The organism is Terribium retamae (genome assembly GCF_022347545.1).
In the GTDB taxonomy this organism is placed as follows: Bacteria; Pseudomonadota; Alphaproteobacteria; order Rhizobiales; family Rhizobiaceae; genus Mesorhizobium; species Mesorhizobium retamae.
In genome coordinates this window covers 55,763-170,674 of sequence record NZ_JAKREW010000008.1, presented here as the reverse complement: position 1 = coordinate 170,674, position 114,912 = coordinate 55,763, and the positions used below count along the sequence as shown (strand labels likewise).

Annotated in this window: 104 protein-coding genes and 1 pseudogene (1 of these 105 running past the window's edge); 66 read left to right on the top strand and 39 right to left on the bottom strand. The window is 61.4% G+C overall.

What is annotated here, in order from left to right; genetic code table 11:
- From L4923_RS11570 to eglC, 4 genes are all read left to right on the top strand, one after another.
- Positions 1-433, top strand: the end of a protein-coding gene (locus L4923_RS11570) for an acetate--CoA ligase family protein (protein WP_239365020.1). 1,718 nt of this gene lie to the left of the window's left edge; 433 of the gene's 2,151 nt are visible here — the last part of the coding sequence; its start codon lies beyond the left edge, outside the window; it ends in the stop codon at positions 431-433.
- Positions 418-1,200, top strand: a complete 783-nt coding sequence (locus tag L4923_RS11565) for a carnitinyl-CoA dehydratase (RefSeq protein WP_239365019.1) — start codon at positions 418-420, stop codon at positions 1,198-1,200. Before L4923_RS11570 ends, L4923_RS11565 begins: the two co-directional genes overlap by 16 nt.
- Before the next feature lie 13 nt (positions 1,201-1,213).
- Positions 1,214-2,170 carry an alpha/beta hydrolase gene (locus L4923_RS11560; RefSeq protein ID WP_239365018.1) on the top strand — a complete coding sequence of 319 codons (957 nt, stop codon included), beginning with the start codon at positions 1,214-1,216 and terminating at the stop codon, positions 2,168-2,170.
- 99 nt (positions 2,171-2,269) lie between these two features.
- Positions 2,270-3,715, top strand: coding sequence for an endo-1,3-1,4-beta-glycanase EglC (gene eglC, locus L4923_RS11555; RefSeq protein ID WP_239365017.1), 1,446 nt, complete (start codon positions 2,270-2,272; stop codon positions 3,713-3,715).
- Positions 3,716-3,773: 58 nt separating this feature from the next.
- Here eglC and L4923_RS11550 read toward each other — a convergent pair whose 3' ends face one another.
- The 10 genes from L4923_RS11550 to puuE form a co-directional block, all read right to left on the bottom strand.
- Positions 3,774-5,363 carry an ABC transporter substrate-binding protein gene (locus L4923_RS11550; RefSeq protein WP_239365016.1) on the bottom strand — a complete coding sequence of 530 codons (1,590 nt, stop codon included), beginning with the start codon at positions 5,361-5,363 and terminating at the stop codon, positions 3,774-3,776.
- Between the two features lie 83 nt (positions 5,364-5,446).
- On the bottom strand, positions 5,447-7,111 hold the full coding sequence (locus L4923_RS11545) for an ABC transporter ATP-binding protein (protein WP_239365014.1): 1,665 nt from the start codon (positions 7,109-7,111) through the stop codon (positions 5,447-5,449).
- On the bottom strand, positions 7,104-7,925 hold the full coding sequence (locus tag L4923_RS11540; RefSeq protein ID WP_239365012.1) for an ABC transporter permease: 822 nt from the start codon (positions 7,923-7,925) through the stop codon (positions 7,104-7,106). The genes L4923_RS11545 and L4923_RS11540 overlap by 8 nt, the downstream gene beginning before the upstream one ends.
- 7 nt (positions 7,926-7,932) lie before the next feature.
- Positions 7,933-8,892: an ABC transporter permease gene (locus L4923_RS11535; protein WP_239365009.1), complete on the bottom strand. Its 960-nt coding sequence runs from the start codon at positions 8,890-8,892 to the stop codon at positions 7,933-7,935.
- Between the two features lie 13 nt (positions 8,893-8,905).
- The gene (locus L4923_RS11530) at positions 8,906-10,495 is read right to left on the bottom strand and encodes an ABC transporter substrate-binding protein (protein WP_239365006.1); all 1,590 of its coding nucleotides are present in this window, start codon (positions 10,493-10,495) and stop codon (positions 8,906-8,908) included.
- Positions 10,496-10,875: 380 nt separating this feature from the next.
- Positions 10,876-12,465 carry an ABC transporter substrate-binding protein gene (locus L4923_RS11525; RefSeq protein WP_239365003.1) on the bottom strand — a complete coding sequence of 530 codons (1,590 nt, stop codon included), beginning with the start codon at positions 12,463-12,465 and terminating at the stop codon, positions 10,876-10,878.
- A 207-nt stretch (positions 12,466-12,672) separates the two neighbouring features.
- Complete coding sequence (locus L4923_RS11520; RefSeq protein WP_239365000.1) at positions 12,673-13,266, bottom strand: nucleoside deaminase; 594 nt, start codon at positions 13,264-13,266, stop codon at positions 12,673-12,675.
- The gene (locus tag L4923_RS11515) at positions 13,263-13,772 is read right to left on the bottom strand and encodes an ureidoglycolate lyase (protein WP_239364997.1); all 510 of its coding nucleotides are present in this window, start codon (positions 13,770-13,772) and stop codon (positions 13,263-13,265) included. The genes L4923_RS11520 and L4923_RS11515 overlap by 4 nt, the downstream gene beginning before the upstream one ends.
- Before the next feature lie 66 nt (positions 13,773-13,838).
- Positions 13,839-14,672: a bifunctional allantoicase/(S)-ureidoglycine aminohydrolase gene (locus tag L4923_RS11510; protein WP_239364994.1), complete on the bottom strand. Its 834-nt coding sequence runs from the start codon at positions 14,670-14,672 to the stop codon at positions 13,839-13,841.
- Positions 14,673-14,768: 96 nt separating this feature from the next.
- Complete coding sequence (puuE, locus tag L4923_RS11505; RefSeq protein ID WP_239364992.1) at positions 14,769-16,202, bottom strand: allantoinase PuuE; 1,434 nt, start codon at positions 16,200-16,202, stop codon at positions 14,769-14,771.
- Between the two features lie 184 nt (positions 16,203-16,386).
- On the opposite strand from puuE, the gene uraH reads away from it, so the two are divergent.
- The 5 genes from uraH to L4923_RS11480 all read left to right on the top strand — a co-directional run bounded on the left by uraH (position 16,387) and on the right by L4923_RS11480 (position 21,920).
- Positions 16,387-16,761, top strand: a complete 375-nt coding sequence (gene uraH, locus L4923_RS11500) for a hydroxyisourate hydrolase (RefSeq protein ID WP_239364990.1) — start codon at positions 16,387-16,389, stop codon at positions 16,759-16,761.
- 3 nt (positions 16,762-16,764) lie between these two features.
- Complete coding sequence (xdhA, locus tag L4923_RS11495; RefSeq protein WP_239364987.1) at positions 16,765-18,243, top strand: xanthine dehydrogenase small subunit; 1,479 nt, start codon at positions 16,765-16,767, stop codon at positions 18,241-18,243.
- 1 nt (position 18,244) lies between these two features.
- Positions 18,245-20,605, top strand: a complete 2,361-nt coding sequence (gene xdhB / locus L4923_RS11490; protein ID WP_239364985.1) for a xanthine dehydrogenase molybdopterin binding subunit — start codon at positions 18,245-18,247, stop codon at positions 20,603-20,605.
- Positions 20,606-20,665: 60 nt separating this feature from the next.
- Positions 20,666-21,550 (top strand): xanthine dehydrogenase accessory protein XdhC, encoded by an 885-nt coding sequence (gene xdhC / locus L4923_RS11485; protein WP_239364983.1) that lies wholly within the window; start codon positions 20,666-20,668, stop codon positions 21,548-21,550.
- A 103-nt stretch (positions 21,551-21,653) separates the two neighbouring features.
- A complete protein-coding gene (locus L4923_RS11480) occupies positions 21,654-21,920 on the top strand; it encodes a hypothetical protein (protein WP_239364981.1) in 267 nt (88 codons plus the stop codon).
- A gap of 107 nt (positions 21,921-22,027) precedes the next feature.
- Here L4923_RS11480 and dps read toward each other — a convergent pair whose 3' ends face one another.
- On the bottom strand, positions 22,028-22,516 hold the full coding sequence (gene dps / locus L4923_RS11475; protein ID WP_239364979.1) for a DNA starvation/stationary phase protection protein Dps: 489 nt from the start codon (positions 22,514-22,516) through the stop codon (positions 22,028-22,030).
- Between the two features lie 109 nt (positions 22,517-22,625).
- Positions 22,626-23,546: a LysR family transcriptional regulator gene (locus tag L4923_RS11470; RefSeq protein WP_239364977.1), complete on the bottom strand. Its 921-nt coding sequence runs from the start codon at positions 23,544-23,546 to the stop codon at positions 22,626-22,628.
- Positions 23,547-23,687: 141 nt separating this feature from the next.
- Between L4923_RS11470 and L4923_RS11465 the strand changes: the two genes are divergently transcribed.
- The 4 genes from L4923_RS11465 to L4923_RS11450 all read left to right on the top strand — a co-directional run bounded on the left by L4923_RS11465 (position 23,688) and on the right by L4923_RS11450 (position 28,255).
- The gene (locus L4923_RS11465) at positions 23,688-24,911 is read left to right on the top strand and encodes a urate hydroxylase PuuD (RefSeq protein ID WP_239364975.1); all 1,224 of its coding nucleotides are present in this window, start codon (positions 23,688-23,690) and stop codon (positions 24,909-24,911) included.
- 153 nt (positions 24,912-25,064) lie between these two features.
- Complete coding sequence (gene guaD / locus L4923_RS11460) at positions 25,065-26,387, top strand: guanine deaminase (protein WP_239364972.1); 1,323 nt, start codon at positions 25,065-25,067, stop codon at positions 26,385-26,387.
- 67 nt (positions 26,388-26,454) lie between these two features.
- Positions 26,455-26,958: a heme-degrading domain-containing protein gene (locus L4923_RS11455; RefSeq protein WP_239364969.1), complete on the top strand. Its 504-nt coding sequence runs from the start codon at positions 26,455-26,457 to the stop codon at positions 26,956-26,958.
- A gap of 34 nt (positions 26,959-26,992) precedes the next feature.
- Positions 26,993-28,255 (top strand): glycerate kinase type-2 family protein, encoded by a 1,263-nt coding sequence (locus L4923_RS11450; RefSeq protein ID WP_239364967.1) that lies wholly within the window; start codon positions 26,993-26,995, stop codon positions 28,253-28,255.
- Between the two features lie 23 nt (positions 28,256-28,278).
- Here the strand turns inward: L4923_RS11450 and L4923_RS11445 are convergent, their stop codons facing one another.
- From L4923_RS11445 to L4923_RS11435, 3 genes are all read right to left on the bottom strand, one after another.
- The gene (locus L4923_RS11445) at positions 28,279-29,667 is read right to left on the bottom strand and encodes a glutamine synthetase family protein (RefSeq protein WP_239364965.1); all 1,389 of its coding nucleotides are present in this window, start codon (positions 29,665-29,667) and stop codon (positions 28,279-28,281) included.
- Positions 29,668-29,803: 136 nt separating this feature from the next.
- A complete protein-coding gene (locus L4923_RS11440) occupies positions 29,804-31,186 on the bottom strand; it encodes an aspartate aminotransferase family protein (RefSeq protein WP_239364963.1) in 1,383 nt (460 codons plus the stop codon).
- Between the two features lie 133 nt (positions 31,187-31,319).
- Complete coding sequence (locus L4923_RS11435) at positions 31,320-31,751, bottom strand: MarR family winged helix-turn-helix transcriptional regulator (RefSeq protein ID WP_239364962.1); 432 nt, start codon at positions 31,749-31,751, stop codon at positions 31,320-31,322.
- A 72-nt stretch (positions 31,752-31,823) separates the two neighbouring features.
- Here L4923_RS11435 and L4923_RS11430 point away from each other — a divergent pair, with 72 nt between their 5' ends.
- Positions 31,824-32,270 carry a hypothetical protein gene (locus tag L4923_RS11430; protein ID WP_239364961.1) on the top strand — a complete coding sequence of 149 codons (447 nt, stop codon included), beginning with the start codon at positions 31,824-31,826 and terminating at the stop codon, positions 32,268-32,270.
- Between the two features lie 2 nt (positions 32,271-32,272).
- Here L4923_RS11430 and L4923_RS11425 read toward each other — a convergent pair whose 3' ends face one another.
- Both L4923_RS11425 and L4923_RS11420 read right to left on the bottom strand, forming a co-directional pair.
- The gene (locus L4923_RS11425) at positions 32,273-33,247 is read right to left on the bottom strand and encodes a WD40 repeat domain-containing protein (RefSeq protein ID WP_239364960.1); all 975 of its coding nucleotides are present in this window, start codon (positions 33,245-33,247) and stop codon (positions 32,273-32,275) included.
- Positions 33,248-33,504: 257 nt separating this feature from the next.
- Complete coding sequence (locus L4923_RS11420; RefSeq protein ID WP_239364958.1) at positions 33,505-34,578, bottom strand: CobW family GTP-binding protein; 1,074 nt, start codon at positions 34,576-34,578, stop codon at positions 33,505-33,507.
- 284 nt (positions 34,579-34,862) lie between these two features.
- On the opposite strand from L4923_RS11420, the gene L4923_RS11415 reads away from it, so the two are divergent.
- Positions 34,863-35,354, top strand: coding sequence for a MarR family winged helix-turn-helix transcriptional regulator (locus L4923_RS11415; protein ID WP_239364956.1), 492 nt, complete (start codon positions 34,863-34,865; stop codon positions 35,352-35,354).
- Here L4923_RS11415 and L4923_RS11410 read toward each other — a convergent pair.
- A complete protein-coding gene (locus L4923_RS11410) occupies positions 35,351-36,238 on the bottom strand; it encodes an AraC family transcriptional regulator (protein ID WP_239364954.1) in 888 nt (295 codons plus the stop codon). The two genes, L4923_RS11415 and L4923_RS11410, sit on opposite strands and share 4 nt — an antisense overlap.
- Positions 36,239-36,271: 33 nt before the next feature.
- On the opposite strand from L4923_RS11410, the gene L4923_RS11405 reads away from it, so the two are divergent.
- The 5 genes from L4923_RS11405 (at position 36,272) to L4923_RS11385 (ending at position 42,573) form a co-directional block, all read left to right on the top strand.
- Positions 36,272-36,679, top strand: coding sequence for a DUF2000 family protein (locus L4923_RS11405; protein ID WP_239364952.1), 408 nt, complete (start codon positions 36,272-36,274; stop codon positions 36,677-36,679).
- Positions 36,680-36,859: 180 nt separating this feature from the next.
- Positions 36,860-37,744, top strand: a complete 885-nt coding sequence (locus L4923_RS11400) for a DMT family transporter (protein ID WP_239364951.1) — start codon at positions 36,860-36,862, stop codon at positions 37,742-37,744.
- 66 nt (positions 37,745-37,810) lie between these two features.
- The gene (locus tag L4923_RS11395; protein ID WP_239365044.1) at positions 37,811-38,833 is read left to right on the top strand and encodes a LacI family DNA-binding transcriptional regulator; all 1,023 of its coding nucleotides are present in this window, start codon (positions 37,811-37,813) and stop codon (positions 38,831-38,833) included.
- A 229-nt stretch (positions 38,834-39,062) separates the two neighbouring features.
- The gene (locus L4923_RS11390; RefSeq protein ID WP_239364950.1) at positions 39,063-41,309 is read left to right on the top strand and encodes a TonB-dependent receptor; all 2,247 of its coding nucleotides are present in this window, start codon (positions 39,063-39,065) and stop codon (positions 41,307-41,309) included.
- Between the two features lie 10 nt (positions 41,310-41,319).
- A complete protein-coding gene (locus tag L4923_RS11385; protein WP_239364949.1) occupies positions 41,320-42,573 on the top strand; it encodes an MFS transporter in 1,254 nt (417 codons plus the stop codon).
- A 20-nt stretch (positions 42,574-42,593) separates the two neighbouring features.
- Here L4923_RS11385 and L4923_RS11380 read toward each other — a convergent pair whose 3' ends face one another.
- Positions 42,594-43,784: an MFS transporter gene (locus tag L4923_RS11380; protein WP_239364948.1), complete on the bottom strand. Its 1,191-nt coding sequence runs from the start codon at positions 43,782-43,784 to the stop codon at positions 42,594-42,596.
- 84 nt (positions 43,785-43,868) lie between these two features.
- Between L4923_RS11380 and L4923_RS11375 the strand changes: the two genes are divergently transcribed.
- From L4923_RS11375 to L4923_RS11340, 8 genes are all read left to right on the top strand, one after another.
- Positions 43,869-45,647 (top strand): IucA/IucC family protein, encoded by a 1,779-nt coding sequence (locus L4923_RS11375; protein WP_239364946.1) that lies wholly within the window; start codon positions 43,869-43,871, stop codon positions 45,645-45,647.
- A complete protein-coding gene (locus L4923_RS11370) occupies positions 45,644-46,717 on the top strand; it encodes a GNAT family N-acetyltransferase (protein ID WP_239364945.1) in 1,074 nt (357 codons plus the stop codon). Before L4923_RS11375 ends, L4923_RS11370 begins: the two co-directional genes overlap by 4 nt.
- Positions 46,714-48,531, top strand: coding sequence for an IucA/IucC family protein (locus L4923_RS11365; protein ID WP_239364944.1), 1,818 nt, complete (start codon positions 46,714-46,716; stop codon positions 48,529-48,531). The genes L4923_RS11370 and L4923_RS11365 overlap by 4 nt, the downstream gene beginning before the upstream one ends.
- Before the next feature lie 18 nt (positions 48,532-48,549).
- Positions 48,550-49,866, top strand: coding sequence for a lysine N(6)-hydroxylase/L-ornithine N(5)-oxygenase family protein (locus L4923_RS11360; protein WP_239364941.1), 1,317 nt, complete (start codon positions 48,550-48,552; stop codon positions 49,864-49,866).
- 276 nt (positions 49,867-50,142) lie between these two features.
- Positions 50,143-53,304 carry an autotransporter domain-containing protein gene (locus L4923_RS11355; protein ID WP_239364938.1) on the top strand — a complete coding sequence of 1,054 codons (3,162 nt, stop codon included), beginning with the start codon at positions 50,143-50,145 and terminating at the stop codon, positions 53,302-53,304.
- Complete coding sequence (locus L4923_RS11350) at positions 53,304-53,849, top strand: invasion associated locus B family protein (protein ID WP_239364937.1); 546 nt, start codon at positions 53,304-53,306, stop codon at positions 53,847-53,849. The genes L4923_RS11355 and L4923_RS11350 overlap by 1 nt, the downstream gene beginning before the upstream one ends.
- 135 nt (positions 53,850-53,984) lie before the next feature.
- On the top strand, positions 53,985-55,667 hold the full coding sequence (locus L4923_RS11345) for a hybrid sensor histidine kinase/response regulator (protein WP_239364935.1): 1,683 nt from the start codon (positions 53,985-53,987) through the stop codon (positions 55,665-55,667).
- Positions 55,668-55,747: 80 nt separating this feature from the next.
- Positions 55,748-57,688 carry an ATP-binding response regulator gene (locus L4923_RS11340; protein ID WP_239364932.1) on the top strand — a complete coding sequence of 647 codons (1,941 nt, stop codon included), beginning with the start codon at positions 55,748-55,750 and terminating at the stop codon, positions 57,686-57,688.
- Here L4923_RS11340 and L4923_RS11335 read toward each other — a convergent pair.
- From L4923_RS11335 to L4923_RS11325, 3 genes are all read right to left on the bottom strand, one after another.
- A complete protein-coding gene (locus tag L4923_RS11335; RefSeq protein WP_239364929.1) occupies positions 57,685-58,323 on the bottom strand; it encodes a LuxR C-terminal-related transcriptional regulator in 639 nt (212 codons plus the stop codon). The two genes, L4923_RS11340 and L4923_RS11335, sit on opposite strands and share 4 nt — an antisense overlap.
- A gap of 349 nt (positions 58,324-58,672) precedes the next feature.
- The gene (locus L4923_RS11330; protein ID WP_239364926.1) at positions 58,673-59,692 is read right to left on the bottom strand and encodes an LLM class flavin-dependent oxidoreductase; all 1,020 of its coding nucleotides are present in this window, start codon (positions 59,690-59,692) and stop codon (positions 58,673-58,675) included.
- A gap of 186 nt (positions 59,693-59,878) precedes the next feature.
- Positions 59,879-60,718 carry an alpha/beta fold hydrolase gene (locus L4923_RS11325; RefSeq protein WP_239364923.1) on the bottom strand — a complete coding sequence of 280 codons (840 nt, stop codon included), beginning with the start codon at positions 60,716-60,718 and terminating at the stop codon, positions 59,879-59,881.
- A gap of 147 nt (positions 60,719-60,865) precedes the next feature.
- On the opposite strand from L4923_RS11325, the gene L4923_RS11320 reads away from it, so the two are divergent.
- On the top strand, positions 60,866-61,780 hold the full coding sequence (locus L4923_RS11320; protein WP_239364920.1) for a LysR family transcriptional regulator: 915 nt from the start codon (positions 60,866-60,868) through the stop codon (positions 61,778-61,780).
- 82 nt (positions 61,781-61,862) lie between these two features.
- On the opposite strand, the gene L4923_RS11315 is transcribed toward L4923_RS11320, so the two are convergent.
- The gene (locus L4923_RS11315) at positions 61,863-62,741 is read right to left on the bottom strand and encodes a LysR family transcriptional regulator (RefSeq protein ID WP_239364917.1); all 879 of its coding nucleotides are present in this window, start codon (positions 62,739-62,741) and stop codon (positions 61,863-61,865) included.
- 292 nt (positions 62,742-63,033) lie between these two features.
- On the opposite strand from L4923_RS11315, the gene L4923_RS11310 reads away from it, so the two are divergent.
- The 9 genes from L4923_RS11310 (at position 63,034) to L4923_RS11270 (ending at position 73,533) form a co-directional block, all read left to right on the top strand.
- Positions 63,034-64,542 carry a leucyl aminopeptidase gene (locus L4923_RS11310; protein ID WP_239364914.1) on the top strand — a complete coding sequence of 503 codons (1,509 nt, stop codon included), beginning with the start codon at positions 63,034-63,036 and terminating at the stop codon, positions 64,540-64,542.
- Positions 64,543-64,592: 50 nt separating this feature from the next.
- A complete protein-coding gene (locus L4923_RS11305; RefSeq protein WP_239364911.1) occupies positions 64,593-65,498 on the top strand; it encodes a proline iminopeptidase-family hydrolase in 906 nt (301 codons plus the stop codon).
- Positions 65,499-65,514: 16 nt separating this feature from the next.
- Positions 65,515-67,176 carry an ABC transporter substrate-binding protein gene (locus L4923_RS11300; protein ID WP_239364908.1) on the top strand — a complete coding sequence of 554 codons (1,662 nt, stop codon included), beginning with the start codon at positions 65,515-65,517 and terminating at the stop codon, positions 67,174-67,176.
- A 23-nt stretch (positions 67,177-67,199) separates the two neighbouring features.
- Positions 67,200-68,216 carry an ABC transporter permease gene (locus L4923_RS11295; RefSeq protein ID WP_239364905.1) on the top strand — a complete coding sequence of 339 codons (1,017 nt, stop codon included), beginning with the start codon at positions 67,200-67,202 and terminating at the stop codon, positions 68,214-68,216.
- Positions 68,216-69,187: an ABC transporter permease gene (locus L4923_RS11290; protein WP_239364903.1), complete on the top strand. Its 972-nt coding sequence runs from the start codon at positions 68,216-68,218 to the stop codon at positions 69,185-69,187. Before L4923_RS11295 ends, L4923_RS11290 begins: the two co-directional genes overlap by 1 nt.
- The gene (locus L4923_RS11285; RefSeq protein WP_239364901.1) at positions 69,184-70,140 is read left to right on the top strand and encodes an ABC transporter ATP-binding protein; all 957 of its coding nucleotides are present in this window, start codon (positions 69,184-69,186) and stop codon (positions 70,138-70,140) included. The genes L4923_RS11290 and L4923_RS11285 overlap by 4 nt, the downstream gene beginning before the upstream one ends.
- Positions 70,141-70,148: 8 nt before the next feature.
- Positions 70,149-71,147 carry an ABC transporter ATP-binding protein gene (locus L4923_RS11280; RefSeq protein WP_239364899.1) on the top strand — a complete coding sequence of 333 codons (999 nt, stop codon included), beginning with the start codon at positions 70,149-70,151 and terminating at the stop codon, positions 71,145-71,147.
- A 152-nt stretch (positions 71,148-71,299) separates the two neighbouring features.
- On the top strand, positions 71,300-72,232 hold the full coding sequence (locus L4923_RS11275) for a DMT family transporter (RefSeq protein WP_239364897.1): 933 nt from the start codon (positions 71,300-71,302) through the stop codon (positions 72,230-72,232).
- A gap of 50 nt (positions 72,233-72,282) precedes the next feature.
- Positions 72,283-73,533, top strand: coding sequence for a flavin-dependent oxidoreductase (locus tag L4923_RS11270; protein ID WP_239364895.1), 1,251 nt, complete (start codon positions 72,283-72,285; stop codon positions 73,531-73,533).
- Between the two features lie 37 nt (positions 73,534-73,570).
- Here L4923_RS11270 and L4923_RS11265 read toward each other — a convergent pair whose 3' ends face one another.
- Positions 73,571-74,251 (bottom strand): FCD domain-containing protein, encoded by a 681-nt coding sequence (locus tag L4923_RS11265; RefSeq protein WP_239364893.1) that lies wholly within the window; start codon positions 74,249-74,251, stop codon positions 73,571-73,573.
- Positions 74,252-74,389: 138 nt separating this feature from the next.
- Here L4923_RS11265 and L4923_RS11260 point away from each other — a divergent pair, with 138 nt between their 5' ends.
- From L4923_RS11260 to L4923_RS11210, 11 genes are all read left to right on the top strand, one after another.
- Positions 74,390-75,511 (top strand): cupin domain-containing protein, encoded by a 1,122-nt coding sequence (locus tag L4923_RS11260; RefSeq protein ID WP_239364891.1) that lies wholly within the window; start codon positions 74,390-74,392, stop codon positions 75,509-75,511.
- Between the two features lie 11 nt (positions 75,512-75,522).
- Positions 75,523-76,443: a fumarylacetoacetate hydrolase family protein gene (locus L4923_RS11255; RefSeq protein ID WP_239364889.1), complete on the top strand. Its 921-nt coding sequence runs from the start codon at positions 75,523-75,525 to the stop codon at positions 76,441-76,443.
- 6 nt (positions 76,444-76,449) lie between these two features.
- Entirely contained in the window at positions 76,450-77,379 is a 930-nt protein-coding gene (locus L4923_RS11250) for a carbon-nitrogen hydrolase family protein (RefSeq protein ID WP_239364887.1), read from the top strand.
- Positions 77,379-78,032, top strand: coding sequence for a flavin reductase family protein (locus L4923_RS11245; protein ID WP_239364885.1), 654 nt, complete (start codon positions 77,379-77,381; stop codon positions 78,030-78,032). The genes L4923_RS11250 and L4923_RS11245 overlap by 1 nt, the downstream gene beginning before the upstream one ends.
- A gap of 99 nt (positions 78,033-78,131) precedes the next feature.
- A complete protein-coding gene (locus L4923_RS11240; protein ID WP_239364883.1) occupies positions 78,132-79,184 on the top strand; it encodes a 2,5-dihydroxypyridine 5,6-dioxygenase NicX family protein in 1,053 nt (350 codons plus the stop codon).
- Between the two features lie 22 nt (positions 79,185-79,206).
- Entirely contained in the window at positions 79,207-80,520 is a 1,314-nt protein-coding gene (locus tag L4923_RS11235) for an acyl-CoA dehydrogenase family protein (protein WP_239364881.1), read from the top strand.
- Positions 80,521-80,525: 5 nt separating this feature from the next.
- A complete protein-coding gene (locus L4923_RS11230; RefSeq protein ID WP_239364879.1) occupies positions 80,526-81,818 on the top strand; it encodes an alpha/beta fold hydrolase in 1,293 nt (430 codons plus the stop codon).
- Entirely contained in the window at positions 81,815-82,504 is a 690-nt protein-coding gene (locus L4923_RS11225; protein ID WP_239364877.1) for a TetR/AcrR family transcriptional regulator, read from the top strand. The genes L4923_RS11230 and L4923_RS11225 overlap by 4 nt, the downstream gene beginning before the upstream one ends.
- Entirely contained in the window at positions 82,494-83,834 is a 1,341-nt protein-coding gene (locus L4923_RS11220) for a glutamine synthetase family protein (protein WP_239364875.1), read from the top strand. The genes L4923_RS11225 and L4923_RS11220 overlap by 11 nt, the downstream gene beginning before the upstream one ends.
- A gap of 5 nt (positions 83,835-83,839) precedes the next feature.
- Complete coding sequence (locus tag L4923_RS11215; RefSeq protein WP_239364873.1) at positions 83,840-84,997, top strand: LysR substrate-binding domain-containing protein; 1,158 nt, start codon at positions 83,840-83,842, stop codon at positions 84,995-84,997.
- 34 nt (positions 84,998-85,031) lie between these two features.
- Positions 85,032-86,489 (top strand): APC family permease, encoded by a 1,458-nt coding sequence (locus tag L4923_RS11210; RefSeq protein WP_239364871.1) that lies wholly within the window; start codon positions 85,032-85,034, stop codon positions 86,487-86,489.
- 115 nt (positions 86,490-86,604) lie between these two features.
- Here the strand turns inward: L4923_RS11210 and L4923_RS11205 are convergent, their stop codons facing one another.
- Positions 86,605-88,371, bottom strand: coding sequence for a cytochrome c biogenesis protein DipZ (locus L4923_RS11205; RefSeq protein ID WP_239364869.1), 1,767 nt, complete (start codon positions 88,369-88,371; stop codon positions 86,605-86,607).
- A 330-nt stretch (positions 88,372-88,701) separates the two neighbouring features.
- Between L4923_RS11205 and L4923_RS11200 the strand changes: the two are divergent.
- The 4 genes and pseudogenes from L4923_RS11200 (at position 88,702) to L4923_RS11185 (ending at position 92,497) form a co-directional block, all read left to right on the top strand.
- Positions 88,702-89,762: pseudogene (locus L4923_RS11200) on the top strand (alpha/beta fold hydrolase).
- A 93-nt stretch (positions 89,763-89,855) separates the two neighbouring features.
- Positions 89,856-90,596: a response regulator gene (locus tag L4923_RS11195; RefSeq protein WP_239364867.1), complete on the top strand. Its 741-nt coding sequence runs from the start codon at positions 89,856-89,858 to the stop codon at positions 90,594-90,596.
- Positions 90,593-91,924: a sensor histidine kinase gene (locus L4923_RS11190; RefSeq protein ID WP_239364865.1), complete on the top strand. Its 1,332-nt coding sequence runs from the start codon at positions 90,593-90,595 to the stop codon at positions 91,922-91,924. Before L4923_RS11195 ends, L4923_RS11190 begins: the two co-directional genes overlap by 4 nt.
- A 156-nt stretch (positions 91,925-92,080) precedes the next feature.
- A complete protein-coding gene (locus L4923_RS11185; RefSeq protein WP_239364863.1) occupies positions 92,081-92,497 on the top strand; it encodes an organic hydroperoxide resistance protein in 417 nt (138 codons plus the stop codon).
- A gap of 195 nt (positions 92,498-92,692) precedes the next feature.
- Here the strand turns inward: L4923_RS11185 and gyrB are convergent, their stop codons facing one another.
- Positions 92,693-95,170, bottom strand: coding sequence for a DNA topoisomerase (ATP-hydrolyzing) subunit B (gyrB, locus tag L4923_RS11180; protein ID WP_239364860.1), 2,478 nt, complete (start codon positions 95,168-95,170; stop codon positions 92,693-92,695).
- Positions 95,171-95,519: 349 nt separating this feature from the next.
- On the opposite strand from gyrB, the gene L4923_RS11175 reads away from it, so the two are divergent.
- From L4923_RS11175 to L4923_RS11165, 3 genes are all read left to right on the top strand, one after another.
- The gene (locus L4923_RS11175; RefSeq protein ID WP_239364857.1) at positions 95,520-95,750 is read left to right on the top strand and encodes a hypothetical protein; all 231 of its coding nucleotides are present in this window, start codon (positions 95,520-95,522) and stop codon (positions 95,748-95,750) included.
- Positions 95,751-95,867: 117 nt separating this feature from the next.
- Positions 95,868-97,235, top strand: coding sequence for a cytochrome P450 (locus L4923_RS11170; RefSeq protein ID WP_239364854.1), 1,368 nt, complete (start codon positions 95,868-95,870; stop codon positions 97,233-97,235).
- A complete protein-coding gene (locus tag L4923_RS11165) occupies positions 97,232-97,516 on the top strand; it encodes an acylphosphatase (protein ID WP_239364850.1) in 285 nt (94 codons plus the stop codon). Before L4923_RS11170 ends, L4923_RS11165 begins: the two co-directional genes overlap by 4 nt.
- A 17-nt stretch (positions 97,517-97,533) precedes the next feature.
- Here L4923_RS11165 and L4923_RS11160 read toward each other — a convergent pair whose 3' ends face one another.
- The 3 genes from L4923_RS11160 to rsmI all read right to left on the bottom strand — a co-directional run bounded on the left by L4923_RS11160 (position 97,534) and on the right by rsmI (position 99,235).
- Positions 97,534-97,764, bottom strand: coding sequence for a DUF3297 family protein (locus L4923_RS11160; RefSeq protein ID WP_239364848.1), 231 nt, complete (start codon positions 97,762-97,764; stop codon positions 97,534-97,536).
- 198 nt (positions 97,765-97,962) lie between these two features.
- On the bottom strand, positions 97,963-98,340 hold the full coding sequence (locus tag L4923_RS11155) for a YraN family protein (RefSeq protein WP_239364846.1): 378 nt from the start codon (positions 98,338-98,340) through the stop codon (positions 97,963-97,965).
- Positions 98,333-99,235 (bottom strand): 16S rRNA (cytidine(1402)-2'-O)-methyltransferase, encoded by a 903-nt coding sequence (rsmI, locus tag L4923_RS11150; RefSeq protein ID WP_239364844.1) that lies wholly within the window; start codon positions 99,233-99,235, stop codon positions 98,333-98,335. Before rsmI ends, L4923_RS11155 begins: the two co-directional genes overlap by 8 nt.
- Before the next feature lie 130 nt (positions 99,236-99,365).
- Between rsmI and L4923_RS11145 the strand changes: the two genes are divergently transcribed.
- Entirely contained in the window at positions 99,366-99,551 is a 186-nt protein-coding gene (locus L4923_RS11145) for a hypothetical protein (RefSeq protein WP_239364842.1), read from the top strand.
- A 20-nt stretch (positions 99,552-99,571) separates the two neighbouring features.
- Here L4923_RS11145 and hemW read toward each other — a convergent pair whose 3' ends face one another.
- The 4 genes from hemW to rph are packed head-to-tail and all read right to left on the bottom strand — an operon-like array spanning position 99,572 to position 102,510.
- A complete protein-coding gene (hemW, locus tag L4923_RS11140) occupies positions 99,572-100,729 on the bottom strand; it encodes a radical SAM family heme chaperone HemW (RefSeq protein ID WP_239364840.1) in 1,158 nt (385 codons plus the stop codon).
- The gene (gene rdgB, locus L4923_RS11135) at positions 100,729-101,376 is read right to left on the bottom strand and encodes an RdgB/HAM1 family non-canonical purine NTP pyrophosphatase (protein ID WP_239364838.1); all 648 of its coding nucleotides are present in this window, start codon (positions 101,374-101,376) and stop codon (positions 100,729-100,731) included. Before rdgB ends, hemW begins: the two co-directional genes overlap by 1 nt.
- Positions 101,377-101,787, bottom strand: a complete 411-nt coding sequence (locus L4923_RS11130; RefSeq protein WP_239364836.1) for a VOC family protein — start codon at positions 101,785-101,787, stop codon at positions 101,377-101,379. It lies immediately after the preceding gene.
- A 6-nt stretch (positions 101,788-101,793) separates the two neighbouring features.
- A complete protein-coding gene (gene rph / locus L4923_RS11125; protein WP_239364834.1) occupies positions 101,794-102,510 on the bottom strand; it encodes a ribonuclease PH in 717 nt (238 codons plus the stop codon).
- A 135-nt stretch (positions 102,511-102,645) separates the two neighbouring features.
- Between rph and hrcA the strand changes: the two genes are divergently transcribed.
- The 3 genes from hrcA to L4923_RS11110 all read left to right on the top strand — a co-directional run bounded on the left by hrcA (position 102,646) and on the right by L4923_RS11110 (position 105,413).
- Positions 102,646-103,731, top strand: coding sequence for a heat-inducible transcriptional repressor HrcA (hrcA, locus tag L4923_RS11120; RefSeq protein WP_239364830.1), 1,086 nt, complete (start codon positions 102,646-102,648; stop codon positions 103,729-103,731).
- A gap of 63 nt (positions 103,732-103,794) precedes the next feature.
- Positions 103,795-103,989: a hypothetical protein gene (locus L4923_RS11115; protein WP_239364827.1), complete on the top strand. Its 195-nt coding sequence runs from the start codon at positions 103,795-103,797 to the stop codon at positions 103,987-103,989.
- Positions 103,990-104,057: 68 nt separating this feature from the next.
- On the top strand, positions 104,058-105,413 hold the full coding sequence (locus L4923_RS11110; RefSeq protein ID WP_425530934.1) for a PQQ-dependent sugar dehydrogenase: 1,356 nt from the start codon (positions 104,058-104,060) through the stop codon (positions 105,411-105,413).
- 118 nt (positions 105,414-105,531) lie between these two features.
- Here L4923_RS11110 and L4923_RS11105 read toward each other — a convergent pair whose 3' ends face one another.
- Positions 105,532-106,788 (bottom strand): Hsp70 family protein, encoded by a 1,257-nt coding sequence (locus tag L4923_RS11105; protein WP_239364824.1) that lies wholly within the window; start codon positions 106,786-106,788, stop codon positions 105,532-105,534.
- Between the two features lie 204 nt (positions 106,789-106,992).
- Between L4923_RS11105 and L4923_RS11100 the strand changes: the two genes are divergently transcribed.
- The 3 genes from L4923_RS11100 to L4923_RS11090 all read left to right on the top strand — a co-directional run bounded on the left by L4923_RS11100 (position 106,993) and on the right by L4923_RS11090 (position 109,532).
- Entirely contained in the window at positions 106,993-107,610 is a 618-nt protein-coding gene (locus L4923_RS11100; protein ID WP_239364821.1) for a LysE family translocator, read from the top strand.
- 163 nt (positions 107,611-107,773) lie between these two features.
- The gene (cysK, locus tag L4923_RS11095) at positions 107,774-108,754 is read left to right on the top strand and encodes a cysteine synthase A (protein ID WP_239364819.1); all 981 of its coding nucleotides are present in this window, start codon (positions 107,774-107,776) and stop codon (positions 108,752-108,754) included.
- A 151-nt stretch (positions 108,755-108,905) separates the two neighbouring features.
- A complete protein-coding gene (locus L4923_RS11090; protein WP_239365039.1) occupies positions 108,906-109,532 on the top strand; it encodes a glutathione S-transferase family protein in 627 nt (208 codons plus the stop codon).
- Between the two features lie 29 nt (positions 109,533-109,561).
- On the opposite strand, the gene L4923_RS11085 is transcribed toward L4923_RS11090, so the two are convergent.
- From L4923_RS11085 to L4923_RS11075, 3 genes are all read right to left on the bottom strand, one after another.
- Positions 109,562-110,809 carry an RNA polymerase sigma factor gene (locus tag L4923_RS11085; protein WP_239364817.1) on the bottom strand — a complete coding sequence of 416 codons (1,248 nt, stop codon included), beginning with the start codon at positions 110,807-110,809 and terminating at the stop codon, positions 109,562-109,564.
- A gap of 3 nt (positions 110,810-110,812) precedes the next feature.
- Complete coding sequence (locus L4923_RS11080) at positions 110,813-111,163, bottom strand: YciI family protein (protein ID WP_239364814.1); 351 nt, start codon at positions 111,161-111,163, stop codon at positions 110,813-110,815.
- A gap of 286 nt (positions 111,164-111,449) precedes the next feature.
- Positions 111,450-111,596 carry a hypothetical protein gene (locus tag L4923_RS11075; protein ID WP_239364813.1) on the bottom strand — a complete coding sequence of 49 codons (147 nt, stop codon included), beginning with the start codon at positions 111,594-111,596 and terminating at the stop codon, positions 111,450-111,452.
- 343 nt (positions 111,597-111,939) lie between these two features.
- Between L4923_RS11075 and L4923_RS11070 the strand changes: the two genes are divergently transcribed.
- Complete coding sequence (locus L4923_RS11070; RefSeq protein ID WP_239364812.1) at positions 111,940-112,434, top strand: SMI1/KNR4 family protein; 495 nt, start codon at positions 111,940-111,942, stop codon at positions 112,432-112,434.
- A gap of 14 nt (positions 112,435-112,448) precedes the next feature.
- Here the strand turns inward: L4923_RS11070 and L4923_RS11065 are convergent, their stop codons facing one another.
- Entirely contained in the window at positions 112,449-113,126 is a 678-nt protein-coding gene (locus tag L4923_RS11065; protein ID WP_239364811.1) for an ArsR/SmtB family transcription factor, read from the bottom strand.
- Between the two features lie 68 nt (positions 113,127-113,194).
- Here L4923_RS11065 and L4923_RS11060 point away from each other — a divergent pair, with 68 nt between their 5' ends.
- Together L4923_RS11060 and L4923_RS11055 are read left to right on the top strand one after the other, a co-directional pair.
- A complete protein-coding gene (locus L4923_RS11060) occupies positions 113,195-113,413 on the top strand; it encodes a DUF1127 domain-containing protein (protein WP_239364810.1) in 219 nt (72 codons plus the stop codon).
- 82 nt (positions 113,414-113,495) lie between these two features.
- Positions 113,496-113,825 carry an NIPSNAP family protein gene (locus L4923_RS11055; RefSeq protein ID WP_239365038.1) on the top strand — a complete coding sequence of 110 codons (330 nt, stop codon included), beginning with the start codon at positions 113,496-113,498 and terminating at the stop codon, positions 113,823-113,825.
- Positions 113,826-113,867: 42 nt separating this feature from the next.
- On the opposite strand, the gene mbfA is transcribed toward L4923_RS11055, so the two are convergent.
- Positions 113,868-114,851: an iron exporter MbfA gene (gene mbfA, locus L4923_RS11050; RefSeq protein WP_239364809.1), complete on the bottom strand. Its 984-nt coding sequence runs from the start codon at positions 114,849-114,851 to the stop codon at positions 113,868-113,870.
- Positions 114,852-114,912: the final 61 nt, after the last annotated feature.

The window sequence follows — 114,912 nt, the reverse complement described above, 5'->3', positions numbered from 1 at the left end:
GATGGTGACCGGCGGCGTTGCCGAGCTCATCGTTGGCCTGACCCGCGACCCGGTCTTCGGTCCGGTGATGACGGTTGGCACTGGCGGTGTGTTGGTGGAACTGTTGGAAGATAGCGCCACGCTGCTGCTGCCGACGACGTCCAGCGAGATCGAGGCGGCACTGCGCGGCCTTCGCATGTTCCCGCTGCTCGACGGTTATCGCGGCCGGCCCAGGGCCGACCTGGATGCGGCCCTTGCGGCAATAGAGAAGATCGCCCGTTTCGCTGTGGCGCATGCCGGCGGTATCGAGGAACTGGACATCAATCCGCTGATCGTCTGCGCCGAAGGCAAGGGAGCCTGGATTGCAGACGCCCTGCTGGTTGTGACCGCTCAACAACTTTCCGAAAAGACCGGCGTTCGGGCCGAGGGAGAAAGAGAATGTCTGACGTCGTAAGAACCCGCCGCGAGGGCGTCATCCTCGAAGTCACACTCGACCGGCCGAAGGCCAACGCCATCGACTTGAAGACGTCGCGTCTTTTGGGTGAAACCTTCAAGGCATTTCGTGACGATCCGGAACTGCGCATCGCCATCGTCAAGACCGCCGGCGACAAGTTCTTTTCCGCCGGCTGGGACCTCAAGGCGGCAGCCGCGGGTGACGCCGTGGACGGCGACTATGGCGTCGGCGGCTTTGGCGGCCTGCAGGAACTGCGCGATCTGAACAAGCCGGTCATCGCCTGCGTCAACGGCATGGCGGTCGGCGGCGGCTTCGAACTGGCGCTGTCCTGCGACCTCATTTATGCCTCGGATCATTCCAGCTTTGCGCTGCCGGAGATCCGCGCCGGCACGCTGGCGGATGCCGCGACCGTCAAGCTGCCGAAGCGGATTCCCTATCACGTCGCTATGGACCTGCTGCTCACCGGCCGGTGGATGGATGTGCAGGAGGCGCATCGCTGGGGCCTCGTCAACGAGGTGCTGCCGGCCGACAAGCTCGAGGATCGTGTCTGGGAGATCGCCCGCCTGCTGGCCGGCGGCCCGCCTCTGGTCTTCTCCGCCATCAAGGAGGTTGCCCGCGCCGCCGAGGCGATGACTTTCCAGGAAGCCATGAACTGGATCACCAAGCGCCAATTCCGTACTGTCGACGAGCTCTATGCTTCGGAAGACAATCTCGAAGGGTTCAAGGCTTTCGCGGAAAAGCGCGATCCGATTTGGAAAGGCAAGTGAGCGTCAAACGGTCATGACCGACTACAAGGAGCTGATCGACGCGGAGACTTGGGCTTTCATCGAGAAGACCAACTCCTACTATCCGCCAGACACGATCGACTACACGATCGAACAGCAGCGTGGTGTCTACGACCGCATGTGCCGGGAGTTCTTCGCCGGTTATCCCGATGGTGTCACGGCGGAGACGACCACCATCAAGACATCCGATCACGCTATTCCCGTCCGCATCTATCGCAAGGCGGGAGAACAGCCGAATGCCCTGGTGCTCTATTTCCACGGCGGTGGCTTCATTCTCGGTGGCCTGGACAGTCATGACGATGTCTGTGCCGAACTGTGCGGCCGGACTGGTTATGAGGTTGTGTCGGTCGATTACCGTCTGGCGCCGGAGCATCGCCATCCTGCCGCTTTCGAGGATGCGATGGCCGCATTCCATTGGGTGGTGTCGCATTACCAGCTGCCGATCCTGCTGGTCGGCGACAGCGCCGGCGGCAATCTCGCCGCCGCGGTCGCGCATGCAACGCGCACGCACACGCACCGAGCCATCGGCCAGCTGCTGATCTATCCTGGTCTTGGTGGCGACCAGTCGAAGGGGTCCTACGTCAAGCACGCCGAAGCGCCCATGCTGACGATGCGCGACCTGATCTTCTACAAGAATATCCGCACCGGCGAGGAGGAGCGGATCGGTGACCCAACTGTAGCGCCGCTGCTGGATCGTGATTTCAGGAATCTGCCGCCGACCGTCGTCATCACGGCCGAATGCGATCCGCTGTCCTCTGATGGCGAGGCCTATCGCGACCGCATCCTTGCCGCCGGCGGCAAGGCTTTCTGGCGGGAGGAGGAAGGTTTGGTGCACGGCTATTTGCGCGCCCGCCATTCAGTGACGCGTGCGCGTGAAAGTTTTGCACGCATTGCCGACGCCGTGGGACTGCTGGGCAGGAAGGAATGGCCTATCGAATGGCGCCTTCCGTAACGGCCTGTAGCATAATGTTAGAAAGTTAGCGGGTCGTCATATGCTGGGGTGAATGCTAGCGTAGATAGGGGTGGCTTTTAACGACGTCAGGAGATCGTCATGGCCACCGTGCTCAACGCCAAGGGCGTGCCCCTTTACTACAGCGGTTCTTCGGTCAATCACTTCTCGGCGACCAATTCCGGGCCTCACCTCTACGGCAGCGTCAAGAACGATTCGCTATGGGGCGACAGCAGCGTGAATGTCACCATGCATGGCGGACTGGGCGACGACATCTATCATCTCTATTCGGCCATCAATCGCGCTGCTGAGGAACCGGGCGGAGGCATCGACACCGTCGAAACCTGGATGAGCTATACGCTGCCCGAGAACATCGAGAACCTGACCGTTACTGGCAACGGGCGCTACGCCATCGGCAACGGCCTCGACAACATCATCAGTGGCGCTTCCGGCAAACAGACGATCGACGGCGGTCTGGGCGACGATGTTTTAAAAGGCGGCGGCGGCGCTGATGTTTTCCTGTTCGAGAAAGGCAACGGCAGCGATCTGATCCTCGACTTCAGCGCCGACGACAATGTCCGCCTGACCGGCTACGGCTTCAGTTCATTTGCCGAGGTGCAATCGAACATGGTTCAGTCGGGCAATAACGTGCGGCTGAACCTCGGATCGGACGAATTCCTGATCTTTGCCAACACGACGGTCGACCAGTTGAAGGCGGATCAGTTCGAACTCAGCCTCGACCGGTCTCATCTCAGCCTGTCTTTCTCGGACGATTTCGATACACTGAACCTGCGCACCGGCACCAGCGGCACATGGGACACCAATTTCTGGTGGGGTGCCGAAAATGGAAGCACGCTCAGCTCGAACGGTGAAAAGCAGTGGTATATCGACCACGAATACGCGCCGACGAGTTCAGTTGATCCGTTCGATGTCGAGAATGGCGTGCTGACCATTACCGCTGCGCGGGCCGCAGATGATATCCAGCCTTACATCAACGGTTACGACTACACGTCAGGGCTGCTCAATACCTACAGTTCGTTTGCCCAGACCTATGGGTATTTTGAAATCCGCGCCGACATGCCCGAGAAGCACGGCGTGTGGCCAGCCTTCTGGCTGCTGCCGGCGGATGGTTCCTGGCCGCCGGAACTCGACGTCGTCGAAATGCGCGGGCAGGATCCGAACACGATCAACGTCGCTGCCCATTCGAATGAAACCGGCAGCCGGACCACGGTCGGGTCGGCGGTGGGGGTGCCCAGCACCGAAGGCTTCCATACTTACGGCCTGCTTTGGACCGAAGACGAGCTTGTCTGGTATTTTGACGATACCGAGATTTTTCGCGCCGACACGCCGGCAGACATGCATAAACCCATGTACATGCTGGTCAACCTGGCGGTGGGCGGTGCCGCCGGAACGCCGGCAGACGGGTTGGCGACACCAGCGGAAATGCAGGTCGACTATATCCGCGCCTATGAGCTGAACAATGCGGATATACAGGCTGATGTCAGCCCGGTAAGCGAGCCGGTTCACACCCACGACTGGTGGCTCTAAGCCGCCGTCTTCAGCGCCATGCGGCAATCCCTTCCGCCGCATGGCGCTGATCGAATGTTCAGGCCTTCAGCCAGCAGGCGCCGAGGGCATAGCCATCCATCATTTCGCCTTGCGGATTGGCCACCCAGCCATCGATCTTGCTGGTCGCCGCGGCATCGATGAATTGGTTGAAGAACGGTACGATCACGCCGCCTTCGTCGCGCACCAGCGTCGCCATGTCGTGGAACAGGACCTTGCGTTTGTCCTGGTCGAGTTCGCCCCGCGCTTTCATCAGCAATTGGTCGAATTCCGGGCGCTTGAAGCGCGTGTCGTTCCATTCCGCGGTGGAGACCAGCGCCGTTGCATACATCTGGGCCTGTGTGGCCCGTCCGCCCCAATAGGAGAGCGAGAACGGCTTCTTGTTCCATACCTCCGACCAGTAGCCGTCGCCGGGTTCACGCTTGATCTCGATCTTGATCCCCGCCTTGGCACAGCTCTGCTGGTAAAGCTGGGCGGCATCGACCGCGCCTGGAAACGCAACATCGGAGGTGCGCAGCAGGATCGAGCCTGAATGGCCCGACTTCTTGTAGAGCTCGGCTGCTTTTTCGGGGTCGAACTTGCGCTGTTCGAGGCCTTCCGGAAACAAGGGGTAGGCGGCATTGATCGGGAAGTCGTTGCCGAGCGAGCCGTAGCCGAACAGGATCTTGGAAAGCAGTTCGTCCCGGTCCATTGCCAGCTTCAACGCCATGCGCAGGTCCGCATTGTCGAACGGCGCGGTGTCGCAGAACATGTTGAATGGATAGAAGCCGCGGCCCGACGTCGCCTCCACCGAAACACCCGGTACACGCTTGACGAGATTCACCACCTTTGGCTCGACCCGGTTGATGAAATGCACCTGGCCGCCCTGCAGCGCAGCGAGACGTGCGGTCGCGTCGTTGATCACCACGATCTCGACCTGATCGGCATGGCCAAGCTTGTCGCCGCCCCAATAGTTGGCAAAGCGCTCGCCGCCATGGCGAACGCCCGGCTCATTGACCTTGACCTTGTAAGGGCCGGCGCTGATCCCGGCATTCGGGTCGTCCTTCCCGCCATTCGGCTGAATGACGAGGTGATAATCGGCCATCAGATAAGGAAAGTCGGCATCCGGTTCGGCCAGCGAGACGATCACTTCCCTGCCTTCGGCCTTCATCGCCTTGATGTTCTTTAACACGCCGAGGGCGCCCGATTTGGACTTTTCGTCGGCATGACGCTCGAGCGTGGCAAGCACATCCTCTGCCTTGACGGTCTTGCCGTTGTGAAATTCGATGCCGTCGCGCACCTTGATGGTCCAGGTCTTGGCGTCGTCGGAAGAGCCGATCTCCTCGGCGATCATGTTCTCCAGGCTTCCATCCGGGTTTAGCCGGTTGAGGAACTCGCCCCATTGCTTGCAGAAATTGAACGTGACCTGGCTGAGGTTCGTTGCGGGGTCGAGATTGTTGGTCGACTCTCCACCCTGCAGTCCGGCCTTCAGGATGCCGCCCTTGACCGGTGTCTGGGCAAAGGCGCGGTCGGCCAGCGTGCCTGCCATGGCGGCGGTAACGCCAAGCGCTGCGGCGCGTCCGAGGAAATCGCGGCGGCTGATGCCGCCACGCACGGCCAGTCTGGCTAGATGATCGAGTTCGGTTGTCATTGTCTGCTCCCTTCCCTGTTTCGGGCTGTCCGCCCCCAAGATGGTCACAGTGACGGCCGCTCGTTGCGGCCGGATGACATTTCCTAATTTCCGGCGCTCTGCATCCGCCGCCCCTGGATTGCACTCTCCAGCCAGCCCTGTTCCATCTCCGGCACGGAAGAGAGAAGCAGATCCGTATAGGCGTCGAAGGGGGGGTGAAGCACCTGGCTCTTAGGCCCATAGCGTACCACTTCGCCGCGATACATCACCGCGATCGCGTCTGCGATCGACTTTACCGTGGCAAGATCGTGCGTGATGAAAAGGTAGGCGACTTTCTCCTCCCGCTGCAACTCGAGCAGCAGTTTAAGGATGCCGTTGGCCACCAGCGGGTCGAGCGCGGAGGTGACTTCGTCGCAAATGATCAGCTTCGGTTTGGCCGCCAGAGCGCGGGCGATACAGACGCGCTGCTTCTGGCCGCCGGAAAGCTCAGCCGGATAGCGGTCGGCAAAGCCTGTGCCCATCTCGATCTTGTCGAGCAGTTCGGCGACACGTTTATCGCGTTCCTTGCCGCGCATGCCGAAATAGAACTCCAGCGGTCTACCGATGATGGTGCGCACCGTTTGGCGCGGGTTCATGGCGACGTCGGCCATCTGGTAGATCATCTGCAACTGGCGCAGATCTTCCTTTGGCCGGTCGGCCAGTCGGTTGGACAAGGTGCGGCCATCGAAATTGATGGAGCCTTGCTGCGGCGGCAGAAGTCCCGTGATGGCGCGCGCCAGCGTCGACTTGCCGGAGCCGGATTCGCCGACAACTGCCAGTGTCTGCCCAGGATGCAGGTCAACCGAGACGTTCTTCAGGACCTTGACGGCACCGCCGCCATAAGCGGCGGTCACGTTCTTTACCGACAGTATCGGCGTGGGACTCGGCTGCTTTTCGGTGTGGTCGATCTCATGCACGGCCACCAGGGCGCGAGTATAATCCTGCTGCGGCAGCTTGATGATCTGGTGCGTGTCGCCGCGTTCGACAAGCCGGCCGTGACGCAGCACCAGGATTTCGTCGGCGACCTGTGCCACAACGGCAAGGTCGTGGCTGATGTAGAGCGCTGCGACATGAGTGTCCCGGATGGCATCCTTGATCGCGGCCAGAACGTCGATCTGCGTCGTCACATCCAGCGCCGTCGTCGGTTCGTCGAAGACGATCAGGTCAGGTTCCGAGCAAAGCGCCATGGCGGTCATGACGCGCTGGAGTTGGCCGCCCGAGACCTGATGCGGGTAGCGACTGCCGATGGTCTCGGGATTGGGCAGGCTGAGCTTTTTGAACAGCGCGACTGCACGCTTCTCGGCCTCCGCCCGCGAGGCAACGCCATGCAGCATGGCCGCTTCCACGACCTGGTCCATAAGCTTGTGCGCGGGATTGAAGGCGGCCGCAGCCGACTGTGCCACATAGCACACCTCGCGGCCGCGTACCTTGCGCACGCCGGCCGGACCGAGTGTCAGGATATCGCGACCGTTGAGCAGAACCTGGCCGCCGGTGATTTTCACGCCACCACGGCCGAAGGCCATCGAAGACAAGCCGATGGTCGACTTGCCGGCACCGGATTCTCCGATGAGGCCCAGCACCTTGCCCCGCTTCAGTGTCAACGACACATCATGCACCAGCGTCACGGTCTTTGGTGCTTCATCGGGTGGAAACACCCGCGCCTCGATGCGAAGATCGCGGATGTCGAGCAGCATTTCTGGTTTGGGAGTAGCTGCCTGTGCCTTAGCCATTGCCGCGTCCTCCCTTAAGGTCCGAGGTGCGGTTCAGCACCCAGTCGGCGACGAGGTTGACCGAGATGGCCAGCAGGGCGATCGCGGCCGCAGGGATGAGGGCTGCGGGGATGCCGAAGACGATCCCGTCCTTGTTCTCTTTCACCATGCCGCCCCAATCTGCATCCGGCGGCTGTACGCCGAGGCCGAGGAAGGACAGAGCCGACAGGAAGAGTACAGCATAGATGAAGCGCAAACCCAGTTCCGAGATCAGTGGCGACAGCGCGTTGGGCAGGATTTCGCGGAAGATGATCCAACCCATGCCTTCGCCGCGCAGCTTGGCGGCTTCGACGAAATCCATGACATTGATGTCGACGGCGACCGCGCGCGACAGGCGATAGACGCGCGTAGCATCGAGGATGCCCATCACCAGGATGAGCGTCGTCACGGTCGAGGGCAGCACCGACAGCACCACCAGCGCGAAGATCAATGTCGGGATCGCCATCAAAAGATCGACGAAGCGCGAAAGCAGCATGTCGAATTTACCGCCGACCGTTGCGGCTGTGAAACCGAGGATGGAACCGAGGCAGAAGGCCAATGCCGTCGCTAGCACCGCGATGAAGATGGTGATGCGGGCGCCATAGATCATGCGCGTGAGCAGGTCGCGGCCGAGATTGTCGGTGCCCAGCACATTGGCCGACGACATCGGCGCCCAGACATCGCCGACGATCTCGCCATTGCCATAGGGCGCGATCCAGGGCGCGAAGACCGCGCAAACCAGGAACAGGCCGGTGAGGATGAGGCCGATCCAGGCGGTGAGGGGAATGTTTCTCATGCCGCCCTCACTTCGGATGCCGCAAGCGCGGATTGGCGAGGATCGCGGCAATGTCGGCGATCATGTTCAATGTGATGTAGACGGCGGCGAAGATCAGGCCGACGGCCTGCACCACCGGCACGTCGCGCTTGGCAACATGGTCGACCAGATATTGTCCCATGCCCGGATAGACGAATATGACCTCGACCACCACCACGCCGACGATCAGATAGGCGAGGTTCAACGTCACCACATTGACCACCGGTGCGATCGCATTGGGAAAGGCATGCTTGCGGATGATCTCGAAGGGCGACAGACCCTTGAGCTCGGCCGTCTCGATATAGGCCGACTGCATGACGTTGAGGATCGCCGCGCGCGTCATGCGCATCATATGCGCCAGCACGACCAACGTCAGCGCAGTCGCCGGCAAGGCGATCGCTTTCATCCGCTCCAGGAACGGCATGCCGTCATAGACCGTCGAGATGCCGGGGAAGATCTGCCACTGCACGGCGAAGAAATAGACGAGCAGGTAGCCGATGAAAAATTCCGGCAGCGATGTGGACGCCAGTGCGAGCCCCGAGATCAGCTTGTCGATGAAACCGTTGCGATAACGCACAGCAAGCAGGCCGAGGCCGATCGCCAGCGGCACCGAGACCACGGCGGCCCAGAAGGCGAGGAACAACGTGTTCCACAACCGCCCACCGATGGCGGAAGCGATGTCCTGACCCGACGACAGCGCTGTGCCGAGATTGCCGGTCAGGATGCCGCCCAGCCACTTGAGATAGCGGATATAGGCAGGGTCGTTCAGCCCCAGGGCCTCGCGCAGATTGGCGAGCGACTCCGCCGTCGCCGACTGGCCGAGGATAGATTGGGCAACGTCGCCCGGGAGGATCTGCGTGCCGACAAAGATCAGCACGGAGACGGCGAAGAGGAGCAGAAGGCCCAACGCGATGCGTTGGGCGATCAGTTTCAGGATCGGCGAACTCACCGGGCGGCCTGGATTAAGCCGCCAGCCAGCAGATCGACAGGGCGTAGCCGCCGCACATCTCCTGCGCCGGGTTGCTTACCCAACCCTGCACGCCCTTGCCGGATGCGTCGATATACTGGTTGAAGAACGGAACGATCAGGCCACCCTCGTCGCGCATCACCGTGGCGATGTCGGTGTACATCTTCTTGCGCTTGTCCTGGTCGAGTTCACCGCGCGCGGCCAGCACCATCTTGTCGAATTCCGGCCGCTTGAAGCGCGTGTCGTTCCAGTCTGCGCTGGAGATGTAGGCGGTGGAATACATCTGGTCCTGCGTCGGCCGACCGCCCCAGTAGGAGAGCGAGAACGGCTGCTTGTTCCAGACTTCCGACCAGTAGCCGTCGCCCGGCTCACGCTTGATTTCGATCTTGATACCGGCCTTGGCACAGCTCTGCTGATAGAGTTGGGCGGCATCCACCGCGCCGGGGAAGGCGACGTCGGAGGTTCTCAGCAGGATCGAGCCGGAATGGCCGGACTTCTTGTAGAATTCTGCCGCCTTCTCAGGATCGAACTTACGCTGCTCGAGATCGGTCGGGAACAGGGGATAGGCCTCGTTGACCGGGATGTCGTTGCCGACCTTGCCATAGCCGCGCAAGATCTTCTCCAGCATTTCTTCACGGTCCATGGCGAGCTTGAGCGCCATCCTGAGGTCGTTGCTGTCGAAGGGGGCGGTGTCGCAGAACATGTTGAACGGGTAGAAGCCCTTGCCCGACACGGCCTGGATGGTGACGCCTGGCACGCGCTTGACGAGGTCGACGATCTTCGGCTCGACACGGTTGATCATGTTGACCTGGCCGCCCTGGAGTGCGGCGGTTCGCGCGGTCGCATCGTTGATGACGATGATCTCGACCTGGGCCGCATGGCCGATCTTGTCGCCCTGCCAGTAGTTGGCGAATTTCTCGCCGCCATAGCGCACGCCCGGTTCGTTGACGGTCACTTTGTAGGGGCCGGCGCTGATGCCGGCATTCGGGTCGTCCTTGCCGCCATTCGGCTGGATGACGAGATGGTAGTCGGCCATCAGATAGGGGAAATCGGCGTTCGGGTCCTTGAGCGTGATGACGACCTCGTCACCGTTCGCCGCCATCTTGTCGATGCCTTGAAGAATGCCGAGCGCAGCCGATTTCGACTTCGCGTCGCTGTGACGCTCAAGTGTCGCGATGACGTCTTGTGGCGACACGGTCTTGCCGTTGTGAAACTCGACGCCTTTGCGGATCTTCATCGTCCAAGTCTTGGCATCGTCCGACGATCCGACCGATTCGGCGATACGGTTCTCCAGGGTGCCATCGGGATTGAGTTCGACCAGCATCTCCCCCCAGCACTTGCCGAAGTTGAAATTCACCTGGCTGAGGTTCAGCGCCGGGTCGAGTACGTTCGAGGATTCGCCACCCTGCAGGCCTGCCTTCAATGTCCCGCCCTTGACCGGCCCTTCTGCCCGCGCGGCATCGCTGAGAAGCGTGTTGGCGAAAGCGGCTGTGACGCCGAGCGCCGCTGCGCGGCCAAGAAAATCGCGGCGGTTCAGTTTTCCGGCGGCGACGCGACGGCTGAGGTACTCGAGTTCGTTCGACATTCTGTTCCTCACTCTTTTGGCTCGACCATTCTGGTCGATTTCTTGTTCTTGTCGGGAGGATAATGGACGTAAGGGAAACTTCAGCGCAAGGCCGCATGCGACATCGATTGCCGCATATGGCATGTCGTTTTTGAGATGCTCGTGCGCGTACGGTTTTCCGGTACCTGGAAAACTGCGGTCGGATTGACTTAAAAATCCATTTTTCTCCCATAGAAACGAGGATTTTGCGCAGCGAGAAGCTGTTTGCCTGCTGGCTGGCAGCTGGCGTTGGGCCAGCTGCCGGTAGGTCATTCCGTTTGCGACATGACTGCACGGCTTGTCGAGCGCCTCGCGCAACCCATGGCTGCGAGATCAGGCCAGGTTGTCGCGGCCGCTCCTCATCATGCCTGCAGCCAGCACTTGGTCAGGGCATGGCCGTTCATCAGTTCGCTGTTCACATCGTCGACCCAGCCTCCAACCTTGGCGCTGGTTGCGTCGATATAGTCATTGAACATCGGAACGATGACACCGCCTTCGTCACGCAGCATGAGGCCGGCCTGGCGATAAAGCGTCTTGCGCTTGGCCGAATCCAGTTCCGACCGCGCCTGCAGGATCAGCTTGTCGAAATCGTCGCGGAAGAAGCGGGTGTCGTTCCACTCGGCATTCTTGAGATAGGCGACGGAATACACCTGGTCCTGCGTCGGGCGGCCCGTCCAGTAGGACATGGAGAAAGGCTGCTTGTTCCAGACTTCAGACCAATAGCCATCACCCGGCTCGCGTTTGACCTCGATCTGGATGCCGGCCTTGGCAGCACTCTGCTGGTAGAGCTGCGCAGCATCGACCGCGCCGGGGAAGGCGACGTCCGAGGTGCGTAGCAACACGGGGCCGGAATGACCGGACTTCTTGAAATGGAACTTCGCCTTGTCGGGATCGTATTTGCGCTGCTCGATGTCATCGGAGAACAGTGCGTAGGCCTTGCTCACCGGCATGTCGTTGCCGACGGTGCCGTAGCCACCGAGGATCTTCTGTACCATCTCCTCGCGGTCGACCGCGTATTTCAGCGCCAGCCTGAGATCGTTGTTGTCGAAGGGCGCGGTGTTGCAGTGGGCGATGAAAACGTAGTGGCCCTTGCCGGCGACGTTGCGGATGGTGACGCCCGGGACGCGTTTGACCAGCGACACGATCTTCGGCTCGACGCGGTTGATCATATGCACCTGGCCGCCCTGAAGCGCCGAGGTGCGTGCCGTGGCATCGTTGATGACGATGATCTCGACCTGGTCGGCATGACCACGCCGGGCCTGGTCCCAATGGCCTTCGTGGCGGGCGCCGACGTGCCGCACGCCGGGTTCGTTGGTCACCACCTTGTACGGTCCGGTGCCGATGCCGGCGGTCGGGTTATCCTTGCCTCCGTTCGGCTGGATCATCAGGTGATAGTCGGCCACAACATAGGGCAAGTCGGCATTGGGCTCTTTCAACTTGATGACGACATTGCCGCCATCGGCCTTGACGCTGTCGAACTCGGAGATGAAGGCGAGCGCCGCCGATTTCGAATTCTTGTCGCCATGGCGTTCCAGCGTTGCCACCACATCTTCTGGCGTCAATTCCTTGCCGTTATGGAAGGTAACGCCCTTGCGGATCTTGAAGATCCAGGTCTTGGCGTCGTCGGACGCCTCGTAGGATTCAGCGAGCTTCGGTTCGATGCCGCCGGTTGGCGTCACCTCCACCATCTGCTCTCCCCAGCAGCGGCCGAATGTGTAAGGGACCTGGCTGGCCCAGAGTGCCGGATCGAGGCTGTCGGTGGCCGCGCCTCCCTGCATACCGGCCTTCAGCACACCGCCCTTGACCGGGCCTTCGGCTTTCGCCGCATCGCTGAGCAGCGTGTTGGCGAAGGCCGCGCTGACACCGAGTGCCGCGGCGTGGCCCAGAAAATCGCGTCGGTTCAGCTTGCCGGCGGCAACGCGGCGGCTAAGGTATTCGAGTTCGTTGGACATCTTGTTCCTCTCTCCTTTGGCTCGGCCATTCCGGCCGAGTTCTCGTTTTTGTCAGGAGGAAGAATGGACGTTAGGGAAACTTTGGCGCAAGGCCGAATGCGACATCGATTGCCGCATTTGGCATGTCCCCCTTGGAGGATAGCGCGTGCCAGTCCAGCCGACTTCTCTGCGGAATTCCGGTTGCGATGGCTGGAACAGGCGTGTCCTTTAGTTCAACGGAATGTCGTTGTCGGCCTTGCCGTCCTGATAGTCGGCGGAAAGCGCGTCGTATTTGTCGGAGATGGTCTTGATGCGGGTTTCCAGCCGGACCCGATCGATCTCTGACAATTCTCGCACCAGACGACGCAGCGAATAGCTTTTCCAGTAGGCGTTCTCGGCATTGTAGCCGCCGGGGTCGAGCGTGAAGACCTCTTTCAGGATCTTCAAGTCGTGTGGAATGGCGAAGCTGTCGCGCGAATCCTCGTGGCTGAACAAATAGTAGAAGTTGTCGAAGCCGGTCCAGGTGATCGCCGACAGGCAGAGCGAACACGGTTCGTGCGTGGCCAGGAAGATGGCTTCCTTTGTGTCGACGCGCTCAGCCCTGGGCATTTCATAGAAGCGCTTCAGGCAATGCACTTCGCCGTGCCAAAGCGGGTTCTCGGTTTCGTTGTTGGTCTCCGCCAGTACCAGCGAACGGTCGCTCTTGCGCAGGATGGCGGCACCGAACAGCTTGTTGCCATCTGCCACACCGTCTTCGGTCTTCGGCACGATGTCGTGCTCGATGACGTCAAGCAGGCGGTCGATCAGCGAAACGTCGGTCATGGCTGGAACCCCTTAGGCAGATGGATTTCGTAGGGATGCGAGAAGTGGAATTCCTCGACATTGGAACCGTCGCCGCCGCGATCGACGACAACGAAGTCTTGTGGCTCGCCGATCGGCGTCAGCACGCCATGCCAGAGATTGCGTGGATAGTTCACGCCCTGGCCGGGCTTGGTGACGAAGGCAAGCGGTTCGGCCGGGCCGTCCGGGCTGTCATGGCAGACCACGACCACGAAGGGGCGAGGCGACAACGGCACGAAAGCCTGGCTGCCGAAGGGATGCCGTTCCACCATCGAGAGTTTTAACGGGAACTCATAAGGCGTGCCCTTGAACAGGTTGATCAGCACATGGCCGTTCGGACCGGTGGCTTCTGCGCGGGCCAGCGCGTGAAAGCGTTCGCATCTGCCGCCATTGATCGGATAATGACTATCGGTCTCGGTGTCGATGACTTCGCCGAATTCGGCGAAATTCGCGCGTGTCAGAGGCTTGGCGGTGATGATGCGCGTCATGATCTGACCTCTTTGCAGATAGCCCAAGCCTTGTCGCAGCGACAAGGTCGCCGTGCCGTTCGGGTGTTAGCGTCCGAAACCGCCCAGCCTGGCGTGGCGGTTGACGTCCTTGTAGAGCAAATAGCGGAACCTGCCGGGCCCGCCGGCATAACAGGCCTGCGGGCAGAAGGCGCGCAGCCACATATAGTCGCCAGCTTGTACTTCCACCCAGTCCTGGTTGAGGCGGTAGACTGCCTTGCCTTCCAGCACGTAGAGCCCGTGCTCCATCACATGCGTTTCCGGGAACGGGATGATGCCACCCGGTTCGAAAGTCACGACGGTGACATGCATATCATGGCGAAGATCGAGCGGGTCGACGAAGCGGGTCGTCGCCCAGCGGCCTTCGGTATCCGGCATCGGATTGGGAGCGATGTCATTCTCGTTGGTGAAGATCGGCTCCGGCAGGTCCACGCCTTCTGCTTTCTCATAGGCCTTGCGGATCCAGTGAAAACGCGCGGTCGCATTGCCGTTGTTGCGCAATGTCCAGCCGCTCGACGGCGGCAGGAAGGCATAGCCGCCCGGCGTCATTTCGTGGCTTTTGCCGGCCAGCGTGACCGTGATCTCACCTTCGACCACGAACAGCACGCCTTCAGCCCCGCTGTCCGGTTCTGGCCTGTCACTGCCGCCGCCCGGTTGCACTTCCATGATGTATTGCGAAAAGGTCTCGGCGAAACCCGAAAGTGGGCGGGCGATGATCCACAGCCGCGTCTTATCCCAGCCCGGCAGATAGGAGGTGACGATGTCGCTGAATTCGCGTTTGGGGATGACCGCGTAAGCTTCGGTGAACACCGCACGGTCGGTGATCAGGTCGGTCTGCGGCGGCAATCCGCCCTTCGGCGCGTAATAGGTGCGATCGGCCATCTTTATAATATCCATCTGTTCAGAGCCTTGAACGCATGACCTTGCCGGAAAAGGCTGCAACTTTTTGCTTCGCTGAGCTCCGGCTTTGCATCATGCTCATGCCGGCAAAATGTCCTTGAGGCGCAACAGTGCGATGCGTTCGACCTGCTTGCAGGCAGTTTCGAATTCTTGGCCGCGGCTGTTGCCGATGCGGGTCTCGAACGCCGCCAGGATCTCTTCCTTGGTCCTGCCCTTCACCGCGATGATGAACGGGAAGCCGAAAGTGGTGACATAGGCGGCGTTCAGCTTGGAGAACAGTTCGCGCTCCTTGTCGGTCAGCGCGTCGAGCCCGGCCGAAGCCTGCTCCTTGGTCGAGTCCTCCGTCAGCCGCCTGGCCTGCGCCAGCTTGCCGGCGAGGTCGGGGTGCGCGGTCAGCACGCCGAGACGTTCGGCCTCGGAGGCCGAGCGGAAGGCGCGGCAGAGTGCGTTGTGCAGGCCGCCGGCGCTGTCATGCGCGGGCCCGAGTTCCAGATCGAAGGCACGTTCGGCGATCCAAGGCGAGTGCTCGAATATGCCTCCGAAGCGCTGCACGAACTCCTGCCGGTCCATGCGCGATGGGCGCAGGGCGGCCGGCTCGTAGGGATGATGTGCGCGCCAGTGGTCGGCGATGTCGATGCGGCGCGGCAGCCAGACCTTGTCGTGGCTCTTGACGTAGTCGATGAAGCGTTGGAGTGCGGCGGCCCGGCCCGGCCGGCCGATCAAGCGGCAATGCAGGCCGATGCTCATCATGCCGCCGCGTCCGGCCTTGCCCTCGGCGTAAAGCGTGTCGAATGCGTCCTTCAGATAGGCGAAGAACTGGTCACCCGAGTTGAAGCCCTGCGGGGTGGCGAAGCGCATATCGTTGGCGTCGAGCGTATAGGGGATGACCAACTGTGGCGGGATTGGCTTTCCCTGGCCGTCATGGTCGAGCCAGTAGGGCAGATCGTCGTCATAGGTGTCGGATATCCAGGCAAAACCGCCTTCGGCGGCCGCCAGCTTCACTGAATTCACCGAGGTGCGGCCGAGATAGAGGCCGGTTGGACGTTCGCCCACGACTTCCTTGTGCAGGCGGATCGCTTCGTCGAGGTCGCGCTTTTCGTCCGCTTCGTCGTGATCGCGGTAGTCGATCCATTTCAAGCCGTGTGAGGCGATCTCCCAGCCGGCGGCGTCCATGGCCGCGACATGGTCGGGCGAGCGGGCGAGTGCCGAAGCCACACCATAGACCGTCACCGGCACGTTTGCCGCGGTGAACATGCGGTGCAGCCGCCAGAAGCCGGCGCGCGCGCCATATTCGTAGATCGATTCCATGTTCCAGTGGCGCTTGCCCGGCCAGGGAGCCGCACCAACCACTTCCGACAGGAAAGCTTCCGAAGCCGCGTCGCCATGCAGGATGCAGTTCTCGCCGCCTTCTTCGTAATTGACCACGAATTGCACGGCGACATGGGCGCCACCCGGCCATTTCGGGTCCGGTGGATTGGCTCCGTAACCGCGCATGTCCCGTACGTAACGCATCATTCCTCCCTGCCGGTTGCTCTCCGGAAGTGGGCCCAAGATATCCAAAGGTTTGGGCGGCCATTACCACGAAATTTTTGAAAGTGCTTTTTGGTGCCGTCCGCTCGACCAGGGCTTATGCATCGCCTTTAATTGGCGCACAATTCATCACTATGTTCGATTGTACCGGAATGGGAGGCGGCAATTGGCGGAAACCTCGCACAATAATGGCGGGCGTCTGACGACGCATGTGCTTGATACGGCGACCGGCAAGCCGGCAGCCGGCCTGCTCGTCGATCTGTTCCGTCTCGACGGCGACAAGCGCACGCATCTGAAGTCAGTGGCCACCAACAGCGACGGCCGCTGCGATGCGCCGCTTCTGTCCGGTGACGAGTTCAAGCCTGGCGAATACGAACTGGTCTTTGCTGCAGGTGACTATCTGCGTCGTTCGGGCACCAAACTGCCTGAACCTGCATTCCTCGATATCGTGCCGATCCGTTTCGGCATGGCCGAGGCGAAGCATTATCACGTGCCGCTGTTGATCTCGCCCTACAGCTATTCGACTTACCGGGGAAGCTGAGCAATGGCCAAACTCAAGATCCGCTCCGAGCTGCGTTTCATCCTCAACGGCCGTGATGTCGCCCTGAGCGATGTTGCGCCCGACCAGACGCTGCTCGACTGGCTGCGGCTTTCCCGTTCGCTGAAGGGATCGAAGGAGGGCTGTGCCGAGGGCGACTGCGGTGCCTGTACGGTCCTGGTCGGCAAGCTGGTCGCCGGCAAGCTGGTCTATGAGAGCGTCAACGCCTGCATCCGGTTCATGGGATCGCTCGATGCCACCCATGTCGTGACGATCGAGCATCTCGCCACAGGCGACACACTGCATCCCGTGCAGCAGGCGATGGTCGATTTCCACGGTTCGCAATGCGGCTTCTGCACGCCTGGTTTCGTCATGTCGCTGTACGCGCTCTGGATGAAGTCTCCCGATCCTTCCGATGCGGAGATTGAAAAGGCGCTACAGGGCAACCTTTGCCGCTGCACCGGTTACGAGGCGATCATGCGTGCCGCTCGCGCTATTTCCAGCTACGGCAAGGCCGTCAAGGATCCGTTGCAGGCGGAACGCAAGGCGGTGATCGCGCGCCTGATCGAACTCCAGGACGGCTCTCGCCTCGAGGTTAGTGTCGGCAGGGATCGGTTCATCGTGCCTGCCGATGTCGATGACTTCGCCAAGGTACTGGAAGCCGAACCGCAGGCCACCATCGTGGCAGGGTCGACCGACGTCGGTCTTTGGGTAACCAAGCATATGCGCGACATTTCGCCGGTGGTCTTCATCGCCGCGATTGAGGGGCTGCGCACCATTTCCGAGAACGCGGGCGTTATCACGATCGGCGCCGGTGTCACCTATACCGAAGCCTTCTCCCTGCTTTCCAAGCGCATTCCGGCGCTCGGACCGCTCATCGACCGCATCGGCGGTCAGCAGGTGCGCAATATGGGCACGATCGGCGGCAACATCGCCAACGGCTCGCCGATCGGTGACACGCCACCGCCGCTGATTGCACTCGACGCCACGCTCACTTTGCGCAAGGGCAAGAAGCGCCGCACCATTTCGCTCGAGAAGTTCTTCATCGCTTACGGCAAGCAGGACCGCCAGCCCGGCGAGTTCGTCGAGGCCGTGCATGTGCCTGTCCCGGATAAAGGCGACAAGTTCGCGGTCTACAAGATCACCAAGCGCCGCGACGAAGATATCACCGCAACACTCGGCGCCTTCAGCCTGAAGCTCGCGAGGGACGGGACGGTGGCTTCGATCCGCATCGCCTATGGCGGCATGGCGGCGACGCCGAAGCGGGCGACCGCCGTGGAAAAGGCGCTTATCGGCAAGCCGTGGACCGAGGAGACGGTGGAAGCTGCGATGGAGAAATACGCCGAGGACTTCGCGCCGCTTACCGACATGCGCGCGACCGCCGAATATCGGGCGCTGGCGGCGAAGAACCTCTTGCTGCGCTTCTATATCGAAACCACCGGCACCAAGGCGCCATTCCAGGTGTCGCGTTACGAGGCGGCGTGAGATGACCAAACACACCCCAAACCTCCAGGCGCAGAAGATCGTCGGCGGCGTGCACACCGACCAGCGTCACGATTCCGCGCACAAACATGTCGCCGGCACCGCAATCTACATCGACGATCTACCCGAACCGGCGGGTACGCTGCATGTCGGTCTCGGCCTGTCGACCGTCACCCATGCCAAGCTGAAAAAGGTCGACCTGTCGGCCGTGCGTGCCGCACCCGGCGTGGTCGATGTGCTGACCTACAAGGACGTGCCCGGTGAAAACGACGTGTCGCCCAGCGGCATGCATGACGATCCGGTTTTCGCCGAAGGCAAGGTGCAGTTCCACGGCCAGCCTATCTTCGCAGTCGTCGCCGAGACGCGTGAAGCGGCACGAAGCGCCGCGCGGCTGGCCAGGATCGAATATGACGAACTGCCCGCAATCCTCAACATCTGGGATCTCGACCCGTTGAAGGACAGGCAGGTGGTGACGCCGCTGACCCTGAAGCGCGGCGATCCCGACGCAGCGATCGCCGCTGCTCCTCGCCGCATCAAGAACCGCATGAAGCTGGGCGGGCAGGATCATTTCTACCTGGAGGGCCAGGTTTCCCTGGCGGTTCCAGGCGAGGATGACGAGGTCATCGTCCATTGCTCGACGCAAGGGCCAAGCGAAACGCAGCACCTCGTAGCACATGCGCTCGGGGTGCCGAGCCACGCCGTGACTGTGGAAGTGCGCCGCATGGGCGGCGGCTTCGGCGGCAAGGAAACACAGGCCAACCAGTGCGCGGCGATCGCCGCCATTGCCGCCAAGAAACACAAGCGTGCGGTCAAGGTACGGCTCGACCGCGACGAGGACATGACCGCCACCGGCAAGCGGCACGACTTCGTCATCGATTATGACGTCGGCTTCGACGACGAGGGCAACATCCTCGGTGTCGACTTCGTGTTCGCGCTCAATGCCGGTTTCTCGGCCGACCTTTCCGGTCCGGTTGGCGATCGCGCGCTGTTCCACTGCGACAACGCCTATTTCTATCCGAACGTGCACGCCAAATCGGCGCCGCTCTACACCAACACCGTCTCCAACACAGCCTTCCGCGGCTTCGGCGGCCCGCAGGGCATGGTTGGCGCCGAGCGTGTCATCGAGGAGGTAGCGTTTGCCGTCGGCAAGGATCCGCTCGAGATCCGCAAGCTGAATTTCTACGACGCCATGGGTTCGGCAGGTGAACGCAACGTCACGCCCTATCATCAGAAGGTCGAGGACAACATCATCCACCGCATCGTGGCGGAACTGGAGGCAAGCGCCGACTATGCCGGCCGCCGTCGCGAGATCGCGGCGTTCAACGCCAACAGCCGCTTCATCAAGCGCGGCATTGCGCTCACCCCGGTCAAGTTCGGCATCTCCTTCACGAAGACCGAATCCAACCAGGCCGGCGCTTTGGTGCATATCTACAATGACGGCTCCGTGCATATGAACCACGGCGGCACCGAGATGGGGCAGGGCCTGCACCTCAAGGTCGCGCAGGTAGTGGCCGAGGAGTTCCAGATCGACCTGGAACGGGTCAAGATCACCGCGACCACAACGGCCAAGGTCCCCAACACCGCGCCGACGGCTGCCTCCTCCGGCGCCGATCTCAACGGCATGGCCGCCCAGAATGCGGCACGCCAGATCAAGGATCGGTTGATCGATTTCGCAGCGGAAAAATACTCCGTTCCGGCCGATCAGGTCGTGTTCCTGCCCAATCGGGTCCGCATCGGCAATCAAGAGATCTCCTTCAACGACCTGGTCAAGCAGGCCTATCTCAACCGCATCCAGCTTTCGGCGGCGGGTCATTACAAGACGCCGAAGATCCACTGGGATCGCGCCAAGGGCCGGGGCCATGCCTTTTATTATTACGCCTATGGCGCCGCTTGCTCGGAAGTCTCGATCGATACTCTGACCGGCGAATATGTCGTCGAACGCACCGATATCCTGCACGATACCGGGCGCTCGCTGAACCGGGCGATCGATACCGGCCAGGTCGAGGGCGGCTTCGTCCAGGGCATGGGCTGGCTTACCACCGAGGAATTGTGGTGGGACGGCAAAGGCCGCCTGCGCACGCACGCGCCATCAACCTACAAGATCCCGTTGGCATCCGACCGGCCGAAGATCTTCAATGTCGCTCTGACCGACTGGTCGCAGGCCTATGAGCCGACGATCCACCGCTCCAAGGCTGTCGGCGAGCCGCCATTGCCGCTCGGCATCTCGGTGCTGCAGGCGCTCTCCGACGCGGTGGCCAGCGTGGCAAATCACAAGATCAGCCCGCGCCTCGATGCACCGGCGACGCCGGAGCGTGTTTTGATGGCGGTCGAGCGGCTGAAGAAGGAAGCGCGCGGCGAGGTTTGAACCGGGCGCGCGGGCAATCCGACGCGACAAGTGTTATATTCCCAAGGTGGGAATGCGATCATGACCTCGAAAGTGCAGGATCTGAGAGAGTTTCTTGGCCACGTCGGCCCGATCGCGCTGGTTGAAGTCGCCGGCACGAAGGGATCGACGCCGCGCGAGAAGGGCGCCTACATGCTGGTCTCGCCCCAGGCGACCTATGGCACCATCGGCGGTGGTCAACTCGAATACATGGCCATCGACAAGGCCCGGCAAATGTCGGGTGTGTTGCCGTCGCGCAAAGGCGGGCAGCCAGCGGTCCATCGCATCGATGCCCAGGAAGTCTGCGCGACGCTCGATGTGCCGCTGGGGCCGGAGATCGGCCAATGCTGCGGCGGCCGCGTCGAGGTGCTGATCAGACTGGTGGACGGCAGCTTGGCCGCCGAATTGATCGCTGCTGCCGAAGCCGAAGAAGAGCATCTGCCGCATCTTTATATTTTCGGCGGTGGCCATGTCGGCAAGGCGCTCGCCGCCGCCGTCTCTTTGTTGCCCCTCCACGTGGTCGTCGTGGAAACGCGCGCCGAGGAACTGGAAGGCATCACCGAGGCGGTCGAGACCAGGCTGACCGCAATGCCCGAGGAAATGGTCCGGCAGGCGCCGGCGGGTTCGGCCTTCGCCGTGCTTACCCATGACCATGCGCTGGATTTCCTGATCGCTGCCGAAGCCCTGAAGCGTAGCGACGCCGCTTATGTCGGCATGATCGGCTCCCAGACCAAGAAGGCGACCTTCAGGAACTGGTTCCTGAAGACCGCCAATGGCTCTGAAATGGAGTTCGAACGGCTCGTCTCGCCGATCGGCGGCGACGCGGTGAAGGACAAGCGCCCGCCGGTGATCGCTGCACTTGCCGCTTCCGAGATGATGACGGCGCTGGTCCGGCATAGGGTCAAGGCAGGCGCGGACGCCGCCTGAGACAATCAAAAACGAATTGAGGCCATCAACACTTGTGGGCTGCTGGAGAAGCGGCTTAGATCGCTGCGCCAGATCGGGGAGAATGGGCTAGGGGGAGGACCAAATGGACTATTTGGTGTTTTGCGTTGTGATCGCTCCGGCAATCATTGGCTTGATAGCAGCGCTGGCTCTGGGGCCCAATCGCGGGATCATCATTGGTGCCATCGTTATGCTGGTGGCCGTCATCGTTCTGCTGTTCTTTCAGGTGACACCGCATGAATTCGGCAGCGCCATGGGGTTGATGCGTTTCGAATGGTATCGCTGGGCACCAGCTTTTCTCGTTGGGGCGGCCATCGGATCGGTGATTTTCCGTACGCGCAGGGGCGGCTGATCTTGCGCCGTTCATAAGGGGTCGCGCGGTCCCGCGCAGCCCCTATTCAAAATGATCGAGACGACTTCGCTATCTCGAACACCGACCCGTCAGCCTGCTTCTAACGTTCATTCTTTTTCCTGGGTGTGAGCCTCCAGGAACCACAGCGACTTGTCGAGCGCACGCGAATAGGCGGTGAAGATGTCGGCCGTGTCCGCATCGCCAGCCTCATCAGCTTCGTCGATTGCAGCACGGGCGGACTTCGCCACCGCCGCGTAGCGGTCGATCAGCGCCGCCAGGTGATCCTTGGTCTTGTGGATGTCGGTCGGATAAGGCGTCAGCGTGGTTGCCTTGGCGACGTCCTGCGAGGTGCCATGGGCCGTTCCACCAAGCTGCACTGCGCGTTCCGCGATGGTGTCGACATGTCCATCGAGCTCGGTGCGGAATCCATCCAGCATCTCGTGGATGGCGATGAACTGCGGACCTTTGACGTTCCAGTGCGCCTGTTTGGTGATCAGTGCGAGATCGATGGCTTCGGCGAGACGCGCGTTCAAGATGGCGATCGCGGTGGTGCGGGTATTGGATTTCAAGTCGTTCTTGGTCTGGAAATCGGCCATCGGAATCTCCTGTTTGTGGGGGGGCTTGCAGGATTGGCTAGCGGCGGAAGAGTTGCGCGTTCGCTTTTCCCGCGCAAGCCGCAACGAGCAGCCTGGCCCTATGGTTCCTCTATTTCCCGGCCAGGATGTCGCGGATGAGTTTCTGGCAGCGATCGGCCATGAAATCGAGCAGCAGCCGCACTTTCGGATCTTGCAGCTTCTTGTGCGGATAGACGGCTGCGAACTGCACTGGTGTCGGCGGTGTCTTGGGCAGAATGACCTGGAGTCGCCTGTCGCGGATGAACGGCTCGACCTCGAAGCGCGGCTTGTTGATGATGCCTCGGCCTGCCAGCGCCCATCCCGTGAGCACGTCGCCATCGTCGCTGTCGAAGGGGCCGTGCACTTCGAACTTCACCACGCCTTCCGGCATCTGCAGCGTCCAGAAGAACTCTCGGCTGCCGGGATAGCGTAGCATCAGGCAATCATGTTTCCTGCCGATGAGTTCGCTGGGATCAGTGGGTTCGCCGCGCGCCTCCAGGTATTTCGGCGAGGCGACCAGCACGCGCTCGCATTCCATGATGCCGCGCATCCTCAGCGATGAATCCTCTATCACGCCGAGCCGGAACGCAACGTCGATGCCTTCCTTCAGGATATCGACATTGTGATCCGAAAGGCGCAGACGCACCTCGATATCGGGATATGTGTCGTGGAAATCCGGAATGCCGGAGGCGATCAGTCGGCGTCCCAGCCCGAGCGGAGCGGTGACGCGGATGGTGCCGCGTGGCTGGCCAGAAAGGGCGGCGACCGCCGCTTCGGCCTCGGTAATGGCGTCCAGAACTTGTTTGGCGCCGGTGTAGAAGACGTTGCCATGCTCGGTCGGCATCAATTGCCGGGTCGTGCGGTTGAACAGACGCACGCCAAGATGCTTTTCGAGCTCCTTGATGCGGTTGGACGCAACGGCGGGCGAAATGCGCATGTCGCGCCCGGCTGCAGACAGGTTGCCCAGTTCGACGACGCGAACGAACACGGCGATGTTGTCGAGATAAGCCATTGTCCAGGGCGTCCCCTCTGCGCCTGATATTGATATGAGGCTACTATTTTCCAATTTTTTTTGAAAGTCATCGTGTTGCCCGCCTCTTTCGATTTGTGCGCCAGTCCGTAATGTCGGCTGATCGGCACGAAGGGGTGGAGCATGCTCGACTATGTGATTTTCTGGGATTGGGCAGCATTCGCGGTACGCTGGCTGCATGTCATCACCGGCATCGCCTGGATCGGCTCGTCCTTCTATTTTGTCGCGCTCGACCTTGGTCTGCGTCAGCGGCCCGGCCTGCCGGCAGGCGCCCATGGCGAGGAATGGCAGGTCCACGGCGGCGGCTTCTACCACATCCAAAAATACCTGGTGGCGCCGGCCGAAATGCCGGAACACCTGACCTGGTTCAAATGGGAATCCTACGCGACCTGGCTATCCGGCTTCGCCATGCTGGCAATCGTCTATTATGCCGGCGCGGACCTTTTCCTGATCGACCGCAATGTGCTCGACGTATCGGCGCCCGTCGCCATCCTGATTTCGCTCGCCTGTCTGGCTTCCGGCTGGATCGTCTACGATCTCCTGTGCCGCTCGCCGCTGGGCAATCACGATACGCTGCTGATGTTGGTGCTCTATGCGATCCTGGTATTCATGGCCTGGGGCCTGACGCAGCTTTTCACCGGCCGCGCCGCTTTCCTGCATCTTGGCGCCATCACCGCCACGATCATGTCGGCCAACGTCTTCATGATCATCATCCCGAACCAGAAGATCGTGGTTGCCGACCTCATCGCCGGCCGCAAGCCCGATCCGAAATACGGCAAGATCGCCAAGACCCGCTCGACGCACAACAACTATCTGACGCTGCCGGTGTTGTTCCTGATGCTGTCGAACCATTATCCGCTGGCGTTCGGCACGCAGTTCAACTGGATTATCGCCTCGCTTGTGTTTCTGATCGGCGTCCTGATCCGCCACTTCTTCAACACCCAGCATGCCCGCAAAGGCAACCCTACCTGGACTTGGGCAGCTGCTGCCATCCTGTTCGTCATCATCATGTGGTTGTCGACCGTGCCGAAGGTGCTGACCGGCGAGCAGAAAGTGTCGTCGGCTGCAGAGATCTTCACGGCCTCTACGCATTTCCCGGCGGCTCGCGATGCCGTTCTCGGCCGCTGTTCCATGTGCCACACCCAGGAGCCAGTCTACGAAGGCATCTATCACGCTCCGAAGGGCGTGATCCTGGACAGCGACGCGACGATTGCCGAACACGCCCGCGAGATCTATCTGCAGGCTGGCCGCAGCCATGCCATGCCACCCGGCAACGTCACCCAGATCACCGACCAGGAGCGAGCACTGCTGGTCACCTGGTTCGAAGAAGCCGGCAAGAAGAAATAGGCATCGTCGGCGGGAATGCCGTTCGATCCGTTTCGCTGACACCTCTGCTCGGGCGATCGATGGGTGAAGCTCGGGCAGCAATACCATCTCCTCGTTCGGGACGGAGGTGTCTGCGAAGCGGATGGCGAAGCGAAATTTGAAACGGAAGCGGAAATGACCACAACACTCCTGCGCGGCCGCACCCTGTCTTTTCTCCGATGGCCGGAGACGATCGACGATCGTTCGGCCTATGTCTATGAGGAAGATGGCGCCGTTCTCGTCGCCAACGGCAAGATCGTCGCCTCGGGTCCTTATGCCGAGATCTCAGCACGGGCGGGTTCCGGCGCGCGGGTAATCGATCATCGGCCGCATTTGCTTTTGCCCGGCTTCATCGACGCGCATGTGCATATGCCGCAAATGCAGATCATCGCCAGCTATGGCGCCGAACTGCTCGACTGGCTGAACACCTACACGTTCCCGGAAGAGTCGAAGTTTGAAAACGCACAGCATGGCCGCCGCATTTCCCGGCTGTTTCTCGACGAGATGATCCGCCAAGGCACGACGACGGTGGCGGCCTATTGTTCGGTGCACAAGCAGTCTGCGGAAGCCTTTTTTGCCGAAGCCTATGATCGCGACATGCTGGTGATCGCCGGCAAGGTGATGATGGACCGCAATGCGCTGGAAGCCGTGCACGATACGCCGCAATCGAGCTACGACGACACCAAGGCGCTGATTGCTGCCTGGCATGGAAAGGGTCGTGGCCTTTACGCGATCACGCCGCGCTTCGCCATCACCTCCACCCCGGAGCAGCTGGAAATGGCGCAGGCACTCGCCCGAGAGCATCCCGACCTGCATATCCAGACGCATCTCTCGGAGAACCATGCCGAGATCGCCTTTACCCAGGAACTCTATCCCTGGTCGAAGGACTACACCCATATTTACGAACATTATGGCTTGATGGGGCACAAGACACTCCTCGGCCATTGTATCCACCTCTCCGAGCGCGAGGCTGATGCGCTGTCGGACGCTGGCGCGGTGGCTGTCTTCTGTCCGACTTCGAACCTTTTCCTTGGCTCCGGCTTGTTCGACTACCAGCGCTATCGCAGCCGCGAAAAGCCGCTGCGCATTTCGACGGCGACCGACGTTGGCGGCGGCACCAACTATTCGATGCTGCGTACGATGGACGAGGCCTATAAGGTGATCGCCCTGCAAGGTGAAAAGCTCAATCCGTTCCAGTCCTTCTGGCAACTGACCCGCGGCAATGCCGAAGCGTTGTCGGTGTCCGATCGTGTCGGTACGCTGGAAGCTGGAACCGACGCCGATATCGTGGTGCTCGACAGCCAGGCAACGCCGCTGCTGCAGCTGAGATCGGAACGCATCAATTCATTGGCCGAGGAACTGTTCCTGCTGCAGACGGTCGGCGATGACCGTGTCGTGCGCGAGGTTTATGTCGCCGGAAAGCCGGCCAAGAGCGAGCTATTGGTAGCGAATTCCTGATCTGCCCTTGACCCAAGGGCAGTTTGCCGTAAACGCGGATGGACATACGTGTTTTCTGGGAGGAAGCATGGCCGCGAGTGAGGATATCGAGACGATCAAGCGTCAGGAGGCGACGCTCGTCTTTGAGAGGTTCGACGAAGCTGCCGCATTCGAGATCGGCAATGCGATTCGTGGGCGGGCGCTGAGGGAAGACCTGCCGATCATCGTCGACATCCGTACTTTCGACCGGCCCCTGTTTTATGCTGCCATGCCTGGCTCGAACGCTTCCAATCCCGATTGGGCGAGGCGCAAGATCAATGTCGTGAAGCGCTATCTGCGCAGCACCTACCGCATGGTCTTGGAGCAACAGCGTCCCGACCGCACCTTCAAGGTCGGCGAGGGGCTGGATATCTCGGAGTATGTCCTTGCCGGCGGCGGCTTTCCGGTCACCGTCAAGGGCGCCGGCGTCATCGGCGTGATCGCCGTTTCCGGATTGCCGGAACGTGAGGACCACAATGTCGTGGTCGACGCCTTGTGCGTCCATCTCGGTGCCGATCGTGCCAAGCTCGCTCTGCCGCCTTCTGGCGATTGACGTCCTCATCCGCCGCTAAACACAAGGCTTCTCCATGACCCTCGATCCGAAGGCTTTCCTCACCTCGATCTTCGAGGCTGCCGTGGCCGCGGCGGACCCTGAGCTGACGATCCGCAAGCATCTGCCGGCAAAACCCAAAGGTCGCACCATCGTCATCGGCGCGGGTAAGGGTTCGGCCCAGATGGCGGCAGCCTTCGAGAAAGTGTGGGACGGACCGATCGAAGGGCTGATCGTCACACGTTACGGCTACGGTGCGCCGACCAAACAGTTGGAGGTGGTCGAGGCCGCTCATCCGGTTCCCGACGCTGCCGGTCTTGCTGCTGCGAAACGCTTGCAGGAAATCGTCTCAGGTCTGAGCGAGGACGACCTCGTCGTCGCGTTGGTCTGCGGCGGTGGCTCCGCGCTGTTGCCGGCGCCGGCTGGCAGTCTGACGCTGGCTGACGAGATCGCCGTCAACGAGGCGCTGCTTGCTTCCGGCGCACCGATCTCGGCCATGAACACGATCCGCAAGCATGTCTCCACCATCAAGGGCGGGCGCCTTGCCGCTGCCGCATGGCCGGCCAAGGTGGTGTCGCTGATCGTTTCCGACATTCCTGGCGACAATCCTGCGCTTGTTGCTTCAGGGCCCACCGTTCCAGACGCGGCCAGCCGCGCCGATGCGCTCGCTGCCATCGCAGCTTACGGCATGAAGCTTCCGGATGCTGTGATGGCGCACATCAACTCCCAGGCTTCTGAAGCGCCGCGTCCGGATGATGCGAAGTTCGCCCGCAACGAGGTGCATGTCATCGCCTCTGCCGCCGTCTCGCTTGAAGCGGCGGCATCGGAAGCGAAGCGCCAGGGCGTCGAAGCCGTGATCCTGTCCGATGCGCTGGAGGGCGAGGCGCGTGAAGTGGGTTCGGTGCATGCCGCGATCGCCCGCGAAGTTGCCACGCGGGATCGGCCTTTCAAGAAACCGGTGCTGATCCTGTCCGGCGGTGAAACCACGGTGACTTTGCGCGCCAAAGGCAAGGGCGGCCGCAATTCGGAGTTCCTGCTTGCCTTTGCCATTGGCATCGATGGCGTCGAAGGCATCGATGCTCTGGCAGCCGACACCGACGGCATCGACGGGTCGGAGGACAATGCAGGGGCGTTTTGCAACGGCTCGAGCGTGACACGCCTGCGAGAGGCCGATGTGGACGCCAAGGCGATGCTCGCCGGCAACAATGCCTGGACAGCCTTCAACGCGGTGAACGACCTTTTCGTGCCGGGGCCGACCGGCACGAATGTCAATGACCTCAGGGCGATCCTGGTGCGCTAGCTGCGAGGCCACTGCAGAGGTGCCTACACCTCATGCAGGTAGAGATGATAGTCCAACTCGCTGACCGTACGGGCGACGCGCAGATATTCAGCCCATTTGATCTCGACGAATGTCTTGTGCAGATCCGGTCCGAGCGCTGTGCTCAGAAAGGATGAGCCGCGTGCGGCGTCGATCGCGGCCCGCCAGTCAATGGGCATCTTGGTTTTGGCCTCGCCTGCGGCTTCATAGCCGTTACCGGTGACCTCCGGGCCGGGATCGAGTTTTTCATCAAGCCCCTTGGCAACCCCTGCCAGAATGGTTGCGGCGACCAGATAGGGGTTGGCGTCGACCCCAGAAGGCCGGTGTTCGATGCGCCGGTTCTTGGCATTGCCGGCGGGCACTCGCAAGGCCACCGAGCGGTTGTTGACGCCCCATGTCGGGGCGACCGGGGCGTAGGATTGTGAAACGAACCGGCGCCAGGAATTGGCGTGCGGGGCGAACACCAGCATGGATTCAGCCATCGTCTCGGCGAGCCCGCCGAGTGCGTTGAGCAGCAGGGGCGACCATGTGCCAGGTGTTGCCTCGGTGAAGACATTCTTGCCGGCGCCATCCAGCAAAGAGACATGGAAATGCATGCCGGAGCCGGCATATTTTTCGATCGGCTTGGCCATGAAACAGGCGGTGACGCCATGGCGGCGGGCCTGCATGCGCACGATCCGCTTCAGCATGATGAGATCGTCGGCGGCGCGCATCACGTCCTTGCGGTAGTTCAGCGTCAGCTCGTATTGGCCCGGCGCATATTCTGAGATCACCGTTTCGGCCGGGATGCCTTGCGCCTTGGCCGCGGCGTAGATGTCGGAGAACAACGGCTCCATGCCGTGCAGATGGTCGACGGAATAGACCTCGGTCTTGCCGCTGCGGCGCCCGTCGAGCACGGCATTGGCCGGCTGCACCTTGCCGTCGGCGTCACGCTGGTTGCTGAGCAGGAAGAATTCCAGCTCGAAGGTGCCGGCCGGATGCAAGCCCTTGGCTGCCAAGGCTTCGACTTGGCGGGCCAGAGCATGGCGAGGGTCCGAAGTCATCGGCTCGCCGTCGAGATGGTACATCGCCATCAGGACCTGGCCGCGTGGAGGATTGGTGCCGTGAAGCGGCACCAATGTGCCGGGGATCGGCCAGGCGCGCAGGTCGCCGTCACCGGAATCCCAGATCAGGCCGGTTTCGTGGACATCCTCGCCGGTAATGTCGAGGCCGAGGATCGAAATCGGCATATGGCGGCCGCTTTCGTAAACGCCGGCCAGTTCATGGCGGCGCAGGATCTTGCCGCGCCCCACACCGTTGGCGTCGGTCAGCACGATGTCGAAGGCTTCGATTTCAGGATGGGCATCAAGGAATGCCGTGGCCTCGGCAGGCGTCGAGCCGGAAGGTGAAGTCATGGTTGCACTCTGCAGGGTAGAGCACTTTGTAGCCAAGTGGAATCACTTGGCGTTACAAGAATGCGGCGAAAACAAAAACTTGGAGCGTTTCCGCGTTTCCGTGAAAAACGGAAACGCTCTAGTTGTGTGGCTTGTCTCATGCGGCGAGCTTGGCGGCAACATCGGTGAAGGCAGCGATCAGCCGTTTCACCTGTGCCGCCGTTGTAACCGGCGAGACAAGCATCATGTTGTGGAACGGAGCGATCAGCACGCCGCGATTGACCAGCGCGACATGGACGGCCGCTTCCAGTTCCGGTGCATGCGCGCCTTCGGCTTCCGCGCCATTGCCAAGCGGGCCGGGTGCGCAGATGAATTCGATGCGGGCGCCGACGCGCATGACATGCCAGGGCAGGCGATGACGTTTTATCGCGGCTGCCAGCCCCGCCGCGAGTTTGCCCGCGAGCCGTTCCATATGGGCGTAGTTTTCCGCAGTCATCACCTCTTCCAGCGTGGCGCGCATGGTGGCGAACTGCAGCGGATTGGCCGAGAGCGTCGTACCCATTCCGGAATAGCCGGGCTCCTTGCTGCGGTTGTAGGCGGCATAACGCGAGGCCACGTCTTCGCTCATGCCCCACACACTTGCCGGTATGCCGCCAGCCACCGGCTTGCCGAGCACGAACAGATCGGGATCGAGGCCATGGGTCTTGGTGTAGCCGCCGCGACCAGTCGAAATCGTGTGCGTCTCGTCGATCAAGAGCAGCGTCCCCGCCTCGCGGGTGAGACGCCTGAGCGCTTCGTGGAAACCGGGTTCCGGCAGCACCATGCAGGAATTGGTCAGAACCGGCTCGGTGATGACGCAGGCCACGTCCTTTGCCTTCAGGGCTGCTTCCAGCGCCGTCAGGTCGTTGAACTCGACGATTTTGGTGCGCTGTGTCAGGTCCCGGAACTCGCCGGCAAGGCCAGGCCGGTTGATCGGTTTGCCATCTTTCATGCGCACCATCGTCTCGTCGACCGAGCCGTGATAGGCGCCATTGAAGACGAGGATCTTGTCACGGCCGGTGACGGCGCGTGCGACGCGCAGCGCGAAACGGTTGGCGTCCGTGGCGGTGGTGGCGATCTGCCAATAGGGCAGGCCGAAAAGCTCCTGCAGCAGCGTGCCGACGGCAAGTGCATCCTCGGACGGCAGCATGTAGGTGAGTCCACGACCAGCCTGCTTGTGGATGGCGCGGGCGACCGGCGCCGGCGAATGGCCGAACATCGAGCCGGTGTCGCCGAGGCAGAAATCGTCCAGCTGGTTGCCGTCGACATCGGTGATGGTGGCGCGTCTGGCGCTTTCGACCAGTATGGGGAAGGGCGTCGGCCAGTCGGTCATCCAGTGCATCGGTACACCGTCGAAATAGCCGGCGATGCCGTTGCCTGTACGAGCCTGCGATTTCGGACGGGCTTTTCGGAAAATCTCTGCCTCTTCTGCTTGCAATTCGGCGATGCGCTTGGCGTCAATGCCACCGATGATGTTGCTCGAACCTTTGCTTATGCTCATTCACTCCCCCTGTTGGCGCGGACGCACTCTAAGCAAATGCGATCGACGACCGCAATTGGCTGCGTTGAAAAGAGTGCTGATTCAGCGCTTTTGTTGCAAATTTGGATAGAAAAACTGCATTGTTGATGGCTGCTTAGTTGCCGTGCATGGCCGCGATGGCGCGGCGCATCAGCACCAGGAAAATCTCCCTTTCCTCATCGCTGAAATCGGCCAAGGCGGTTGCATTCTGAGCACGAGCCTCTGCAATGGCAGGGGCCTGCAGCGCTTTTGATTTTTCCGTAAGATGAACGGATTGCGAGCGGCCATCGCTCGGGTTCGACCGCCTTTCAATCAGCCCGTCGCGTTCCATGCGCGTCAGCGTGTTGGCCATCGTCGCCTGCTCGACGTCGAGGCGACGCACCAGTTCGCTCTGGGTTAATCCGTCCTCGTCCCAGAGCGCGAGCAAAGTCATGAATTGCGCCGGCGCCAACCCCAGCGGGCTGATGCGCTTTTGTAGGCCCTTGGCGAACAGGCGTGCCATCTGATTGGCCAGGAAGCCGGCCGAGCGTTCTTTCTGGAATCTCATGGTCTAGGAATAGCTATTGAATAGCATGCTATGCAATGATATATAGCATGCTATTCAAATCGGGAGATCGCAATGAAAGCGAAGATCCACGCGACGGCTGGTGCCGTCGCGCTGATGACCGTTGCCTGTTTCTGGCTTTCAACGGTGGCAGCTGAATTATCTGGCAACTTGGCTGCTGTGGCAGCCGTGAAATCGGGCATACTGACCGGTATGCTTGTGCTCATTCCGGCCATGGCCTTGGCCGGAGCTTCCGGTTTTTCGCTGGGCAAAGGCTGGAGGACCCCCATCGTCCAGCGTAAGAAGCGCCGCATGCGGTTCATCGCCGCCAACGGCCTGCTGCTCCTGTTGCCATCTGCCTACATGCTTGCAAACTGGGCGGAGCTGGGCCGTTTTGATGCTGCCTTCGTCGCCGTGCAGGCGCTCGAACTCGCGGCTGGAGCGACAAACATCATCCTGCTGTCGCTCAACATGCGTGACGGGATTGCGCTGCGTTGCAGAAGCAGCTCACGTGCTGCGTAAGATCAGGCAGTGATGTCGATGATGCCGCAATCACCCACGGCACTGCCGAAGGCCAGCCGGCGCTCGGCTTTATCCCAGGTCAGGGCGGTGATGGCGCCCTTGCCGGGGCGGCGCAGCATGACTTCCTTGGCGTCCTGGAAGCGGGCCGCTATGACCATGCCGTCTTCGTAGCCGATCGCAACGACCTCTTCGCTCGGATGGCAGGCGACACAGGTGACCATGGTGTTGCCGCGTGTGCCGAGTTCCAGCGGCGCCTTGCCCATTGGCCCGTCCTTGGCCTGGAAGGGCCAGACGATCGCCGCCGGTGCGCCGGAACTGGCCAGCCACTTACCACGTGCGCTCCATGAGAGGCTCTTTACCTTGGCGGGATAGCCGGACATGCGCATATGTTTGGCATCGGCCAGTTTCCAGCCATGCAGGGCATTTTCCTGCATGGTGGTGACCAGGAAATTGCCATCGGGCGAGAATGTCACACCGGTATGCGCACCGGCCCATTCCAGTTCCGTCGGCTTGCCGTCGGTGGCCGGGAAATGCAGCGTGGCGCCGTTGTAGCGGGCAACGGCGATGCGCATGCCGCGCGGTGCGAAGGCCAAGCCTTCGACGGTGCGGGGATGCTGGAATTCCTTTACCTTGCCATCCTTGAAACGGACGAAAGCGCTCTTGCCGGCGCCATAGGCTATCGCTTCCTGTGGACCGGCGGCGACAGCGCTGATCCACTTGCGGCCGGCTGCGGCCAGTTCCTCGACAACGCCTTCCGGCTTGACCGAGAAAACCTTGCCGTCCTCACCACCGGTGATCAGCCGCTCGTTTGCCTGATCATAGACAGCTGCCAGCAGGCCATCATTGGCTTGAACGGTCTTGTGGCCATTGTCCAGCCTGTGCACCGCGCCATCGGCAAAGGCGAAATGCGGTACGTCGCTGAGGAAAACGGCGGCGACGCAATGACCGTCGATATCAAGCGGGGCGACTGTGGGCATCGGGCAGAAATTCCATGCGATATTTCGGACAGGCCATCAAAAACAGCCCCTCATCAGCTGAAAGCCGGTGAGGGGCTTACTCGACCTTGCCGGTGCAGGCAAGAAAAGTGCGGCGTCTTATGCCAACGGTCACACCGACAGACCGCTGGAGCGCGCGACTGCGCGCCGCGCCCGTTGGCGCGAAAGCCACGCGGCCCTGATGGGCCGAACCGGCGATTCCAGCGTCCTGGATATGGCTACATCCAGGACCACAAACACTACGCCGCCTGGCAGGCGTCGAAGCTCGACTTCAGCCGCTCGGCATCGAGCTTGCGGCCGATGAACACCAGCCGGCTCTCATGTTTCTCGCCGTCCTTCCAGGCGCGTTGGTGATCGCCTTCGATGATCATGTGCACGCCCTGCAACACATAGCGATCCGGATCATCCTTCAGCGCGATGATGCCTTTCAGGCGCAGGATGTTCGGCCCTTCCATCTGGGTGATCTTCTCGATCCAGGGGAAAAACTTTTTCGGATCCATCTCGCCGCCTCGCAGCGAAACCGATTGCACCGTCACGTCGTGGATCGGCGAGGCGTGGTGGTGATGGTCATGATCGTGGTGGTGATGATCGTGGTCATGATGGTGGTGGTGATCGTGGTCGCAATCCGGACCGCATTCATGATCGTGATCGTGATCATGCGCTTCCAGAAAATGCGGGTCGTTCTCCAGCGCGCGCTTCAGGTCGAAGGCGCCGCGGTCGAGCACTTCGGTCAGGGCTACGCCGGAGCGCTGCGTGCGGTGGATTCGGGCCGACGGGTTGATGGCACGGATGGTCGCTTCGACGGTTGCAAGCTCTTCCGGCGTCACCAAGTCGGTCTTGTTCAGCACGACCACGTCGGCGAACGCAATCTGGTCCTCGGCCTCCTTGGAATCCTTCAGGCGCAGCGGCAGGTGCTTGGCGTCCACCAGCGCCACCACGGCGTCAAGCTTGGTCTTGGAGCGGACGTCGTCGTCCATGAAGAAAGTCTGTGCGACCGGTGCCGGGTCGGCGAGGCCGGTGGTCTCGACCAGGATGGCATCGAAGCGGCCCGGGCGGCGCATCAGGCCTTCCACTGTGCGAATGAGATCGCCGCGCACCGTGCAGCAGACGCAGCCATTATTCATCTCGTAGATTTCCTCGTCGGACTCCACGATCAGGTCGTTGTCGATGCCGATCTCGCCAAACTCATTGACGATCACGGCATAACGCTTGCCATGGTTCTCGGAGAGGATGCGGTTGAGCAGCGTCGTCTTGCCCGCGCCGAGATAGCCGGTCAGCACGGTTACGGGAATCTGCGTCTGTGTCTCGCTCATGTCGGGGCCTCGAAGGGAAATTTCCCTCCATATAGGACGTCGTTCGGGCTTTTGCACCTGCCAAACCACTGATCCAGACAGGTCTGCTGTCATCGGCTGGGCGGGCATTTTGCAATGCAATAATGCTTTGTCATCTAACTGAAATAATGATCTGTCATTAGCCACGGCGAATGTTGCGTGGCTTGCCGGCAAAGCGGTTCGTTGGCCGGCCTCTTTGAACACTGATTGCCAATCCGAACGCCGCGGCTATTGTGCCGGTTTCGGCGCGGTCCAGGAGACTGACCATGGCCAAGGCTGACAAAAGTGCAACGATGAGCCGGCTGCATTCTGCGGCCAGATTGGCAAGAACAGCACTTGCCGCGCGTTTGCTCGCGCACGGCTTCTATGCCGGGCAGGATCAGATCATGCTGGCGCTGAGCCGTGAGGACGGCCAGACACCCGGCACGCTGGCAGATCGACTGGGCGTTCGCCCGCCCACCATTACCAAAACGATCAACAGGTTGCAGGCTCAGGGCTTCCTGGAGAAGCGTGCCTCCAATGCCGACGCGCGCCAGGCGCATATCTTCCTGACCGATTCAGGCCGCGAAACCATCCACGCCATCGAGAAGTCGGTGAAGAAGACCGAAAAGCAGGCGCTGCGTGGTCTCGACAAGAAAGACCAGAAGACGCTGTTCAAGCTGCTTGCCCGCATCGAGGCGAACCTGTCGGATGAAGAGATCGTGCTCGCCGACGAGGACGAGGACGAGCAGGAAGTCCGGGCCGCGGTCGCGGTCTAAGCGGCGGCCGGGATTACGTCCGGCCTTTCCCCACGGATAAGCGTCGACCAGCGCCCCGGTGTCAGGCCGAAAGCCTTTTTGAATTGGCGGTTGAAATGGCTCTGGTCGCTGAAGCCGGCAGCGGCGGCGATCTCGGCCAGCGGTGTTCCGACCGCCATCATCCTCTTGGCCTGTTCCAGCCGCCGCATCACCAGAAAGCGATGCGGGCTGGTGGAAAAGGCGGCGCGGAAATGCCGTGACAGTGCGTAGCGGTCGAGGCCGGTGACGGTCTCTAACTCTTCCGATCGGACAAGATCCGACGCGTTTTCCTTCAGATAGTCGCGGGCGAGAGTCACTGCACGCCAGGCGGTCTTGCCCAATGGTTTGGCAGGCCGTTTCGCATGCCGCAGCATGAAGCCCGCAAGCCGAGCCGTGAAATCGTCCACGAACAGTTCGTCCAGTTCCTGGTCCAGTTCGCCAAGCGCACTGGCGAGCGTGGCGCGGAAGCCGGCGTCGTTGACGATGCCGTCCGGTACGAAGGGAAGCGGCGCACCACCCACGGCTTCTGCAAGCAGCGATGGTTCCAGATAGAGCATGCGGTAGCGTAGGCCGTTCTCCGTTCCAGCGCCGCCATCATGCACTTCGTCGGGATGCAGTACGATCAGCTGGCCAGGCAGGCTGTGCCGCACCGCGCCGCGATAATGAAAGCTTTGGACACCGCATAATGTGACACCGATCGCATAGGTGTCATGGCGATGCGGATCGAAGACCGGACCATGGAACCACGCCTCGATCCGCTCGAGGCCTGTCGTGGCAGGTGCCTGCACGATGCGGTCGCCGCTGTCGTTTGCGCACAAACGTCCAAGACCTTGGAAGGCCTCGGCAGCTAGATCGGGGAGATTCATCTCACTCATCGGAACCAAATATAGGAAGCTGCCATGTTCGATACGAAATTTACAGTTGTGCTGAGGGAAGATCTCGCCGTCTGGCAGAAGCTTAATGTGACCGCATTCCTGAGCACCGGCATCGCCGCACAGTTTCCGGACATGATCGGTGAACCTTATCGCGACCGCAGCGGCAACTTCTACAATGCGCTTTCCATCCAGCCGGTCATCGTCCTTTCGGCCGACCAGGCCACCTTGTCCACCATCCATCGCCGTTCGCTGGAGAGGGATGTGAAAGTTTCACTGTATGTCGAAGAGATGTTTTCGACCGGCTTCGATGCGCTGAACCGCGAAACCTTCGCAAAATTCGCACCAGACGATGCAAAAGTGGTCGGCATTGCGCTGCGGGCCGACAAGAAGATCGTCGACAAGATCACCAAGGGCGCGCGCATGCACGCTTGAAGAGCCACACAAAGCGAAAGACCGTCCGGCGCAAAATTCCGGGCTGATGGCATCTTTTGTGTTGCCGCGACACGTCTCTTCCCGCACAAGCGGACAAGACCCATTTCGTGACGCCTTGCCGCAGTGAACCAGCCAGACAGACAGGATGAAAGTGCGACGCCACCGGCGGCGATCGCCTACATGCTGTCTGTTTATGTGGTTTTCTCCTTCCTCGACACTTCGATCAAATATCTGGTGCTTGCCGGCCTGGCGCCGCTGTTCATCGCCTGGGTGCGCTTCAGCGTCCACGTCGTACTGGTGATGGGGCTGTTTCGCGGGTGGCAAAATATTGGACGCTTTCGGGCGGTGAACCTGAAGGCCCACATTCTGCGCGGCATGCTTCTGGCGGGCTCGACCCTTTGCAACATCGTCGCGTTGCGGACGCTGCAATTGGCCGAGACGACGTCGATCTATTTCTTCGGTCCGATGGTGATTACCGCGCTGGCAGGACCATTGCTCGGGGAGTGGGCAGGCTGGCGGCGCTGGCTGGCAATCCTGGCCGGGTTTATCGGTGTGCTCGTGATCACGAGGCCAGGCATCGGCGTGTTCGGCATTGGCCACCTGTTCGCGCTCGGCTCGATGCTCTCCAACTCGCTGTACGTGATCATGACGCGGCGCATGGCGGCGACCGAGACACCGGAAAGCCTGATCTTCTATTCGGCGCTGGCCCCGGCCGTCATCCTTTCCCCGACGCTGTTCTTCTCGGCTACCTTGCCGGCGGATGCCTGGCATTGGACAATCCTGCTGCTGCTCGGCGTGTTCGGCGGTGGCGGCCACTGGCTGCTGATCCGCGCCTACAAGCTGGCGACCGCCACCGCATTGGCGCCGTATCCCTATTCGCAGATGATCTGGATGATCGGCTTCGGCTACTTCATCTTTGGCCAGTTTCCCGATGGCTGGACCCTCGGTGGAGCTGCCATCATCGTTGCAAGCGGGCTCTATATCCTCCACCGCGAACACCGGCTGCGCGTACGCAACAAGGCCGCTCTCGATGCCGAAACCGGAGAGCTGGCAAAAAAGCTTTGATTTGCCGTCGTTCGATGGCATAAGCCGCATTTAAACAGTTTAAATCGCGAGCGGGAGCCCAGGGCGCTGGCACAGAAGATCAAGCTTTCGACCATTGCCGATGCGCTCGGCGTTTCCACGGCCACTGTTTCCCTGGCGCTGCGCGACAGCCCGCTGGTGGCGGGCTCGACCCGTGAGAAGATCAAGGAACACGCGCGCGAGATCGGCTACATCTACAACCGTCGTGCCGCTTCGCTGCGCACCTCGCGTTCCGGCATTGTCGGCGTTGTCGTGCACGACATCATGAACCCGTTCTATGCCGAAATCCTGCGTTCCATCGAACATGAACTCGATCGCAGCCGGCAGACGTTCCTGCTCTCCAATCACTACGACCAGCTCGACAAGCAGCGCACCTTCATCGACACGCTGCTGCAGCTCGGCGCCGATGGCGTGATCATGTCGCCGGCCATCGACACGCCGGCCTCCGACATCATCATGGCCGAGGAAAACGGCTTGCCAGCGGTATTGATTGCGCGCGATGTCGACGGGGCGCATGTGCCTGTGTTCCGCGGCGACGATGCCTATGGCACCGCACTCGCCACCAATCACCTTATCTCGCTCGGCCACAAGCGCATCGCCATGGTTGGTGGTACCGACCAGACCTCTACGGGCCGTGACCGCTATCAGGGTTACGTCAACGCCATGGAAGCGGCCGGGCTGGAAGTGATGCCGTCCTGGCGTGTCCCGGGCCCGCGCACCAAGCAAGGCGGTTTCGAGGCCGCCGCGCAGTTCCTGGCGCTGAAGGACAAGCCGACCGCGGCCTGCTGCTGGAATGATCTCGTCGCCATCGGCTTGATGAACGGCATCGCCCGGGCCGGTCTCGTGCCGGGTGTCGATATTTCCGTGACGGGCTATGACGACCTTGAGGAAGCGCAGATCGCCACGCCGGCGCTGACCACCGTGTGGAACGGCCAACGCGAGGTCGGCCGTCGTGCGGCCAGCGCGTTGCTGGACAAGCTGAACGGCCAGACGGTGCGGCTCTCGCAGGAGCTCATCAAGCCTGAGCTTCACGTTCGCCAATCGACTGGCCGGCCGGTGGAACGCGTCTGACGACGGCCGACGCTGCCTGATGCCTGCCCGACGACAGAGCCTGACCTTTGCGCATGCAGCGTCCACGAAACGTCGCTGTGTGCCCTCCATGCCGCACTGCAGCATCTCATCGCAAAAACTTGACTGTTTTTGTAATCTTCAAACTTGACTCGATTGGTTAAGTTATTTAGCGCGCTTCTGGGAGCTGCGAGAGGGCGTTGTTGGCTCCGCGATTTTGAGAGGGGCGTAAATGCAGAAGCTTGCTGTGGTGTCGTTGCTGTCTTCCTCGATCCTGGCCGGACCGGCTTTCGCACAGGACGCGCAAAAACCGGCCGACAACAACCCGACGATGCTCGACAAGATCATCATCACCGGGCGCGACGACCGCTCGATCTCGAGCGTTGCGCAGTCGGTCCAGGTGATCGACCAGAATGCCATCGGCACCGCTGTAGGGCAGGGTGAGAATGCCTCCGATCTGATCGCTCGTTTGGTGCCAGGCTACGCACCCCGCAACGAAACCATCTCGGGTGCTTCCGAGACCTTCCGCGGCCGCAGCGTCTTGATCATGGTCGACGGCGTTCCGCGCAACACGCCGCTGCGTGACGTCTCGCGCATCCTCGCCACCATCGACCTCGACACCGTCGAGCGTGTGGAAATCATCAACGGCGCCTCAAGTCTCTACGGAGCCGGTGCCACCGGAGGCACCATCAACTTCATCACCAAGCGTGGCACGAGCGATACGCCGAAGGTCACGGTACGCACCGGCGTCACAGCCTTCACAGAGAATTTCGGCAAGTCGGCTGCCCCCAGCGGCAATGTCCAGGTCGAGGGCCGCAGCGGCGATTTCGATTACTTTGCATCCGCCTCGGGCAATTTCAGCTGCCGCACCTATGACGGGCACGGCAATGAGATGGCCTCCGACGCCATGCTGGGACAGGGTGGCGGCGATCGCACCGGCTGGGGCGATCTCTCCGGCGTGGTCGGCTATGAAAACGGTTCGAAGCGTATCGAACTCAGCGCGGACTGGACCTATGCACGCCAGAAGGCCGACTGGTTCACCGACTATCTGAGCAACCCGGTCAAGCCGAACTTCTCCGACGCCTACACCGGAGAGCCGCTAATCGAGGATTCCAAATATCTGGCCGCTAAATACACCGACAGCGATTTCGCGCTCGGCAAGCTGGAGCTGAAGGCGTTCTACAATGACATTTTCAAGCAATCGCCCTTCACCAAATTCTCCAGGGTGAACTCGCAGGTCTATCTGCCGACCAACCCGGCGCGGCCGACGCTGCTGCCGATCAACCGGGATCCTACAGCCTCCTTCAACCAGACGGCGCTGGAGGTGCAGCGTTCGGGTATCAACGCCACCGTCAACACGCCCGTCGACTTCATCACTCAGGGCAGCACGCTGACCTGGGGATTTGATTTCACCCACGACCAGACCGGCCAGACGCTGCTGAATGGCCAGGATGCCATCGCACCGTCGTCGCAGAATTCCGTCGCTGCCTTTGCCCAGGCGGAAGTGCCGGTCACTGATCGCTTCCGCCTGCAGGGCGGCGTGCGCTTCGACCAGTTCTATCTCGACGTCGACAATTTCAAGCGTCCGGCTGCTGCGGTGCTGGCCGGGTCGAACCTTGTTGGACTGCCGGCGATCGATGTCGTTGGCGGATCGTTCGACTACAACGCGACCACCTTCAATGCCGGTGCGGTCTTCGACATCACTCCGGAATTGCAGGCCTTCGGCAACTTCTCGCAGGGCTTCAGCCTTACCGACATCGGCGGTTTCACCCGTCGCGCCGGTCTCAACACCAATGCCGAAACCTGCGACGCCTACGGCACCAGCATCCGGCCGCTTCTGCCCTGCACCAACGCGCCCGACTATCGCATCAGCTACGCCGATATCGCGCCCGAGCCGCAGGTGGTCAACACATGGGAAGGTGGCCTGCGCGGCGACTGGGGCAATGTGCGCGGCGGCGCCAGCGCTTATCTGTCGACCTCCGACAATGGCGTCAACTACGACATTGCGGCCAACCGCGTCTCACAGCAGAAGGAGCGCATCTGGGGCTTCGAGGCCAACGCCGAATACGACATCAGCGAGATGTTCACGCTCGGCGGCTCGGTCGGCTACGTGGAAGGCAAATACGACGCCAACCGGGACGGCAAGATCGGCTCCGACGAATATCTGCCGAACAACCGCATCCCCACCACCTACAAGGGGCTGGCCTATGTCGTCACACATTTTGACAACAATCTGACCTTGCGGACTGAACTTGAGATGTTCTCCGGCCGCGATCGCATCGCCAGCCAGGAACTCGACGGTGCGGTCCTCGCCAATATCGGCGTGACCAAGAAGTTCGCCGGAGGCCAGGAACTCAACTTCGCCGTCCGCAATCTCTTCGACACCTACTACGTCAACCCGACCGCTTCCGCGACCCGTGGTGCTGACGTGCCAGGTCTTGGCCGCACCATCGCGGCGTCCTTCAAGGTCACTTTCTAGGATCGGCGGTATGAGCGCGGCGGAATTCCCAAAAACCCAGGAAAACCGCTCGCGGCTCAGGCTCTTTGCCGTGCTCGGCGGCCTCTATCTGGCGCAGGGTATCCCATCCTACCTGTTCGCGGCGGCAATCCCGCCGATCCTGCGTGAACAGGGCGTTTCCCGAACGGCCATCGGCATGCTGTCGCTGCTGATGCTGCCCTTGGTGCTGAAGTTCCTGTGGGCGCCGCTGATCGACCGGTATCGTCCTTTCGCACGCGCTCACCGGGCGGGCTGGGTCGTCATCACCCAGCTCGGCATAATCGCAGCGCTGTTCGGTATGCTCGCCGTCGAGCCGACCGATGTCCGTGCGATCTTTGCGATCGGCTTCTTCGTCGCCATGCTTTTGTCGACGCAGGACATCGCGACCGACGGCTACGCCTCGAAATATCTCAATCCGGCCGACCGGCCGATCGGCAACGCCATCCAGGGCGGTTCGGTAGCGCTCGGCGTCGTCATTGGCGGCACGCTGGGGCTCGTCCTCTATCATCGCTACGGCTGGGACGTTGCGATCGTGACGATCGCCTTGCTTTCCTTCATTCCGCTGGTTGCCGCGCTTGCCATGCGCGAGACCGATCCCACTGCCGAGAAGCAGGCGGCTCTGACCAGGCCTTCGATCCGCAACTTCCTGGCGAGACCGGAAGCAAGGCGGATCCTGTGGATCGCGCTGGTCTACCGCGCCAGCGAAGGCCTGGTGAAATCGATGGAAGGGGCCTATCTCGTGGACGCCGGTGTGCCGCTGAACTGGATCGGCTATCTGTCCGGTGGTGCCGCTGTCACCGTCGGTCTCGGCGGTTCCTTCATCGCGGCGCTGCTCCTGCACAAATATGGCTCGGCATCGGTCCTCGCGCTGCTTGGTGGCCTGCGCACCATCTGCTTTGCCATCTTCATGCTGCATGCCTTCGCGCTGTTCACCGGCGCCGCTCCGATATTCGGCGCGTCCTTCCTGCAGACGCTGGTGCGCTATATGGAAATCGTCGCGCTCTACAGCCTGTTCATGTCGGTGACTTCGTCGGAGCAGCCGGGTACCGATTTCACCATCCTCTCCTGCGCGCAGCTGATCGTCTATCTGGTCGGCTCGATGGTTGCCGGGAGGCTCGCTGACTTGATGGGCTACGGTCCGCTCTTTGCGCTGGCAACCGCGATCTCAGGCATCGCCGTGGTCATGACCTACGGCATGCTGCGCAGCGCCGCGGCGGCGGAACGACCGGCTGAGGTCATCTCATGATTGCGCTTCGGCAGCCCGCTTCACCGCTGCGCGGTGCTGTGCCTGTCGAGCATCATGGCGATTGCCGCGGCGGCGAGAGCCAGGCACGCGCAACCCACCAGCGGCAGCTCCGGTGCAAGCTGGAAGGCGAAACCTCCTATCAAGGCACCTGCGGTTTGGCCGACGATATGGGCGCTCGACAACCAACCGGCGGCAGCGCCCTGTTCCCGGTTCTCCACACGGCGCGCAAGCCAGGCTGTGTAGGCCGGCGTCGCAAGCGCGGTGCCGAAGCCGGTTACCGCCAGCGCGAGAGCGCCGACGCCATGACCGTTGGCAATCGTGAGCCCAGCCATTCCGGCCACGACCAGACCGGTTCCAGCAAGGATGCCGCTGCGCTCATTCCAGCGCAGCCTTGGCAGTACAAGCGTTTGCACCGCGATCATGGTAACCGCCACCAGTCCAAGTGCGGCGCCGGTCAAAGCCATTGCCTGGGTGGCGTCGAGGGCGAGCTTGAACTGCAGCAATGGGCCAAGCATGATCTGCACCTGCCCAAAACCGGCGGTCATGCAAGCGCCGATCAGCAGGAAGGGCAGGATGCGCATGTCCAGTGGCGAAAGCCGGGGCGCTCTGGTCCCGTCACTGGCCTCAATCTTTGTCGCGTCCCTGGGCACCAGCCACAGCATCAGTGGTGCCAACGTGAACAGCGCGACGGTGAGTGGTGCTGCGATCGCTGCGGCGGCGCCGGCCAACGAACCCGTCAGCCTGCCGAAATTGACACCGGCACTCAGCAGCCCGAAAGCCGCCTGTCGGCGACCGGCTTCGACCGTGCCGGCGAGCCATGCCTGGGCGGTTGGCATCACGCCCGCTGCCGCGAAGCCGTAGATCAGGCGCGAGACGATCAGCCCGCCTATCGCGATAGCGTAGGCTGTTGGCCCCGCCGACAGCTGGATCACCAGCAGCGCCTGTGCGGCCAGCATGGCAAGCCCGAGCACACGGATCATGCGGCCAGGGCCGATGCGACTGCCCGCACTGCCCCACAGCGGCGCGCCGATGAGGAAGGCGAATGTGCCTGCGGCCACAGCCAGACCGAGATCGAAGGTCGTCAGGCGAAGTCGAGCCATCACCAGCGGCACCAACACCACAAAGGCCGATTGGCCAAAACCGATCGACATGGCGCCGAACGCCAACCGCCGCGTCAGGCCTGTTTCTTCGAGAGGAGAAGCGGAGATCATCACAAGTGTAAGCTCGTTATTCGGAAATACAACCTGTTCAATTCCACAATAAATATACTAATGCAACTGTCGTGAGATAAACAAATGGACAGAATTACTTACGTAGAAGATAGAAGTAATACCGCTCCATCTGTCGATAGACTATTAAATGCTCTTGTCCGCGAGTGGAATGGGTGCCGTTTTGATCGCGCCGAAAACTACGGATTTCTCAAAGGCGGCAAGGAGGTCCTCGTCCTTGATCTGCCTGCGACCGGCGCCATTGTTGTCGCACCGCTGCGCCATCGGTCGCGCGTCGGCTATCATGGGTTCGACGGCCGGATCTGGCTTCTGACCGACGGCAGGCCCGTCGAGATCGAGCTCTTCGACGTTCTCGCCATGCTGATGCGCGAGGAGGATATCCGTGGTCGTTCCAGTAGCGCCAGCCGGCTGAACCTTCAAAGGCGGACGGCTGCCAGTGTCGCGGCGATCGCGCAGACCACTGCTGCAAGAGGTTCCGTGCGGCCATTTGCCGATGGCGTACCGGACTTCATCGAGGCGGAAAGCGCGCTGCGCTTTGGTCACGCCGTGCACCCGGCACCGATGAGCCGCGACGAGTTCTCCGAGGAGGATTCGCGCCGCTTCGGTCATGAATATGGCGGCGCTTTTCAGCTGCGCTGGTGGGCCGTCCATCCAGATGTTTTCGCCTGCGGCAGTGTCGACCCCCACGACGTCGTTGAAATGGTGCACAGCCTCACCGGTGAGGGCTTTGCCCCACTCACGCAGAATGAAGGCTCGCGCCTGTTCCCCATGCATCCCTGGCAGGCATCTCGGCTGATGCTGGTGCCGGCCGTTCAGCAGCTCTTCGCGGCGGGCCTGGTTCGCGATCTCGGTCTTGGTGGACCTTCATGGCGCGCGACGACGTCGTTGCGCACTATCCATTCTGCGAACAGCGCCTGGATGTTGAAATTCTCGCTCGACCTCAAGCTCACCAATTCGCGCCGGGTCATCGAACGGCACGAATGCGACCGCGGGCTTTCTGTGCACAGCCTAGTCAAAGGCACATTGGGCGAGAGACTGAGAGACGTCTGCCCGACACTGACTGTGCTCGGCGAGCCAGCATGGATGGCATTGCGCGATGGGCCCGGCGGCGCGGTGCTCACCAGCGCCATCGTGTCCTTCCGCGAAAATCCGTTCCGGCACGACAACGCCCCCAAGGCAGCCGTTCTAGGCGCCTTATGCGAGCGTCACCCGGGCCAGGCGGAAAGCCATCTTTCCGATCTCGTCAGGTTTGTTGCAAAGCAGGACGGTCTGGAGCCGCCTGTGGTCGCGGAGTGCTGGTTCGAACGTTTCCTCGATACGGCGATTGAGCCGTTCTTCCTTGCCTTCTCGGAGTTCGGGCTGCTGTTTGGCGCGCATCAGCAGAACCTCGTCGTCGGGTTGAGTGATGGCTGGCCCAGCCATCTCTATTTCCGCGACTGCCAAGGCACCGGCTATGTCCGAGAGTTCCTGCCGATGCTGCGTGAGCATCTGCCCTCCGCGGGCGGCAAGGGCGATCATGTCTTCGATGCAGAGTCTGCTGCCCATGTGTTCGGTTATTACCTTGTCATCAACGGGGTGTTCGCCGTCATTTCGGCGCTCGCCGATGCCGGATTGTCCAGTGAGGAAGCATTGCTTGCCCGCTTCCGTCTGCTGCTGGAAAGGCTTGCCGCGCGGGCACCCGGCAATCTCGCCTGTCTCGACTATCTGCTCAATTCGCCCACGCTCGGCAGCAAGGGCAATTTCCTGTTTTCGTTGAAGAACACAAACGAGAACACCGAGGTCACCGACCCGCTTGCTGGATACGTCCCGATGTCAAATCCGCTTTTCACGAGGAAGCCCGCATGAACATCCAACTGAGAGAAAAGCCCGCCCAGGCCGAAGGCATTCTTGCCGTGAGCAAGCATTATCTGGCCTCGGACGACGGCGCGTTCGAAGTCCGCTATGAAGGCAGCAAACTGACCCTGGTGTCTCCAATTGGTGTTCGGATCGCCCAGGCCGCGCTGATCCGACACCAGGCCGATCTGCTGCTTGAGGACGTTGTCTTTGAGGCCGGCAGGCAGGATCAGCCGCAAATGCTGGCGGCGCTCGCCGACGCGGTCTTCATCCGCTTTCCCGATGCCGCCCAGATCCTGTTGCCACCGGTCGAGGAGGTCTGGCCGGTGATCGCGCTGGCGACCGCACGCACGGCAGAGCCCGTCGACGGAAAGTTGCGCACGGTCCTCAGGCGGTCCGTGCTGCGCCAGTTGCCTCTGCTTTGGCGCAAGCAGGCTTCGCACCTGATCTATCCTGCTGTCGAGACATCGATCGGCCCCGCCGATCGGCTGCCGCCGCTGCGTTCGCCACGCCCCAATGGCGTCATGTACCAGCGGTGGCTTCCCGAACTCGATCTGACGCTTTCGTTCCGGCCGATCGATCGGCGAAACGACCTCGACCTGTTCCATGAATGGATGAATGACGGCCGCGTCTCCTTTTTCTGGGAACTGGCGCAGAGTCGGGAAGAGCTTGACGGCTATCTCGCCGCACAGGAACAGGATCCGCATATTTTCGGCGTCATCGCCAGCCTGGACGGCGAGCCGAGCGGCTATCTCGAATTGTACTGGGGCAAGGAGGACCGTCTTGGGCCTTATTACGATCCGACCGATTATGATCGCGGCTGGCACGGGCTGATCGGCAACAAGCGACATCTCGGCAGACCGAAGACGCTGGCTCTGTTCCGTTCGGTGACGCATTACTTGTTCCTCGACGATCCCCGCACGCAGCGCATCGTCGGAGAGCCGCGCGCATCGAACCACAAGATGCTGAGCTATTGCGCGCATGCTGCCTACGACAAGGTCAAGGAATTCGACTTCCCCCACAAGCGTGCGATGTTCGTCTGCTGCCAGCGCGCGCGCTTTTTCAGCGAGGTGCCGCTGTGAGTGGGCCATCGCTTGGTCCTTTGCCCAAGGGGCGGGCCGTCACCGGGGAGCTCTGGCGACGCGCGAACCAAGCTGTTCTGGCGCGCGCGATCTCCGAGCTGATTTATGAGGAAGTGCTGCCCGTCCAGCCGCTGCAAGCGGGCGGTCGATACTGGGAAGTGCCGCTCGGTGACGCCGTTGCCTACCGCTTCGAAGCCGTACGCCGCATCTGGGGGCAGTTGTCGATCGATCCGGAAACGCTGATACGGCTTGCAGATGGCGATGGGATGGCGGCAGAGGATGCCGTCGCCTTCTTCGTCGATGCGCGTGCCGTGCTCGAGATCTCTGCCCCCACGCTCAGCACTTACGCCAAGGAGCTCTACAGCACTCTGATCGCGGATGTCCGTATCCTTTCCGAGCGCCAGGCGTTCTCCGCCTTCGACCTCGCCAGACTGCCGGATCTTGATCTGCAGCGTTTGCTCGACGGCCATCCCAAAGCACCAGCAAACAAAGGACGCATCGGCTGGGGGTTGGAAGCCTTCGAGGCCTATTCTCCGGAGTTCGTGTCCGAGTTCCAGCTGTTCTGGATTGCCGCGCACCGCATGCATATGCGCTTTTCCGTCGATCCCGACGTCACCGAAGGCACCTTGCTCGACGCTGCGCTGAACCGGACCGAACGATTGCGCCTCGAGACTGCGCGCGATGCTGCGGGCGCGTCCGCGGAAACGCACTTGCTTGTTCCCGTCCATCCCTGGCAGTGGCAGGCCATGCTTGCTGCAACCTATGCCGGCGAGATCGCCGCTGGGCGCATCGTGCCGCTCGGCCAATTCGGCGACTATTTTGCCGCCCAGCAATCCTTGCGCACGCTGGCCAACGTCTCGCGGCCCGAGGCGCTGCATGTGAAGCTGCCGCTCACCGTGCTCAACACCTCCGCCTGGCGTGGCGTGCCCGGCAAATACATGGACATCGGACCGCGCCTGTCGCGCTGGCTGGCGGCGACGGCGGCCACTGATCCGGTGTTGAAGCCGGCTTTTGTGCTCAGCGAAGTGGCAGGAGCCTTCTATCCGCACCCCCAGTTCGAACGCATCGAGGGCGCGCCGTACCAGCATCTAGAAATGCTGGGCGCGATCTGGCGCGAGAGTCCGCTCCAGAATCTGCCGAAGGGCAAACGGCCCATGATGATGGGCGCCCTGACGCAAACCGATGCGCAGGGCCGCCCTGTCATCAGCGCCCTGATCGAGCTTTCCGGGCTCGGCCACGAGGTCTGGCTGCAGCGTCTGTTCTCGAGCGTCTTCGTGCCGCTTTATCACTTCCTGTGCTGCTATGGCGTCGGCTTCATCGCCCATGGCCAGAACATCACCATCATCCTGGAAGGTGATGTTCCGGTGGGCGTCGCGGTCAAGGATTTCCAGGGGGATCTCGACCTCGTCGATGCCGATTTCCCGGAACTTGCCACGCTCGACCCGGCTGTTCGCGCCACATTGAAACGACGCCCGCCGGCGCACCTGCTGCAGCATCTGCAGACCGGCCATGTCGCCAGCGTCCTGCGCTTCGTCTCGGCCGCATTGGCCGATTTTGACGGGCTCGACGAGGCGGTCTTCTACCGAGTGCTCGCCGACTGCGTCGTCTCCTATCAGGCACGGCACACGGAACTCGCGGAGCGTTTCCGCCAGTTCGATCTGCTCCAGCCGAAAATGCCGCGCATCGCAATCAACAAGGTGCGTTTTGCCATCGGCTACGGCGATGCCGGCGAGCGGCCGGTTCCCGCGCTCGGCACCGAACTCGACAATCCATTGTATCTCGGCCTGACCATCGGCCGAGGCAAAGCGGCCTGATCAACAACGGAGCTGTCCATGACATCCCCAGTCCTCGACCTTGCAGGTATCGGCATCGGTCCCTTCCACCTCAGCCTTGCTGCGCATCTCGATTCAATCCCTTCCGCCGGTGTGTGCTTCTTCGACGACAAACCGGCCTTCGACTGGCATCCGGGCATGATGCTGGAAGGCGTGGAACTGCAGACGTCCTTCATGAAGGATCTGGTGACGGCGACGCTGCCGACCAGCCCCTGGAGCTTCGCCAGCTATCTGGTTTCGCAGAAGCGGTTCTATGAATTCCTCAACGCCGATTTCGACGCGATCCCACGGCGCGAGTTCGCTCGCTATCTTTCCTGGGTCGCTGCCGGTCTCGACAACCTCCGCTTCGGACGATCCGTGCGCGAAGTGCGTTTCAAGGAGGGAGCTTTCCATGTTCGCTTCGACGACGAAACGCGTTTTGCGCGCAACCTGTCGCTTGGCGTTGGGCTGAAGCCGAACATTCCCGACTGGGGGCAGGTAGTGCAAGGTGAGACCTGTTTTCATACCAGCCAGGCGGCTTATCGGCTGGGTGGATTGAAGGGACGGCGTATCGTCGTCATCGGCGGCGGTCAGAGCGGTGCCGAGATTATGCAGCATTTGCTGTCACAGCCGGAAGCGGCGGATCAATCCATCGCCTGGATCAGCCGCCGGCAGAATTTCCAGACGCTGGACGATTCTCCCTTCACGGACGAGTTCTTCACCCCGCAATATGTCGAACGCTTCCATGCTCTGCCGCGTTCGCGCAAGCAACCGACTGTAGCGCAGCAGAAATTGGCCGGCGACGGCATCTCGGCTTCGACGCTGCGCGCGATCTACCAGAAGAGCTATGCGCTGCGCCACCTGTCCGGCAAGGAGCACGATCTCGCCTTCCTGCCGCACCGCGAGGTTCTCGACCTGCGCCATGAGGGCGGCGAGTTTCGCCTTGTCATGCGCAACGGCTTCGACGGCAGCGTGGAAATGGTAAGCGCGGATGCCGTCGTGCTCGCTACAGGTTATGTCTTCACGGTACCCGACTTCCTGGCGCCGCTCGGCGAGCGGCTCGATCTCGACGAGCGCGGGCTCTATCAGCTGCGCGAGGATTTCTCGGTGGAATGGGACGGGCCCGCCGCCGCGCGTATCTTCGCGCTCAACGCCGGGCGCCACAGCCACGGCATCGCCGAACCGCAGCTCAGCCTGATGGCATGGCGTAGTGCCGTTATCGTCAATGCTTTGCTGGGCCGCGAGCATTTCGATCTGGCGCTGCGGCCATCAGCGGTGAAATGGGTCGGCGATTCTGCGGAAGCCCTGTCTCGGATGGCGCAAGGATCTGCTCTCTAGAAGATATCCCTGCATGTCGCCGCCTTTAGGGGCGGCAATCGGGAATGAACAAGCGCTTGCCTCGCAAGCGCTTGTTTTGCTTTGATTTTGTCGACAGGCGTCCGAGGCGGAAAGGCGCGTACCTTTCCGCTAGTGCATGTGTGCTAATGGCCGCCGCACTCCTCAAAAGGCTAGATCGCGCCGTTGCGGTTTAAGCGTGGTCGTCGGGCGGAGAGCTTTGGCGATCATGCTTCGTTGTCCGGCGACAGATGCTTTGCACTTAATGAGGGACGTGTCTTGATCGGAAATACGATCGGAAAATCAGGCGCAGCGCGCTGGACCAAAATTCTCCTTGGCTCGACAATTCTTGGCAACAACGGAGCGGGCATCGCCTCGGCGATTGCCCTGTCCGCAGCTGTCTCGCTCGGTGACGTCAGTCAGGCATTCTCGGCGCCGCCAGATTCGAAGGATTTCTTGGTGGACGGCACCAGTGAAACCTGGTCGGGCAACCAGGGCTTCAGCTACGACCTGATCGTTGGCCTCTATCAGAAGGGCGCTGTCGTAACGATCAACAACGGTGCCGATGTTACGGTCGGTGGCCGGATGATCATTGCCGGAAACAGGAATTCGCAAGGCACGGTGGTCGTCAGCGGCGCGGGCTCTGAACTGAACATCGCGCGTACGAACAATATTTTGGGCAACACGCTCTACGTTGGCGGCGGTGGCGACGGCTATGCTGCAACCTACATCTATGGTGGTGATGGCACTTTGCTGGTCGAGAATGGCGGCAAGGTGGATGCCAAATACACCTATGTTGGAGCGGGCCAGCAGGCTAAGGGAACGCTGACCGTTACCGGCCAGGGGTCGTTGCTGACCACGGACGAACTTCGTGCGACAACGGGCCTCAGCGGTGCCGACAGCAGCATTGTTGCCGTCAAGGATGGCGGCTCCATCGCCACCAACTATGTTGAGATAAATGGCGATTTCAGCGATACGCCGGGCGCTAAAGTGCTTGTCACCGGCTCGGGGTCGAAATGGGCTAACTCTGGCAATTTCGTGCTGCACGGCGATATGGCTATTGAAGATGGTGGCGCGCTGACCACCTCCACCGCGGAGATTGGCAACAGCGGGATCAACGACAGCCAGCTCTATATTTCGGGTGCTCAATCATCCGCTACGGTTACGGGTCGGTTGCGTATTGGTGATGCCGGCGACGGCAATGTCTCGGTTGCAAATGGTGCCCAACTGATAGTCCACGGTGGTATCGCGCTGGATGGCAGTAACGACCGCAATGAGGCAGGCAATCTGACGATTGGCGGCAAGGTTGACCTTTCAAGCTTCATGGACGAACCGAAGCCGCTGCAGGCTGAATCTGCAGGCACCGTCAATCGTGATGCTGTAATCACATTCGACAGCTCGGGGCAGGGTCATCTCAATTTCAATCACACCAACACCGGCTACGAATTTGCTAACACGATCATTGGAGATGGCGTCATCACGGCCTTCTCTGGCGAAACCATTTTGTCCGGCGATTTGACGAAGTTCTATTCCACCCGCAACCATTTGGAGGGTGGTGTTGTCGTCGATGGCGATACCGCGAAATTGGTCCTCAAGGGTGATTTGGGTACCGTGGGTAAGGATCCAGCTCTCATTGCTCCTGATCCGACCCGCATTAATGTCAGGAACGGTACGCTCGTTCTGGGTGGTGAGACCGGCCAGCTTGTTGCGAACAACAGTTTTTACTCCAGCACGGTTGATGTGGCGGCCAAAGGCCGACTTGAAGGTTGGGGGACAATCGGCAGGACGGACGTCAATGGAGGAGTGATTGCGCCTGGAACGGCCGACAGCCGGATCGGCACCATTACCGTCAAGGGCAATCTGACCTTCTATGCCAATTCCATCTACAATGTGGACATCGCAGGCAATGGCGCGAGCGACAGGATCGCCGTCGAATCCGTGAACCAGAACGGGATCGCTGACATCAAGGACAACGTCAACGTCAACGTCACGGCCCTGGATGCCGCGGCGAATTACCAGACCGGACAGACCTATACGATCCTGACAGCGGCTGGCGGTATAAATGGCCAGTTCGCGCAGGCGATTTCGCAGTCGGCGTTCCTGGATGTGTCGCTAGACCAGAAGACCAATCAGGTCGACTTGAAGATCCAGGTTAAGGACACGGGAACCCCCGGTGAGCCTGGCAACCCCGGTGAACCAGGCAATCCGGGAAATCCAGGCAACCCAGGTAATCCGGGTAACCCCGGTAATCCGGGTAACCCCGGTACGCCCTCGCGTCCGGGCCCGAATGTCAGCGGTCCGTTTGACGACGTGACCGAGACGCACAACCAGTATGAGACCGCAGTCGCCTTGAACTCGCTGCCCCAGGATGGCGGTGCCGCTCATGCGCTCTACAACGCGCTGCTGCCGCTCAATGCCGCCAACGGGCGCGCTGCGTTTGAACAACTATCGGGCGAGGTGCATGCTTCGGGCTCGACGGCACTGATCAACAGCGCGCAATATGTGCGCAATGCCGCCAACGACCGCGTCCGTGCCGCCTTCGGCGACGTCGCTGCAGCCTCGCTACCAGTCATGGCCTATGGGCCGGACGGCAAGGACATCGAAGCCGCAACCACCGCCAAGACGGCGGCCTGGGGCCAGGTCTTCGGCGCCTGGAGCAGCATCGATACGGACGGCAATGCGTCCCGCATGAAGCAGTCCACCGGCGGCTTCGTCACCGGTATCGATACCGAACTGATGGAAGCTTGGCGCGTCGGTGTGCTTGCCGGCTACAGCCGCACCACCTTCGATGCCAAGGACCGCTCGTCTTCCGGTGACAGCGACAACTACCATCTCGGCCTCTATGGCGGCACGCGCTGGGGTGCGCTGGCACTGCGCACCGGGCTGTCCTACAGCTGGAGCAACATCGAGACCGGTCGTACCGTCTCCTTCACCGGCTTCAATGACGGCCTGTCGGCGGATTATGATGCCGGCGCCTTCCAGGCCTTCGGTGAACTGGGCTACCGCTTCGATGCAGCCGGCGCTGCCTTCGAGCCCTTCGTGAACCTGGCTCACGTCAGCCTGCACACCGACGGCTTCACCGAAAAGGGCGGGGCGGCAGCCCTGACTGCCGAGGCGCAGACCACCAACACCACCTTCACCACGCTCGGCCTGCGCGGCTCGACCGACTTCATGCTGGGTTCGGTCAGCACATCGGCCAACGGCACGATCGGTTGGAAGCATGCCTTCGGCGACACCACGCCATATTCGAAGGTCGGCTTTGCCGGTTCCAGCCTGTTCACGGTGGCCGGCGTGCCGATCGCCAGGGATACGTTCGTGCTGCAGACCGGTCTCGACATGAAGGTGACCGACAACGCCACGATCGGCATCTCCTACAATGGCGAGTTCGGCTCGGGGTCGTCGACCAATGGCGTCGACGCAAGGCTTGGCATCCGCTTCTGATGCCAACCACCAAATTGCTGATCGGCGCGGCGGCCTTCCTGGCTGCCGCGTCTGCCGCTTCCGGGCAGGAGCAGGCACCTGCCGCCGGTGCCGCTGCAACGGGTGGTCCGTCGTCGCTGTCGGAAACCTATGACGACTGGCGCGTCGCCTGCGTGGCGGCGGCCGAGAACAAGAAGCAATGCGCATTTTCGCAGGGACAGGTCAGCCAGAATGGCCAGCGTGTGCTGACCGTTGAACTGACGCCTGCCGACGATGGTGGCCTGAAGGGCATCCTGGTGATGCCGTTCGGGCTCAATCTCGACAAAGGCGTGACCTTCTCGGTCGATGACACGCCGCCGGGCAAACCGTCGCGTTTCCGCACATGCCTGCCAGGCGGCTGCATCGTCAGGCTCACCTTCACGGCGGCGACCACCACAGCGCTGAAGCAGGGCACCGCGCTCAAACTCGGCGCCTTCGCTTCCGACACCGAAAAGGATGTCGCTTTCTCGATCTCCCTCAAGGGCTTCAACCAGGCCCTCGAGCGAACCATCCAGTTGGGGAAATAGAGGAGGGGAGGCTGGACCTCCCTTCCGTATTCTGAGATGCCGCTCGTGACGGGGCGTGAAACGCCCAGTCCGATCGCCAGGCCCCAAGGCGAGACGCATTCATTGATCTGAAGTCTCTCGGCCGGAATGCAAAGCATGTTTGGTGGCCTGCACGCAAAACTTGCGGACCTCTTCGTTACCCGCAACGACAGACCGAACGACGCCGAACGGGCACAGGCGACCTTTCGACTGGGCGCCGCCACCTTGTTCACTATCGTCATGCTGAGCGTCTTTTCCTCAAGAGGCGACACGGCTTTCACGACCACACAGGTCGTGCTGTCGTTCTCCTCCTACATCCTTGTTTCAGCGCTGGTCCTGCTGTGGATCGTGAAGCGGCCGGGCGAGAACCTTCTTCGCCGGGCCATCTCAATGGTCAGCGACTACATTGCCGTCGGCGGTATCATGACCTTCGGTGGCGCCGTTCTGCTGCCCGCTTATGCCCCCCTGTTATGGGTGACCGTCGGCTACGGGCTGCGCTTCGGCTCGCGCTATCTTATCGCGTCCACCTGCATGGCGCTCGCCAGTATCCTGGTCACTGCCTATTGCAATCCGTTCTGGCGGGAAAATCCCTATGTGACGATCACCCTGATCCTCACGACGGTTCTTGTTCCCGCCTATGCATACAGTCTGCTGGAGCGCGTGTACGCAGCGTTCAATGCGGCCCGCGAGGCCAATGTCGCCAAATCGCGCTTCCTGGCGCAAGCCAGCCACGATCTGCGCCAGCCGATCCACGCGATCAGTCTGTTCACGGCTTGCCTGCGTGACACCGGGCTCGACCGCGAGCAGAAGCAGATGGTCGAGAACATCGACCGCTCGCTGCAAAGTGTGTCGCGCCTGTTTCGTTCCTTGTTGGACATTTCCACGCTCGACAGCGGCAAGGTGACGCCGTTTTTCGAACCGGTCGCGCTGAAGGACCTGTTTGAAGACATCGTCCGGCAGAATTCGGAAGCAGCGCAATGGGCAGGGGTTGAATTGCGGATGGTGCCTACACGAGCCTATGTCACCATCGACGCTGCCTTGATAACGACCATTCTGCAAAACGTCGTGTCGAATGCCTTGAAATATGCGCCAGGCCGCCCGGTTCTGATCGGCTGTCGTCGCCGTCACGGGGGTCTCGCGATCGAGGTTTATGATCGCGGCAACGGCATCGCCGCCCATCACTTGGCAAAGGTTTTCGACGAATTCTATCAGGTTCGTGAGCGCGGCGACCGTGACGTCGACGGGGTCGGCCTGGGCCTGCCGATCGTCAAGCGGCTGACACAACTGATGGGACTGTCCGCCTTTCTGCGCTCGGTACCAGGGCGCGGCACGACAGTGGTCATCGAGGGCCTGCGCATCGCGTCGCAAACGGCTGCGGCCAAGCCGAAATCCGAAGGGCCAAGACCTGCAATCGACGGCCTTCGCGTCCTGCTCGTCGAGGACGACGAGGATGTCTTGCTGGCCACGGCAACGCTTCTGAGAAAATGGGGCTGCGTTGTCGATCCGCAGCTGTCGATCCCGGACGAAGTCAGCGCGTGTGACCTGATTGTCACCGATTTCGACCTCGGTGCGCAGGTGACCGGCACGGAGTGCATAAAGCGTGTCCGGAACCGGCTGGGGCATGCTGTACCCGCCATCGTCATGACCGGCCATGACGAGAACAGGGTGCGGGACGATCTTGGTGATCCCGAAATAGCGATCCTTGCCAAGCCCATCCGGCCGGCCGAACTCCGTTCGATCATGACGACGGAGAAACTCAAGATCGATCGATTGGCAAAGGAGAGGGCGGGCTCGCGCTGAATGCGGAAGTCGGTGAATTCACACGAAGAATGCGCCGGTGTAGGGAAGTGCCGGTGCCCGATGCGGCCCAGGGGAGGGCTATGGTCAAGAAGCGGGATACGGATCTTCAGTCTGCAAGAACGGGAGGTGCCCCGGAAGCCGGAGAGTCGGAGAGCCATGACGCCGAGCACTCTCAGCCGGTTGCGCGAATTGTTTTGGTTCCGGTGCTGGCAATCTGCAGCTGGATTGCCGTCTGGCTGGACAAGCTGGCAACATCCTACGCCAATGGTTTGGCCGCCTATTATTTCGCGATACGGCCCGTGGAGAGGGCAATGTTCAAGCGACGCGACAGCGCGGGGCTTCCTCCCGCCAGAATCACGAGCACTGCCGAGATCAGGGAGCAGGAGAGCTACGATGCCGAGCGCTCCCAGGCTGTCGTCCGGCTTGTCTTTGTTCCCATCCTGGCGAGCTACATCTGGATCGTTGCCTTGCTCGACAATGCGGCGACGTCCTACGCGAATGGTTTTGCCGCATATTATTTCGCCTATGTTCCCGTTTCGTGGCTGCTGTTGTGGTGGGTGGTCGCCAAACCGGTGGTTTACAAGCCGCGGCGACTGGTTTCGATGGCCTTTGACTACATCGCGTTCTTCTCGGCGATGTCGATCGGTGGGGCGGCCTTGCTGCCGCTCTACGCAGCGCTGCTTTGGGTGACGGTCGGCAACGGGCTTCGTTTCGGCGCGCGCTATCTCGTCGTCTCCACGGGGCTGGCGCTGCTTTCGATCGCCGCGACCACCTACTTCAACGCCTTCTGGTGGGACAATCCCTATGTGACGCTGACCCTGGTCATGACCACCATCCTGGTGCCGGCCTATATCTATGCGCTGCTGCAAAAGGTCTATGAAGCCTACGACGCCGCGCATGAGGCCAACCTCGCCAAGTCGCGCTTCCTGGCGCAGGCCAGCCACGACCTGCGCCAGCCGATCCATGCCATCAGCCTGTTCACCGCCTGCCTGCGCGACACCGGCCTCGACCGCGAGCAGAAGCAGATGGTCGAGAACATCGACCGCTCGCTGCATTCGGTGTCGGGCCTGTTCCGCTCGCTGCTCGACATCTCCACCCTCGACAGCGGCAAGGTCACCCCGCATTTCGAGGTCGTCGCCGTCCAGGACATCATCGACGAGGTGCTGGCGCAAAATGCCAGCCGGGCGCAATGGTCGAACACCACCTTCCGGCTGGTGCGCACAAGGCTTCATGTGCGCACCGATGCCGCCCTGCTCACCACCATCGTGCAGAACATCGTCTCCAATGCGCTGAAATACGCGCCGGGCAGCGAGGTGCTGATCGGCTGCCGCCGCCACCGCTATGGGCTGTCGATCGAAATCCACGATCGCGGCGAAGGCATCGCCGCAGAGCATCTGCCCAGGCTGTTCGACGAATTCTACCAGGTGCGCGAACGCGGCGACAAGGATGTCGAAGGCGTCGGGCTGGGTCTCGCCATCGTCAAGCGGCTTGCCAATCTGATGTCGCTGCGGGTGTCGATCCGCTCGGTCAAGGGGCAAGGCAGCAGCGTGCGCATCGCCGGCCTGCCGGTGGTGTCGGCGCCGGAGCAGACCAGGAAGATCGCACCGGAACGGTTTGCCTCGCCGCTGGAAGGGTTGCGGGTGCTGCTGGTGGAGGATGACGAGGACGTGCTTCTGGCGACGGCATCGCTGCTGGAGAAATGGGGCTGCATCGTGCAGGCCGGGACAGGCACGGAATTGTCCGCCTCACCATGCGACCTCATCGTCACCGACTTCGATCTCGGCAGCGGCGTCGTCGGCGCGGACTTCATCCGGGCGGTGCGACGGCAGGCAGGCCGTGACATTCCGGCCATCGTCATGACCGGCCATGACGAGAACCGGGTGCGCGAGGAACTCGGGCATGACGACATCCCGATCCTGTCCAAACCGGTCCGCCCTTCAGAACTGCGCTCGACCATGATCGCGCTGTCGCTCGGACGGGCACGCAGGGCGCAGACGCCATCGCTCCTAAAAGCGTTCTAGATCCTGTCGACCCAGCCTTCATTCAGTGCCTTGACGGCTGCCGCCGACCGCGAGCCGACATTGAGCACACGCAAAAGGGCCGAGACATGGATGCGCACAGTGTAGTGCGAGATGTCGAGCATACGCCCGATTTCCTTGTTGGATTTGCCGTCGGCAAGCAGGCGCAACACCTCGCGCTGGCGTTGTGTCAGGCTGTTCAAAATATCGGCGTCTTCCGCCGGATAAGATACGCGATCGGAAGATTTGAGCTTGATCACATAGTCGCCGTCGCGGACGGCTGCGATCGCTTCCATCAGTTCGCTCGGTGGTACAGACTTGGACACGAAACCATCGGCGCCGCTGGCCATCACCGTGTCGACCGTTCGGCGATCATCGACCATGGACACAACCATGATGGAAGATCGTTGGAATTCCTGGCGCAATTCGGCGAGCGAACGTTCCGCGACGAGCCCCGGAAACAGCAGATCCATGATGAAGAGTTTTGGTTGGCGTCCCGAGCGCGCCGCAGCCAGAACCTCATCCATCGTTTCGGCTTCGATGATGTCGGCGTCGGTCTCGACCGTCTGTACGATGCGGCGTAACCCCTCCCGAAAAACGGGATGGTCATCGGCAACGATGATCAGGTCTTTAGGCATTGCTTCCCCCTTGTTGCAGGTCGGCTATCGGGGGCAGATCAAGCTCGATTTTGCATCGGCGCTATGTAGCATTGACCAAATGGTCAAACAACATAAGTTGCCCTTGCGGGACCCTTCTTGGGCTAGTGCATTTGCACTAGGTTGAACCAGGCGTCGGGATCTCACCGGCGTGGCCCTGGTGGCCGCTCATATTGCTGGCTATTTCTCTGAGAAGGCTTCGGCGTCATCCCGCGCTTGCACGCGGCTGCGGTTCAACAGCGACGCCGTCCAGTCTGGCCGACGTCACGGGTAAAGGCGATGAGAGGGTGTCGCCGCAGTAAGCGGTGGGTGAGATCTTAGGTTGCTATCGTCAGCGCCAGCCGAGTGCCGGCGCAACATGTTTGACAATCGCTTCGATCACATGGGCGTTGTAGTCGACGCCGAGCTGATTGGGCACGGTCAGCAACAGCGTATCGGCTTCGGTGATTGCGTCATCCTGCTTCAGTTGCTCGACAAGGACATCCGGTTCGGCGGCGTAGGTTCGGCCGAAGACAGCCCGCTTGTCCGCCTCGATGTAACCGAAATGGTCCTGGCTGTCGCTGCCGCCGAAATAGGTGCGGTCGCGGTCGTCGACCAATGCGAAGATGCTGCGGCTGACTGAGACCCTTGGCTCGCGCGTGTGTCCGGCCTCCTTCCACGCCGCGCGATAGGCGCGAATCTGTTCGGCTTGCTGGATGTGCAGCGGTTTCCCGCTTTCGTCGAATTTCAGCGTCGAGCTCTGGAGGTTCATGCCAAGCTCGGCCGCCCACTCGGCGGTTGCATTGGTGGCTGCACCCCACCAGATCCTGTCTCGCAGCCCATCGGAAAACGGCTCCAGTCGTAGCAGACCGGGCGGATTGGGGAACATCGGGCGCGGATTGGGTTGCGCAAAACCTTGTCCCTTCAGCACATCCAGAAAGACTTCCGCATGCCGCCTGGCCATGTCGGCGTCGCTCTGGTCTTCTCCAGGCACATAGCCGAAATAGCGCCAGCCATCGATCACCTGTTCCGGCGACCCGCGGCTGATACCGAGTTGCAGCCGGCCACCAGCGATTAGATCGGCCGCGCCGGCATCTTCGGCCATGTAGAGCGGGTTTTCATAGCGCATGTCGATGACCGCGGTGCCGATTTCGATGCGGCTGGTCCTTGCCCCGACAGCGGCCAGCAGCGGGAACGGCGAGCCGAGTTGGCGGGCAAAATGATGCACGCGGAAATAAGCACCGTCCGCACCCAATTCCTCGGCTGCGACGGCAAGCTCTATTGATTGAAGAAGCGCATCCGACGCCGAGCGCGTTTGGGACTGTGGCGAGGGCGACCAATGGCCGAACGAGAGAAAGCCGATCTTCTTCATGCTGACGGATGTAGCACATAGACTGCGGGCTTCAATGCGAGGCAACGCAACGGACTGTCGCCACCGCGGAGACAGTCGGACCTCTTGAAGCGGGCGGTACTCCCGGACCACCGGGTAACCGAGGATGTCACGTGCGGACGGAACGATGAAGCCCCGGATCGATGACCTCGCCGTTCCAGAAGTTGGTCAGGCCTGATCCGGCTTTAGGAACGCCAAGACTTCCGCGACAAACTCTTTCGGGAACTCGACGTTGGTCAGGTGCACGGCAGGAAAGCGTTTCAGGCGCGCGCCGGGAATGCCCGCCGCGATCGCCTCGCTCATGGCATATGACGTCACCGTGTCGAACTCGCCGCCAATGACCAGGGTAGGGCTCTGGATGAGGGCGATGGTGCGGCGCAGGTCGGCATCACGCACCGCCGCAAAGAGGCCGGCCAGTCCTTGAGGCGGTATGTCGAGCAGGTCCTGCCGGAATTTTTGGATAATCGGGCCATTGGCCTCGATCATCGCCACGGGGAACCAGTTATGAAGGAACCCTTCAGCGGTTTCCCGCATGTCTGAAGCCTCAAGAACTTTGGTGATGGCAGTGTCAAAATAGGCTGCCGGCCCAAGCTGGGAAGCAGTGTTGGCGAGCACCAGCCGGTCGATGCGCTCCGGCGCATGGATGGCCAGCCATTGGCCGACGAAGCCGCCGAGCGAGAGCCCCATAAAATGTGCGCGCCCGATACCAAGGTGATCCATCAGTTCCAGCACATCGCGGCCAAGCCGGCCATCCGAATAGGCCCCGGCGGGCACGTCTGAGCCGCCATGGCCGCGATAGTCGTAACGGATAACGTGGAAGTGCTGCGACAATTCGGGAAACTGGCCATCCCACATGTGCAGGGTGGTGGCGATGGAATTCGCGAGTATTAGTGGGGGGAGATCGGCGCGACCGTCCGTTCTGTAGGCAATCTTGACACCGTCGCCTGTGGTGAAGGACGAGTGGGTTGGCTTTTCTTGGATCGGACCAGCTTGTTGGGCGGAGGCCATGGGCAAAACCTTTCTTTGCATCGCCAGCGTTGTGGCTGGCCTTTGTCAGGCCGGCACCTTTGCCGGCCTTGAATGATGCGAAGCTAACGGGGAGCAATTTCGATAAATATTGAAAAGTTTTGAATTACTCTGTAACCAATATCTACAATGAATTCGTTCACGCTCCAGGAAATCCAATGCTTCGACGCGGTGGTCCGCGAAAGCGGGTTCCAGGGTGCGGCCTTGTTATTGAACCGCTCTCATGCGGCGGTTTTCGCAGCTGTCGCCAAGCTGGAAGACAATCTTGGGGTCGCTCTGTTTGATCGCAGCGGCTACCGCGTAACGCTCACCGATGCGGGCCGCTCTTTTCACCGCAAGGCGCAGATGCTGCTGTCCGAGATGGAAACGCTGGAGCTGCACGCACGACAGCTGGCGATGGGAGAAGAGACGCATTTGCGCGTCGTCATAGGCGACACCTGTCCGCTGAATGATGGCCTCGGCTTGCTGAGCGACTTTTTCTCAAACCACCCCAACACACGGCTGGATCTGCATTTCGAAACGATCGGCGGGCCGTTGGAACGGCTATTCGAGGACGAGGCCGATCTCATCCTGCATTGGGTGGAAAAATCCGATCCGCGGCTGGAATGGATCGAACTCGGCACGGTGTCGTTCGTGCCGGTGGTTGCTCCGGACTTCCTGCCGTTTTCCCCCTCCGGCTCGGTCTCAATTGAACAAATGCGTCGCTTCACCCAATGCATTATCCGCGACACGGCCAGAGCCGCACAGAAGGCGAACTTCTATGTGATGGAGGGGGCTCCGCAGTGCACTGTCGGAGATCACCTGACAAAAAAAGAGATCATACTGCGCGGCATGGCCTGGGGCCATCTGCCGCTGTTCATGATTGGGGATGACCTCCGAACGGGCCGTCTCTTGTCGATTGCTGGCGATCATTTCCCAGGTGTCGAGGTGGAACTGGTCGCCGCGCGCCGCCGCGACCGACCGCATGGACCCGTGGCAACGCTTCTTTGGGAGCATATCAAGGCCCGTGCCTCCGACATGAGCCTGCCTGCGTCTGGCGCATGACCCCGAAAATCGATTTTCGGGGTCATGCGCAGAAATCAAAGTGCTAGAGCGACCTTTGCGCGCCTAAAGGACGCGCGGCGCTCTAGTCGATCGCCATGACCCTCTTGTGTTCGGCGACTTCAGCCAGCAGCCAGGTGTGGAACAAGGCCGCACCTTGTTTGTTGCCGATGCTGCGGCGTTGGTACAGATAGATCCCTGCAGGATAGGTATGACGGGCTTTAAAGGGGGCGATGAGCTTGCCCTGCTGCAGCAGGTCCTGCGCCATCATCGTGTCGGCTAGCGCAATCCCTCCGCCGTTCATCGCTTCACGCATGATCAGCGCGCAGTCGTCCAGAACGGTGCTGGATTTCGGCATCGTGTCAAAGACACCCTCTTGCTCGAGCCAGCGCTTCCATCTGTTGGTCTCGCATTCGTGGATCAAATGGTGGTTGATCAGGTCTGCCGGCGAACGCAGCGGAATGGGGCCATCCAGAACCGAAGGCGCGCAGACAGGCGTCAGCAACAGTGGGATCAGAAGCGTCAGGGCGGGGCCGGCCTTGTAGTCGAACTCATCGACAATAGCCAAGTCGAAATTGGTGCGCTTGCCCGACGTCAGGATTTCCAGGTCGACCGATGGATGCTGCCGCCGAAACGCCGGCAGCCGGTCCGCCAACCAGAGATTCAAGACAGGGGGTACACACAAGACCCGCAGGCGATGAGCCTTGTCGCGGCGGGTGCCGTCGATGAAACTCACATCCTCCGTGGCGCGCCAGATGGCCTCGAAGGCCTCCGAGAGATTGCGCGCATAGTAGGATCCCCTGGTCGTCAGCGTGACCTGACGAAAGCCCCGCTCGAACAGATCCTGGCCGAGGTTTTTCTCGAGCGTACGGATATGGCGACTGACCGCCGATGCCGTCAGATGCAATTCTTCCGCGGCATCCTTGATGCTGCCGAGGCGTGCGGCAGCCTCGAAAGCGCGCATGCCATTGAGTGAAGGTAGGGCCATTACCCGATCATGAATTCTCACCTGAGTTTTTGTCAATCGACGAGAACAAAATTGGCGTTTGAACGCCTGCGTCGTCAGCGATACCGAAGAGGCAAGAACAACTAAGTCGTCATGCGAAAACGACTATTCGGGGCTTTGGGAGCATGCCGTCGCGGCGGCGGACACAACTTCGCAAATGGAGCGTTCGCTTCGTGCTTTGCAGCACGTCCGAACACCTCACGGCGACAGCGCTCTCTAGCCCACGACGATTGGAGGAGATGCCTGCCTGATGCCGCAGTCGCCAGTGCCGGTCTTTGAAACGACAGAGAAAATCCCCGTCGATGCTCCCGTAATCGTTATCCTGCAAGCCGCCCAAAGCGACTGGGGTCCCCAGGCAGCCGGACTGGATGCCGAGATGGGAGGGATCATATCCCGGGCCTGTTCCGGTTCGAACGCGTTGGCCGAAAACGGCACCTGCATAGATCTTGTCCCGCCCCCAGGGGTTAGTGCACGACGCGTTGTGGTTCTGGCCCTGGGCAAAGGGGATGCCATTACTCCCTTGTCGCTGGCGCGTGCCGGTGGTGCCCTCGCTGCGCATCTGGAAGACAAGCGTGAAAATGAAGCAACCCTGGTTTTCGACACGATCGCCGGCGTTGGTTCGAGCGATGCCGAAGTCCTGTCGCGCGTCGCGTTCGGCATGCGGCTTCGCCGCTATAGGTTCGACCTGCGCAACAAGCGTCCGAAAGCCGCTGCCGATCAAGCTTGGCGCATTCGTCTGATCACAACCAGCAAAGCAGATTTAGCCGCCAAACTCACCCGGACCAACGCTGTTGCGGACGGCGTGGAGTATGCGCGGACCCTCGTCAACCTCCCGCCGAACCATCTCAACCCCGACAGCTTCACCGACCATCTGGAGCCGTTACGCCAGGCCGGCATCGAAGTTGAGATCCTGGATGCCGCACAACTGAAGACACTCGGCATGAATGCACTCCTTGCGGTGGGGGCGGGTTCGGTTCGCGCCCCCAAGATCGCTGTGCTGCAATATCGCGGCAAGAACGCCGACGCTCAGCCGCTCGCGTTCGTGGGCAAGGGCGTGTGTTTCGATTCCGGTGGCCTTTGCATCAAGGGCGGTGCGCAGATGTTCGACATGACGGCGGATATGGCCGGCGCCGCGGCCGTGTGCGGCCTGATGCTGGCGCTCGCGCGACAAGGCAGCCCGGTTCATGCCGTCGGGGTGCTGGGTATTGCTGAAAACCTGCCTTCGGGCACCGCTCTCAAACCGCGCGAGATCATCACAACCGCATCCGGACAAACCGTGGAGGTGTTCGACACCGATGCGGAAGGCCGCCTGCTTCTGGCCGACTGTCTCTATTATGCGGCAACCCGCTTCAAGCCGGCCGCAATGGTCGATCTGGCAACCCTGACCTATTCGGTGATGCGCGGCCTCGGTTCGATCTTCGCCGGCCTGTTCAGCACCGACGACGCCATCGCCGCGCGGATGATGGCGGCCGGGGAAAAGGTGGGCGAACGCTTCTGGCGACTGCCGCTCGACCATGCCTATGACGATGCGCTGCAATCGCCTTTCGCCGATCTCAGGCATCACGCCAAGGACATGGAAGATGGGGATGCCCCCCATGCGGCAGCTTTCCTGCGCCATTTCACCGAGGGCTGCACCTGGGTCCACCTCGATATCGCCGGCAAGGAACTGGCCGGAGCCGACGGCCCGCTCGGCCGCCAGGGTGCCACGGCTTTCGGTGTTCAGATGCTGGAGGAATGGGTTCGCGCCGGCAGGTTTTGACGGTTCGTCAGAGCCGGTTCGGATGGATGTCATCAAGGTAGGGAAACGGAATGTCGTCTGAGATCATCGGTAGAGAAGGGCGCGCCAATTTCAGGGGCTATGAAACCTGGTACCGGGTCAGCGGCGAACTCGTCGGCACGAAACCTCCGGTGGTGATCCTGCACGGCGGTCCAGGCGTCGCGCACAATTATGTCGACGCCTATAAGCTGCTCGCCCGCGACAGGCGCGCCGTCATCCACTACGACCAGCTGGGATGCGGCAACTCGACATTGTTGCCCGAGAAAGGCGCCGACTTCTGGACCCCGCAGCTCTTCATCGACGAACTTGAAAACCTGGTCGACCACCTCGGTATCCGTGCCGGCTTCCATGTCCTTGGCCAGAGCTGGGGCGGTATGCTGGGGGCAGAATATGCGGTGACAAGACCTAAGGGCCTGAAATCGCTGACCATCGCCAATTCGCCCGCTTCGATGAAACTGTGGGTCGAGGAAGCAAATCGGCTGCGCGCCGACCTCCCGAGGAACGTCCAGGAAACGCTGACGCGGCATGAGACGGCGGGAACCACCGACCACCCCGAGTACCAGCAGGCGACGATGGTTTTCTACGAGCGGCACGTCTGCCGCGTAGTGCCTTTCCCACCGGAAGTGGTTGAAACCTTCGACCAGGTGGCACGCAATCCCACTGTCTACAACGTGATGAACGGCCCGAATGAATTTCACGTCATTGGCACACTGAAGACTTGGAGCATCATCGACCGTCTGCCGCTGGTCAATGTCCCGACGCTTATCGTCTCGGGGCGCTACGACGAGGCAACCCCTGCGACCGTTCAACCCTACAAGGACGGCATAAAGGGGGCGCACTGGGAGATTTTCGAACAGTCCAGCCACATGCCGCATGTGGAAGAGCAAGAAAAATGCATGCGGGTGGTGGGCACATTCCTGAATCAAAACGACAACTGAAAAAGGGGAACAAGAAATGAAGAAACTGCTTTTGGCGGCAGCCGCCGCGGCCCTGTTGACCTGCACATGGCAGGCGCCGGCTAGCGCCGAGTATCTGAAGGAACATCGGGGCGGCACGATGCGGCTGTTGGCGCGCTCGGCCGCGGGCACGCTCGACCCGCATATCAACTACACGCTGCAGTACTGGCAGATATTCCAGCCGCTCTATGATGGCCTCGTCGCCTTCCGCAAGGCGGAGGGCAAGGACGGCTTCAAGATCGTCGCGGACCTTGCCGAGGACATGCCGACGGTGAGCAACGACGGCAAGACTTTCACCTTCAAGCTGCGCAAAGGCATCAAGTTCTCCAACGGCCAGGATGTGACGGTCAAGGATGTGGTGGCGTCGTATCAGCGCATCTTCAAGGTGTCTGGCCCGACCTCAGGCACATTCTATGCAGGCATTGTCGGGGCCGATAAATGTCTTGCCGACACCAAGAGCTGTACGTTGGAGGGCGGCGTTACAGCTGACGAGGCCACTGGTACGATAACGATCAATATCACCAAGCCGGATGCCGAATTCATCGACAAGCTGGCCATGCCACATGCAGTGATCCTGCCGGCCGGCACGCCGACGGAAGATGCAGGTTCCAATCCCATTCCGGGCACTGGCGCCTACACGATCTCGGCCTACGATCCGAACAAGGGCATGACGCTGGTGCGTAATCCACATTTCAAGCAGTGGAGCGAAGAAGCCCAGCCCGATGGCTATCCCGATGTGGTGCAGTACGACTTCGGTCTGACTGAGGAAGCCGCCGTGACGGCGATCCAGAAAGGCGAGGCCGAATGGATGTTCGACCAGCCGCCGACCGATCGCTTGGTGGAACTGGGCACCAAATACATGGATCAGGTCCATATCTCGCCACTCACGGCCTGGTGGTATGCGCCGCTGAACACGCGGCTGGCGCCGTTCGACAACGAAAAGGCCCGACAGGCCGTCGCCTATGCGGTCGACCGCAATACGCTGGTCAACCTATTCGGCGGCAAGGTGCTGGCCACGCCGGTATGTCAGGTCCTGCCGCCGGACTTCCCGGGCCACGAAGACTATTGCCCGTTCACCAAGAATCCTGGTGCGAAGTGGTCGGCTCCCGATCTCGACAAGGCAAAGCAACTGGTCGAGGAGTCCGGGACCAAGGGCCAGAAGGTCACGGTCATCGTGGAAGACACTGCGGTGTCCCGCTCGATCGGCGTCTACCTGCAGAGTGTGCTGACCAGCATTGGTTATGTCGCCGACGTCAAGCCGATCTCCAGCAACATCCAGTTCACCTACATCCAGAACACCAACAACAAGGTGCAGATGTCGGTCAGCCAGTGGTACCAGGATTATCCGGCGGCATCGAACTTCCTCAACATCCTGTTCAGCTGCGCTTCCTTCCGTGAAGGCTCGGATGCCTCGATCAACATCTCCGGCTTCTGCGACAAGGATATCGATGCCAAGATGCAGAAGGCATTGGAACTTGGCGTGACGGACCAAGACGCCGCCAACAAGCTTTGGGCGGAGATCGACAAGGCAGTCACCGATAAGGCGCCCGCGGTCCCACTGTTCACACCCAAGCATGTCGACTTCGTCAGCAAGCGCCTCGGCAACTTCAAATTCAACGCCCAGTTCTACTGGATCGTGACCCAGTCCTGGGTGCAGTAACGTTACGCTGACGGATTTTCTTCATGTCGAGTGACGTCGTAACCGTGCCGCGCAAGACGCGGGGGCCTTGGGCCCTCGCTTTTGCGAAGTTGACGGGAAACAAGGCCGCGATGGCGGCTTTGACCGTCTTTGTCCTCATCGTGATCGCCTGTTTCAGCGCACCGCTCTATGCGCGCTGGGCCGGTGTCGATCCGTTCTCGTCGACGCTCGATGCAGTCATCACCATCGATGGGCAGGATGTGCCTGTGATGGAACAGTCCACCGAAGGGCTCGGATTGGGTTATACGCCGCTCGGACCGACCTGGCGGCTCGGCAACTATTTCCTCGGCGCGGACAATCAAGGCCGCGATGTCATGGCCCGCATGCTCTACGGCGGGCTCAACTCGCTCCTCATTTCCGCCGTGGCAACCGTTCTGACGCTCATTCTCGGGACGACGACCGGTCTGGTCGCCGGTTATTTCGGAGGTGTCACCGATACCGTACTGTCGCGGCTCCTCGATATATTATGGGCCTTTCCGATCTATCTTCTGGCGATTTCACTTTCGATCGTCATGATTGCGCAAGGCATCACGATCGGGCCGATCACGATTGAATCTGGCAGTCTCTGGCTGCCCATCATCATCATCGGCATTGTCTACGTGCCTTATGTGGCACGCCCTATTCGCGGCCAGGTGCTTTCACTGCGCAACAGTGAATTCGTGATGGCCGCCGTCAATCTCGGCGTTCCTGGCTCGCGTATCCTGTGGCGCGACATTCTTCCCAACATCACCACGACGCTGATCGTCTTCGTGCCGCTGATGATGGCGCTCAACATGCTGACGGAATCGGCGCTTTCCTTCCTGTCGATTGGCGTGCAGCCGCCGGCAGCCAGCTGGGGCACCATCATCCAGGACGGGCAGGCTCTGCTCTACACACGTCCAATCGTAGCCCTGGCGCCCGGTATCGCGATCGCCATTTCGGTCATGGCGCTCAATGTCTTCGGCGATGGCCTGCGCGACGCGCTCGACCCTCGATCCAAAGTTCGGCTGGGGCGCGACTGATGATCTACGCGATCTTGCGCCGGTTCGGTCAAATGCTGTTCGTGATGTTCGGCATTTCGGTCATTGTCTTCCTGATCTTCTTTGCAACGCCGGGCTCAGATCCGGCAGCCCGTATCGCCGGCCGCAACGCTTCACCCGAAGTGCTGGAAGCGGTGCGACACAATTTCGGCTTCGACCGTCCGCTCTACGTGCAGTACGGGCTGATGATGAAGAAGATCTTCGTCACCGGCGACCTGACCTCCTTCGTCAACCGAGGCTGGAAAGTCGTGCCGGCCGTGCTGGATTCGATCCCTGTGACGTTGTCGCTCGTCTTTGGAGCGGCGGTGCTTTGGGTGGTGGTCTCAATCGTCATCGGCATCGTTGCCGCCGCCACGCGCGACAGCTGGGTAGATAAGCTGCTGATGGCTCTGGGCCTGCTTGGCATCTCCATGCCGGTCTACTGGTTGGGCGAAGTCATGAACCTCATCACCCAGAGCCGTTATCACGACACCTGGCTGTTTTCCTGGGTTCCGCCCCTCGGCTACAAGAGTTTCTCCGACGACCCGAAGGGCTGGTTTCTTGCGCTGGTGATCCCTTGGGTCACGCTCGCCATCCTCTATATCGGTATCTACGGCCGCGTGCTGAGAGCCGCGATCATCGAGTCGATGCAGGAAGACTATATCCGCACGGCTCGCGCCAAGGGCTTGTCCGAAACGCGCATCCTGCTGCGCCATGCATTGCGCACGTCGCTGATCGCATTCGTAACCTTGTTCGGGTTGGATTTCGGTGCGCTGGTCGGTGGTTCGGCCTTGTTGACGGAAGTGGTTTTCGGCCTGCAGGGCATCGGCAAGCTCACCTATGACGCGCTGCAGAGCCTGGATCTGCCAATGATCATGGCCACCGTCATGTATGCTTCGATGTTCGTGGTCGTTGCCAATGCGATAGTGGATTTTGTCTACATCCTTCTGGATCCGCGCGTGAGGACATCATGATGCTGTCGGTCCGCGATCTCAGAGTATCATTCCGTACACAGGAAGGTCTTGTGCGGGCTATCGACGGGGTCTCATTTGACCTCAGGGAGGGTGAGATCCTGGGTGTCGTCGGTGAATCCGGCTCGGGCAAGACCGTCTCGTTGCTGGCCGTCATGGGCCTGATCACCGACCCCAATGCCATCATCGAAGGCTCGATCCGCTACCGGGAGCGCGAACTGGTGGGACTGCCCGCCCGCGAGCTTCGCCGTCTGCGCGGCAACGAGATCGCCATGATCTTCCAGGATCCGATGACGGCTCTGACCCCCGTCTATACGATCGGCGGGCAGATCGCCGAGCAGATCCGGGCGCATAAGCGCGTCAGCAAATCCCAAGCGCTGGAGCGTGTGGAGGAATTGCTGGCGGAGGTGAACTTCCCCAACCCGCGCGAAGCGATGTCGCGCTATCCGCACCAGCTTTCGGGCGGCATGCGGCAGCGGGCGGTGATCGCCATGGCGCTGTCGTGCAATCCGGCGCTTCTGGTGGCAGACGAACCAACAACCGCTCTCGACGTGACGGTGCAAGCCGGCATTCTCGACCTCGTGCGCAAGTTGCGCGCTACGCACAATTCGGCTGTGGTCTTCATCACCCACGATATGGGGGTTGTCTCCGAACTCGCCGACAGGGTGATGGTCATGTATGCAGGGCGTGTGGTGGAGCGCGGCAGTCGCACCGAACTCTTTTCCGACCCGCAACATCCTTACACGCGTGCGCTGCTGGGCTCGATCCCGCCCCTCACGGGCGAGAAGCCGCGTCGCTTGCCGGCAATTCCCGGCTCGCCGCCCTCGCTGCTGCGCCTGCCCGACGGGTGCGCTTTCGGGCCGCGCTGCCCTGTCAACTACGAGCCGTGCAGGACCGGCAAGCCCGTTCTTGGCGACGGCACTCATGCCGCAGCGTGTTTCCGGGTTCAGGCATGAGCGGGCAGATGATTGAGCAAGATCAACCGATCCTCGAAACGCGTGAACTCAGCAAACGCTTTTCGATCGGCACGCGCTTTTCGTCGCAAGGCAAGCGAACCGTCCATGCCGTGGACAATGTTTCGCTGACCGTCCGACGAGGCGAAACCGTCGGGCTGGTTGGAGAATCGGGTTGCGGGAAGTCCACATTGGCGCGCTGCCTCGTCAGGCTTTACGACATCACCGATGGCCAGTTGCTTTTCGAAGGTGATGACATCACCGGGAAGTCGTTGACTGAACTGAGACCATTCAGGCGCCGCCTGCAGATGGTGTTCCAGGATCCATCGGCTTCGCTCAACCCGCGACGCAGGGTGGGAGACCTCGTCGCGGAGCCATTGCGCATCCACACAAAGCTGTCATCTCGAGAGATCGCCAAGCGAGTCGCGGAACTCTTCGACCTGGTCGGGCTGCTGCCGGATCACGTCATGCGCTATCCGCACGAGTTTTCCGGCGGGCAGCGCCAGCGTGTCGGCATCGCACGCGCCATCGCACTCAATCCCGATCTGGTGGTGCTGGATGAGCCGGTTTCTGCGCTCGACGTGTCTGTGCAGGCTCAGATCGTCAACCTGCTGGCCGACCTGCAGGAAAAGCTCAAGCTCACCTACATTTTCATCGCCCACGATTTGTCGGTGGTTCGCCAGGTCTCGACACGCATCGCCGTCATGTATCTCGGGTCGATCGTGGAGGAGGGGCCGGCAGAGGAAGTTTTTGCAACACCTGCTCACCCCTATAGTCAGGCGCTGATCTCAGCTGTTCCCATCGTTGAAACAACGTCAGGCAGCGTGCGCAAGCGTATCATATTGGCTGGCGACGTACCGAGCCCGCTCAAGCCGCCATCCGGATGCCGCTTCCATCCAAGATGTCCAATCGCAGTGGAACGATGCCGTGTCGAGCGACCTGAATTGACGGAGCATCGCTCCGGGCGAAAAGTCGCCTGCCACTTCCCAACGCTTCAGCCGGCTAGCTGATCTCCGTTCGAGGCCGCCGGTCGCCAGCATGTTCGTCGAGCGCTATGACTGGTTCCGCAGCGGCCGATGGGCTTGGTTGGTGTCGTTGCTTCTCGCCAGGGCACGGCCATCAAGCTTGCCTAAAGCAGGTGGAGCCATGTTAGGGTTCGGCTATGAACGTCGTATCGCCGTCTCTGCTCATTGGCCTCGATGCGTTGATCGAACGACTGCCGCCCTTCGGTCCGCAGGCAAGGGCAGCCGGTCTCGCGCTCGGTGCCGTGCTGTTATGGGCAACATGGCCAACGCTTGCCACGATCGCGAATCCGGCGCCCCCCTTTCTGATATTCGGGCTGGCGGCCGCCGTGGGATTTGTTGTCTCGCTCGGTCTTTCAGCCGCACAGGGCAAAGCGGCGGATTTTTTGTCGACGCCACCCAGAACGCTTGTCGTCGTGACCGTCGGTCTGTTGGCCAACAACATCCTCTACCTGCTGGCCATACGCAGAATCGGACCGGCCGAGGCCAATGTGATTTCCTATCTCTGGCCGGTCATGCTGGTCGCGATCATGGCACGGCTTCGCAACGAACGGCTTGGACGAGTGCAGGTCACCGGGATTGCAACCGCCTTTCTCGGGGCGGCTGTCGCGATCGGGCCGGCTTTCGAAGCCGGTTTTGACGAGACGGGCATCCTGCTGGCCTTTTTCAGCGGGCTGGCCTTTGCCATCTATGCGGTGATCCGCTCCTATGGGAGCGAGACGCATGATGTCGTTGGTCCTTCGATGGGGCTGCTTGCCGTGCTGGCGCTCGGATTCCATTGGGCTTTCGAGGAATGGGCGAACCTGTCAGCTGCTCAATGGCTGGCCATTACAGGCATCGGCATCGCGCCCCTGACGCTTTCGAACGCCTTATGGGATCGCGCGGTCCGGACAGGCTATACCGCGATGATCTCGGGTATCGCCTATCTGACGCCGCTGGCTTCTCTCGTCCTCCTTGCCTTCTTTGGCGTTGGGACTGTGTCGGTTGGTATTGCAGCGGGCGCGCTGCTCGTCGTCACGGGGGCCCTGGCCGCATCTGGACTTCTCCCGCGCAGCAAAAAAACGGGCAATTGAGGTTCAATTCAAAGGAGCCGGGGGCCGAACTCGAAAAGGGAGAGGCACGAATGAAAATCTTGATTGCGGGTGGAGGCATCGGCGGGCTTGCAACCGCGCTTTGCCTGCATGCGGCCGGCATCGAGGCTGAAGTGTTCGAGCAGGCTTCCTCGATCCGCGAGCTCGGTGTCGGCATCAATGTGCTGCCGCATGCCATCAAAGAATTGGCGGCCCTCGGTCTTCTGCCTGCTCTCGATGAAACAGGCATCAGAACCCGCGAACTGATCTACACCAACCGCTTCGGCCAGGCGATCTGGCAAGAATTGCGGGGGCTGGATGCGGGTTACGACATGCCGCAGCTGAGCATCCATCGGGGCAAGCTGCTGCAAGTGCTTTTCCAGGCAGTGATGGAGCGGCTGGGACCCGAGCGGATCCATATCGACCACAAGCTCGTCGGCTTCCAGGAGCGAGGTGACCGAGTGGTGGCGCGGTTCGATCGAACCGCAGGATCCGGGCCGATTGAAGCCGAGGGCGACGCACTGATTGGTGCCGATGGCATCCATTCCAAGGTGCGCTCCATACTCTATCCCGATCAAGGTCAACCAATCTGGAGTGGAATCATGATCTGGAGGGGCGCGGTCGAATGGCCGGTCTACCAGGACGGCCGCACCATGGTGATTGCCGGTAGCAACACGTCCAAATTCGTATTCTATCCGATCCATGCCGACCCGGCGAAACCGGATAAGCGGCTGACCAATTGGGCTGTCATGGCGCGTACGGATGCGGAAAAAGCCCCGCCCGGGCGGGGTGATTGGAACCGTCCTGGGCGCCTTGAAGAAACGTTGGCTTTCGTACGCGACAAGTTCCGGCTGGGCTTCGTCGATCCCGTCAGTTTGATCGAAGCGACCGGGCCCTTCTACGAGTACCCCAACTGCGACCGTGACCCTGTGGCGCGCTGGTCCTTTGGACGCGTAAGCCTGCTCGGCGACGCCGCTCATCCCATGTATCCGGTTGGCTCGAATGGCGCGAGCCAGGCGGTCCTCGACGCAACTTGCCTCGCCAGGCACCTGAGCAGCGTTGCATCGGTTCAGGATGCGTTGAGCGCCTACGACGTGGAACGCCGAACTGCGACGAGCGAGATCGTGCTGGCAAACCGCAAAGGCGGGCCTGAGGGCGTCATCGATATGATCGAAAAGCGTGCGCCTGACGGGTTCGACGACATCGAGCGTGTGGCAAGTTATGAGGAACGCAAAGCCATCGTGCGTGGCTACGCCACCATGGCCGGCTTCTCCCGAGACCAGGTCAATACGAAAGAGCGATGACTATTCCTTGCGACCGGCGAAGTAAAATGTGGCTGTTTCAGCCTGCTGCGACCATGCCACTCGCTTTATCCATGCCGAACACGCTGGTCAGGTGGTCGGCCGTCCTCCGGTAATGCGCTTCCAGCAAGGCCGTCGCTTTGTCAGCGTCACGCGCCAGGGTCGCTTCGGCCAATGCGCTGTGTTCGGCCTGGACATCGCGCCCGGCCGGATTGGCTGCTGCCAGCAGCGTCGGAATCCGGTAGCGCTCTGTTGCTGCATAGAGGCGCTCGAAGAATTCCAGCGTCCAGGGCGAGTTACAGGCGGCCAGCAGGGCGCGGTGGAAGGCATAGTGCCGAGCCTCGAGCGTCCAGATATCGGCGTCCGGACCGGTCCGGCCAACCTGCAGATTGAGCGCGTAGAGGGCAGAAACGATCCCCGCTGCCCAACTGTCGTCACCGAGTTTGATTGAAGCGCGAAGCGCGTCGCATTCGACCTTGATGCGCACGTCGACCGCATCATGCAGCTCATCGAGGGACAGTGGTGCAACGCGAAAACCGCGCAGGGATTCGGCCGTGACCAGTCGCTCCGCATGCAGCCTGTTGAGGGCCTCGCGCAAGGGCGAAAACCCCATGTCATAGCGCTCGCTGAGATCGGAAAGGCGCAACGGCCGCCCTGGGGCCAGTTCGCCGCGAATGATATCGTGACGCAGGGCGTCGTATGCTTTCTCAGCAAGGGTCATGATCAAAATCCTTTACGTGACTCTTATCTCATGGCTCCGTTTGTCGGCAATTCCAAAGATTTTCGAAAATAATTATTGCTTTCGAAAAAGTGATCGCCGATGCTGGTGACGGATAGAGGTTGCGAACAGGAGGGTTCGATGACGAAGGCGCACGAGAACCATCGGGAGGATGTCATCGGTCGAGCAAATGTCGAGGATACGCCCGAACTGCTGGCGTATTACGAGGATCTCGATCGCTTCAAAGCCGGTGCGCTTTGGACCGTGGCGAACAAAATCGAGCCGTGGGAGCCGAAGTCGCAGTCCGTGCCGGTCGTCTGGCGTTACCGGGATCTGCGCGAACATGTCCTGCGGTCGGTGCAATTGGTGACGCCGGAGAAGGCGGGGCGCCGGGTGATCTATCTCAACAATCCCGGCCGAACCGAATTTGCCGCAGCCGTCGGCTGGCTCTACGCGGGGTTGCAGGTGATGAATCCCGGCGAAGTCGCCAGCGCGCATCGCCATTCGGCCTCCGCAATCCGTTTCATCATGGAAGGTTCCGGCGCCTACACGGTCGTCGACGGCCACAAGATGACGCTGGGTGCGAACGACTTCGTGCTGACCCCCAACGGCACCTGGCATGAACATGGTGTCGAGGCCACCGGCTCGCCCTGCATCTGGCAGGACGGACTGGACATTCCGTTCGTCAACGCGATGGAAGCGAACTTCTATGAGGTGCATCCCGACCTGCGACAGACGGTCGGGTTTGCGGTCGACGACATGACCAAGACTTGGGGCAATCCGGGTCTGAAGCCGACCGGGCAGGCTTGGGACAAGGGCTACAGCCCGATGTTCAAGTATGAATGGGCTCCGACCTATGAGGCGTTGGCAAAATACTCGACCTGCACGGAAGGATCGCCCTTCGACGGCGTGCTGATGGAATATGTGAACCCGGTGACACAGGGGCCTGTCATGCAGACGATGGGAGCGAGCATGCAAATGCTGCGTCCGGGAGAGCACACAAGGGCTCACCGTCATACCGGCAGCGGCCTCTATCACGTCGCCAAGGGCAGGGGCCACTCCATCATCAACGGCCAGCGCTACGACTGGCAGGAGCACGATATCTTCTGCGTGCCGTCCTGGGCATGGCACGAGCATGTCAACGGCTCGGAAGGCGACGATGCCTGCCTGTTCTGTCTGTCGGATCTTCCGGTGATGCGGGCGCTCGGCCTCTATCGCGAGCAGGCCTTCGGCGAAAATGGCGGCTTCCAACCGCTTCTCTAAGGAAAGACATAATGAAACTTGTTACCTATCGCGCCTCGATCGAGGCTGCGGCACGGCTCGGGGTGATCGCCGATGATCTGGTCGTCGACGTTGCAGCGCTGGCTGAAACGCAAGGCAAGAAACTGCCTGCGAGCATGCTGGAACTGATCGATGCCGGTCGCCCCGGCCTCGAGACATTGCGTGATTGTCTGGCTGCGGCCGGCGGCCGGTTTCCGACGGGCACGGCAATGGCGCTGGCCAATGTCAAGCTGCTGGCGCCGATCCCCAGGCCTCGCAAGAACATCTTCGGCATCGGGCTGAACTATGTCGAGCATGTCGCCGAAAGCGCCAAGACACTCGACACCTCGAAGGACCTGCCCAAACAGCCGGTGATCTTCTCCAAGCCGCCGACGGCGGTTGTCGGGCCGGGCGACGGGATCGAGCATAACAGCAAGATCACCCAGCAGCTCGACTGGGAAGTGGAACTGGCGGTTATCATCGGTACCACGGCAAGGCGCGTCGCCAGGCAGGACGCGCTGCATCATGTCTTCGGTTATTCCGTGATGATCGACGTTTCGGCTCGCGACAATCGGCGGGCAGGACAGTGGATCTTCTCCAAGGGCCAGGACAGCTATGCTCCCTTCGGCCCGTGCATCGTCACCGCGGACGAGATACCGGATCCCCACGCACTCGATCTCTGGCTTACGGTGAACGGCGTGGAGAAGCAGCGCTCGAATACGCGCCACATGCTGTTCAAGGTCGACGATCTGATCGCGGACATATCCTCGGGCATAACACTGGAGCCGGGAGATATCATTGCTTCCGGCACGCCCGAAGGTGTCGGTGCCGGGCGCAATCCGCAGGAGTGGATGTGGCCTGGCGATACCATTGTCGCCTGCGTGGAGGGAATTGGTTCGCTGCGGCATCCCGTCGTCGACGCAACACCGGAGTAAAAGTCCATGACCAAGACATTCAAAGCCGCCGTCGTGCAGATGGCCTCCGTGCCCGACGACGCGCGCGCTACCGCGGAAGCCGCCGCAGGACGCCTGCGTGAGGCGGCGGCGAACGGGGCCAGGCTCGTGGTCTTTCCGGAAGCCCTGGTCGGAGGCTACCCCAAGGGAGCAAGCTTCGGCGCGCCGATCGGCATGAGGAAGCCCGAGGGGCGGGCTGCCTTTGCCCACTACCATGCCGGTGCGATCGACCTCGACGGAGAGGAGGTGGCGATACTGGCGGAAGCCGCCGCGGAAACCGGAGCTTTCGCGGTTATCGGCGTCATCGAGCGCGACGGCGCCACGCTCTACTGCACCGTGCTTTATTTCGATGGTGAGCGAGGACTTGTCGGTAAGCATCGCAAGCTGATGCCGACGGCTGGGGAGCGATTGATCTGGGGATTCGGCGATGGTTCCACCATGCCGGTGTTTCGCACGGATATCGGCACCATCGGTGCTGTGATCTGCTGGGAAAACTACATGCCTGCCTTGCGCATGCACATGTACCACCAAGGCGTGACCCTCTACTGCGCACCCACCGCGGACGATCGCGACACCTGGCTGCCAAGCATGCAGCATATCGCTCTCGAGGGGCGAACCTTCGTGTTCACGGCCTGCCAGTACATCACGCGGGCGGCGTTTGGTCCCGACCACGAAAGTGCCTTGGGCGACGACCCGGAGCTGGTGATGATGCGCGGCGGCTCAGCCATCATCAGCCCGCTCGGCAAGGTTCTCGCGGGTCCCGATTTCACCGGCGAGACGATCCTTTATGCCGACATCGATCCAGGCGAAGTCATGCGCGCTAAGTTCGATTTCGATGTCACAGGCCATTATGCGAGGCCGGACGTCTTCAGCCTCGTCGTGGATACGCGGGCAAAACAGGCGGTCCGCGAGGTCTGATGCGTTTCGACCTAGAGGATGTCGGCACGCAGAATGCCTACAAGCTCCTTGCCGCCACCGTCATGCCGAGGCCGATTGCCTGGGTGGTGACTAAGGACGGCGAGGGGCGTGTCAACGCGGCACCCTATAGTTTCTTCAATGTCATGGGCTCGGCACCGCCGACCATAGCGCTCGGTATCCTTGCCAGCCCGGAAAGGGGCTTCAAGGACACGGCCCGCAACATCCTCGACACCGGCGAGTTTGTCGTCAACCTTGTGCCCGAGCGGCTTGTACAGGCCATGAACGTCACCTCGATCGATGCGCCGCCGGGTATCGAGGAGTTGAAGCTGGCTCAACTGGAGACCCTGCCGTCAGACAGGGTGCGCCCGCCCCGCATCGCTGAAAGCCCCGTCGCATTCGAATGTGTTTCGCTGTCGACGGTCGAAACCGGGCCGACGCAGCTCGTCGTCATTGGCCACGTGCGGACCGTGCACATAGCCGACGAATTCGTGCTCGATCCCGACCGGGCGCATATCGATACCCCGAAACTCGACCTCGTCGCCCGATCCTATGGCAGCGACTACGTTCGCAGCCGTGACACGTTCAGCCTGGTGCGCCCGACTTGGCGCGAACGTCAGGCTGACTTCGCGGAAATTTTGTCGGACAAGCCATGATTTTCGAAAATCCTATTGACAAATCGCACGCACCGATAAAACTTAACTGACAAGTAAAGAAAATCGCAAAAACGGCGATACATCAATGGGAAGGAAGCGATGCTGCAAGAGCGCATCGAAGGGAAGTGGCTTGCCTGCTTCCGGCGGGTTTTCGCACTCAACGCCATTGGCGCTGGCACCAAGGTGGCCGTGCTGTCGGAAACGCAGTCACGTCCGGTGCTGATCCATCTGTCGGATCTGGCCTTGCACGATCTCGGTGCCGAATACTGCATGATCCAGATGCCGACACCGCGCCAGACCGCGCCGGTGCCGGTGAAGTCGACCGGGACATCCTGGGCCATCCAGCAGAATCGCGCCGTCATCGAAGCGCTGAAGCGCGTCGAGGTCATCGTCGATTGCACGGTGGAGGGGCTCATTCACGCGCCGGAATGGCCCGAGATCGAAGAGGCAGGAAACACCCGCCTGCTGGTGGTCTGCAACGAACATCCGGAAATCCTGGAGCGCACGGAGCCTACGGCCGAGCTCGGCCCAAAGGTGGCAATGGGCGTGCAGATGCTGCGCGAGGCGAAGGAGATGCGCGTCACCTCCGCCGCGGGCACGGACCTCGTGATCGATCTCCGCGGCGCGCCTTGTGGCGGCACGCCGGGCTTCGGCACCAAACCCGGTGACGTCGCGCATTGGCCCGGCGGCCTGTGCCTGGCCTTCCCGGGCCAGAACAGCGTCAACGGCCGCATCGTCATGGACGTCGGCGACATGAACCTGACCTTCAAGAGCACGCTGACCAGCCGTATCGATTTCACGGTCGAGAACGACTTCGTCACTGCCATCAAGGGCGATGGCATCGATGCCATCCATTTCCGCGAATACATGGAAGCTTGGGAGGACCGCAATGCCTATGGCATGAGCCATGTCGGCTGGGGCATGCATCCACGCGCACGCTGGGTGTCGGCTGCGATGTACGACAAGCGCGACATGCAGGCCGTCGAGTTTCGCGCGCTGGCAGGATCCTTCCTCTGGTCGACGGGGGCCAACCAATATGCCGGGCGCTACACGCTCGGCCATTTCGATCTGCCGATGCGCAACTGCACGATCACGCTCGACGGAACGGTCGTCGTCAAGAACGGCGTCCTGCAGGGCGAACTGGCGCTTTGACGCCTCTGGAGAAAGATCAAGAATGAGTGAAATTTCAGACTATTACGACCTGTCGCGCATCCGCCCGGAGGTCCAGAAGGTCCTCAACCGTGTCAACGAGCTGGGCCGTGAGCGCTTCGCCGGCCGTGCCAAAGGCGTGGACGACGATGCATCTTTCCCGGTCGAGAACTACAGGGATCTCGCTGAAGAGGGTTTTCTCGGCCTGTGCATTCCCGAGGAGTTCGGCGGCTGGGGCTTTTCGATGTTCGAATACGCCATGGTCGGAGCCGAGATCGGCAAATATTGCGGCGCCACCGCGCTGACCTTCAACATGCACAACTCCTCGATGGCGTGGTCGCGTTTCATGTTCGAAATGCCGAACCTGACCGCCGAGGAGAAAGCGACTTTCGCCCCGCTGCGCGAGCGCCAGTTCCGCCGTGCCATCGCCGAGAAGGCGATCTTCTCCCAGCCGATCTCCGAAGGCGGACAGAACTGGACCTCGAAGCCCAACCAGACCCAGTGCCGCAAGGTGGATGGCGGCTGGATGATCAATGGCTTCAAGAAGTTCGCTTCGCTGGCTGGCTATTGCGACTACTACACCATCGTCTGCACCGAGGTATTCGAAGGCCAGGAGCCGCGGCACGAAGACACCATGCTGTTCGTCGTGCACAAGGATACGCCGGGTCTGTCCGTGAAGGGCGATTGGGACCCGCTCGGCATGCGTGGCACCAACAGCCGCGATCTGATCCTGAAGGATGTCTTCGTTCGTGCCGACGACCTGTTGATGCCGCGCGGCATCTTCAACAAGACGCTGCCCAACTGGCCGCACATGATGATCACGCTCTCGCCCACCTACATGGGCGTGGCCCAGGGCGCTTATGATTTCATGGTGGACTATCTCAAGGGCAAGATCCCCGGCCAGCCGCCGGTCGACCGCCGCATGTATGCCACCAAGCGAATCGCCGTCGGCAAGATGTATGCGCGGCTCGCCAACATGCGTGCCCTATGGTGGCAGGCTTTCAGCGAATCCAAGGGTTTCCCCAGCAAAGCGGAAGTGCAGCGCATGTATGCTGCCCAGTACAATGTGATGGAGGGTGCTGCCGAGATGACTTCGATGGCGATCCGTACATGCGGGGGGCAATCGATGCTGAAGTCGCTACCGCTGGAGCGCATGTATCGCGACAGCCGCTGCGGCGCTTTGATGCTGCCATTCACATCGGAGATCATGGAGGACTATCTCGGCGTGCTGTCCCTCTACGAGATGGACGAGCTCGACCATGCCCCGGGCGACGAGGGCGGTGCCCGTACCTCGCTGTGGCGGGGTGACAGCGGCAGCGGCGCCCGCGCGGTTCGCTAGCCACCATGGCGCGCGAACAGGTCCAGGTCATCGACCACATCTCCGCCTCGCCGGAAGCGGTATGGGCGGTTGCCCGCGACTTCTGCGGGCATTGGCATCCAATGATCGCAACCATCCGCGCCGAACGGGACGCACGAGGGTCGATGGTCCGCGCGTTCAAGGCCCACGGCGAGGACACGCTCTATCGCGAGCGCCTGACCTTTTTCAGCGATAGCGACCGCTCGCTTGCCTATATCCATTTGGAAGGAATTGCCGGCATCGACCGCTACGATGCCCGCTTCACGGTGTCACCGGCCGAGGACGGCGGCAGCAGCATTGAATGGACGGCCGATGTGGAGGCGCCGGATGCTGCGCGTGCCGCTTCGGTTTGCCTCGGAACCAGGCCGATTTTCGAAGCCGGGATCGAGGCACTCTCCAAACAGGCCGGGCGTCAGCGCAAAACTCAGGTCGATGCTGCGTTTCCGTCCGAAGAGGTCGCGAATTTGAGTGTTGGGGAGGCGCCGCGCCTGGCACTGACGGTCACACCCAGGAAACAGGGGCCGCTGTGCCTGTTCCTGCATGGCATCGGTGGTGGACGCAGCAATTGGCTGCCGCAACTCAAAACGGCGGGAACTCTTATGTCGGCGGCAGCGCTTGATCTGCGCGGGTATGGCGACAGCACGCTCGGCCCCAACCGATCCACCGTCGACGACTATTGTGCCGACATCCTGCGTGTTCGAGAGGCGTTGGGTGCGGACAGGCTGGTGCTGGTCGGCCTTTCCTACGGTTCCTGGATCGCCACATCCTTTGCCATGCGTCATCCGGACCTGCTGGCAGGCCTGGTGCTGTCCGGCGGCTGCACCGGCATGTCGGAGGCTGGCGTAGAGGAGCGGGAAGCTTTTCGCGTCAGCCGGCTGGTGCCGATCGATGCCGGCCAGGCTCCCGCGGATTTCGCGCCATCGGTGGTGAAGGTTCTGGCTGGGCCGAACGCGTCGGATGCGACGAAGGCGCAGTTGCTGCAGTCCATGGCTGCGATAGCTGCCGCCACCTATCGTGATGCGCTTCTCTGCTTCACGAACCCGCAGGAGCGGTTTGATTTCGCGCGTCTGGACATGCCTGTTCTGATGATGACGGGCGAACACGATCGGCTGGCTTCTCCTACCGAGATCCATGCCATTGCGCGCCGCATCCTGGCCGAGGCCTCGATGCCTGACGTGCGCTACGAAACCATCATGAATGCCGGTCACGTCTGCAATGTGGAACAGCCGCAGGTGTATAACCGCATCCTGATGGAATTCCTTGGAAAGCTGCCGAAATGAACATTCTTCCGCGCCGTCAACAGAACCGGATCATTCGCGAGCGGCGTATCCTCGATGCTGCTCTGAAGGTGTTTTCCGAAACCGGTTACTCGGGCGCAACCATGGACGCCGTCGCCATCCAGGCCGGGTTGTCGAAGCCGACGCTCTACCAATATTTCGAATCCAAGGAAGCACTGTTCTCGGCCATGCTGCTGGGCGAGCGCGACCTGATGCTGGAATTCTTCCAGCATCCGTCCGGCGAGGGCATGGTGGCCGATCTCCTGGGCTTCGCCTGGGATTATGCCGATACCGTCCTGCGCCCCGATCTGCTGTCCCTGGCTCGCCTCATTATCGGCGAGGTGCATCGGTTCCCCGAAATCGGTCACGCCTATCAGGAGTCCGGTCCCGATCGGCTGTTGCGGGGCATCATGGAATATCTCGAGGGCCGCCGCACGGACGGCCAACTGATTTTCGACGACGCGGAACTTGCTGCCCAGGATCTCTGGGGCCTCATCCTGTCGGCACCGAGAAACCAGGCCCTCTACATGCCGGATCACCGGCCGAGCCGCGCCGAGATCGGACGTTATGTGAACAACGGTTTGCGCGTCTTCCTGAAAGCCTATTCGACCCGGCCTGCAGAGGACGTCGCCACATTAGAAGCGCTTATAAGCGCCCATTCCCTGCAGCAGGTGGAACATGACAGTTGATGAATATCTGGCCGATCCGACCAGCCGGTTCGCCACGGTTGCGATGGTCGACACGAACGGCCTTCTGCGCGGGCAGATGGTATCTGCCGGCAGCCTGAAAAGCATCGCGAAAAGTGGCATGGGCATGTCGCCCGTCACATTGGCGCTCGATCCGACCGATGTGATCCAGGTCGTCCCCGGCGTTACCGACGGGACGTCGGATTTCCACGACGATCCACTCGTTCTCGACACGGCGACGACCCGCCGCTTGCCATGGTCCAAGCCTGGCCACGATCTTTTGGTGCTGTCCAACTATTCAGGCGAAACGGCGCAACTTTGCCCGCGTTCGATCCTGAAGCGGGTTCTGGGCCGCATCGGCGATGCGGGATACGTGCCCCGCTACGGCATGGAACTCGAATACACGCTGTTCGAGGAGACGACGGAGAGTGCGCGCGCCAAGGGCTATCGCAATCTCAAGACCGCGACCCATCACAACAGCCACGATCTCGTGCTCTACCAGGTCGAACAGACGGAGTGGTATGAAGCGGTCGCCGCGATGTGCGAGCCGCTGCGCATCAATCTCGCCAAGATGCATGAGGAAATCGGCGGCGGCTTCCTCGAGGCCTGCATCGCTGCAGGCGAGGGGCTGGAGCCGGCGGACCAACTGGTGCTCTTGAAGAACTTCCTGCGTGCGCTGGCCCAGCGGCAAGGCAAATGCGTCACCTACATGCCGCGCTGGACCGAAGCGGCCGACAGCCAGTCGATCCACGTTCACGTCTCGCTGAAGGACCGCGATGGGAGATCTGTCTTCCATGATCCTTCACAGAAGAATGCCGTATCGCAGACCTTCCGACATTTCCTGGGCGGCCTGCAGACCTACATCGGCGACCTGACCCTTCTCTTCCAGCCGACCGTCAACTCCTACCGCCGGTTTGCGCCGGGCACCTTTGCGCCACCAGGTCTGAGTTGGGGTTACGAGAACCGCACCACCTGCTTCCGTATCGTGGGGCATGACGCCGGCTCGCTCCGCGTCGAAAATCGCCTGCCGGGTGCCGACACCAATCCATATCTCACGGTCGCGGCAACCGTTGCTGCAGGCGTGGCCGGTATCCTGGAAAAGATCGAACCGGAGCCTGAGACAATCGGCAACGGCTACAGCCAGGAACCGGCGCGCGACTTTGCACGCTCCATGCCCGAAGCGATCGAACGACTGCGCGGGTCCGCCTTTGCCAAGGACTGGTTCGGAGCACGCTTCGTCGAGGCGTTTTCCTCGACGCGTGAAAGCCAGCACAACGAGTTCCGGCGCAAGGTTCCCGATGTGGAGCTGGAACGCTTCTTCGACCTGGGGTGAATGTCATGGATACGGACCTGCGTGCCCATTTCCTGGAAGGCATGAGCCGGGTCGCCTCCGCCGTCACCGTGGTGACGACGGATGGGGATGCAGGGCGGTACGGCGTCACCGTTTCGTCGATGACATCCGTCTCGGCAGATACGACACGGCCGTCACTGCTGGTCAGCATCCATCACCTCAGCCCTGCGGGTGAGGCGATCAGAAAGAACCGGCGCTTCTGCGCCAATGTGCTGAGCGGCAACCAGAGTTTCGTGTCGGATCTTTTCTCCGGCCGTCTCAAGCATCTGAACGAAGACAGGTTCAGCGCGATCCCATGGCATGGCGGCGTGACCGGGGCTCCGATCATCGACGGCGCCATCGTCTCGCTGGATTGCGAGCTGAAGACCGCCTTGCTTTGGGGCACGCATTTCATTCTCATCGGCGAGGTCGAGCAGATCGAGCTTTCAAGCCAGCGCTCGCCGCTTGTCTATGCCAATCGGGGCTATCGCCGCGCCATTCCGATCGCGCCGGACGACCACCAGTCGCACAATCCGCAAAACCAGCTGCGTGTCGGTTTCTTCATCACGCTTGGCCCGGAGTTCGTGCCATCCCTCGTCGCTGACTTTGCCAATCAGTCGCCGGCCGTCGATCTCAGCCTGCTGGAAGCGGACCATGACGACCTGCTGGAACAGATGCGTGCCGGCAGGATCGAGGCCGCGATCACTTTCGGGACAGTCGACGACCCGGAATTCACGACCGAAGTGATCTGCCCTTCGGCTCCTCATGTGCTGCTGAACGCAGATCATCCACTTGCAACCAGGGCCAGCTTGAGGCTGGCGGAAGTGGCCGGCTTACCCATGATCCTGCTGGATTTTCCTTCAGTTCGAGGTGCCGTCACGGCCTTTTTCGAACGCAACCAGTTAAGGCCGCAGATACGGCTGCAGTCCCCGTCCTTGGCGATGGTGCGGGGATTGGTGGCGCAGGGCCTGGGTTATTCGATCGTTCCGCAGAACCCGCAGAATAAAACCGCTCCTGATGGGACGGAGATCCGCGCAATACCGCTCGACGATGATTTCCCGGAAGGGGCGGTTGTCGCGGTTGCAAAAAGCGCGGGCAGCCGCAGCGCGCTGGCGACGGATTTTATCTCGAAGTGCAGGAAGTCGTTTCGACACACATCACAATAAGCATCGCGCAGCGATCAAAATGGGAGAGGGGAATATGGCTCGAGAAGAGGCTATCGACATCAATAGTGGAGGGAGCAATCAACTCCGCAAGAATTCGCTGGGGCTGATCGCGGTCACCTTCATGGTGATTTCCGCAGCGGCACCCCTGACTGGCGTGGCTGGCGCGATGCCTTTGGCGTTCATGCTCGGCAACGGTGCCGGGGTGCCCGCGACGTTCATCTTCGTGACCTTGGTGATGTTGGCATTTGCAGCCGGTTATGTCGCCATGTCGCGCCACGTCACCAATGCCGGCGCCTTCTATGCCTATGCGGCACGTGGCTTGGGCGGGCGCGCTGCCGGCGCAGTGGCGGTCACCGCGCTCGTTGCCTACAATGCCATGCAGTTCGGCCTGATCGGCCTGTTCGGTGGCATCGCCAGCGGCATTTTCGGCCAGTTTGGCCTTGTTCTGCCCTGGTGGGGCTGGAGTCTTCTCGCTCTCCTGCTGGTCGGCTTCCTCGGTTACCGCCAGGTGGATTTGTCGGCCAAGGTGCTCGTCTTCGTGGTGGCGCTGGAATATCTGGTGGTCCTGGTCGTCGATTTCGCCATCCTCGGCAAAGGCGGCGCGAACGGGCTTTCCATGAACTTCTTCGACCAGAACGCGATCTTCTCGGGCTCGCTGACTGCGGCGATCCTGTTTTGCATGGGCTGCTTCATCGGCTTCGAGGCAACGACAATCTATGCCGAGGAAGCGCGCGACCCCGAAAGGACGATTCCGCGGGCAACCTATTTGTCGGTGCTGATGATCGGCATCTTCTTCATCTTCAGCACCTGGCTGATGATCGTCGGTGTCGGCGCCGACAAGCTGGTTCCGACGATCCAGGCGCTGCCCGATCCTTCCATCTTCTTCTTCGACCTGGCGGGCCAGTATGCTGGCGGCCCGGTGGCGACCGTTGCCGGCATCCTGTTGGTATCCAGCCTGTTTGCGGCACTTTCGGCCTTCCACAATTACATCGCACGCTACAGCTATGTGGCTGGCCGCGAAGGCCTGTTGCCGGCGGTGTTCGGTCGGACGCACGGCACGCACCAAAGCCCGCATGTCGGTTCCGTGGTGCAGACCGCTGGAGCGCTGATCGTGCTGGCGCTGTTTGCCGGGCTGGGACTGGATCCAGTGCTCAACATGTTCACCTGGATCAGCCAGGTCGGCACGCTGGGCGTGCTGGCGATGATGACCGTGACCTCGGTCGCCGTGATCGCCTTTTTCCGCCGCTCGGGTCACACCGGATCTGCCCTGGCGACATTCATCCTGCCGATGGTGTCCGGCCTGGTGATGGCCGCGCTGTTTGTCTACATCTTCCTGCATTTCGGCGATCTGACCGGAACGACGGGCGGTGCGCTCGGCATCATCCTGCCGTCGCTGATCCCGGCTGCCGCAATCGTAGGCTACATCCTTGCCCTGCGCCTGCAGCGTGCCGACCCGGCGCGCTTCGCACGTATGGGATTCAATCAGGATTAGCGACTACGCTTGCCCGCGTATCCAGCCGGACAACCTGGCAGGCTTGTCCGGCTGGAAGACTGGGGACCAGACCGCCACACTGTTCGGCAACCACACGCGCCCAACAAGAAGAGAGTCAGCCGAAGGTGAAAGCATAGGCCTCGACACCCGGATCCAGGAAATGGATTTCGAAGTTTCGTGCCTGAACTTCGGCCGCCTGGCGGACAAGTTGGTAGAGCCTGGTAGAGGTGACCGTACCGTTGCCATGGGCGTCGATGTCCGCGCCATGGTCGAGCCCAGGCGCTTTGCCGTCGATGGTCACTCGGAAACGGACGGGTTTGACAGAGGCGCCTGGGCCGAGAACCAAATGCAGGTCGCGGGCGCTGAAACGAAAGGCAATTCCGCCGTTCGCCCGATTGAGTGTTGCCTGCTCCGGTCCCACCGTCCAATCGCCGGAAAGGCCCCATTCGTTCAGCCTGAGCTTTTCCACGGAATAGTTGCGAGCAGTATCGGCCTGCAGGTTCTCAAGCGATGCGAAGCCGGTAACGCGCTTGTATCCGAGGTAGGTTTCGCCGGAGCCGATGCTCCCGAGATCGGGGCTTGCCTCGGCGCCTTTCGCATCCGGCGTGACGGACGGTCCTGCCGCCATCTCGGTGCCGGCTTCGCGCAACAAGTCCTGGATCGCCTGTTCTGTCTGGTTGTAGTCTCCTTCGCCGAAATGGTGGTAACGGATCTGGCCCTTGGCATCGATCAAATAGTGGGCTGGCCAGTAGCTGTTGTCGAAGGCGCGCCAGATCTTGTAGTTGTTGTCGATTGCAACCGGGTAGGTGATCTTGAAGTCGCCAACGGCTTTCCTGACGTTGTCGATCTTCTTCTCGAATGCAAACTCCGGAGCATGCACGCCGATCACCACTAGCCCCTGGTCCTTGTATTTCTCAGCCCAGGCACGGACATAGGGTACGCTGCGGATGCAGTTGATGCAGGAATAAGTCCAGAAATCGACGAGAACGACCTTGCCGCGCAATCGCTCGGTGGTGAGCGGTGGCGAGTTCAGCCATTCGACGGCACCGTCCAGTGAAGGTGCATCGCCTTCGTTGGACAGGTTGCTGCGGAAGGGGTGCGCTTTGTCCGCGGTCGCAGTCGTATTGCTGGCGACGGACGACGCGCCGTCGGTGGGCGTTGCATGCAATCGATCGATCACTGTCTGCTCCACCGATGTCGTGCTCGCATAGGAGAAACGGGCCAGCAATCCCGTATCGAGACCGAGCGCGATGACCGCAACGCCGGCAAGCACGGCAGTTCCAAGGGCTTGGCGGGTTCGTTCGCTGAAACCGAGTGACCGCTTCATGCCGGCAAAGATCTTTCCACCGACGGTGAGAGCGAGGGCGAGCGAAGTCGCCGCGCCGACAGCATATGCCAGGAGCAGAAGTGTCGTCTGAAGATTTGCCCCGTTGAGTGCGGCGCCCGTCAAGACGAGGCCGAGGATCGGACCGGCGCAAGGTGCCCACAGCAGCCCCGTAGCGACGCCAAGAAGCAGAGAGCTGGCCACGGCTGGCGAGGTGCCGGGCTTGTTCGAGGCTTTCAGCATTCGGTTGCCCAGGTCGACGATCGGCCGTGTGACGATGCCCGAAATACGAGGCGAAATCAGACTGACGCCGAAGACCGCAAGCAGGGCGAGCGCAGCGAAACGTCCATATTCGTTCGCATGAACGGCCCAGCTTCCTCCAGCCGCGGCAAGCGTTGCGACGACAGCAAAGGTTGCAGCCATGCCGACCAGCATCGGCAGCGTGCTGCGCATGAAGGATTGATCGGCACGCGCGAACACGAACGGAAGGATTGGAAGGATGCAGGGGCTGAGTATTGTCAGCGCCCCTCCGAGATAGGCAATGATAAGAAGGGTCATCGTCGTTCCTTTGACACCAAGACGCGAGCAGCGCTCGGTGCGCTCGCTCAACCGATAACAGTGTCAATCTGAGAGGTTCGACGTATCCCGAATATGTCTGGGAGACTGGCGAAACGTATCGAAGTGTAGGACAGCCCCGCGGTTCTACAGACCGAAACAAAAATGGCCGCTCCGGTTCTGCCCGGCCTTCGGCTCGCGGCGGGTTTGTATCAGAATGTATCTCAACCGGCTGACGCTACATACGCATTCAATAGCAGGTTGGCTAAGACACACCCGGGATACACGCTGCCACCCATCTTCCGACCGCAATCGAATGGATCGGAGATGATCATGTCTGAAGAGCCTTTCTCGAACGATATCAACCACCCGCGCCGCCGATTTCTCGGCATGGCCGCCATGACCCTGGTCGCGACGGAGTTGGGCCTCATGTCCCCCGTCAATGCACAATCCGCCGGGGCGTCTCCGATCACGACAACGGCGGGTGCCCGCGCAACGTTCGGGGCGTTGAAGCAGGTCAACGCTGGCGTCCTTGACATTGGTTACGCCGAAGCCGGACCGATCGACGGACCTGTCGTGCTGTTGCTGCATGGTTGGCCCTACGACATCCATTCCTACGTCGATGTCGCTCCCATCCTGGCGAGAGAAGGCTATCGTGTCGTCGTCCCTTACCTTCGCGGCTATGGGACGACCCGTTTCCTTTCGAGCGAGACACCGCGCAATGGCCAGCAGGCTGCTCTGGCAGCAGACATGATTGCGTTCATGGATGCGCTGGGCATCGAAAAGGCGGTGGTCGGCGGCTATGACTGGGGCGCCCGGACCGTCAACATCATGGCGGCGCTTTGGCCGGAACGCTGCAAGGCGATGGTCTCGGTCAGCGGCTATCTGATCGGCAGCCAGGAGGCCAACAAGAAGCCATTGCCGCCCAAGGCCGAGCTTTCCTGGTGGTATCAGTTCTATTTCGCCACCGAGCGCGGTCGCCTCGGCTATGCGGCCAACACACGCGATTTCGTCAAGTTGATCTGGCAGACGGCCTCACCGACATGGCGATTTGACGATGAGACCTTCAACCGTTCTGCCGATGCGTTCGACAATCCCGATCATGTCGACATTACAATCCATAATTATCGCTGGCGTCTGGGCCTCGTCGAGGGCGAGCCGCAATATGATCGCGCTATGAGAAGCGGCTCGCCATGGCACCGATTATAACCGTTCCGACAATTACATTGGAAGGCGATGCCAACGGTGCTCCCCATCCGGAGCCGTCGGCCTATCGGAACAAGTTCTCTGGAAAATATGAACATCGGACCGTCAGTGGCGGCATAGGCCATAACCTGCCGCAGGAAGCACCGCAGGCCTTTGCTCAGGCTATTCTTGACGTTGCGAAGTTCTAGGCAGCCCCGGAAGATATTTCGGCTGCCTTGTTGCAGCCGAATCCGGTCTAAGAAACACTGCGCTGCGTCGTCACGAAGAGGTTGGAGATCTGAATGGAGCATATCGACCATATTCTGATCGTTGACGACGATCGTGAAATTCGCGAGCTGGTTTCGAGCTACCTGAAGAAGAATGGGCTTCGAGCAACGACGGCTGCAGATGGCCGCCAGATGCGCAGCTTTCTTGAGGGCAATACGGTCGACCTCATCGTGCTCGACGTGATGATGCCGGGGGATGATGGGTTGGTGCTCTGCCGCGAGCTCCGCGCCGGCAAGCACAAGGCAACACCGATTCTCATGCTGACTGCCCGAGATGACGAGATGGATCGGATCATCGGCCTGGAAATGGGCGCCGATGACTATCTGCCCAAGCCGTTTGCGGCACGCGAACTGCTTGCCCGCATCAAGGCGGTGTTGCGCCGGACGCGGATGCTGCCGCCCAATCTGCAGATCAGCGAGGCCGGGCAGTTGCTGACATTCGGTGACTGGCGCCTGGATACGGTCGGACGGCATCTCCTCGACCGGCAAGGAACCGAAGTCGCTCTTAGCGGTGCCGAATATCGACTGTTGCGTGTGTTCATCGATCATCCGCAGCGCGTCCTCAACCGCGATCAGCTCCTGAACCTCACCCAGGGCCGTGACGCTGAACTGTTCGACCGCTCGATCGATCTTCTGGTCAGTCGCCTGCGCCAGCGGCTCGGCGACGATGCGCGCGAGCCGACCTATATCAAGACGGTCCGGGCTGAAGGCTACGTCTTTTCCGTCCCGGTAGAGATTTCGGAGCCTAGGATATGAAGGTTGGCGTCTTGTCACCTCGCAATTGGTGGCCCAAAACGCTGCGTTCCCGCCTGTTCCTTATCCTGTTTGCCGGGCTCGCGGCTGCCTATGGGCTGTCTTTCGGCATCCTGTTTGCCGAACGCTCCATATCGGCAAAGGCGGTGATGTTCCGCACGCTGGAAGACGACATAGCAACATCCATAGCGGTTCTTGACCGGACGCCGGCCGACGAGAGGCCGGAACTGATCGACTGGCTGAGCCGAGGCAACTACAAACTCATACTCGGGCCAGGCCTTGCCGGCGTACCCAAGATGTCCAGCCATGGGCGGGAGATCGCAGCGAGGTTGGAAAATGCCGCTGGTTCCCGTTTTCCCCTTCGCATCGAAGCGATACCGGGGGAGGGCGGACGACTTCAGGCGCATATGACGTTGAGCGATGGGAGCCCGCTGACCATAGAGATCATACCGCGAGGTATCATGCCGATGGCAGCCTGGCTGCCTTACGTGTTCGCGCTGCAGATGATGCTGTTGATCGTGTGCACCTGGTTTGCGGTGCGTCTCGCGATCCGTCCCCTGGGCGATCTGGCTGCGGCAGCAGACGCCCTGGATCCGAACAAAAAAGGCGCCCCGATGATCGAGGCGGGGCCAAGCGAAGTCGCCCACGCTGCTCGTGCTTTCAATGCGATGCACGAACGGATCGCTCAATACCTTGAAGAGCGCGTACAAATCCTTGCGGCAATTTCGCACGACCTGCAGACACCGATCACCCGCATGCGGTTGCGCGCCGATATGGCCGACGACACGCCGGAGAAGGATAAACTCGTCAGCGACCTGCGCGAGATCGAGCGACTGGTACAGGATGGGATCGCCTACGCGCGCAGCTCTCACAGCAACGGCGAAAGGACCTCTCGTATCGATCTCTCGTCCTTCATCGACAGCATCGCCTACGACTACCAGGATACGGGAAAGTCGGTCTCTGTCCTGGGAAGCGTTCAAGGGACAGCATTGACAAAGCCGCATGCCTTGCGCCGCATCCTCACGAACTTTGTGGACAACGCGATCAAATTCGCCGGTGCGGCCGAGATCTGTGTCGAACGAAGCGACAGAGGCGATACCGTCATAACGGTGCTGGATCGCGGCCCGGGCATTCCGGATGATATGCTTGACGCTGCCATGCAGCCCTTTTTCCGGCTGGAGCAGTCGCGCAACCGCACGACCGGTGGCACCGGGCTAGGGCTGGCGATTGCCCAGCAACTGGCGGGAGTTATCGGCGGCTCGGTCAGGCTCTACAATCGTGACGGCGGTGGCTTGGCTGCCGAGGTGATCTTCGCTGAGAGGCATATGTAAATCCGGGCAACTTGTACGCGAAAATGTCCGGCGCCTCCGGCGTTACGCTATGATACAGTTGCGTGTGTTTTCGGAAACATGCCGGATACGCCGAGCCTTCAAACCACTCCTTGTCAATGAGCGTCGCGGCCCGCGACGAGAACGAAGGAGTGTTTCATGACAAAGATCGAAAAGGTTCTTTACACCGGCAAGACCCACACCACGGGCGGTCGCGACGGCTCCTCGCGCAGCGATGATGCACAGCTCGACGTCAAGCTTTCGCCTCCGGGAAGTGCTCAACCCGGCACCAACCCCGAACAGCTTTTTGCTGCGGGTTGGTCGGCTTGCTTTATCGGTGCGATGGGGATTGCTGCCGGAAAGCGGAAGCTTCGGCTTCCCGCCGATACCGCTGTGGACGCCGAAGTCGATCTCGGTACGACGCAAGGAGCCTATTTTCTCCAGGCTCGACTGAATGTCAGCTTGCCGGGCCTCGATCGAGAAACGGCTCGCGCGCTTGTCGAGGATGCCCACCAGACCTGTCCCTATTCCAAGGCGACACGCAACAACATCCAGGTCGAACTCAACCTGGTTTGAGGCGACCGCAAGGATCATCGATGAAGAGGATCATTGTCTGGATCATCGGTGCCGCGATTTTCGCGGTGCCGTGTGCCTACGACATCTCATCCAATGAACCATCGCCGTTGGCGGGTCTCATGGCGTTGTCTGCCTGTTTCACGAATTGCTGAACAGGCTTTTCTGGGCCGGCGAATATCCGCCGGCCCAGAAATCTCAAATGTCCAGGTTTGCCACGCTGAGTGCATTTTCCTGGATGAATTCGCGGCGTGGCTCGACTTCGTCGCCCATCAGTCGTGCAAACAGTGAGTCCGCGTCCGTGGCATCGCTGACCTTGACCTGCAGCAGCGAGCGCACATTCGGATCGAGCGTCGTCTCCCAAAGCTGCTCGGCGTTCATCTCGCCGAGACCTTTATAGCGTTGCATGGTCAGCCCCTTCTTGCCTGCGGCGAAAACCGCGTCGAGAAGAGCGAGCGGGCCAGAGATCGTCTCCGTGTTCTCGCGACGGCGCAACTGCGGCGGCTCGGAATAGACTTCGGCGAGGCGGGCTGCATAGCGATCGAGCTGGCGCGCGTCGGCAGAGTTGATCAGGCCCATGTCGAGTTGCACCACCTCGCGCACGCCACGCACGGTACGCTCGAAGACATAGCCGCCGGTACCGTCATTCGACGTCGACGTGCGCCCCTGCCAGCCACGCTCGATGTCCTCGGCAATGACGTCGAGCCGCTTCGCGATCGTTTCGGCCATCGCATTGGCGCGGCCGAGATCGTTGAAGATCGCTGGGTTAAGACCGCCGGCGATCGCGGCCTGTTCGACCACGGCGCGGTTGTAACGCGTGTGCAGGCCGTTGATCAGCTGGCGCACGCCGAGTGCATCGGTCACCGCACTGGCAAGATCGTGGCCCGTGCGCACTTCGCCCGACGACAGGGTGAGCGAGGCGTCTTCGAGGCCTGAGGAGATCAGGAATTCCTCGAACGCGCCCTCGTTCTTGATGTATTGCGAGCTCTTGCCGCGGCTCACCTTATAAAGCGGTGGCTGCGCGATATAGAGATGGCCGCGCTCGATCAGCTCCGGCATCTGCCGGAAGAAGAAGGTGAGCAGCAGCGTGCGGATGTGAGCGCCGTCGACGTCGGCGTCCGACATGATGATGATCTTGTGATAGCGTAGCTTGTCGGCGTTGAACTCGTCTTTGCCTATCGAGGTGCCCAGCGCGGTAATCAGCGTTCCGATCATGTCGGACGACAGCATGCGGTCGAAACGCGCACGCTCGACATTCAGGATCTTGCCGCGCAGCGGCAGGATCGCCTGGTTCTGGCGCGAGCGGCCGCTTTTGGCCGAGCCACCCGCCGAGTCACCCTCGACGATGAAGATTTCGGACTTCGCAGGATCGCGTTCCTGGCAGTCGGCAAGCTTGCCGGGCAGGGAGGTGATGTCGAGCACGCCCTTGCGGCGGGTCAACTCGCGCGCCTTACGCGCAGCCTCGCGGGCGGCCGCGGCCTCCACTACCTTGCCAATCAGCGTCTTGGCTTCGGAAGGATGTTCCTCCAGCCATGTGCCGAGCGCCTCGTTGACGAGGCTTTCCACGACCGGTCGCACTTCCGAGGAAACCAGCTTGTCCTTGGTCTGCGAGGAGAATTTCGGGTCCGGCACCTTGACGGACAGCACGGCAGTCAGGCCTTCGCGGCAATCGTCGCCGGTCAGCGTCACCTTTTCCTTTTTGGTCAAGCCGGAGCTGTCGGCATAGCCCGTGACTTGGCGCGTCAGCGCGCCGCGGAAACCGGCCAGATGGGTGCCGCCGTCACGCTGCGGGATGTTGTTGGTGAAGCACAGCACGTTCTCGTGGTAGCTGTCGTTCCACCACATGGCGACTTCCACCGTGATGCCGTCGCGCTCGTTCCTGATGGCGATCGGTGTCTCGATCAGCGATTTCTTGGAGCGGTCGAGATATTTGACGAACTCTTCCAGCCCGCCCTCATAGTGCAGTTCCTGCGTCTTCACGTCCGCATGACGTTTGTCGCTGAGCACGATTCGCACGCCCGAGTTCAGGAACGCGAGTTCGCGCAACCGATGCTCCAGCGTGCCGTAGTCGAACTCGGTCACACCCTTGAACGTGTCGGAAGACGGCAGGAAGGTGATTTCCGAGCCGCTGCGTCCCTCATAGGTGCCGGCGACCTTTTCTTGCCGATAGGTGCCCGTCACCTTCAGCGGCGCGTCGGCGTCGCCATGGGTGAAGCTCATCTCATGGATGTTGCCGTCGCGGCGGATCTTGATGCGCAGCCACACCGAAAGTGCGTTGACCACCGAAACGCCGACGCCGTGCAGACCGCCCGAGACCTTGTAGGAATTCTGGTCGAATTTGCCGCCGGCATGCAGCTGGGTCATGATGACTTCGGCTGCGGAAACGCCTTCGGTCGGGTGCAGGTCGGTCGGAATGCCTCGACCATTGTCGATGACCGTGCACGAGCCGTCGGGATTGAGCGTCACCGTCACCAGGTCGGCATGGCCCGCAAGTGCCTCGTCGATCGCGTTGTCGACCACCTCATAGACCATATGATGCAGGCCCGAGCCATCGTCGGTGTCGCCGATATACATGCCGGGGCGTTTGCGCACCGCATCCAGGCCCTTGAGAACCTTGATGGAATCGGCGCCATACTCGGCGCTGCCGCCGTTGGCGTTGTCGCTCTGATCGCTCATGAAAACCTGTTTGTTCGATACCGTTCTGTGAGGCGCAGGAAGCGCCCGAATCGTGCTCGTCCCGAAGAGACAGATATAGGGGTAAAAGGCGGTTTTTCCAAGGTTTACGGGGTAGTTGAGCGGGGATAATGGTTGCATGCCAGTTCGACCTTGCCAGGAGGATCGAGCCGGTGACGCAATCAGCCCCCGTCCGTGCTTGAGGCCTTCGGTGGTGCGGTTCTCAACACAACAAGGCCGCAGTTGGACATTCCGCTCGATAGTCGTATGCTCGGCCATCGGCGATAGGTGGGTCAGGGCATCGCCGACTGTGAGCGACGATCGCTTCCGCCCGAATGCAAGGGAGGGAGTTATGGCGATCCGCCATTCCTCGACAAGTGGGGCTGCATATCCCGATGACCTCAAACTTTTGAAGGTCATCTATGACGAGATCTGCACGGAGCGCGGGCTCAAGCGCGATGGTGCCGCCGCAGAGAATTTGGCCCGGGCGGCCATGGACCTGTTTTCGCAAGGTGTCTTTGACGAAGCCGACATCCGTGAACGCCTGAAGCTCTTTTTGGAGCGGAAGAAATTGAAGAACTAGGGCCTTCCAGTTGTATCGTTCCGTTTGAGCAGACAGGCTTTCTCGCCTTGTTGACGTCGCGCCGCATGGACGCCGCTATCGGCGCTCACTACATTGTGGAAAGCTACGGAAGACGTCATGGACACAAAGCCAGCCCCCTTCGTTCCACCGGCGCCGAAGCCGCGCACCGTGCCGCCCTCGACGCTGGAGATGATGCGCATCGTCTACCGCAACCCGCTCGAGCTGTGGGGCGAGCCTTCCTACAATGAACCCTGGATTTCCGTGACCGGGGTCGGCGGTCCGCTGGTCGTCGCCAACGATCCGGCACTGATCCGCCATGTACTGGTCGATAACGCCAAGAACTACAAGATGGCGACGGTGCGCCAGAAGATCCTGCGCCCGATCCTGCGCGACGGCCTGCTCACCGCCGAAGGCGATGTATGGAAGCGCTCACGCAAGGCGATGGCGCCGGTGTTCACGCCGCGCCACATCTTCGGCTTCGCGGCTCCGATGCTGAAGCGTACGAACGAGTTCGTCGATCGCTATGTTGATGGTACGGTCACCGATGTCGCCCACGACATGACCATGCTGACCTACGAGATCTTGGCCGAGACGCTGTTTTCGAATGAGATTGCCGGCGAGCCGGGCAGTTTCGCCAGCCAGATCGACCGGCTGTTCGAAACCATGGGGCGTGTCGATCCGCTCGATCTGCTGCGTGCCCCGGACTGGCTGCCGAGACTCACCCGCATCCGCGGCCGCAAGTCGCTGGCCTATTTCCGCAACATCGTCAGCAACACCGTGCTGATGCGGGAAGAGCGACTTGAGCGTGATCCAAACGGGGTGTCGCAGGATTTTCTCACCCTGCTGCTCAAGGCCGAAGGGCCGGATGGGCTGACCCGCGCCGAAGTCGAGGACAACATCATCACCTTCATCGGCGCTGGCCATGAGACGACGGCGCGCGCACTCGGCTGGACGCTGTACTGCCTGGCAGAAGCGCCTTGGGAACGCGAGCCGGTAGAGGCGGAGGTCGACGCCGTTCTGGCGCGCGAACCGGATCCGACCAAATGGCTGGATGCCATGCCGCTCACACGCGCCGCTTTCGAGGAGGCGCTGCGGCTTTACCCGCCAGCCCCTTCCATTAATCGCGAGCCGATCGAACCGGAGACGTTCAACGGACTCTATATCCCGCCGCGCGCCGCCGTGCTGGTGATGCCCTGGGTAGTGCATCGCCACCGCAAGCTTTGGGATCGGCCGGACGCGTTCCTGCCGGAGCGGTTCCATCCCGGAAATCGGGAAAAGATGGACCGCTTCCAGTACCTGCCGTTCGGTGCCGGGCCGCGTGTGTGCATCGGTGCGAGCTTCGCCATGCAGGAGGCGATCATCGCGCTTGCCATCCTTCTGTCGCGCTACCGTTTCGACACGGTAGCCGAAACCAAACCTTGGCCGGTGCAGAAGCTGACGACACAACCCGAGGGCGGCCTGCCGATGCGGGTGACGAAGCGGTGAGCGCCGGCGGCAAAGCGGTGCTCGTACGCGTCACCGGCCGCGTTCAGGGCGTCGGCTTTCGCGCCTGGGCACAACGCCAGGCGATACGCCTCGGTTTGCGTGGCTGGGTGCGCAACGAGCCGGACGGCTCGGTGAGCGCCTTGATCGCCGGTCCGAACGAAGCCGTGGCCGGGATGCTCGAGATATTGTGGCAAGGACCATCCGGCGCACACGTCAAGAGCGTCGAGCCGGCGGCTGCCGACCTCTCGCATGCACCGGCGGATTTCGACATCACCGGCTGACCGGCGATCGGGCAGCGCTACGGCTTCGGGAAAGGCTCGACCGTGCCTTTGAGCTTGATCGTGATCGGCTGGCCGAAGCGGTCTTTCGACTTGCCGGCGGGTGCGCGGATCCACCCTTCGCTGACGCAATACTCGCTGACGTCGTCGCGCTCGCGTCCGTTGAACAGGATGCCGACGCCGCGCTCCAGCACCTCGGCGTCGAAATAGGGGCTGCGCGGGTCGTTGCTCAACCGGTCGGGAAGGCTCATCGATTGCTCCATTCGCATGAGCGGCTGCCGCAAGGCAGCGCGATTTTAGCGCATCGGCCCGAAAATCGGAGTCGATTTCGGAAAGCACACTGCGCAGATTAAAAGTGTCAGAGCGTGCTTTGCGCGTGCGAATGGACGCGCGGCGCTCTAAGGCTGAGCGCTGTTAAGGGCATTTCCCGTCATGGTAAAGACCTGACCCTAGTCATGCCCCTGAAAGATGTTCTCGATATGCACGGGCCAACGCCAGGGCAGAACGGCCACCATATCGAAGCGCACCGAAAGTCTGCCGAAGTCCGGCTGGCGCGAGAGCCACAAATCCGCGGCGCGTTCGATACGGTTCTCGGACTCGCGTTGGACTGCCTCCATCGCTTCCATCAAGGTCCGCCGCGCCTTCACCTCGACGATCAGTATAAGATCGCCGCGTCGAGCGATCAGATCGATTTCGCCAAGCCTGGTGCGGTAGCGGCGAGCGAGAATGCGATAGCCTTTGAACGTCAGGGCAATGGCGGCCAGCCATTCGCTGCGGTGGCCGCGCCGATAGGATCTGCGTTTGCGGATGACGGAAGCGTCAGCCACCGCTGGCGTCCTTCAGTTCAAGCAGCCTGCGGTAGAGCGCCTGCTTCTGCCCGCCGGTCATTTTGGCGGCCTCGGCGGCAGCCTTGGAGGTTGGCATTTCAGCCGCCAACGACAAAAGCAGCCGGTCTATGTCTGCCGGACCTTCGGTTTTTGCCAACGGGGGGCCGACACAGATGACGATCTCACCTTTCGGCGTGTCGGCGGCTGCATAATGCGCGGCAAGTTCGGCCAGTGTACCGGGCCGCATCTCTTCGAAAGTCTTGGTCAGTTCGCGCCCGATCGCGGCCTTGCGTGTCCCGCCCAGCACTTCTGACATCGCACCGAGCGTTTCCGCCAGCCGTCGCGGCGATTCAAAGAAGATCAACGTTGCCGGAGCACCTCTAAGCTCTTCCAGCCGGGTCTGGCGCTGGCCGGCCTTGGCCGGCAGGAAACCGGCGAACAGGAAGGTGTCGGAGGGCAGGCCGGAGGCCGTCAGGGCAGCAAGCGGCGCCGAAGGCCCGGGTATCGGCACCACACGAATGCCGCGCTCGATCGCTTCGCCGACCAACCGGTAGCCGGGGTCGGAAACCAGGGGGGTGCCTGCATCCGAAATCAGCGCGACGCTTTGTCCTTGTTCGAGCGCCGCGATCAGTTTCGGACCGGCTTCGGCGGCGTTGTGCTCGTGATAGGCGGTGGTGCGGCGGCGGATACCATAACGCTCCAGGAGTACGCGCGAAACGCGCGTGTCCTCGCAGGCGACGAGATCAGCCGAAGCCAGCGTTTCCAGGGCGCGCAGGGTAATGTCGGCCAGATTGCCGATCGGCGTGGCAACCAGATAGAGCGCCGCTTCAAGCGGCCGGGCGATAAGCTCCGCCTGCCCGATCACATAGGTGTTCCTGGTTGTTTCGCCGTTCATGCGCCCTCCGATGTACCTTGTTTGGCACGGGCGGCCGAGACTTGCAAAAGCCGCGCGCCGCCACACCTTTGCCACAGGGCCGCAGCACACAAGGCGCGGCGGAATTCAAGGGTGATTCTGGAAGCACACGATGCCCAATCATTTCGATGCCTGCATGTCACAGCTGGAAGCCCGCAGCGCGCGGGAGACGAGTGCTTCGCACACCTCCGGCAACGAAAACACCGGCCATCGCCATGGCAAGGACGAGACAAAGACGGTTCGCGGCAGCGAGCTCTTTGCTGAAAAAGAACGCGCCAACAGCAACCACAAGCACTGAACCATGCATTGTCGGTCGGATTAACGCGCCAGATCGGCCACGACTGCATCCAGAACGATCATGCCGGCAGGTGTGGCACGCAGGCGGGAATTGCCGATCGGTGCCACCAGCCCTTCTTCCTGCAGGATTGAAAGCCGCCCTGAGGGCAGCGCGCGTCCCGAATACTGCTCGTAGCGGGCAAGGTCGATGCCCTCTGCGAGACGCAGCCCCATCAGCAGGAATTCGTCGGCTTCTTCCGAGCGGGTGAGGATCTCGCCTCCGGTTACGCCGTGCCCTTTTTCTTCGACGAGATCCAGCCAGGTCTCCGGCATCTTCTCCGCCACCGTCACCACACGCGTGCCCTTCTCGACGAAGCGGCCGTGTGCACCAGGACCGACGCCGACATATTCGCCGTAGCGCCAATAGGTCAGGTTGTGCCGGCTTTCGGCGCCCGGCTTTGCGTGGTTGGAGATCTCATAGGCCGGCAGGCCACGCGCGGCCGTGATTTCCTGCGTCAGTTGATAGAGATCGGCTGCATGGTCGCCATCGGGGATCTCGAACTTCTTCGCCGCATGCAGCTTATGGAAAGGCGTGCCTTCCTCGATCGTGAGCTGATAGAGCGACAGGTGGTCCGCGGCGTGGCCGATCGCCTCCTCGAGTTCCGCTTCCCAGGCCTCCGGCGTCTGGCCGGGACGGGCATAGATCAGGTCGAAGGAGAGCCGCGGAAAGATCTCGCGCGCCAGCCCGATGGCATGCAGCGCTTCTTCGACATTGTGCAGCCGGCCGAGGAATTTCAGGTCGCGGTCGTTCAGTGCCTGCACGCCGAGCGAAACACGGTTGACGCCGGCAGCGCGATAACCACGAAAGCGTTCGGCTTCGACGGAGGAGGGGTTGGCCTCCAGCGTCACTTCGATGCCGGCAGGCACCGTCCAGTTCCTGGCCACCGCGTCCAGCACGGCGCCGACCGTTTCCGGCTTCATCAGCGACGGCGTGCCGCCGCCCAGGAAGATGCTGGTCACTTCGCGCTGTCCGGTGCGCTCACGCATCGTCGAAAGCTCTGCCTCGAAGGCGCGTATGTATCGCTCCTGGTCCACCGGCTGGTGGCGAACGTGGCTGTTGAAGTCGCAATAGGGGCATTTGGCCGCGCAGAACGGCCAATGGATGTAGACGCCGAAGCCGGGCGATCTATCCAGCAGCATCAGGCCGAACCCAGCCTTGCGCGGGCGAATTTCTGGAAGGCACGGGCACGATGCGACAGCGCTTCGGCCTGGCCGGGTTTCCAGCCATGTTTCTGCTCTGCACTCATCTCGCCGAAGGTCTTGTCGTAGCCATTGGGGCGGAAGACCGGATCATAGCCGAAGCCGAGTTCGCCGCGCGGCGGCCATACCAGCGTGCCTTCGGCTTCGCCACGATAATATTCTGCCTCTCCATCGGGGAAGGCCAGACAAATGACGGCGACGAAACGTCCGGTGCGTTGTGCGGCTTCCGTGGCTTTCACATCCTGCAGGGCGTCCTCCGTCTTTTGCATCGCCATGCCGAAGTCGCGGCTGCCGTCGGGCTTTTCCGCCCAGTTGGCGGTGTAGACGCCGGGTGCACCGTCAAGAGCATCGACGCATAGTCCGGAATCGTCCGAAAGCGCCGGCAGTCCGGTAGCCTGGGCTGCGGCGAAGGCCTTGATGTAGGCGTTTTCCTCGAAGGTCGTGCCGGTTTCATCGGGTTCCGGCAGGCCGTACTCCTTGGCCGACCTCGCTTCGAAGCCGAAAGGCGCCATCAGGTCGGCGAACTCCTTAAGCTTGCCGGCATTGTGGCTGGCGACGACGATCTTCTTTCCATCGAGCGAGTGCATTTACAGCTTCCAGATCTTGGGTTCGGCGAATTCCAGCGAATTGCCGGAGGGATCGCGCAGATAGATGGAACGACCGCCTTGCGGCCATTCGAATTCGGCCTCGATGGCGACGCCATGCGTATCAAGATGCGCTTTCCAGCGGTTTAGTTCTTCGGCACTGGCTGCAAAACAAAGATGGCCCTGGCCTGTTGTGCCATGCGGCGGCACGGGCAGTCGGGCATCGGGTGCAGGTGGATGCCTCGTCGCCTCCGCGTTGAACAGCAGCAGCACACCCTTCCCGCAGCGGAAGAATACATGCCGGCCCTCCACCTTGCCGATACGCTCGAGGCCGATGACATCGGCATAGAAGGTCTCGGCCACCTCGAGATCGGTGACGTAGAGCGCGGATTCAAGGATCGCTGCGGGCTGCATAATGCCTCAGGACACCGCCATCTGCTGCAGGGACACCAGTCGCGAAATGCCCTTCTTGGCCAGTCCCATCAGCGCTGAGAATTGCTCTTCCGAAAAAGGCTCGCCTTCGGCCGTACCCTGGATTTCGACGATACCGCCCTTGCCGGTCATGACGAAGTTGGCGTCGGTGCCGGCTGAAGAATCCTCGATATAGTCGAGATCGATGACCGGCTGGCCATCATGGATGCCGCAGGAAATGGCAGCGACATGGTCCCTCAGCACCCTATCAAGCTTCACCATCTGGCGTGCTTCCATCCAGCGCAGGCAGTCATAGAGCGCTACCCACCCGCCGGTGATGGAAGCTGTGCGGGTGCCGCCATCGGCCTGGATGACGTCGCAGTCGACGGTGATCTGCAATTCGCCCAACGCCTGCAGGTCGACCACGGCGCGCAGGCTACGGCCGATCAGTCGCTGGATTTCCAGCGTGCGGCCACCCTGCTTGCCGGCGGATGCTTCGCGGCGCATGCGATCGCCGGTCGAGCGCGGCAGCATTCCGTATTCGGCCGTGACCCAGCCCTTGCCGGTATTGCGCATCCAGCCCGGCACCTTTTCCTCCAGGCTCGCCGTACACAGCACGTGCGTGTCGCCGAATTTCACCAGGCAGGATCCTTCGGCGTGCTTGGAAACGCCGCGCTCAAAGGAGATCGCACGCATTTCATCTGGCTGGCGTTTGGAGGGGCGCATCAAGGCTCTTTCTTCTTGGTTTTGGAGTCGTGGCCGGCTTGTAGCCCCATGGAAGACCGGGCGCAAAGAGAAAACGGGTCGCTTGCGTCGCCCCGGCTGCAATCTATATCCTTGGTCCTGGAGATTTTGTGCCCGATGACCAAACCCATCGTCGATCCGACCATGCAATCGCCGGCTTTCCAGCCGCTCGACATCCGTTCGCGCGACATCTTCCGGCGCATTGTCGAATCCTATCTCAGGGATGGCGAGCCGGTCGGCTCGCGTTCGCTGTCGCGTATTCTGCCTTCGTCGCTGTCGCCGGCCACGATCCGCAACGTGATGAGCGATCTGGAACACCTCGGCCTGATCTACGCACCACACATTTCCGCGGGCCGCTTGCCGACCCAGCAGGGACTGCGCTTCTTTGTCGATGCCTTCATGGAGTTTGGCGACCTCACCGAAGACGAACGCCGTTCCATCGAGACGCAGGTGAAAGCGTCGGGCGAGGGCATGTCGCTCGAACATATGCTGACCGAAGCCAGCCAGATGCTGTCGGGCATGTCGCGCGGTGCCGGATTGGTCCTGGCCGCCAAGGCAGAGGTGGCACTAAAGCACATCGAGTTCATCCAGCTGGAGCCGGGCAAGGCCCTTGCGGTACTGGTTTCGCAAGGTGGCGATGTCGAAAACCGTGTCATCGACCTGCCGGCGGGCATCACGCTGTCGCAATTGCATGAAGCCTCGAATTTCCTGAACGCCCATATCCGCGGCCGAACGCTTGCCGAGGCGCGTGGGGAGATTTCGCGGCTGAAGGAAGAAACGCGCACCGCGCTCGATACGCTGTCGCAGGATCTGGTCGAAAAGGGTCTCGCCGTTTGGGCTGGCGCCGAAAGCGGCCTGCCGGCGCGCCTTATCGTGCGCGGCCGCGCCAATTTGCTTGAGAATGTCACCGCTCAGGCTGACATCGAGCTGTTGAAGCGCCTGTTTGAGGATATGGAAACCCAGGATGGGTTGATCCAGTTGCTCGACCTCGCCGAGCAGGGCTCAGGCGTACGCATCTTCATCGGCTCGGAAAACAAGCTGTTTTCATTGTCGGGCTCGTCGCTGGTCGTCGCGCCCTATCGCGACAAAGACGCGCGTGTCGTTGGCGCGCTCGGGGTGATCGGGCCGACGCGGCTTAATTACGCCCGGATCGTGCCGATGGTGGACTATACCGCGCAGCTGATTTCGCGCATGCTGAGGTAATACCAACGGTCAGCCAGGACCTCTGGTATAATGTGCCGAGACCACCAGCCAGGAGAGAGCAACATGGCGCTGGAAGAGATCAAAGCCCGCATCGGCCTGCTTCTGCAGGAGATGGTCAATCAGCCCGAGGACGAGCACGAGATCCAGGAACAGCTGCGCGAGAAGTTCTCGGAGCTAAGAGCACTCGGATTGCCGCTGCCGGCTGATCTTGTGGAGCTCGAACAGCGGCTCGAGGCTGGTTTTGGTGCGGAAGCCTGAGGGGCGGTCGTTTTCACAGCCAGTTGTGATGCGCTGGCGCCCATCCCATCCTATCTTCGTCGTGGTGAATGAAGGAGGATGATGTGAAACTCGCTGTCGCAGCCTTGCTGGTTCCGTTCTTCGTAGCGCCTGTGTCCTTGGCTTTCGCCCAGCAATCCGAAATTTTGAAAGGGGAGGCTGCCTTTGGCGACTGGCGCGCCGACAAGCCCGGGGTCCGGCGCTTGTTGACCCCGGCTGATTTGCCGAAACCCTATGTGTCGGATTCTGCCTCGAACAGCCCGAGCGAGGTCCGGCGTCCGAAGAATGCGGAGCCGAAACTGCCCGCCGGCTTTTCGGCCGAGCTGATCGCTTCGGGCGTCAGCAATCCTCGCGCCGTGCGCGTCGCGCCAAACGGCGACATCTTCGTCGCCGACAGCCGTGCTGATCAGGTCCGGCTGTACCGGCCAGGCAGCCCCGGTGCCAAACCTGCCGAAGAAGCGATCTATGCCAAAGGGTTGAGTTCGCCCTACGGCATCGCCTTCTACCCGCCGGAAGATCCCCAATGGGTCTATGTGGCCAACACCGACAGCATCGTACGGTTTCCCTACAAGGACGGCGACCTGAAAGCGTCGGGAAAGCCCGAGACGGTGGTCGCAGACATTCCCGACGGCGGCCACTGGACCCGTGACATCGCCTTTTCGCCGGACGGCAAGACGCTTTATCTGTCGGTGGGGTCGGCTTCCAATGTCGCCGACGATCTTGGTGATCCCCCCGGAGGCCCCAAGGCTTGGGCCGCCAGCGAGCCGCTCGGAGCGGCATGGAGCTACGAACGGGATCGCGCCGCGGTCCTTGCATTCGATCCGGACGGCAAGAACCGCCGAACCGTTGCCACCGGCCTGCGCAATTGTTCCGGTCTCACCGTTCAGCCGGCCACCGGTGAACCCTGGTGTGTAGTCAACGAACGTGACGCGCTAGGCGACAATCTTCCGTTCGAATATGCAACTTCGGTGAAGCAGGGCGCCTTCTACGGCTGGCCCTGGTATTACATCGGCGACAACGAGGATCCACGCCACGCCGGCACCAGACCGGACCTCGCCGGCAAGGCGACGGTGCCGGATGTTCTGATGCAGGCGCATTCGGCGCCGCTCGGCATTGCTTTCTATGAAGGCAACCAGTTCCCTGCCGAATACAAGGGCAATGCTTTCGTCGCCCTGCACGGGTCGTGGAACCGCGGCGCGCCGACCGGCTACAAGGTGGTGCGGTTGCTGTTCAAGGACGGCAAGCCGACAGGGGAATATGAGGACTTCATGACGGGCTTCGTCATTTCCAACGACGCCGTCTGGGGCCGGCCTGTCGGCGTGGCGGTGGCCAAGGATGGTTCGTTGATCGTCACCGAGGACGGCAACGGTACGGTGTGGCGTGTATCATATAAGGGCAAGACCTGACCGGTGTTGTCGCGCGCTTGAGCCGGCACAAACGGTCCTAAGGCGCGAGTCCGCAATTCAATCAAAAGAAACGGCTGGTATTTTGCGAGCGAGCCTCGAAGGACGCACCCAAAAACCGTCAGCCGAATTTGCGATGTGCGTCGAGCGCGAGGCCTAGGCCAACCGAACCGAACGCGTCGCCCTGCACCACCTTGGCATCCGGCACCAAGCCCAGAATGCTGCGCCGCGCCATCGGGATGGCAGTCGACCCGCCTGTGAGGAATACGGCGGTGATGTCTGCAGGCCTCACGCCGGCGTCCGCCAGCGTGTCGGCCACCGTTTGCGTAACGCGAGCGACCTCGTTGCGGATCGTGTCCTCCAGGCCTTGCTTGGTCAGCTCAGCCGAGAACTTCGCGCCGGGCAGAGCCACTTCCACCCTCGCCTCGTTCTGGTCGGTCAAGGCGATCTTCGCCCTTTCCACTTTCGTGGCGAGTGCGTGCCCGAACCGATGTTCGACCACTTCGATCAGCCTGTCGACAAGATCGGCTCGTGCTGCTTCGTAGCGGATCTGACGCAGATCGAGCATGGCCTTCGGCGTGTAAAGCAGGTTGATGCGCTGCCAGGTGGCGAGATCGACGAAATAACCTGCCGGCAGGTTGCGCTTGCCGTCCTTCGTCGGTGTCAGATAGCCGAGCTCGGGCATGACATGGGCGATGCTGAGCAAGCGGTCGAAATCGGTGCCGCCGATGTGGATACCGCGATTGGCCAGGATGTCGCCCTTGCGATCGCTCGTGGTCGATCGCTCTGGCGACACACGGACGATCGAAAAGTCCGACGTGCCGCCGCCCATGTCGACGATCAGGGCGAGCTCCTCGCGGCTAAGCGTGTGTTCATAGTCGAGCGCTGCGGCGATCGGCTCGAACTGGAAATCGATATGCTTGAAGCCTTGTTTGCGTGCAGCCTTTTCCAATTGGCTCTGCGCGTCGGCGTCTGCGGTGTCATCCTCGTCGACGAAACGCACCGGCCGGCCAAGCACCACATTTTCCACCGGCTGCCCGGCATGGCTGTCCAGCCGCGCCTTCAGATGGGCGAGGAACAGGCCGATGATATCGGTGAAAGCCAACGTGCGTGCCTGAATCCGCGTTTTTTCATGGGCGAGCGAGGAGCCCAATACGCTCTTGAGCGCCCGCATCAGTCGGCCCTCGACGCTGTCCGTATAATCGCTGATGGCACGGCGGCCGAACAGGGTGTTGCCGTCTTCGAAATTGAAGAAGATCGCTGAGGGCAGCGTCGCGTTATTGTCCTCCAGCGCCACCAGATGTGGCCGGCCGTTTTCGATCACGCCGACGGTGGAGTTGGAGGTGCCAAAGTCTATGCCGCCGAAAGCCGGTCGCATCGTCTCATCCTGAATGTTCGCTTAAATGGCGCGGCCTTGTCGACGCTAGCCGCAGCGGGACCGTGCGCCTACAGGACCGAGGATGAAATGTCGATGGCCTGTCAGCGTTTTCAGAAAAATGTGAGCGGCTGGACCAAGCGCTGAGCCATTTCCTCGGACCTGCAATCCATGCGATAAAACCGCCGGTGTTTCCGAGGCTTCCCAATGACCCTTGCCGGATTTCTCGCTTATTCCGCCGCGCTTGCGGTTGCTGCCGCCATTCCCGGTCCCGGCGTGACCGCTCTGGTGGCACGGGCCCTCGGTTCCGGCTTCCGCTCATCGCTGGCGATGTCGCTCGGGCTCGTGTTAGGCGATCTGACCTATCTCACCGCGGTCGTGCTCGGTCTTGCACTGGTGGCACAGAGCTTCGGCATGGTGTTCCTGGTTATCAAATGGCTGGGAGTTCTCTACCTTGCCTATCTCGCCTGGAGTTTCTGGACGGCCGGCATCACGCCGGAGGCGGTCGAGGCCCGCAAGGGCAGGGATGGTTTCGTGCCCTCGGTGCTGGCCGGCCTTGCCGTCACGCTTGGCAATCCCAAGACGATGATCTTCTATCTGGCTATCACGCCGACCATCGTCGACCTGAAATCGCTGACCTTGGGCGACTACGGCATCCTGGCCGCCATCACCGCCGCGGTGCTGCTCATCGTCCTGGTGCCATATCTGGCGCTTGCCGCGAAAGCGCGCTGGTTCCTGCGTTCGCCGCGCGCGTTGAAAGCGCTGAACCGCACGGCAGCCGGTTTCATGGTCGGGGCCGCGGCTGCGATCGCCACCAGGTCTTGAGATTGCTTTTTCAGGGCCAGCGCCGAAATCGACACAATCCGGAAAATTGTTCCAGCTGCCTGTTGTTTCCAGCACGCCGCCGCCTCGGATATAGTCGGCCGGCGGCCTATCTTCTTTCGTCGAAAAGCCGCATAAGGCAGCCTCGTTTCAGGGAGCGAAATCAATGAATAAGCCTGCAACCTCCGCACGCGTCCCCGGCCGCGGCCGCATCTACAACTCGATCACCGAAACGATCGGCGATACGCCGCTGGTTAGGCTGGACAAGTTCGCGAAGGAAAAGGGCATTGTCGCCAATCTCCTTGCAAAGCTTGAGTTCTTCAACCCGATCGCTTCGGTGAAGGACCGTATCGGCGTCGCCATGATCGAGGCGCTGGAGCGCGACGGCAAGATCACGCCCGGCAAAACGGTATTGATCGAGCCGACCTCCGGCAACACCGGCATCGCGCTTGCCTTTGCCGCCGCCGCCAAGGGCTACAAGTTGATCCTCACCATGCCGGAGACCATGTCGGTCGAGCGCCGCAAGATGCTGGCGCTGCTCGGTGCCGAGCTTGTGCTGACCGAAGGGCCGAAAGGCATGAAGGGCGCCATCGCCAAGGCCGACGAACTGGCTGCGTCGCTACCGGACGCCATCATCCCGCAGCAGTTCGAGAATCCGGCCAATCCCGAGATCCACCGCGAAACCACCGCAGAAGAAATCTGGAACGACACCAAGGGAGAAGTCGATATCTTCGTCTCGGGCATCGGCACCGGCGGCACCATCACCGGCGTCGGCCAGGTGATCAAGAAGCGCAAGCCGTCGCTGCATGTCGTAGCGGTCGAGCCGGAAGCTTCGCCTGTGCTGTCGGGCGGCCAACCTGGTCCTCACAAGATCCAGGGCATCGGCGCCGGTTTTGCACCGAAGATCCTCGACACGACCATCTATGACGAGATCGTCAAGGTCTCCAATGAGGATGCCGTTGCCAATGCCCGCCTCGTCGCCCGCCTGGAAGGCGTACCGGTCGGCATCTCATCGGGCGCGGCATTGCAGGCGGCGATCGTCGTCGGCTCGCGACTGGAGAACAAAGGCAAGAACCTTGTCGTCGTCATTCCGTCCTTTGCTGAGCGCTATCTCTCGACCGTGCTTTTCGAAGGGCTCGGCGCGTAAGTTTTTCCGCCTGAAGGGGAAGAGCGGGAAATAGGTTTCCGCTCTGGCCCAGCGAAAAACCTGCTGGCACCGTTGCCGGTGGCTTGAGTGCGGAGCAATCACAGGTCAAATCCCAGGCTCTAAGGTCGGGGGGCGGGAGAAGATGACTGAAATGTATAAGCTTTACACACGTCCGGGCTCGGGCGGGTTTGTGATCGAGGCCGCACTCAAGCTGGCCGGCGTCCCTTTCGAACACATCGACGTGCCGAAGACGCTGGATTTGGATCCGGAATTTCTCAAGATCAGCCCGATGCATCAGGTGCCGGTGCTGGTTCTGCCGGACGGTCATGCCGTTCCGGAGACGGCGGCGATCTCGCTTCTGCTTGCCGAATTGCATCCCGGAAAGGGGCTCGGTCCGATCGCCGGCGAGCCGGGCAGAGCGGACTTCCTGCGCTGGATGGCCTTCATGGCGACCGCGATCTACATGGCCAATTTGCGCTATTACTATCCACACCGCTCGACCACGGATGCCGCCGGCATTGCTGCGGTCAAACAGGCGGCGGTCGCCGAGATGGATAAGGAAATCAGCATCCTGGATCGCGCGCTGAGAGGCCGTGACTGGCTGGTGGGTGACAGCCGCACCATTGCCGACGTCTACATGCTGATGCTGGTGTGTTGGTATCCTGATCAAGGCAGGGCTCGGGCGATTTGGCCGGATGTCGAGCGGATCTGCGCCAGATTACGCGATGATCCCATGCTTGCCGCGCTCAACGAACCGCATGAAATGTGGCCTGCCTGAGGTCGCCTGTTGGGGCCGGCGAAGGCAGTTCACTCAATTGCGAGTGTTGACTTCTTTGCGGTGAGGAACCGCCGCACCGCTTCATCGCGCTCCAGCCCGATCGCGCGTTCAAAGGCCAGCCTCGCCTCGCCAGACCGGCCGAGATCGGCCAGCAGGCCGGCGCGGGCAGCCCAGTAAGGTTGGTAGTCTTCGATGCGGCGGTCTTCGGCGACTGTGTCGAGTTCGGCCAGCCCGGCGGCAGGGCCATCTGTCTCGCCGATCGCCACCGCACGATTGATGGTTACGACCGGCGAACCGGCGACCAGGGACAGCGCGTCGTAGAATTGCCTGATCGCACCCCAATCGGTTTTGCCGAGCAGTCGCCGGGCCACATGCGTCGACTGGATTGCTGCCTCGATCTGGTAGCGACCAAGGCCCGGGAAACGGCTGGCACGCTGCAGCAGCGCATCCGCTTCTCCGATAAGAACTGCATCCCACTGGCTCATGTCCTGGTCGCTCAAGGGCACGAAGTCGCCGTCCGCGCTGCGCCGCGCCTCGCGCCGAGCTTCGGCGTAGAGCATAAGAGCAAGCAGCGAGCACGCTTCCGGTTCTTCCGGCATCAGTTCGGTTACCAGTCGGCACAGCCAGATCGCCTCGGTCGCCAGGTTACGGCGACGGGTCTCGGTGCCGACAGGATCCGTCCAGCCCTCGGTGAAGGCGGCGTAGACCGCCTCGAGCACCGCGGATAGCCGCGCCGGCAATTCGGGTCGGTCGGGAATGCGGAAGGGGATGCCTGCTTCCCGAATGCGCGATTTGGCACGCACGAGCCGCTGACTCATCGTCGCTGGAGAAATCAGAAAAGCGGAGGCGATGGTGGCTGCATCAAAGCCGAGCACAGTCTGCAGGATCAGCGGTGCCCGCACGCCAGGATCGATTGCAGGATGGGCACAAGCGAAGATCAGGCCGAGACGGTCGTCAGGCAGCTTCTCGCGCAAGGCCTCTTCCTCCGCCTCATCGCTCATGAGCCTGAGATGGGGAATGGCCGCCTCGCGCGTCCGGCGTCGGCGGTGCTGGTCGGTGGCCCGGCGGCGGGCGACAGCCAGGAGCCAGGCTTCAGGGTGCTGCGGCACGCCCGTTTCCGGCCATTTCGCCAGCGCCAGCGCGAAGGCGTCGGCAAGCGCATCTTCGGCGCTGGCGACATCGCGCGAGCGGGAGGCGAGGAAAGCGACCAACTTGCCATAGCTTTGGCGGGCGGCCGTTTCTGCCGCCGCCCGCGCCAATGCCGCAGCGTCGGTCATCGCTCAGCGCGTCGTCCAGATCGGTCTTACTTCGACGACACCGTGCGTGGCAGCAGGGCATCGCGCGGCCCAGGAAAGCGCGGCATCGAGATCTGGCGCCTCGATAAGGTAGAAGCCGCCCAATTGCTCTTTGGTGGTGGCGAAGGGGCCATCCAGCACCTCTGTCTTGCCGCCGCGGATCTTCACAGTGGTTGAGACGTGGGATGGTTGCAGTCTTTCACCGGCCACCATGGCGCCGGCTTTGGCGAGTGCGGCGTTGTAGGCCATGTACGGTTCCGACATCACGCCTTGCATTTCCGGGGTCATCTTGGCGAACGCCGATTCATCGACGTGGATCAGCAGCATGTATTGCATCAGGGGTCTCCCGCGTTTCTCAAAGGCCGCGCCCTTGCCGGCCGGACGAATGACGCGTGAGCTTGCCTGATTTCGACAAGCTCTGCGAAAAAATTCTGCGGCGTGCCGCAAAACAAAAACCGCCGACGCGGGAGGGCGTCGGCGGTTTGAAGATCGAGGGAATGGTTAGGCTGGACGGCGTGTCAAGGGCGCGCAGGAATTCCTGGCCGCAGCGGCCGATAGGTGGTCGTGCGGTGCTCGCCGGCGGGACGAGCGACCCGGCTGTCGTGACGGCTTTCCAGCGTCATCAATGAGCGCTCACGCCGAGCGTATGGGCGCGGCGAGCGCAGGCAGGGCCAGGGCCACGCATGTAGTGGCGCTCCGGCCGGTAGGTCGGTGCGATGAATTCGCGGATGGCGGCGGCGTAGCCCTTGAACTGGTTCCAGATGGTCATTCTTCTATTCCCTGTCCCGATTTTCGGATGTCCCGTCCGATTGGGTGCATCCTAGCGAGAAGGCGTGAATAGTCGGTGAACGGGATGTTAATCTTCGGGCGAAACCTCTACGAATCGTGGCCGCAAAGTGGCGGATTCACGGTGTTTTGGCGCCATTTGACGCCTTTGTTAGCGCTGTCGCTTTTATGCCACAGGCGGTTTCGTTTGAGACTCGAAAATGCGCGGTTTGGTTTCTCTTCCTCTCCCCAGATCCTGAGTGATGGGGTTGCTCGCGAGAGTTGCGGAAAGGGCTGTTTCGCCACTACGCTGCCACGCGTGAATCGCAATCTGCAGGGACGTGCGAATGGAACTCTGGCGATTCATCGACGCTATCAACCAGGCAGGTGAGCGGCCGGCAATGCCGGGTGATCTACAGCGGTTTGAGGAGAGGACGGGTATCTTCCTCCCCGATGATTATTGCGCTTTTCTCATGGCCTGTGCCGGCGGTAGATGCCTGCAAAAAGTTTCGTTCGATTTTCCGAATGGCGTGTGGGCCGGATACGTGGAAGACGTTGGCGGTCTGCAGAAGAATCCGCGTTATTCACTGGAGCACAATCGGAAATCTCCACCCTGGCCCCTCCACGAGGATCTGCTGTGGATCATGAGTGACCATGGCGGCAATCCGATCTGCCTCCGGCTCGACGACGGGAACGAGGGGCAGCTCTGCTTCATCGACCATGAGCTCTCGCCGGAAGACGACGATTGGACCCTTGAGGAGGCTGCCTCCAAGGATTGGGGTTATGTGCTACCCCTGGCATCGTCATTCACCGAGTTCGTCAGGAACCTGCGGCGCAAATAGCGGGTTGGTTTAACTTAGAGGAATGCTTTCTCGAACGCGCGACGCCCCTTGGGCGAGAAGGTCACGACCCGGCTGTCCTTTTCACGGCGTGCCCATTTCTCGGCAAGGATCTTGTCGAGAATCGCTGCACCCAACTGCCCGGCGAGATGCGATCTTCGCACGCTCCAGTCGAGACAGTCGCGGCAGACCGGCCGGCGCGACGGCTTGAGCTTCTCCACGTCGATGCCGACAGCGGTGAAATGCGAGTGGCCGTTCGGCCCGATCCGGATTTCCCGACCATCGCGCACCAGGATGTCTCGGGCGAGGAAGGTATCCATCATCTTCACGGCATGCTCGCCGGCCAGGTGGTCATAGCAAACACGCGCTTCGCGCATTGCCGGCTCACGCGGGCCTAGGCGGGTTCGCTTCGGCCCGACGCCTGCCGCCACACCCATGATGGCCTCCAGCATCGCCGCCACTTGCGGTCCTGCCAGGGCGTAATAGCGATGACGGCCTTGGGCTGCGACGGTGAGCAGCCCGCCATCGATCAGCTTGGCCAGATGCGACGATGCTGTCGGCAGGGTCACACCCCCTTCCAATGCCAGTTCGCTTGCCGTCAACGCGGCACCCGTCATCAGCGCCGTCAGCATGTTGGCGCGGGCGGGGTCGCCAACCAGGCTGGCGATGCGGGCGATATCCGGTCCGTCTTTCATGGTTCGATCTCCATCAAAGCATTGCTGCAAGAAAACCACTAATCTGATGGAAGTTCAAGGAGACGACGATGACCAATCTCTCCCATCCTACCCACTCGGGTGCCGGCTACGCCCGGTTCCGCCTTCGTCGGTTCTGGTGCGGGCTGCGATCGCTTTTGATGCGCCGGAGCGACCGGTATCTGCAGCGGCTCGACCTTGCCGATCTCGACGCGTGGCAACTCAACGATCTCGGCCTTACGCCGGAGGATGTACGGCGCGAATGCGCAAAATCCTTCTGGCGAATGTGATCGCGGTGCGAGCCTAATCCAATTGTCCTGCCGATGTTTCGATCATGATCGAAGTGTCGATGCCCTTGCCAAGGAGATGATCATGACCATCACCTGCTTCATCCGTTACGAAATCGACCCATTCAAGAAAGCGGCCTTTGAGGAATATGCCCGCAATTGGGGGCAGGCGATCCCGCGTTGTGGTGCAGATCTGATCGGTTACTTCGCCCCACACGAAGGCTCGGCCACGACGGCCTATGCGCTCTACAACATCGACAGCCTGGCGGCCTATGAAGCCTATCGCGCCCGCCTTGCCGCGGACCCCGCAGGCAAAGCGAATTTCGAGTTCGCCCGGCGCGAAAACTTTATCGTCAGGGAAGACCGTATTTTCCTGAAGCTGGCATCCGCGCCGCATGCAGCTTTAGTGAGATAGCGCCGCCTTCGCGAAGTGGGAGGGCGCCTGGGCTCTTGCCCCTTACGCATTACCGATCAGTACGCCGGCCGCAAACACCAACGCACCGCCGAGCACCACCTGGAAGGCGGCACGGAGGAAGGGTGTTTCCATGTAGCGGTTCTGGATGAAGGCGATCGCCCACAATTCCACGAACACAACCGCGGCCGCCACGGAAGTCGCTGTCCAGAAATTCGGAATAAGGTAGGGCAGGGCGTGGCCTAGGCCGCCCAGCGAGGTCATGATGCCATTGGCAAGGCCGCGCTTCAGTGGCGAACCGCGCCCGGAGAGTTTGCCGTCGTCATGCGCAGCTTCCGTGAAACCCATCGAGATGCCGGCGCCGATCGAGGCCGACAGGCCAACCAGGAAGGTTTGCCAGGTGTCGTGCGTGGCAAAGGCGGCGGCGAAGATCGGGGCCAGCGTCGAGACCGACCCATCCATCAGTCCGGCCAGGCCCGGCTGGACGTAGGTGAGGATGAACTGCCGCCGTTCGGTCGCTGCTTCTTCCTCGCGTATGTCGCCCGGCACATATTGCTGCTCGAGCTTATGGGCGAGGTTCTCGTGGTTCTGCTCGGCAGCGGCGAGATCGCCGAGCAATTTCCGCGTGGAGGCATCCGACGTCCGCTTGACCGCCTCAAGGTAAAAGAGTTGCGCCTGCCGCTCCATCTGCTCGGCCTGCTGGCGTACCTTGTCGATGCCAAGCGGCCGCACCAGCCAATCGGGCTTGCGTTCGTAATAACCTTTCACATGCTCACGACGGATCAGAGGGATGTGTTCGCCAAAACGCTTCCGATGCAACTCGATGAGCAGCGCGCGGTGCCTGTCTTCTTCCGCTGCCATTTCCTCGAACATCCTGGCTGAATGCGGATAATCCACCTGTAACCCTTCTGCGTAGGAGCGGTAGATGCGCGCGTCGTCTTCTTCGGAAGAGATGGCGAGTGCCAGGATTTCCTGTTCGGAAAGCGAGGAAAAAGGACGGCGGCCGAAGCCGAAGACACGGGAAAGCATGACGAATTATCTCTAGTTTAGAATCATTCTAAACTAGATGTGTGCCCCGCTTGGGTCAAGC

Bases quoted from the DNA above. Each gene is read 5' to 3' on its own strand.
- L4923_RS11565 (WP_239365019.1), top strand. From the start codon at position 418: ATGTCTGACGTCGTAAGAACCCGCCGCGAGGGCGTCATCCTCGAAGTC.
- L4923_RS11560 (WP_239365018.1), top strand. From the start codon at position 1,214: ATGACCGACTACAAGGAGCTGATCGACGCGGAGACTTGGGCTTTCATC.
- eglC (WP_239365017.1), top strand. From the start codon at position 2,270: ATGGCCACCGTGCTCAACGCCAAGGGCGTGCCCCTTTACTACAGCGGT.
- L4923_RS11550 (WP_239365016.1), bottom strand. From the start codon at position 5,363: ATGACAACCGAACTCGATCATCTAGCCAGACTGGCCGTGCGTGGCGGC.
- L4923_RS11545 (WP_239365014.1), bottom strand. From the start codon at position 7,111: ATGGCTAAGGCACAGGCAGCTACTCCCAAACCAGAAATGCTGCTCGAC.
- L4923_RS11540 (WP_239365012.1), bottom strand. From the start codon at position 7,925: ATGAGAAACATTCCCCTCACCGCCTGGATCGGCCTCATCCTCACCGGC.
- L4923_RS11530 (WP_239365006.1), bottom strand. From the start codon at position 10,495: ATGTCGAACGAACTCGAGTACCTCAGCCGTCGCGTCGCCGCCGGAAAA.
- L4923_RS11525 (WP_239365003.1), bottom strand. From the start codon at position 12,465: ATGTCCAACGAACTCGAATACCTTAGCCGCCGCGTTGCCGCCGGCAAG.
- L4923_RS11520 (WP_239365000.1), bottom strand. From the start codon at position 13,266: ATGACCGACGTTTCGCTGATCGACCGCCTGCTTGACGTCATCGAGCAC.
- L4923_RS11515 (WP_239364997.1), bottom strand. From the start codon at position 13,772: ATGACGCGCATCATCACCGCCAAGCCTCTGACACGCGCGAATTTCGCC.
- L4923_RS11510 (WP_239364994.1), bottom strand. From the start codon at position 14,672: ATGGCCGATCGCACCTATTACGCGCCGAAGGGCGGATTGCCGCCGCAG.
- puuE (WP_239364992.1), bottom strand. From the start codon at position 16,202: ATGCGTTACGTACGGGACATGCGCGGTTACGGAGCCAATCCACCGGAC.
- xdhA (WP_239364987.1), top strand. From the start codon at position 16,765: ATGGCCAAACTCAAGATCCGCTCCGAGCTGCGTTTCATCCTCAACGGC.
- xdhB (WP_239364985.1), top strand. From the start codon at position 18,245: ATGACCAAACACACCCCAAACCTCCAGGCGCAGAAGATCGTCGGCGGC.
- xdhC (WP_239364983.1), top strand. From the start codon at position 20,666: ATGACCTCGAAAGTGCAGGATCTGAGAGAGTTTCTTGGCCACGTCGGC.
- L4923_RS11480 (WP_239364981.1), top strand. From the start codon at position 21,654: ATGGACTATTTGGTGTTTTGCGTTGTGATCGCTCCGGCAATCATTGGC.
- dps (WP_239364979.1), bottom strand. From the start codon at position 22,516: ATGGCCGATTTCCAGACCAAGAACGACTTGAAATCCAATACCCGCACC.
- L4923_RS11470 (WP_239364977.1), bottom strand. From the start codon at position 23,546: ATGGCTTATCTCGACAACATCGCCGTGTTCGTTCGCGTCGTCGAACTG.
- L4923_RS11465 (WP_239364975.1), top strand. From the start codon at position 23,688: ATGCTCGACTATGTGATTTTCTGGGATTGGGCAGCATTCGCGGTACGC.
- guaD (WP_239364972.1), top strand. From the start codon at position 25,065: ATGACCACAACACTCCTGCGCGGCCGCACCCTGTCTTTTCTCCGATGG.
- L4923_RS11455 (WP_239364969.1), top strand. From the start codon at position 26,455: ATGGCCGCGAGTGAGGATATCGAGACGATCAAGCGTCAGGAGGCGACG.
- L4923_RS11450 (WP_239364967.1), top strand. From the start codon at position 26,993: ATGACCCTCGATCCGAAGGCTTTCCTCACCTCGATCTTCGAGGCTGCC.
- L4923_RS11445 (WP_239364965.1), bottom strand. From the start codon at position 29,667: ATGACTTCACCTTCCGGCTCGACGCCTGCCGAGGCCACGGCATTCCTT.
- L4923_RS11440 (WP_239364963.1), bottom strand. From the start codon at position 31,186: ATGAGCATAAGCAAAGGTTCGAGCAACATCATCGGTGGCATTGACGCC.
- L4923_RS11435 (WP_239364962.1), bottom strand. From the start codon at position 31,751: ATGAGATTCCAGAAAGAACGCTCGGCCGGCTTCCTGGCCAATCAGATG.
- L4923_RS11430 (WP_239364961.1), top strand. From the start codon at position 31,824: ATGAAAGCGAAGATCCACGCGACGGCTGGTGCCGTCGCGCTGATGACC.
- L4923_RS11425 (WP_239364960.1), bottom strand. From the start codon at position 33,247: ATGCCCACAGTCGCCCCGCTTGATATCGACGGTCATTGCGTCGCCGCC.
- L4923_RS11420 (WP_239364958.1), bottom strand. From the start codon at position 34,578: ATGAGCGAGACACAGACGCAGATTCCCGTAACCGTGCTGACCGGCTAT.
- L4923_RS11415 (WP_239364956.1), top strand. From the start codon at position 34,863: ATGGCCAAGGCTGACAAAAGTGCAACGATGAGCCGGCTGCATTCTGCG.
- L4923_RS11410 (WP_239364954.1), bottom strand. From the start codon at position 36,238: ATGAATCTCCCCGATCTAGCTGCCGAGGCCTTCCAAGGTCTTGGACGT.
- L4923_RS11405 (WP_239364952.1), top strand. From the start codon at position 36,272: ATGTTCGATACGAAATTTACAGTTGTGCTGAGGGAAGATCTCGCCGTC.
- L4923_RS11400 (WP_239364951.1), top strand. From the start codon at position 36,860: ATGCTGTCTGTTTATGTGGTTTTCTCCTTCCTCGACACTTCGATCAAA.
- L4923_RS11390 (WP_239364950.1), top strand. From the start codon at position 39,063: ATGCAGAAGCTTGCTGTGGTGTCGTTGCTGTCTTCCTCGATCCTGGCC.
- L4923_RS11385 (WP_239364949.1), top strand. From the start codon at position 41,320: ATGAGCGCGGCGGAATTCCCAAAAACCCAGGAAAACCGCTCGCGGCTC.
- L4923_RS11380 (WP_239364948.1), bottom strand. From the start codon at position 43,784: ATGATCTCCGCTTCTCCTCTCGAAGAAACAGGCCTGACGCGGCGGTTG.
- L4923_RS11375 (WP_239364946.1), top strand. From the start codon at position 43,869: ATGGACAGAATTACTTACGTAGAAGATAGAAGTAATACCGCTCCATCT.
- L4923_RS11370 (WP_239364945.1), top strand. From the start codon at position 45,644: ATGAACATCCAACTGAGAGAAAAGCCCGCCCAGGCCGAAGGCATTCTT.
- L4923_RS11360 (WP_239364941.1), top strand. From the start codon at position 48,550: ATGACATCCCCAGTCCTCGACCTTGCAGGTATCGGCATCGGTCCCTTC.
- L4923_RS11350 (WP_239364937.1), top strand. From the start codon at position 53,304: ATGCCAACCACCAAATTGCTGATCGGCGCGGCGGCCTTCCTGGCTGCC.
- L4923_RS11345 (WP_239364935.1), top strand. From the start codon at position 53,985: ATGTTTGGTGGCCTGCACGCAAAACTTGCGGACCTCTTCGTTACCCGC.
- L4923_RS11340 (WP_239364932.1), top strand. From the start codon at position 55,748: ATGGTCAAGAAGCGGGATACGGATCTTCAGTCTGCAAGAACGGGAGGT.
- L4923_RS11335 (WP_239364929.1), bottom strand. From the start codon at position 58,323: ATGCCTAAAGACCTGATCATCGTTGCCGATGACCATCCCGTTTTTCGG.
- L4923_RS11330 (WP_239364926.1), bottom strand. From the start codon at position 59,692: ATGAAGAAGATCGGCTTTCTCTCGTTCGGCCATTGGTCGCCCTCGCCA.
- L4923_RS11325 (WP_239364923.1), bottom strand. From the start codon at position 60,718: ATGGCCTCCGCCCAACAAGCTGGTCCGATCCAAGAAAAGCCAACCCAC.
- L4923_RS11320 (WP_239364920.1), top strand. From the start codon at position 60,866: ATGAATTCGTTCACGCTCCAGGAAATCCAATGCTTCGACGCGGTGGTC.
- L4923_RS11315 (WP_239364917.1), bottom strand. From the start codon at position 62,741: ATGCGCGCTTTCGAGGCTGCCGCACGCCTCGGCAGCATCAAGGATGCC.
- L4923_RS11310 (WP_239364914.1), top strand. From the start codon at position 63,034: ATGCCGCAGTCGCCAGTGCCGGTCTTTGAAACGACAGAGAAAATCCCC.
- L4923_RS11305 (WP_239364911.1), top strand. From the start codon at position 64,593: ATGTCGTCTGAGATCATCGGTAGAGAAGGGCGCGCCAATTTCAGGGGC.
- L4923_RS11300 (WP_239364908.1), top strand. From the start codon at position 65,515: ATGAAGAAACTGCTTTTGGCGGCAGCCGCCGCGGCCCTGTTGACCTGC.
- L4923_RS11295 (WP_239364905.1), top strand. From the start codon at position 67,200: ATGTCGAGTGACGTCGTAACCGTGCCGCGCAAGACGCGGGGGCCTTGG.
- L4923_RS11290 (WP_239364903.1), top strand. From the start codon at position 68,216: ATGATCTACGCGATCTTGCGCCGGTTCGGTCAAATGCTGTTCGTGATG.
- L4923_RS11285 (WP_239364901.1), top strand. From the start codon at position 69,184: ATGATGCTGTCGGTCCGCGATCTCAGAGTATCATTCCGTACACAGGAA.
- L4923_RS11280 (WP_239364899.1), top strand. From the start codon at position 70,149: ATGATTGAGCAAGATCAACCGATCCTCGAAACGCGTGAACTCAGCAAA.
- L4923_RS11275 (WP_239364897.1), top strand. From the start codon at position 71,300: ATGAACGTCGTATCGCCGTCTCTGCTCATTGGCCTCGATGCGTTGATC.
- L4923_RS11270 (WP_239364895.1), top strand. From the start codon at position 72,283: ATGAAAATCTTGATTGCGGGTGGAGGCATCGGCGGGCTTGCAACCGCG.
- L4923_RS11265 (WP_239364893.1), bottom strand. From the start codon at position 74,251: ATGACCCTTGCTGAGAAAGCATACGACGCCCTGCGTCACGATATCATT.
- L4923_RS11260 (WP_239364891.1), top strand. From the start codon at position 74,390: ATGACGAAGGCGCACGAGAACCATCGGGAGGATGTCATCGGTCGAGCA.
- L4923_RS11255 (WP_239364889.1), top strand. From the start codon at position 75,523: ATGAAACTTGTTACCTATCGCGCCTCGATCGAGGCTGCGGCACGGCTC.
- L4923_RS11250 (WP_239364887.1), top strand. From the start codon at position 76,450: ATGACCAAGACATTCAAAGCCGCCGTCGTGCAGATGGCCTCCGTGCCC.
- L4923_RS11245 (WP_239364885.1), top strand. From the start codon at position 77,379: ATGCGTTTCGACCTAGAGGATGTCGGCACGCAGAATGCCTACAAGCTC.
- L4923_RS11240 (WP_239364883.1), top strand. From the start codon at position 78,132: ATGCTGCAAGAGCGCATCGAAGGGAAGTGGCTTGCCTGCTTCCGGCGG.
- L4923_RS11235 (WP_239364881.1), top strand. From the start codon at position 79,207: ATGAGTGAAATTTCAGACTATTACGACCTGTCGCGCATCCGCCCGGAG.
- L4923_RS11230 (WP_239364879.1), top strand. From the start codon at position 80,526: ATGGCGCGCGAACAGGTCCAGGTCATCGACCACATCTCCGCCTCGCCG.
- L4923_RS11225 (WP_239364877.1), top strand. From the start codon at position 81,815: ATGAACATTCTTCCGCGCCGTCAACAGAACCGGATCATTCGCGAGCGG.
- L4923_RS11220 (WP_239364875.1), top strand. From the start codon at position 82,494: ATGACAGTTGATGAATATCTGGCCGATCCGACCAGCCGGTTCGCCACG.
- L4923_RS11215 (WP_239364873.1), top strand. From the start codon at position 83,840: ATGGATACGGACCTGCGTGCCCATTTCCTGGAAGGCATGAGCCGGGTC.
- L4923_RS11210 (WP_239364871.1), top strand. From the start codon at position 85,032: ATGGCTCGAGAAGAGGCTATCGACATCAATAGTGGAGGGAGCAATCAA.
- L4923_RS11205 (WP_239364869.1), bottom strand. From the start codon at position 88,371: ATGACCCTTCTTATCATTGCCTATCTCGGAGGGGCGCTGACAATACTC.
- L4923_RS11195 (WP_239364867.1), top strand. From the start codon at position 89,856: ATGGAGCATATCGACCATATTCTGATCGTTGACGACGATCGTGAAATT.
- L4923_RS11190 (WP_239364865.1), top strand. From the start codon at position 90,593: ATGAAGGTTGGCGTCTTGTCACCTCGCAATTGGTGGCCCAAAACGCTG.
- L4923_RS11185 (WP_239364863.1), top strand. From the start codon at position 92,081: ATGACAAAGATCGAAAAGGTTCTTTACACCGGCAAGACCCACACCACG.
- gyrB (WP_239364860.1), bottom strand. From the start codon at position 95,170: ATGAGCGATCAGAGCGACAACGCCAACGGCGGCAGCGCCGAGTATGGC.
- L4923_RS11175 (WP_239364857.1), top strand. From the start codon at position 95,520: ATGGCGATCCGCCATTCCTCGACAAGTGGGGCTGCATATCCCGATGAC.
- L4923_RS11170 (WP_239364854.1), top strand. From the start codon at position 95,868: ATGGACACAAAGCCAGCCCCCTTCGTTCCACCGGCGCCGAAGCCGCGC.
- L4923_RS11160 (WP_239364848.1), bottom strand. From the start codon at position 97,764: ATGAGCCTTCCCGACCGGTTGAGCAACGACCCGCGCAGCCCCTATTTC.
- rsmI (WP_239364844.1), bottom strand. From the start codon at position 99,235: ATGAACGGCGAAACAACCAGGAACACCTATGTGATCGGGCAGGCGGAG.
- L4923_RS11145 (WP_239364842.1), top strand. From the start codon at position 99,366: ATGCCCAATCATTTCGATGCCTGCATGTCACAGCTGGAAGCCCGCAGC.
- hemW (WP_239364840.1), bottom strand. From the start codon at position 100,729: ATGCTGCTGGATAGATCGCCCGGCTTCGGCGTCTACATCCATTGGCCG.
- rdgB (WP_239364838.1), bottom strand. From the start codon at position 101,376: ATGCACTCGCTCGATGGAAAGAAGATCGTCGTCGCCAGCCACAATGCC.
- L4923_RS11130 (WP_239364836.1), bottom strand. From the start codon at position 101,787: ATGCAGCCCGCAGCGATCCTTGAATCCGCGCTCTACGTCACCGATCTC.
- rph (WP_239364834.1), bottom strand. From the start codon at position 102,510: ATGCGCCCCTCCAAACGCCAGCCAGATGAAATGCGTGCGATCTCCTTT.
- hrcA (WP_239364830.1), top strand. From the start codon at position 102,646: ATGACCAAACCCATCGTCGATCCGACCATGCAATCGCCGGCTTTCCAG.
- L4923_RS11115 (WP_239364827.1), top strand. From the start codon at position 103,795: ATGGCGCTGGAAGAGATCAAAGCCCGCATCGGCCTGCTTCTGCAGGAG.
- L4923_RS11110 (WP_425530934.1), top strand. From the start codon at position 104,058: ATGAAGGAGGATGATGTGAAACTCGCTGTCGCAGCCTTGCTGGTTCCG.
- L4923_RS11105 (WP_239364824.1), bottom strand. From the start codon at position 106,788: ATGCGACCGGCTTTCGGCGGCATAGACTTTGGCACCTCCAACTCCACC.
- L4923_RS11100 (WP_239364821.1), top strand. From the start codon at position 106,993: ATGACCCTTGCCGGATTTCTCGCTTATTCCGCCGCGCTTGCGGTTGCT.
- cysK (WP_239364819.1), top strand. From the start codon at position 107,774: ATGAATAAGCCTGCAACCTCCGCACGCGTCCCCGGCCGCGGCCGCATC.
- L4923_RS11090 (WP_239365039.1), top strand. From the start codon at position 108,906: ATGTATAAGCTTTACACACGTCCGGGCTCGGGCGGGTTTGTGATCGAG.
- L4923_RS11085 (WP_239364817.1), bottom strand. From the start codon at position 110,809: ATGACCGACGCTGCGGCATTGGCGCGGGCGGCGGCAGAAACGGCCGCC.
- L4923_RS11080 (WP_239364814.1), bottom strand. From the start codon at position 111,163: ATGCAATACATGCTGCTGATCCACGTCGATGAATCGGCGTTCGCCAAG.
- L4923_RS11075 (WP_239364813.1), bottom strand. From the start codon at position 111,596: ATGACCATCTGGAACCAGTTCAAGGGCTACGCCGCCGCCATCCGCGAA.
- L4923_RS11070 (WP_239364812.1), top strand. From the start codon at position 111,940: ATGGAACTCTGGCGATTCATCGACGCTATCAACCAGGCAGGTGAGCGG.
- L4923_RS11065 (WP_239364811.1), bottom strand. From the start codon at position 113,126: ATGAAAGACGGACCGGATATCGCCCGCATCGCCAGCCTGGTTGGCGAC.
- L4923_RS11060 (WP_239364810.1), top strand. From the start codon at position 113,195: ATGACCAATCTCTCCCATCCTACCCACTCGGGTGCCGGCTACGCCCGG.
- L4923_RS11055 (WP_239365038.1), top strand. From the start codon at position 113,496: ATGACCATCACCTGCTTCATCCGTTACGAAATCGACCCATTCAAGAAA.
- mbfA (WP_239364809.1), bottom strand. From the start codon at position 114,851: ATGCTTTCCCGTGTCTTCGGCTTCGGCCGCCGTCCTTTTTCCTCGCTT.